This is a genomic window from Mycolicibacter senuensis (assembly GCF_003284925.1).
GTDB lineage: Bacteria > Actinomycetota > Actinomycetes > Mycobacteriales > Mycobacteriaceae > Mycobacterium > Mycobacterium algericum_A.
Genome location: NZ_QMEX01000001.1, coordinates 111,358 through 202,809, shown reverse-complemented (window position 1 = coordinate 202,809; position 91,452 = coordinate 111,358). Strand labels below are relative to the sequence as shown.

Sequence of the window (91,452 nt, the reverse complement as noted above, 5' to 3'; positions counted from 1 at the left end):
CACACGACGAAGCGGGCGCAGTACCAAGATGAACCCCCTCGGAGCCAGCCAGCCAAATCAGGCGATAAGGCGGCCGTACCGATAGCCGCCCCTGCCACCAGCTCGTCCAGTTCTCCGGTTCTAGCCCCCACCGCCGGCGTCCTCCTGCCGCCCCACTCCCTCAGCGACAGGAAAGCAACGCGCAGACGGCGTACAGGCACGATCTCCCAAAATCCGCGCGGTGATCGTGTCGCAGCGCCGGCCGACCGTCGTGGGCGTGGCATCGTTCAGCTACGAATACCAGCCGAGACGCGGCTGAGCCCGTATGTGCGGCCCGACGCTGCGATGCGAGGAAGAGGGGCAAAAACAGATGGCCTACAAAGCATTTCCAACATCTGGCAGCCAAGAATCCATCTTCATCGTCGGGCACGTCGAATCGTTTCCGAGGCATCCAGAGCCTGGAACCCGGGTTGCCCCCTTCCCTGGTGAGGTAGCGCCGCCAGATCACCCCGAACTGCTCTACGCCCTGGTGTCGGTGCGGTGGGCGCAGCAATGGACGTCCGTGGACATCGACACCGGTGAAAGCAGCACCGAATACAGGCGTGGCGGGACGCTAGGAACACCGGCAGGTACCACCTGGTACTTGGCGCCCGTCGCCTTCGACGGGAGCGCATACCAGCTAGCAGGCCGCACGGCCCGGGGATTCCGCGACGTACAGCTGCCCGCGATCCCAGGGCTGGACCCTCCCGCAGTCGTCCCGATCCACGACCACCCGCTGTAACCGGACGATTAGGCCACCAACAACACCACGCCGGCCCCGCGGAGATGGCACGCCCCAGGTGCCGCTGCGCCTCGCCAATCACCGTTAGCGTGGCCCTCAGCTCATCGAACGAGCAGAGAGTTCCGTCGCGAACACAGCCAGCAGACCTGCCGCCAGCAGACGCGCACCCCGAGCTGCGGCTCGGTATCGAGCGCCGCCTCGAGGGCGATGCCGGCCACGGGCCGCCGGTTCCCTACCGGACATGTGAACTAGCGTTCCGAAAACTCGGCGACTTACCCGATTAGGGAACCGTCAGGTACGTTTAATAAACTTGTGAGCCGAGGTTGAGAGTCTTCTTGATCCGTCTCCCAATCATTCGCAGGCCAGTGGCCTAGTTGGAAGTCCCAAGTTGAGGAGCGCATCTGCATGACCGGTCGCCGTAACGCCGAACAACGTCGTTCGTCCCGTCGGTACGGGGGCCCGGGCCGGGCCCTTGGGGCAGGAAGCGCAGTGAGTGTCTTCCTGGCGTTCGGGATGACGCCACTGACCGCGCCCGCGGCGATGGCCGATGTCGACGACGTGATCATCGATACGGCGGCGTCGTTGTTTGAGTCCTCGACTTGGGCCGACCCCGACGCGCTCAACGAGGCTTGGGATGCCCTGATCCTGCAGTACAACTGGAACGCACTGCTTCTGAACCTCGACGATCCCACCTTCGGGGCGGCCTTGTTCAACGAGTACTTCTACACTCCGCTGCACGTTTCCCTCGATACTTGGCTCGACAGCTCCGACGGCCAAGCGTTCGCTCATTTTGTCAACGCGGTGTCGGGGCAATATCTGATCGGCGACGGCGCTGACGGAACTATCGATGATCCCAATGGGGGAAATGCCGGACTGTTGTTCGGTGACGGCGGCAGCGGATATGGCTACTACGGCAGCGGCGGCAACGCCGGGTGGCTCTTCGGCGACGGCGGCAACGCTGGCTCGGCCGCCGCGGGCGGCACCCATGCACCGGTCACCACATTCGCGGCCGAAGATTCCGGTCCGATCAACGGTGCGCCCGGTGTTGGCGGCAACGCCGCATTCCTGTTCGGCAATGGCGGCAACGGCACCGACGGTGGTAACGGCCAATTCGGCGGTAACGGCGGAGCTGGTGGCGCAGGTGGTAGCGGTGGCTACTTCTTCGGAAACGGCGGTAATGGCGGCGACGGCGGCGCGGGCGGTGACGGCACCGCACTGCACCTCGACGGCGGCATGGGAGGCGCTGGAGGTGCTGGTGGCACCGGTGGACTTTGGTTTAGCAGCGGCGGCACCGGTGGAGCCGGAGGACGAGGTGGTGCCGGATTCATCGGCGATACCGGTGCTGCGGGCGCAGACGGCGGTGTTGGTGGCAACGGTGGCGCTGGCGGCACCGGAGGCGCCGGTGGGCAAGGCGGGACATTCTTCGGTAGCGGTGGCTCAGGCGGCCAAGGAGGAATCGGTGGCGCCGGCGGGACAGGCGGCACCGGCGGCGTAGGCGCGGTCGGAACCTTCGCCGGTAACGGGAATGGAAATGGCGGCAACGCTGGCGACGGTGGTGTCGGCGGCGTCGGTGGCCGAGGCGGGGCCGGTGGCGACGCTGGTCAAGGCGGTCTCTTCGGAAGCGCGGGCAGCAACGGCAACGGTGGTGCGGGCGGCTTAGGTGGAAATGCCGGAGTCGGTGGAACCGGTGGCGCGGGTGCTGCTGGCGTGGCCGGGCACCTGGCCGGCGGCAACGGCGGGAACGGCGGCGAGGGAGGTAATGCCGGTACTGGTGGTGCCGGCGGTAGCTCCGGTGGTAGCTCCGGTGGTGGCGTCTTCGCGGCGGCGGGTGCCAATGGTTCAGCAGGCCAGGGCGGCAACGGCGGTAACGGTGGGAAGGGTTATGACGCCTCCAGCGATGTAACTGCTGCGGCCGGTACCGCCGGTGGCGATGGTGGTGTTGGCGGTAACGCCGGTCGCGGTGGTCTCGAAGTTGGTGGCGGCGGAGCCGCTGACGGAACCGCGGGGATTGGCGGCGACGGCGGCCACGGCGCTGACGGTGCAGCCGGGGATAACGGCACGGCAGCCGATCCCGATGGTGGTGCTGGTAAGGCCGGCGGCACTGGTGGCGACGGCGGCTTAGGTGGCCTGCAGGCCGATGGTGTTACCCGTGCTGCCCAAGGTAATGGCGGCAATGGTGGTAACGGTGGCCAGGGGGGTGCCGGGTATATGGGTCTGAGTGGAGCGGCCCCCGGTGCCGACGGTCAAAACGGCGGTAATGGTGGTGCTGGCGGGAACGGTGGCGTCGGCGGCAATGGCGCTGCCGCGGGCGCCGGTGGCACCGGAGGAGTCGGAGGTTCCGGCGGCGACGGCGGCAGTGGGACCAGCGGTGCTCGCGGCACAAATGCGGCGGCTGATAGTGGCGACAACGGCGGAAACGGCGGAAACGGTGGTGCCGGTGGCAACGGCGGCGCTGGTGGCAAAGGCGGCAATGGTGGAGCCGGTGGCGTGGCAGACGATGGCGGTGTCGGAAGACATGGGGATGGTGGCCGAGGCGGAGACGGCGGCAGTGCCGGCAACGCCGGAGATGGTGGCGACGGAGGTTTTGGTGCGGGCGGCATCCAGAACCCGACTGCGGGCAGCGGCGGAAACGGCGGAAACGGCGGCACTCGGGGTGTCGCAGGCAGTGGCGGTGAAGGCGGATTAGGCGAGAGTGGTGCTGCATCAAATGGGCACACAGGGACTGCGGGCAGCGGCGGAAACGGCGGAAACGGCGGAAACGGCGGCGCTGGACGCGATTACGTAGTCAATAGCATTCCTCGCCCGGAGGCGCAGGTTGGAGGAACAGGCGGGAATGGTGGAACCGGCAATGGCGATGGCAGCAGGGGTGGCATAGGCGGAAACGGCGGCGACGGTGGGGATGGGTTTGGCTGGGGTGCAAACCCAGGGGCAGATGGCGGACGCGGCGGCGACGGCGGCAACGGGGTTGACGGTGCTGATGCAAACCACGGCGGCCGAGGAGGATTTGGTGGCGCTCAAGGTGGAGCGGGGGGCGACGGGGGTGACGGCGGGGCCAGCGACGGCGGTATCGGAGGCCAAGGTGGACATGGCGGCGCTGGCGAAGTCCGGACTGGTTTCCGTAGCGGCCCCGGTGGCGGTGGAGGCGCCGGCTCAGGCGGCACCGGTGGTAACGGAGGAGACGGCGGCGAGGCGACGGAAAACGGACTTGCTGGCTCTATAGAGCACGCCGGTGCCGGCGGTTACGGTGGCGCAGCCAACGGCGGCAATGGCGGCAATGGCGGAAACGGTGGAGATACCGGCAACAGGGTGGCATACAACTCGGTCGGCAACGGTGGAGATGGCGGAAACGGCGGGGACGGCAACGGCGGCAACGGCGGCGCAGGTGGTGATGGAGGCGCCGGCGGGAGCGGTTTCAGCTCTCACGGTGGTCGTGGTGGCGACGGTGGGAGTGGCGACGTTGACCGCACTGGCGGCGCCGGCGGGAATGGGGGCAACGGAGGCGGAGGCGGCAACGGCGGCCGCGGCGGCGCCGGCGGAAACGGCGGGCAAGTCGGCGCCAATGGGGACGGCTCGGGAGGCGACGGTGGAAACGGCGGGGACGGGGTCAATGGCCAGCTTGGCGGTCGAGGGGGGGCCGGTACGAATGGCGCTTTAGATGGCACCCCTGGCGCTTCAGGTACTCCCGGGGAGGATCGCGGTTAACCCGGTTGTGCCGAAAGACCCAGAATAATGGCCCCTGGGTCACTCATCGGGAACGCTCGGGTTCAGACCACTGATCAGAGCCCTCGGCTCTAGCTCGATGCCGTGAGAAGGTCGAGATTGGCGGGCCGGACAGCATCCCTGTTCGAACTCGCATTGCAAGAATCGCCGCGCCATGCTCACGTCCCGACAGGCAAGACGCTAAATCACCGCGGCGCTCTCATCACCGGAATGACCGGTTGCGGTGGCGGTCCGCTGGCTGCTTCACCGTTGAGTATGGAAAATTGCCCGCCGCAACCGTTCGGTATGTAGTACGTGACCGTCGGGTTCGTGTAGGACAAGGTTGCGATCTGCTGCGGTGTGATCGGCTGCCAGGGGCCAATTTTGGGTGGGATCGCTAGCCCACTGAGGCCACCTGTCGTCACCCCACCCAACTTGCCTTGGGCTTGGTCGGGCCCGGTTTGCGCCCAGGCGTCTCCACCAAGATTAACCGAGGTGAACTTCTGCGATTCGTAGGTATACGCGACCCACTGCTGCAACTGCGGGGCGCCACCATCGGTTGTCACAGTGCGGGTGTAACTGGTTGCATCGGTTCCCGAAACGCGAAAATGGTAATTCTCGGACACCGAGACATACGGTGCGGTGTCGTCGGTAAGCCACGTGCGCCCCGGCGTGTAGAAGCCGGTGGGTCCCGCCGGCCTCGCTGCCGCCCCGTCGAGTGAGTGATGCTCGACCGTGGGAGGCGGTGGGGTGTCGCCCGTGTACGGCGGGGGCGTGTAGTTCGTCCAGTACCCGAATCTCTCATCGCCGATGAACGGGTTATCCGGGTCAATCATTGGTCTCGGGCCAGGGCTTTCCGGCAACGGCCCGCCAGTCACATAGTCCACGGCCATGACGGTCGGGTCCTTGCCTGACGTCCGCGCATCCGAGCCGCCTTGTCCGGCCTTCCGGTCGAGATCTGTACCGATCCCCCCGACCCTGTCCCCGTTCCTCTTGTCCTGCTCACCGAGCGCTTGCGCAGCAACGCCCGCCTTGTCCGATGTCCTCGCTGCATCGTTGATCAGTTCCCGACTGGTCGCCACTTGCCCCTCGACGGCAGCAGCAACCCGCGAGTCAATTCCCACCCCGACTGACGTGGAGGCTTGGGTCTTCGCGCTATCGAACTCACCGCCGATAGACCGCATCCGCCCCACCGCCTCGGCCGGCGTCAGCCTGATCTGTGGATTCGGCACCCCAGCCCCCTTCCTGTACCGAATCTCCGCAGCTCACAGTCCTAAACTACGGGCGATCAACTGTACCGCGATCTACCTCGATCTGGCCGGGCTCCACCACAAACACCCCGACAGCGGACCCCCCTTCAACACCAAACCGGTACCTCGGGGCAGCCCGCTACCCCCTCATATTCTTCTTGATGCCCGGCCTGGCGATTAGCCGCCGGCAGCCCGTTCCAGCCCCTGCAGGGGTCACTAGAGGCCGCGCGAGCGGCGCGGTAACTGCAGCCCCAGGCATGCCCGGATGTCACCAGTCGGTAGACCAGACGTGCTCGCGGGAGATGAGTTCCCATTCGTCATCGCTGTTGTCCCGCGTGTAGATCTCAGCGTAGGTGTCGCCTCCCCCGACGAACTCCTCCAGCACAAACTTGGAGTCCTCCAAAGTGGCGTGCGTCGCCACCCCTCCGTTGCGCGCAACGGTGCGGTATTCAGTCTTCTGTTCCATTCCCCTTGCCCCCAGTCTGGCTGGTGCTTCTGAGCTGAATCAGACTTGCCGCGCGAGACTGATGGCCTTGGCCAATTCCCTCTCACACTGTTCGATGTCATCGGGTCGGCCGTCTAGATAAAGGCTTTCCTCCAACGCTCCCCGGTAGATGATCGCAGCAACCGCGGGCGTGGCCTGCACGATGTCGTGCGCCCGCGATTCGAGCCAATCATTCCAGCTATAACCAGCACCCGGATCGATGCTGAACTCGGTGAACGACACCTCTACCCCGTCGACGAATAGCCGCATACTGCATTCGTAGTCAGGATGCCGGTCGTGGAACATTTCGACTTGCACGCCGCGTCTCCCCTTCGATGATTCTTCGCTACTTAAGCTGACACCATTAGCGCAGCCCTCCGGAGCTGCGACACGTCAACGCCCTGGGTTCTAACCCTGTGCTGTTCGGGTCAGCAGCCGCGGTGGCGCGCCTCCTACCGGACTGGCCTTAACCCGCACACTCCGCACCTCTCAACGGCGACCGGCACCCCCATACTCTTCATACGGTGCGACCACATGCCACCCTGATCAGCGGCGGCGGCCGCCCGGGCCGGAGGTGCTTGGCCTGGCAGTACCCGCAGCTGGGTCCACAGCAGCTCGTACCCGGCAGTTCCGGCCTCCGCTGGCCGCTAAGCGGCTAAGCCTCTTGCGGTGCCCGAGATCGGACAATCACCGGCCAGCGCTCAGCACCTGGCCGCCGAGGCAAACCCGGCCCCGCGCAACGAATCTGGGACGGGGCCCGGATCCGTGCCGTTTGCTGTTCGTCCGCCTGGGCATCCTCGACAATCCGCGTGATCTTGGTCGTGAACACGGATCGTGCGAGCCCCAGGCCCCCGGATCAGCTCATTTCACCGATCCCGGCATGTCACCCAGGCTCATTACTTTGCAGGCTCATGACGAAGACCCAACTAGGCCCACGGCCTCCAGAATGCAACCTGCCAGTTCCACTCCGTCATGCCTGCGCAACGGTTCGACGAGCTCACAGATCAGTGGAATACCACCCACATTGACGAACGTGCCGGCGGAGGTCGTAACTCTGCGGGCTAACTCCAGCCCCGCTAGCGGGCCCACGTTGGCTGCCGGCCTCGTCGATGTGCACAGCCTCAACAGTCTGGCGAGGTAGTCGTCATGCCAGGCGCTGAATGCTGCCAGGACTGACCCATTGATGATCGTGGCGGCGTGAGGGGCGGCTAGCTGGCAGAGCCGATCGCTGATTTGCAGATCCACTAGCCGGCGCTCCCGGACAGTCGCGGCGACCTGGGAGTGCCGCAGCATCGATCCGTTGCTTACTTCAAAACCCCTGTAGTCGAAGCGGCCCACAGCACCGTGCAACGCTTCAACTTGGGCCTCAAGACTCGCTGACTCCTCCGCGGCGGACGTCCGTAGAAGGATCTGCCCTAGCCGTCGACTAATCACGGACCTTCGGAACACGATCTTGTGTCGCGCCGCGTGGGCGAGAACTTCAGAATCAGTCGGGTCATACTTACAGCTGTTGTTGCATCGCCGGCACATCGCCCTGACGTTCCCCTGCCGGTGCCTGCCGCCCCAACGGCCCGGTATCGGGTAGCGATCGAGCGTGACATCTTCGAACCGAAGCCCCGATCCACACCCACGGCAGGCCACCATGCGGCCATCTCCAGCGGTGTCAATCACCCATTGGCGCAGGTTGGCATTCTTGCCGCGCCGCGACGCGACCTGTTCGTTCACCCCCACACCCCCGTGAGCCACGTTCGTTAGGTCTCAAGTCTGGCCGGAAGGCAACTGACATCTGCGCTGCGAAACCCGCGCCCGCGAGTTTCGTGAGCCCCTCGTTTTCATCCACCCGCAGCCATGTGCCACCGGGCACCGGCTGCCCCCTCGAACACCCGGCGGGAGGCAACAGGCAACGTCCACGCAGTGGCGACCTGGCCGTCGTGCGGCCGACAGACCACCCGGCGACGTCGCGGCGGCGGCCTCCAGGCGTCCACGCTGGGCTACGCACAGCCGAGGGCCACCAACGGGCACCAGTAACCAGTAACCCAAACAGGCTCTCGTGACTTACCGATCAGCCCTCGGCGTCGGGTTCGGCCATCAACGCACCGAGTTCGGCGGCCGAGATCGACAGGGGTGCAGCGTGGGTGCGGATCAGTTGTGACAGCTTGGACGGCACGGCGGCAGCGGACCGATCTGCGAGGTCGACCCCGGCGCTGTGATACAGCCGGGCCACGGTCACGGCCAGCTCGTCTGGCCCAGTCCCGCGGTAGCCCGCGTTGTAGTAGCCACCGAACGCGGTAACCGGCATGGGCCAAACGGTCCCACGGCTGTCGCGGAAGAACGCGCTACGGCAGTCCGCGGCCAGCTCGAACTCGACCAGCCGCCCAGCCTCGGGCAGCTGGCTGCCGACCGTGACGTGGTACACGCCATCGACGGTCTCAACGATCCAGCAGTGGACGTTCTCAGGGTCCCGCCACCAGGTGCGCGGCTGCTCGTCGTCGTTGTCGACCAAGTCCGACTCGGCGAAACTCGCACCCAGCGTCTGCGGGTCATCGCAACACATCAGACGGTCGATCCATTCGCCAGCCAGCTTCCCGCTGTCGCGGGTAACTCGGATCGTCTCACTGACGACGGACTCGATCTCTCCTCGGCGGCGTAGCAACCGCTGCGCGGGCACTCTGGCTGCTCGGCTCGGCACCTTCAGGTTGAGCAGGCCCAGCACGTCGTACAGCGTGGGGGGAGCTGGGGTCTCTGGGATCAGGTAGTCGGGCCGCGCAGCCAGTATCAGGCCGGGACGCTCCGTGTCGCCCGGTACGTCGACGCCGGTCACCGAAGGCCGGTAGATCTCGCCTTCAATGCGCCGGTTTAGCCGATCTACGATGCCGCGGCACTGGTTGGCGTTCGCCGAGCCGGCCCCGTCGAGTAGCCCATGTAGTACCGCGGCGTCGTACCAGTCGGGGGCATATGGCCGGATGGCCTGCAGGGCCGCGCCGGGGCGCCACGCCGCCACCGCGTCAGGTCGGCGCAGTTCCGGCGGCCACCATGGCAAGTCCTGACGTAACAGCGCAGCCAGCTGGAACCAGCCCCGCCTCTCGGCCGTGACCTCCTCGGCGCCGTCCTGCCAATGCCGTTCTGCCACAGCCAATTCCGGCTGGAATCTGTACCCGTCCTCCCCTGGCGGTGTCGGCAGGTAGCACACTTCCGGCGTCACGACGGCAACCGCACTGACCTCCGGCGCTCGCGCCAGCAGCCGCCGGGCGCATGTCATCGTGTCGCTGGTGTGCAGCGCCGCGTAGACCACCGCGACGGTGCCGCGGTCGTCTGTCGGCTGCCAGAGATGAACGGCGCACTCTATGGGGCGGCCGCGCACCTGTACCAAGGCGCTTTCCGCGGCGACGAACTTGGCCGGCGATAGACCGTGTCCGTCGTGGAAAATACGCGGCACGATGCTGTGCAGGCTGGGGCGCGCCGCCCTGATCCACAGGTATGCCTGAGCTAGCGCCCACCGAGCACCGAGCGCACTGGCCGCCGGCTCAGGGAACGTCTTATCTCGCGAACGGTACTGCCGTACGGCAGCAGCAGAGACGCCCAGGAGAGCGCCGAAGGCCTCACTCCCCAGGCTCGGTTCCCACCAGCCTGCGACCGTGCGCCAATACTGGTCGTCGCTGTCGGGCAGTGGGTGCTTCGCAGCTTGAGATTGCCCCATCCAGCCACCCTAGCCCCATGACCCCCATCCTGTCACGCTTTCGCGTGACAGTTACTTGTCCACCTTGTCTATTGTCACGTTACGGCGCGGCCGGGTGAATTTACGGGGCCTCATCTATCGGTGAACAGCCGCGCGGCGCATCGCGTGGCCGGTGCCCAGCAGGCCCCTGTCACTTACTGATTCCATGCCCCGGACCCGTCCTACAGCGGGAGCCCGCACTCCATCAGAAGGGGGCATTCGCTGCGGTCGCCCACATCAACACTTGCGCCGTGACAGCCACGCCTCGGTGGGCTGACATCAGATCGTGGTGGAAGATCCAGGTGTCGACCGTCGCCGTTTTGCCCGTCGGGGAAAGGGATTCGGCGGGGATCGCGGTGTACAGGCTTCCACTGAAGCTCATGTCGCCCGTGTTGCTCCAGTACCAGCTTCCGCCACGGGACGTTTGAATGCTGGCGGCTGCGCCGTCAGCCCCTGGCCATACATGGCTGATGCGCAGCTGTTCACCGGTAGGAAACTCAACAACGTCGCCGCAGAGGGGATTGAACCCATCGTGCTCGGCGGCCAGGGTGTCGCGATTCCGTTGCCGCTCGGCGAGCAAGGCGAGATCTTTCTCATCGGCGGGTCCGTGGTATTCCCCGTAGAGGTTCAATTAACTCTCCAATCGTCGAGTGTGGCGAGGCCTGCGACCAGACGCCAAATGCGGTCGGCGCAGTGTGTTGAGTGCCCCCACGATGCCGCCGTTTCGGCCCCACGCATTAGATGCCTTACCGGCAGCGCCTACTCGCACCTGTCGTCCCAGTTCGCTTCCTAGCCGGACTGATTCAATTTCAATAGAGTTCAGTCTTGCCGACGTCAGCCACGCATTCGCGCGGCGACACTCGGCCGGCTAGACCTCCACTTCCAGGCCGTCTCGCGTCCCTGCTGACACCATGGCATGTGAATCCCACTGCACGTTTCGCAGTTGGCCGCTACCTGATTGCCGCGACCTGGCCCCGCCTCGCAATTAGGCTGCGAACACCTCGCTGTGAGTGAAGGAACCGTCGATGGCCGTCACCGTGACATACGTCTGATCCCCGGGGGCGGTTAGTCCGGAGAACATCTGCGCGGCAACTTGAGCCGCGGTTTGCGGGTCAGCCCAGATACCGCCAAACTGGGCGTTGCTGCGCAGTTCAAAGATTGGAGTGTCGACCAGGGTCCTGTCCCAGCCGTCTCGGCAGCCGACGACCCGTACCTGAACTCGCCAGTCGTAGCTATCGGCCATTCTTCCCACCTAAACCCTTCCAGCATCCAGCCCTCGTCGTCATGTTCTCCGGGCTCCTTTCAGTGTTCGAGCATCTGGTGGGCGACCCACTCCCAGTAACCGAGCCGGGTATCGCCGCAGGCAACTTCGTACTGCCAGTCACTGACTGGCCGGTCAGGGTGCTCACCCCACATTCCGTGGCGCTGAATCAATGCATCAGCCTCGGCGTGCAGTTGTAATGCGCTCATGTGAGCGAAGCCCTTCCCCATAGCAGGTTGTTGACGTCAATTTCGAGCCCGTCGAAACTCAGTAGTCGTAATCGCGCACGACCTCATGTGCAACGCAGATTCCACGCCAATACCAGACCCGCCCGATGCCCAAACTGTCGCCGGCTGGATTCGACAGCTGAGCGATCCAGCCCTGAATGTCGTTCTGCGTCGCATCGGCGTTGTCGCGGCTGGCAAGAATGGCGGCCAGCGTGTACGTGAACGAGGCGAGGGCGTTGCCGGTGTAGGCGATGCACCTGTCGCCGAACATTCCGCGGCCGGAGTAGCTGAGGTCAACGTCTTCCACGGCAACGTCTTTGAGCATCGTGTCGATCTCATCTCGGGTGAGCGTGATGGTCATGGCTGTGTCCTCTCCCATTGGTTGTTCAGGTCTGTGCATCGGCGCCGAAGGTCCTTGCTCGGGTACGTGACCGGCCCGGATCAGGGCACGGCATTCTCGGGTGGGTGCTGCCAGAGCGCGATCGTCCGCACATGCCGGGTACGTCGGCCCATGAAGCTCGTGCACATGCCGGGAACGCCGAGTCGTGTGGTGAATAGCCGCCCGTGGCAGTCCGGGCACAAGGTCTGCAGTTCAACCACTCCGGGGTGGCCGGGTGTCGCGTGTGTCCAGGTGTTCCAGGCGTCCTGCCATGAGTCGAAGTTCTGCCCGGCACCGGCGGTCCAGGCGGCAAAGGCGCGTCGGAGTTCCTGGTGGGCATCGAAGGGCCTCAGCTGTGGCAGTGCATCGGCCAGGACGCGGTGCGGGATTTGATGGATCTGCCAACTGATGCTGTTCATGGTCGTATCCGTCACGGCTTACGTGTCTCGGCCGCCGACGGTCCAGCCGATGGCGTCGCGCCCGGTCGGGCCGATACTGGTGACGGCCCGGCTGCGCAGAGACCGGATCTGGCGAGGATGCCGCGCTCGACGACGCGCCGCGCCGGCGGAACAGCGGGATGCTGGCCGGTGCTTAGGCGGCATCGTCAGCGTCCCAGAAGTCGCTCACGCCGGCGGCGAATGCAACTCGGTAGTCCTCGGCATCGAACCCACTGAACCGGTCCGGAACGTCGCAGACCACTTCAGTCTCGCGGGTGGCGCCTTGGTAGGCGTTGGCGTAGTTGGCACAGTCCCAGCCGCGGGAGTGCCCGAGTTCGCAGGCCTCCGCGCTCGCCCAGACTACGTTCTGCGAGTAGGGGTCCGAACCGGCGCCGGCGGTGTCGGTGTGCACGACGGATGCGTTCTGGCCGGTGTCGCGCAGTTGCTGCGCGATTTTCAGGCAGTGGTGCGGATCGTAGGCGAATGAGCTGACCGTGCCGTTGCTCTGGACCGCATACAGCCTCATCGAATGTCCCCCTTGATTGTTGTGCGTTGCCTTGTTGGTCGATTAGGTTGCACAGCCGGCCTTTTCGCCCATACCCAGCTGGGTCTAAAACTCCTGCTGACCGTCTGGTGGGTAGACGCGCTCGAGGATCTCCGCCACCTGTCCCGGTTCCTCATAGTGAGCTTCGGAATTGCCCTGCCACACAAACATCTGGTGTCCGGCATCCCAGCGGGCGTAGCGGTGGGTGCGTGGATGCTTCAGCAGAATCGAATAGTGCGCACCGTCTTTGCAGTCGGCGATCGTGATGGTCATTTGCTCCCCCAACTCTTTTCGGTTGCGTTGATGCCCCCGGGGGCCCAGGTGGGTATGGCCGCCATCGCTGTTGTCTTCAACGACGCGTTCACCGTGTTCTCGGCAGATCGCGTCCACATGAATCGGTGGCTACTACTTGAGCGGGGCGAGCAACTCGCCCGGGGCGCTTGCCAATCGCGCTGACTGTGGTGGTGTCGGCAGTTCCGTCGGCCCACATGCCTACGTTGGGGGAAATTGCGTGCTTCGGCCAGGGCGGTGGTCACGGCTCCCCCCTCGTGCGGTCCGTGTCATTTGCACGGCCTTCACTCGATGATGTCTGAGCCGATCCGTGCATTTCGGGCCGCGACACGCACCTGCTGCTACTTCTCGCTCGCCTCACGGTCGATGTCGTACATGCCGTTCCAATCCCACGGCAAGCTGCCCGAATCGTCGAGCAGCGGAGTGACGTCCATAACGTCGCCGGGCGTTAGCCCGGCCAGGCCAGGGCACGGCTCACTCATGCCGCTGATCCGCGTCGCTCTAGCGGCTCTATGGCTTTATGATCCGTTCGAGTCGTAATTGAGGTGGTGATCGGTGGCGTCGGCGGGGTCGCGGGTCGGTTCACGGATCGGGCCGTACAGGCTGACCCGACTACTGGGCAGCGGCGGGTTCGGCGAGGTCTACGCCGCTCACGACACCGACAAAGACCGCATGGTCGCCCTGAAACTCATGACCGCCGCCTACTCCGCCGACCCGGTCTTTCGCCAACGCCTGTTCCGCGAAGCCAGCACTGCCGGACGCCTCAACGAACCCCACGTCGTACCCATCCACTCCTACGGCGAAATCGACGGCCAGCTCTACATCGACATGCGCCTCGTCGACGGCACCGACCTGCAAAAGGTCCTCGCCCACACCGGCCCCCTCGACCCCAACCGGGCCGTGCGGATCATCCGCCAAATCGCCTCAGCACTCGACGCCGCCCACGCCGCCACCCTGGTGCACCGCGACGTCAAACCTGCCAACATCCTGCTCACCGGCGACGACTTCGCCTACCTCGCCGACTTCGGCCTGGCCAACGCCGCTACCGACACCAAACTCACCAACACCGGCACCACCATCGGCACCATGGCCTACCTCGCTCCCGAACGCTTCACCCACCTCAGCAACCCCGACCATCGAGCCGACATCTACGCCCTGACCTGCGTGCTCTACGAATGCCTCACCGGCACACCTCCCTACCAAGCCACCGACCTACCCGGCCTCATGGGAGCACACCTAAGCGCCCCCATCCCCCAACCCAGCAAACACCGACCCGGCATACCCGCAGCCCTCGATGGCGTCATTTCCATCGGCATGGCCAAAGAACCCATCAACCGCTACCCCACCGCCGGCGCACTGGCCACCGCCGCCCGTTACGCACTGGCCGCACCCAACCTCAACCCCCACCAGGCCAACACACAAGCCGCCCCACTGCACGGCGACCTCCACCAGGCCACCACCCACGCCGTGCCATCCGACGGCAGCATCCAGACCTATTGGCCCACACCACCACCAACCCGACGCCCCAGCCGGCGCGCCCTCATCACCACCGCCATCACCGCCATCACCGCCATCACAGCCATCACCGCAACCGTCACACTGACCCACCGACCCGCCCACACCAAAAACGCGACACACACCCAAACCCATGCCTCGCAGCAAAAGCCGCTAGATCGGGAGACCACACTTCCGTTCAGCTTCACCAATCTGTACGGCATCGCGGTAGACCGTGACAACAACATCTATGCGGTCGGCAACGCGACCGGCATGTCGGGGAGGAACCCCGCGGTGATGAAGCTGACCCCTGGGGCAGACACTCCCACCAAGCTGCCGTTCTCCGATCTCAATTGGCCGACAGCTCTGGCGGTCGACGGCTCCAGTAACGTCTACGTCCTCGATCTCGGCGATCACGGGACCAAGGTGCGCAAGCTCGCGGCCGGATCCAACTCCTCGGTCGAATTGCCGTTCCCTGCCGCCGACTTCACCCCTGCGGGTATAGCGGCAGATTCAGCGGGCAACGTCTACGTCTGCGACGGCGTCACCAACGGCACCGACAGGCTGTGGAAGCTCCCTGCCGGGTCAGATTCTCCGGTTACGCTGCCGTTTCCAGGCCCCCTCAGCTCCAACATCGCGGTCGCCGATACGGGCGACATCTACATCGCAGCGATGTCCAAGGTGGTGAAATGGTCGCCGAATTCCGGCCAGGTGACCGAACAGCCCTATCCACTGACGGTGATACCGGGAGGTGTTGCGGTCGACAAGACGGGCAACGCCTATGTCACTGACGGCAGTGGTAACGAAGTGTTGATGCTTCCTGCCGGCACAACCCAGCAGATCACGATGCCATTCAAAGGCCTGAAATGGCCCCAGGGTGTGACGGTAGATGCGGACGGCAATGTCTATGTCGCCAATCAAGGAAACAATCGCGTCTTGAAGCTCGCAGCTCAATAGTCCCTACCGGGGCGTCTGCAACGGCTCCGGACTTCGGTAGCGGTCTCGCGATCTGGTTGGCCACAGACGACTCCTGGCCGGCAAGCCCGCCGAGGCCGCCTCGACGAGCAGCTTCGTTGGTACGGCGACGACAAGCACATCGTCCGCAGATCCCGTCGGCGCTGCTTTATGATCCGTTCGAGTCGTAATTGAGGTGGTGATCGGTGGCGTCGGCGGGGTCGCGGGTCGGTTCACGGATCGGGCCGTACAGGCTGACCCGACTACTGGGCAGCGGCGGGTTCGGCGAGGTCTACGCCGCTCACGACACCGACAAAGACCGCATGGTCGCCCTGAAACTCATGACCGCCGCCTACTCCGCCGACCCGGTCTTTCGCCAACGCCTGTTCCGCGAAGCCAGCACTGCCGGACGCCTCAACGAACCCCACGTCGTACCCATCCACTCCTACGGCGAAATCGACGGCCAGCTCTACATCGACATGCGCCTCGTCGACGGCACCGACCTGCAAAAGGTCCTCGCCCACACCGGCCCCCTCGACCCCAACCGGGCCGTGCGGATCATCCGCCAAATCGCCTCAGCACTCGACGCCGCCCACGCCGCCACCCTGGTGCACCGCGACGTCAAACCTGCCAACATCCTGCTCACCGGCGACGACTTCGCCTACCTCGCCGACTTCGGCCTGGCCAACGCCGCTACCGACACCAAACTCACCAACACCGGCACCACCATCGGCACCATGGCCTACCTCGCTCCCGAACGCTTCACCCACCTCAGCAACCCCGACCATCGAGCCGACATCTACGCCCTGACCTGCGTGCTCTACGAATGCCTCACCGGCACACCTCCCTACCAAGCCACCGACCTACCCGGCCTCATGGGAGCACACCTAAGCGCCCCCATCCCCCAACCCAGCAAACACCGACCCGGCATACCCGCAGCCCTCGATGGCGTCATTTCCATCGGCATGGCCAAAGAACCCATCAACCGCTACCCCACCGCCGGCGCACTGGCCACCGCCGCCCGTTACGCACTGGCCGCACCCAACCTCAACCCCCACCAGGCCAACACACAAGCCGCCCCACTGCACGGCGACCTCCACCAGGCCACCACCCACGCCGTGCCATCCGACGGCAGCATCCAGACCTATTGGCCCACACCACCACCAACCCGACGCCCCAGCCGGCGCGCCCTCATCACCACCGCCATCACCGCCATCACCGCCATCACAGCCATCACCGCAACCGTCACACTGACCCACCGACCCGCCCACACCAAAAACGCGACACACACCCAAACCCAGCAATCCAGCCCCCACCAGCCGGCGACAACAGCGCAACCAACACAGCTGCCATTCACGTTCCTCACCCTGCTCGGCTTGACTGCGGACGAGGACGGCAACGTCTACACCGTCGGCAGCCCCTGGAACACCATCACGGTGATGAAACTGGCGGCCGGGTCCACCACACCCACCGAACTACCGTTTCCAGACCTTGGGAGCGCCTCAGACATCACGGTCGATACGTCCGGCTCCGTTTACGTCACCGATTTCAAAAACAAACGGGTGCGTAAGCTCTCTGCGGGGTCGAACTCTCCTATCGACCTGCCATTCTCCGATCTGGTGAGTCCGCAGGGTGTGGCGGTAGACGCAGCGGGCAACGTATACGTCAGCGACCAGGTCGAGTATGGCAACAACAGCATCTGGAGACTCGCTGCCGGATCGGATTCTCCCACCCGGCTGCCGTACTCCGTGCACTACGGTTCCGCGCACTTAGCGACGGACTCAGCGGGCAATCTATATATATGTGAGACGGGCCGGGTTACGCGGTTGGCGCCGGATTCCGGCAAGGAAACCCGACTGCCGTTCACTGATCTCAAGCGACCGGAAAGCGTCGCTATCGACAGTGCCGACAACATTTACGTGGCGGACGCGGGCGACAACAGCGTAGTGATGTTGCCGGTCGGCTCCACGAGACCGGTTGAGGTACCGGTCACCGGCCTCAAGTCCCCATCGAAAATTGCGGTCGATGCGGCAGCCAACATCTACGTCGCCGACAATGGCCAGGTTCGCAACAGCGATGGCTACGAGGGCATCGGCCGTGTCCTGAAACTCGCCGCGCAGTAACCCGTCCAACGATAGGAGCCGACCACCAGCGTTAGACGGGAAGTGGCAACGACCTCAAGGGAACCGGTGGATGCCCTCTCGCTGGGTCTGGCGACCGAGGGTGTACGTGCCGCCGGCGAGTCTCCCGATCACCGCCCGTGGGATCTGCCCCGATTGTGGAGTGGCACAGCGCTATTCGGCGGCGCCGAGATCCGGGTGATCGTGTAGCCGGATGGCAGTGTGAAGTTCATCTGTGTGGTTCCGAACTCGACCCGGCCGGCGTGCGATGTGCTCGGCTTTGCTGGGCCATTGACATGCGCGTGTTCGACTGCAGCGGCGCGCCGGGCGGCCTCAAGGTCGATGTCGTACATGCCGTTCCAATCCCACGGCAAGCTGTCCGGATCGTCGAGCAGCGGAGTGATGTCGATGACGTCGCCGGCACGGAGTTGTTCGACGGGTACTTGTTCCATGCTGAGCTCCGATCTCTGGTGCGGTTGACGGGAAAGCGAGGAAGCGGGCACGTTCATTGTTTCACCGGTTCGATGATGTGTGGCGCCATGTGATACCAGTGCCCATCATCGCCGCGGCAGTACAGTTCGTCCGGGTCGATCCGCCAGCTTTCCTGCTCATATGCGGTCAGCAGCTCCTCGCGGCGCTCCTGGTAGGGCGGATAGGGTTCGGCGGTCCCGTAGTGCCACCGGATCGTCCCATCGAGGTTGGTGGCCGGGCTGAGAATCCCGCCGGGAGTCTGGTGGTAGCGCACCCGATCGCCGCGTTGTACGGCGCTGCCGTCTGTGTAGTGGGCGATCATCCGCGGATCGCTTCGTTGACGATGGTGTCGATGGCATCTGGGATGCTGGAGAAGGGAATCGCCTCGGCGAGCCGTTCGTATTCCTCGTCGGTCAGCGGTGTGCCACCGGACCATTCACTGGCTTGTTCGCGCGAGATCAGCATGGCGGTGTTCCTTCCTTGTGGTGCAGTCGGCACCGACGGTTTCGGATCGGCGTAGGACGGTTGGCGGTTAGTACCGGTCTCGGTAGTTGATATTCATGAAGTGCACGACTCGGACCCCGTCGGGGTCCTGGGTGATCTTGGCCGGGGTCCGCTCAGCGTTGTCCGTGACCTCGGTGACCAGAATGGGCTCCACCGCCTCGAACCGGTCCCGGTCGCGATCCATCACGGTCCGATATCGTCCGGTCACCGGAATCCAGCCGCCTGCACCCTGTTCGGGAAGTGGAGACTCCAGCTCCAGCCCCCGCTCTGATAACCATCGGTAGAGCTCATCGGCTGTCCTGAACGCGGTGTGGGCCGTCTCTCGCGCCCGAAGCGTGTACCAGTAGCCGCAGGTGCGTTCGTGCGTGTCAGGCGTAAGCGACACAACATACATGCGGTCGAACTCCTGGACATACGCGTTTTCCATAGACGGTTCCCCTCCTTGCGATTGCCTCTACGTTCTTGTGCGGCAGCGTCAGTCCGACTCTTGACACTCGCACGGTCGGGCCGGTCAGCCAGCCTTCGTCTGGATTCCCAAGACCCAGTGCTCGTCGACAGCTGCGACACCGACGATCACCGTGTTCACGCGGCCGGCGGCCAGGTCGTCGAGGTGGCCGGCGAAGTTCCCGTGCTGCGGCCGGACATACGCCGCGTGGTAGCGGTACGCCGTCCAGGGCCCGGCAGTGAAGCTGTCCATGCCATGTTCGCCGACATGGCCGGGCACTTCGAAACTCGATCCGATGTCGGAGACGTAGAGACCCTCGGAGCTGGTATTGATGTCGAATCCGTCTGCGTTGCGGGTGATTTCGATATCCATATCGTCGAGGTGCATATCGCAGATGCGGTCGACGACCTGTTGGTAGCTCAGGGTCATGGCGTACCGCCCCGGCTGCCGGGTGCGGGGCGAACAGCACCTCGGGGCCGGCGCCCACCAAAGCGTAGGCCGCCTCGACCTGAGCGCGAACGATCGTCCGCCGTTTGCCCGCGCCGGCCGGCCCATGGCTCGCGGCCAGCGCCCATGATCACACCAGCTGGACCCCTCGGTGGGTCAACCACGGCCGGAGCATCCGTGCGGGCATCGCCGCGCGTTCTGCCGAAGTCCCCTCCCGGCCGGTATCCTACTGACCGCGGCGCGATCCAGTCTCGTTTCGCAGTTCGCTTCTGCTGCCCAGCTATTCGCATGCAGGTTCCCCTCCCCCGTGGAGCGCTCAGTCACCATCGTTGCACCCACGCACTGCGCAACTGAGCAGCAAAACCGCCCAACCCCTACTGATTCAGTGGCGGCCTTTATCGGTGTGGGTCCGGCGAGGCGACGGCCAGATGTATCGGTCGGTCACGCCCGACTGTCGATGTGGGCGCGCACCTCCCAAGCAAGGCGATCGCCGCGGCCCTGAGGCGCCTATCGGCGGGGCTGCATTCGCCTGCGGCCGCCAATGTTTGCGCAGACGGAGCGACCGCAGGGCCGCTCTGTTTAGCCGTCGCCGACGTGGCTACTCTCGTAGCCCTCCATGTCACCGACTTCGTCGTCGTAGTTGGACGGGTTGTCGCGCCAGTCGTCGCGCAGCCGCTGGCCGAGGGCGTTGTACTGCGCGTCGCACTTCGTGCATGAGACGTCACCCTGGCCGGGATAGTGTTGGACCTCGGCACCGCAGCGTGAACAGTCCCAGGCATAGACACGGCGCCCGTAGCCGTATTCATCGGCAATTTCACGGATTTCGGGCATATTTCAGTTCCTTCCACTGCTCGTGGGCCAGCAGCCCGGGGCACGCTGGGGGTTTACTTCGCCCAACGTCGTGGTCAGGGGTAAAACGGGTCTGCGTACTCACCGATGAGCCTTTCGAGAGGAAAGCCGTCATATGCGACGTAGAGCGTGCCGGCGACGATCTGCCACTCACCTCCCAGGTATTCATCCAGGATGATGTTGCGGGAGGCGTCCAGTGCATCGCTGGGCTGCGCCGGCGAGATACCGCGGTCACTCGCGCCAGCGGCCATCGCCTTCTGCACTCGTGCCAGGTAGTCGACGGTGCTGTCCGCCCCGGCTGCGATGATCTTGCCGAACCCCCACACGTCATAGACGGTCGCCACAGTTACTCCCCCCGAATCGACGATCCCGAATTCTGTCGATCGCATTCACGCGATCGGACACCCCGCAGCCCACCGCTCGACCCGGCTCCCCTCTCGGCCGGCACGCCGAGAGGGTGGCCTGGCGCGAGTCCGCGTATCCGCGCTCGATTGCGCACCTTCTCGCCACGCGCCCGCGTAGATCGCCACATCCCCCTCGTGCTGCCGATCAGCAATCGCTGGTGCATTCATGCCAACCATCACATCGCAGGGCACCTACGAGAATCGTTTTGCGACACGCCAACCCCCCTCCTTTCAAAGAGGTCGACCTGCGGTATCGCTAGCAGCTGTCAATTCCGGTGGTAATCGTGTGCACACCTGCAGCGTCATAGTTGTGATGCTCGTTGCCACCCAGTGCGGCAAGCGCCTGTGCGACCAGCTGGGGCAGCATTGTTGCCGATGCCGTCTGATGCCTAACGCTGGCCAGGATCGTCTGTCCATCGACCCAATCTGGGTGCGCTGGATCGCTCGGATACAGGCTGACGTTGTAGCCGATGGCGATACCCTCGGATTCAAGTTGCCGCCGACGCTCAAGACCCATCAACCCGGCATCCCAGTCTGTGATCCACAGCCACACACCACCTTCGAGACGTGCCTCAGCAATCAGGCATCCGCCACCGGAGTCGAACACCTCGAACTTGATCCCGTATGACCTGGCAATGCTCGCGAGCAGGTCGGCGTATCCGAGGTTGTACGGGTCACGCACTGTCATGTTCTTTTCCTCTAACTCCGCCGGCTTCCAGCCCTATTCACTTGCCAACGCTATGTGCCGGCCGCAACCAATTCCGGCTGCAACATTCGGCCGGCGTCATTCGTCGGTGAGTCACGCCCTGGTTGGCGCTCCCTCTGCCCCGCTCCGAAGAGGACTAGCTCTCGCTGAAGCGTGGCCTGGTCTTTCAGCTCGCCAGCAGCGACGACAGCACCGCCCGTTGGTATCCGATGCCCGCCGCCCCGCGGTAGAGGTCGACCAGCTCGATCCCCAGGCCCTGCAGCCCCAGCAGCTCGACGGCGCTGCGCATGGCCGCCAAGTACCGGCTGGGCAGCAGCGCCTCGACCGTCCGCACATGTTGCACTGCTAGTTGCGAGGCCAGCCATGCCGCATCGATTGCACCAGCTTGGCCCATCGCAACGTCATAGGGGCTGATCACCCGGTTGAGGTTCAACAGCCCATATTTGGCAGACAGAATCATGACGCGCCCGCCCACGATGCGCGCCCGGGCTTCAGCCGCGCGCAGAGTGAGGCGGAAGTGGTCACTGTCGTAAATCGTGCGTGCTCGTTCACTTCTGGCTAGCTTGCGGGCCGCGCAGGGCACGAGGACCAGCGTCGCAGGCAGCGGGTCGTGATCCGCCGGGCCGCTGATCCAGCCCAGCACAGTGGCGAGCTTGTCACCTCCACTGCCGCCTACGGTTTCGCAGGGGGTGGGGTCATCGATATATCCGGTCCCGAAACCCAGTGGGTAGAACAGCGCGCACTGGACGGTCTTGCCGGCGCCGCTGTAACCGATGATCAGTCGTTCATCACCCCGACCGAGGACGTTGTCGTGGATCTTGTGGGCGACTGGGCTCCATCCGTGGAGACGGGCCGCATCGTTCACTGCGATCACTGCCGAGCAAGTACCCATCAGGAATTCCCCTTCCCGGGCTCGTGCGCCCGGCTGCGGACCGGGGCGGTAGTTGACGTTACGGACACTAGACGCCGGTACCGACAACATCGGCCATCGCCAGGCGGCAGGCCCGGATCCCTCCCCTTGCTCCGCTTCAGATTCCGGGGCCCGCGGGCCCTGGGCAGTCGCTGTAGCTGTCGAGGGGGTCGGTCGGCAGCAGCTGGCACACCGAGCACGTCGTGGTGCCGGTGAACCAACCTTGTTGCCAGGTGTGCGGGCGCGTTTGGGTCGCCTTGGCCGCCTCGATCTCCATGCACCACTGGCAACTGGTCCCGCCATCGATGGCACGGTTGCCACATTCGCAGTTCACCGCCGACATCAGACCGGCTCCTCAATCCACTCTCGGGCCTTAACAAGCCCCAGGGGCCCGTGGGCGATCACCTGATCCTCATTGCCGTAGTTCTTTGCGATGTACTTCGCGGTGTTCTCCGCCGTCCAGATGATGATCACCTGCGCGCCGAAGCGCTCGAAGGTTACGAGCGTCTCGCCACCCGGGCCGTGAACACCGTGCTCGGGCACGCTCACGCTCCACCCGTTTCTGGCTGCCACCTCGGCCATCACGGCGCGTCCGTTGTAGCTCACGTTCGTACTCCCCTCTCGGCCTGATCAGCGGCCTGTCGAAGCCCAACGGCGATAACTGGATGGCCGTCGGCGTCCAGGCCGCTGGCGGCAGAGCGCGCCTGCTGCGGGGTCAGGCACACGTCGACGCTGGTCCCGAGGATTGCGTCGGGACCACGAATGATGACCTCGCCCACGCCGATGTCGATGATCACCGCAGCGCCTCACGATCAACGTCGTTCAGTGACGTTGTCCGCCGGCGCCGTCCGGCCCCCCGGCCGCGGGGATCGTCGCTGATCATTGACCGACGAGATCCGGCAGGCCAAATTGCTTGCGCACGGCCGGGTCTGTGATGTCGTCGGTGGTCGCCCAGGTGCCGTCGAGGTATCGGTGCGTCGCGTTGGCCGGGGCGCCGTCTTCGCGGGCCTGCTCGATCTGGTCGTCGATGTAATACTGGAATGACCCCATCCGTTGTCCCCACAGTCGGATGTACGGGTAGTCGTCTGTGCCGCTCATGGCGTTCCCCCTCGGTTTGTCGGACATGAACCGCGTTCTGTTCCAGTTGCTTTGGTGCTGCTGCGCTGATGATCGCCTGCTTGTCAGAGCATGCCGGCGATGCGCATGTTGTTTCGGATGACCCGCAACAACGGCATGTGGTAACCCTCGCAGTCGATCAGAAGTTCCCCGCCACACGCCCACGTGTGCTCGGCCACTTGCTGTTCGGTCATCTCCGACCTCAGGAGGCCGCATTCGGGTGATTGCCCGACGGTGGCGACAGCACGTGTCGCAGCGTCCTCCCACTCGCTGATCGGGTGGTGCAACGCGTGGTCGAGAACCCTGTCGAGGTCCTGAGCCGCTACCGGCGGAAGCCCAATGCTGTCGCCATCACCTCGACTGCAGGTCTCGGCCACATCGATGGGGTACATCGATCGCCACGTGACTTTTCTCATCGAAGGCCCCGCGTCATATTGACTGCGCCACCCCTGAGGCGTTCCGGGATAACCCCAAGTATCGGCTCGTCGGGGAATGCGTCCAGGTGTTGCTCCCGGGCGTGTTCTTCGTCGTCGGCCATCCATCCGCGCGTTCCCAGATCCGATGTGACCAAATAGTTCTCGAACATGCGCTTCCTCATCTCTCGGGGGCCGCGATCCTCTTTGTCGTCACGAATGCCAAGGCGCTGTGAACTGACCACTCTGGGTTTCACGCCGACGTCCGGACAGCGGCGCCACCATCCCAAAAGTCCCTGACACCGGCAGCAAACGCCGAGCGGTAGTCCTGAGCGTCGAGGCCACCGAACCGATCCGGTACGTCACAGGCGATTTCGGTTTCGCGTGTGGCCTGCTGGTAGGCATGGAAGTAGAGCGCGCTCTCAAATCCACGCGAGTGACCCAGCTCGTAGGCCTCCGAACTGATCCACATGGTGTCTGCGGTGATGTCGGCCACGGTGGCTGCGGTATCGGTGTGTACGACTTCGGCATTGCCGCCGGCGAAGCGCAATTGATCGGCCACCTTCACGCAGTGATGCGGATCGTTGGTGATCGAGCCGATCCCGCCAGATGCCCGTACCGCGTATGTCCTCATGACTTCCCCCCATATTCCGGCTCGGCGTAGTGGCCCCGGTCGCTGCGATCTGGCGCCCCCTCGTCTAGGTGGACGAACCCGCCGTACTCGGGGTCCTCGCCAACAGGTGCTCCGCATTTCCGGCAAAACTCTTGCATGCCAACGCCCTACCTCAGCGACGCCAGCAACTCGGCCGTCGCGTTGGCCAGCGCCCCGGCAGCATGGGTATCGGCAGCACCGTTGGCCCACATGCCCGCGTTGAGGGCGTTGAGGGCGTCGGTGAGATTTCGCACCTGATGCGGCTCAACGCTCCAGAACTGCGCGTGCGGTTGCCATGCCTGGGACTTGCTGATCTGCTCAGCGGTGAAGATCGGCACACCATCCCCCTGACTCGCCAGGCAACCAGTTTCAGCGGCCTGATTCGATCATGGCCCAGCACGCCCGCCCGTTTTGGGCCACGACACGCACACCCCTCTACTTCCGGGGAAGCCACACCCAGCCTTGGGGAATCGGTCGGTCAGCAACTAGCCCTGGCGGGGCGCAGTGGCCCTAACGCGGACGTGGGAGAAGCGGTGGGGCGCTCACGATGCCGACTCCGCCGTGGTACCCGAGACGATGAACTCGGCCGGGCCGTCGATGTCGGCGATATACGCGCGCCGCTCGTCCTGGTCCTGCAGCCACTCATTGAATCAGGTTGGCGATCAGGTTCACGTCCATTGCTTCCTCCGTTGGGTGGTGAGGCTGAAGGTTCAGATGATGCTGGAGACGACAGGCTCCATGCCCTTGTCGAGCGGCGAGCTCCGACTCCGAACGCACGCAGCTCGATCAGGATCCGTGGTACTGCGCGGCCTGCCCGCACGCCTGGCACGATTCGCCACCGGAGACGAGTTGCGGTACGGCCTGTTCGTGGATCGTGCACGGCCCGTCGGCGAGATGCGCACGCAGTCGCTCCTCGAAACGCTCAACCGTGGCGCCATCTGTTGTAGGTGCACCGCCCCGGTGCATACCGCAGTCGTAATGCAACAAATCACCTGATGTCATCGCCGCGCCCCCATTTCGGCACGCTCATCAGTGGGGTCTTCCTCCGACACGATCAAGGCGGCCACTGGGGCACCTTCGGCGTTGAACACGTTCCAGATGTGGTTACCGTCATCGCCGTCACTCGGCAGTTCAGCGGAGTGGATGCGGTCTTTAGGCCGAACGAAGTGGATGCGGTCTTCGCCGGCCTTGTAGGCGTCCTCGACACCGAGGTGCCCGAACGACTCCCACAACGGGGGATCATCCGACTGTGGGAACGCGATGATCGTGGCCGAATAGCTCACCGGCCTTCACCACCATTCCCCTTGCTCCTGACCATGTTTCCCCCAAAGCACTCCGCCCCACTGCAACCCAGTGGCTAATTCGACAGTAAGACGCTTGCTGGTTCATTACCTGTCTGCAACACGCACCTAGGCAAGTTCTGGGCCCGTTCGAGTGGCGATGTCCGGAATCGGCGTACCGGCCCAGAACAATCGCCACTGTGACGACATTCGCCGCGAGACACACCGATCAGGAAGGAGCGGCCCGTGAGGATGACCGTGGAATTCACTAGCGTCTACCCCGACGGCGAGCACGTGCGCACCGCGGTGCTCGACGTCGAGAACCCCGGCGTGACCGAAGACGAGCTGTACGACTGGGCTGGTGACAATCTGCAACCGCACACCGGCGACGGGAAGCACACCAGCGGTGACGCGGGGTACTTCGCCGAGATTCGCGACTGCGCCGATCGCCCCGATCTGGTTGGCCGCGAGTTCAGTTGGGGAGTGTGACCCGTGTCCACGACGTTCATCCCTGGCCTGTTGACTGCCTGCCTGATTGGAGAGTTCTGATGGCGCGTCAGCGGACACGCTTCGAGTTGTGCGATGTACACCGCGGGTGGGACAGCGACGGCCGCTACCGGCTTGCCGAGATCTTCTGCGAGGGCGGCCCCGCCTCCGGCCCACCGTGCTCGCCGCAACCTTGCCGCGCGTTCCCTGGAACCGACTTCTTCAACTCCTCCGTCACCGACGACGACGCCGCCGAGTGGGTTCGCAACTGGGCCGTGAACACCCGGTAGCACCCCCCCAGCACCGCGCGCCGGCTACCTACTCAGGCCGCACCGACTCACGGTCGTGGCAACCCGAGTCCCGCCGAGTTCTCGGGGCGCATCCGCCCACCATGGCTCAACTACCTCGGGATCTTCCGGATCTCCTGGCATCGACTGGGTAGCCTTTTCCCTGCAATGCGGCGTATGCGTGCAGGCAGCGCCCATGACCGACAAGGTAGCGATGTTCAACCCTGGCCAAATCGTCGCCGGCTACCGCATTGAGCGCCTACTCGGCGCCGGCGGCATGGGAACCGTATACCTTGCAGCCAACCCCACACTGCCCCGCCGCGACGCACTGAAAGTCCTTTCCGCCGAGCTGTCACGCAACCCCGACTTCAGAGCCCGCTTCACTCGCGAAGCCGAAGTCGCCGCAAGCCTGGATCACCCCAACATCGTCTCGGTCTACAACCGCGGGCAGACCACAGACGGCCAGCTGTGGATCGCCATGCAATTCGTCAACGGCACCGACGCTGAGGCCGCCCAGCAACACGGCACGATGACACCGCAACGCGCCGTGCACATCATCACCGACGTCGCCAAAGCCCTCGACTACGCCCACGCCCGCGGCGTCATACATCGCGACATCAAACCGGCCAACTTCCTGCTTTCAGGCACGAACGGCCCAGACGAGCGCGCCCTCCTGGCCGACTTCGGCATCGCAAGAGCCCTCGACGACGTCGGCCTCACCGCGACCGGGTCGGTCTTAGCGACTGTCGCCTACGCCGCCCCAGAAGTCCTATCCGGCGCACAACTCGACGGCCGTGCAGACCTCTACTCATTGGGCTGCGCCCTGTTCGCTTTGCTGACTGGCCGGCCACCGTTCTCGTCGGCCAACGGAATGGCCGCGGTGATGATGGCCCACCTCAATCAGCCCCCACCCAGAGTCACTGATTACGTGCCCCACCTGCCGCCGGCGCTCGACGCTGTCATCGCCACCGCCATGGCCAAGGATCCCGGCGGACGCTTCAGCTCAGCGAGCGCGCTGGCTCAGGCCGCACACGCGGCTCTTGCTTCCAACCAGTCGCCTGCCGGCCGGCACTATGACCTTCCCCGGCCCGCGTTGCACCCACCGCCTGCGCAGCTACCCGACACGAAACGACGCCCTCCGCGGCGGACGTGGCTGCTGGCCGCCAGCGCAGCCACAGTCGTACTGTTGGCGGGTTCGATCACCGCGGTCACCGTGACCGGCCGCGACCACCGCACCGCGCCAACCGCCGCCATCTCATCGCAGATACCGGCACAATCCACGATTTCTTCGCGAGACGAAGCTCCCGCCGCCCCACTGGGGCCACCGTCGAACGACGTGCAGCCAGCCGCGTTGCGAGAGATCTTGCTGACCGCCGATCAACTCAACCGCATCACCGCGCACGAGGTGGTACTGGAACAAGAGTTCGGGACCTTCCTTGACGACTCCACCATCGCCGAGCCAGCTAGCTGCCTCGGCACCTGGGCTCCCGCCCAACAGCGCGGCTATGCCGGCTATGGGACGACCGGCGTTGCCGTGCAGTTCCTTCGCGCCATGAACCGCAGGATCACCGAAGATGGCGTGGTCCAGGCGGTTGTGTCGTTCCCCGATCACATGGCCGCGGTGGAGTCACTCCAGCAGCAGGAGCGCCAGTGGCATGCCTGCGCTAACCGGTCAATCACCTTCTCTGCCTCCGCCGGCGGCCCTCAGACCTGGGAATTCGACCAAGCCCAGGTTCTCGACGACACCGTGACCTCCGCCGCCAGACTCAGTGATGGCACCGCCGTCTGCCAGCACGGCATCAACGTGCGCGGCAACGTCCTCATCGATATCCGCCAATGCCTGCCCCCAGGCGGCAACGACATATCCGCGCTGGTTACAGCCACAGGTGACCGCGTACCCCGTCAGTAGCACAGCCAGTCGTAGCATGAACTGCTACCACCACCAGGAGGTCCACTCGAGATGACCATCCGCCGGCACATCAGTATCGGGCCTCTTGTGGTCACAGCCATGCTGATCACGTCCTGCAGCCCGTCGGTGACGGCTGGACATCCAGTCACCGAACACACTTCTACCCCGGCACCAATTGCCGCACCACCGGCGCCGCCACCGGCCCCCGGACCGCCGCCCCCACCGTCTGACGAGGATCAGATCCGGCAAACCGTGCAGGCGTTCCAGGACGCCTACAACACGCAGAACTGGGACCTCTACAAGCAGCAGATGTGCCCAGCGATGCGCAATCAGTTCACCGACGGACCGGTCATGGACATACTGAAGAAGACCCGCGCCGACAGTGGAATGACCAGAGCCAAAGTGGGCGCGGTGCAGATCGACGGAGACACCGCGACGGTGATCCTGGAGTCGCAGAACGAGGCAGCAGGCAATCTTGCCCCAACCCTCCCCTTGCAGCGCACCGACGGCTGGAAAATCTGCGTCCAGTAACCGCCCGCACACAGCCAGCACCAACCCGACCCTCAACGGGCCGCGACCCCCGCCGACATTGAGCCGGCGAGGGCCACAATCCGCAACGCAGCTACCCGGACGTCGGGCCGCCCGGCCCCAAGAGGTCCAGGACGTCACGCGGTCCAGCAGCCAACAAGACCCCGTCGCGCAGCAGCGCATGGCAGCCCGCCGAGGCCGCACTGGTGACCGGCCCGGGAACCGCCGCCACCGGCCGCCCCAACTGACGGGCCCAGCATGCCGTGTTCAGGGCGCCACTGCGAGCTCCGGCCTCCACTACCACCGTTGCGGACGACAGCGCCGCCACCAGCCGACCGCGGGCCGCAAACCGATAGCGCGTTGGCCGAACGCCGGGAGCAAACTCGGTCACCAGCAGGCCCCGATCACCGATTCGGTTCAGCAGCGCTGCATGGCCGGCGGGATACGCCACGTCGACACCGCCGGCCAGCACCGCTACCGCGGTCCCGTCGGCCGCCAGCGCTGCCCGGTGCGCCGCACCGTCGATACCGTAGGCCCCGCCGGCCACCACGGCCACGCCGGCGCCGGTCAGGCCACCGGCCATATCCGCGGCAAGATGCTCGCCATAGCTTGTCGCAGCGCGAGTTCCGACAACCGCGACTGCCCGGCGGGTGATCTCATCGACGCGGGCGGGCCCGATCGCCCACAACGCCAGCGGTGGGACCCACTGCACACCAGTCTCACCCGGCTCCCCGTCGAGCACCGCGAACGCCTGCGACGGCCATTCGTCGTCATCCCTGACGATCAGTCGGCCACCGCAACGCTCGAGTGCCGCCAAATCTTCGGCTGCGTGATCGGTATGCCGCCGCGCATCAGTTGCGGCGGCCAGGCCCTCGGTGATCTCACCCTTGCGGACTCGCTCGGCTGCTTCCACCGGACCCACGCGACGCGCCAATTCCACCAGCTCCGAGCACGGACCGTCGCTCACCCGAGACAGATATGCCCAGGCCCGCAACACAATATCGTCAATACTCACTTCCATCGCCCCTTCCCGGGCTCACACCTCGGCTACCGACCGAGGTGACCATTTTCTTCAGTGTGCCGGACCTGCCCAAAAGGGGCCTTGTCCGACACCACAGAACCTACAACCGCCCACTGACAACCCCCACCCTGGCGCAACCCACGGCTGTTCGGCAAGCCCGCCAAACACTGGCGCTATCACGCGCCCGGCCCCCGATAGTTGCGGCCTCACCGCCGACACGGCCCCGCAACCCCGGCGCCGATAGCGGTGCTGCCCTTGGCGTTTTCCTGCCACCAACTACTCACCTGGCGTGTTGTCCTGAATACAGCCCGACCAGACGCTCGGGCAGATTCGCAACCAGCCCAATCTATTTGGGTTGGCTCGCCACGATAGGAACAGAGACCACACGATGCCCCGCGCCGACGCCGCAAGTGATCACGCCGAAACCAGCCCCACCGAAGCAGACTTCCAACACCCGAACGAAACCCTGATCTCATTCCAAGACAGCCACACCGACGAATTTGGGCAGCGGCGCTTCTTCGCCTTCTGGATCGCCCACAACATCGGACCCCACCTCAACGAGCACGGTGTGCGGGGGCAGGTGTTCTTCACCAACATCGACACCTTCATCGCCCGCGCATCCCAGGAGGGCCCCGTGCGGATCTTCGCCGACCCCGCTACCTAGGCTTGACCACCATTGCGCCTTTGGGTGAGCGCTTCATGTGCGCACGTCCGGGCCAACGGTGAGCGGTGCCTGGCCCGCTAGCCGTGCGCCGGCGAGTTACTGGACTCCCAGTCCGGCCGCGTCGATGCGGCGACGGATCTCGCCCAAGTTGACGCTGTCTTCGCCCAGCATCGCCCACGTCTGCCATCCGTCCAGCGCCGCCTCGACGGCGTCGAACTGCACCTCGGGCCTGCTGATGGCCAGCTTGCTGCCGTTATCTACCCGTCCTGCCGAGGCAACGACAGCGACAAGCTGGCCGGTGCCGTCGAAGGGCTGGTGAGCCCCCGGTGCGGACCAGTTGCGTTCGAACCGCAGTTGGCGAGGTATGCCATCTGCGGGGTCGATGAAGTCGTAGGCAAGCCCAAAGTCGATATCGGCCATAGTGAAAGTCCTCCCATCCAAGTCTCAACCGTGTGGGCGCGCCGCCCCTGGACCCGAACCGCTCTCGCGGCCAAGCAGGGTTCGGGGCAGCCGGCGGCCCGTCTGCTAACATCGCCGATCCAGTCCGCCAGCGTGGTGATGTTGTCGCGAAGGCGAAGAACCGCAGCGAACCATGGTCCCACGACACGACCAGCGGCGATCGCGTTTGGTTGCGCTTCGATCGTCTCGGCCAGATCCCGCACTTGCCCTTCCTACCTGTGTGACGCCGCAGCGGCGGCTTCGTAGAGGACGTGGGCGACCCCTGCCGGTGCGCGGTCAGCGTGCCACTCCGCCCAGTACCGAAGCTCCACGGCTTGACGTCCTCCCCACGGCTGAAGCCGGGGGATTCCAACCTGGTCATGCTGCAGGTGCAGCATTTCGGGGTTGGAGCAGTAATTCCTCGCGGTTTCCTGCTGGTTCCTGCTTCAACGGCCCCACCACGCCCGCGGGTGTGGTGGGTTCTCGGCAGGCGGTGACCGCAAGCCCTGCGGCCAGGATGTTGACGGCGGCGTTGACGTCCGCGTGCACCGGCCCGTAGTGGCAGCTGGTGCACCGGAATACCGCTTGGCTCTCACGGGATTTCGGGTCCACCTGCCCACAGGCTGAGCAGCGTTGCGACGTATACGCCGCCGGCACTTTCACCACCAGCGTCCCGGTATACCGGGACGCTGATTGCAGTGCCAGGCTGAACTGATGCCACCCCTTGCCGAGGATGGCACGGTTGAGCCCGGACTTGGCCGCCACATTGCGTCCGGGCTGATTGAGGGTTCCTTTCGCCGATCTCGTCATCTGCTTCGTTTTGAGGTCTTCCACGGCCACCAGCGCATTGCCGACGGTCAGCCGGTGCGCACTCTGGGCGCAGAAATCCGTGCGGCGGTGACGCTCCCGCGCCCGCAACCCCGTCAGCGCGGCGCGGGCCTTGTCCCGGTTACGACCCCGCTTAGCGCTGCGAGACAGGCGCCGCTGCAGCACCAGCGCCCGGCGGCGTTCCCCGGCGGTAACGAATTCCCGGTCCAACAGCTGCCCGTCGCTAGTTGCTACTGCCACCACCACCCCGCGGTCCACGCCCACCGCAGTCCCCGGCACCGAGTGCGCAGACGGGGCCTGGCGGCCGTCATCCACCAGGAACGACACAAACCAGGCCCCACCGTCCCGGCTGATGGTTGCCGACCGGATCACCTCACCGTCCAGGAAGCGGGACATGCGGAACTTCACCCACCCCAGCTTCGGCAACTTCACCCGCCCATGCCGACGGTTCAGCTTCTCGACGACCATCTTGGAGCCCTCAGGGAATCGGAACGCCGGCGACCACCAGCGCCCCGAACGCCACCGCACCTTCCAAGTGCCGTGTGTACGGCACGCCTTGTCCAAATCCATCAACGTCTGCTGCAGACAATGCCCCGGAACGTCTTTGAGCCACGGATGCTCGGTCTTGGCCTCGGCAAGCTCGCGGGCCTGCGGCCCGTAATTCATCCACGCCCCACCGCGTCGGTATTCACGACGTTGCTCCAAGCCGGTGTTCCACACCGCCCGACACACCGACCCGATCCGTTCAGCGAACATCTCCTGCTCGCCGGTGAACTCGACTCGAAACCGCCTACCCGTCAACATGGCCGGCTCACCGGTCCTTCTGCGACTCGACGTAGCGCTTGATCACCGACAACGGCGCACCACCGACCGTTGCCACGAAATACGAGTTCGTCCACAACGACGGCAGCCGCGACTTCAACCACGGAAACTCCTCGCGCAGCACCCGCGATGAACGACCCTTGATGGCCTTCACCAGCTTGTGCACCCCGAACTGCGGATCCACCTCCACCAACAGATGCACGTGATCTGGCATGGTCTCGCACTCGATCAACCACGCCCCCTTCTCGGTGATCACCTCGCCGATGATCTCTTTGAGCCGGGTCTCCATTCGCCCGCCGATCACCTTCCGCCGGTACTTCGGGCACCACACCACGTGATACGCGCACTGGAACGCGATATTCGCATTCGTCCGCAACGTAACACCCACACCCGACAACACTAGACAGCTCGCAGCTATCTACTATGCTCAACACGCCGAACAACCCGAGCCGTGCCACCACAAACTCGACCTGACGCGCTCACCCCCACCAGCTAAAGCCGGGGGTCCGCCGCGCTACGTTCCTTCCGATCGCCGCGGCGGCCTCCGGCCACGCCGTCCATGCGGAGGAGACGTTCAGCACGGCGGGCGATTGCCTCAGGTGCGCAACGATCTCCATGGCGGCGTCGATGGCCTGGTCACTGTCGACACCGGTGGTAGCGGTGACGACAAGTACCAGCTGTTGGTCGCTGTGACCGAACGTGTCCATCAACAGCCGACTTGCCCGCGACGACTCCGAGGCCGGGTCGTAGAAGCCGCCCGCTGAAAGGCTCTCGGCCACCGGCAGCCCAAGGAGCGTCGCACCTATCACGAACAGCACCGCGATCCCGATGATCCGCCGAGGCGCAGCCAGAGCCAGCATCGCTAGCTTTTGCAGCACGCTGTTGGTCCTTTCAGAGGGGTGCTTGCGAGGCCTGCCTGGCCGCCGTCACGGTCGACGTTTCGCAGGGTGGGGATTCGGCGGCAGCTTGCAATGGCTTTGCTCCGCAAGCGATTCCAATCGGTCATGCGGGTATCGCTCCGACGCCCGGGAGCCGGGAGGGGGTGGGTGCGGCATCGATCGCCTGCCAGAATCGTCGCACTCGTCCAGCGAAGGTGTCCTTCGAGACGCCGAGCAGCGCGCCGGCCTGGCGGTAGGTGAGGCTGCGATGGTCGCGGCGCACCTCGGCCGCGGCCCGCAGGGGCTGAGCTACTCCGTAGGCCGTCAAGTCGCCGAGGGCCGCAATCCTTTCGGCCTCGCGGTCGGCGGCCCGTTGCGCCCGTGACTCATTCTGCGCAACCAGGCTCGCCAACGAATTGCGTTGGCCTGCACCGGTCTCTACGACAGCATTCGACAACGGCGTCATCCCCTTTAACCCCTCATCAATCAGCTCAGCACACCGGAATCCGTAACTTTGTCTGCAAAACGCGCGACCACGGCCGAATCGGTCGAGCCGAGACTGATATCGGTAAACACCACCGCGCGGGGTCCGGTGTGCGCGGGAACGCGACTGGCCTATCCGCGGTTCTTGTCGCCGCACTGGTCGCAGGAGCCCGCGGTCACGTAGTGCAGCCCGTCTCGGCTCTGCGGGCAAGGCCAGTCCGCACCCGCCAGGTAGCCCTCCCACACATGGATGAAGTGGCCGACGTCATCACCCTCGTATGCCTCATAGGCTTCGACGAACTGGTAGAGAGTGACCTTGTTGTCGCCTTGACCGGCCGTCATTGCGGCACCACCACATCGGCGATCTGCCCGTCGTTGAGATGCACCGTGATCCGGGTTCCGGCCGGTGCGTCGATCTCGACGTTGATGCCGGCGTGACAGCTGCCGTGGTGCGCGTACACCTGGACCTCGTCGACGAGATCCGCGCGCCCTTCCTCGCTTGGATCCGGTGGTAGCGCGTTGCCATTCCAGCCCATACCCGTCCCCCTTCGTCTGTGACTCGTGTTCGACGCTAGGGCGCGCGGCCAATCACGATCGGCGGCGACACGAAGGATCCCGGACTACTGCGCTGGATCAGCGGGCGAACAACAGGTTCCCCCGAGTCTTGCCAACCTCGAAGACCCGCCCTCATGCCGGGAGTTCCAGCTGCACGACTCCTTCGTTGCGGGTTGTCACCTGCGCGGTCGGCCGTTCTTTTGCACGGGCGGTTCTGCGGCTTCCACGGGTGCGGGGCAGTCCGGGTGGTGCCCTTGGGTTTCTGGGTGCCAACCGCAGTCCGGGCACCGATGGATGGCGATGAGGTGGCGGCGTGGATAGGGCAGCCACAGCTTCGTCGCCCCCGTCGAGCGTGCGCTGTGAGTCGGGGTGCGCCGGCTCGCTGTTGTGGGCGTCATCGTCACCTGCTCCTCTGGTCGTAGGCATCGACGCGGGGCGTCATGAGACGCCGCCGGCTAGATCGAAAAGGCTTGGCTCACTGATCGCCCGGTTGGACCAGATGACTTCCGTCCGGACTCGCTGCGTCCCGCTTTGTCCGGTGGCCGACTGAAATTCGATCCGGTCCCAGTCGGCCAACGCGCGGTCGTACAGGTCGCTGGCGTAGCCGCTGAGCACCACTGCCGCGCGGGCCGCACGCAATGCGTCCAGCAGTTCCGCGTGTTGCGCTGCAGAACCCATCTCCACGCTGTAGTTGCGAGTACGGGTGCTTCCGAGGTAAGGCGGGTCCACGTACAGGCATGCAGTTTCCACGGCTCCGTACATGTGGACCACCTCGATGCCGGGCCGGCACTCCAGGCTGACGTGGTGCAGTCGCTCAGCGGCGGCTGCCATCCGGTCGACGTAGGCGTCCAGGTAGTCCGGCATCGACATCGATGTACCGGCTGGGGCGATGTAGTAGCGCCAGCCGGTCTTGCGCAGCGTGCCGGTGCGGCCCTGGCTGATTCGTACCCAGGTGCAGCGCGCACGCTCGAGGTCATTGGGTCCCGGGCCCTCGTAGGCGTGGTCGTGTTCTAGTCGCGAGTGTGGGGTCAGGGCGCAGATGCGCACGAGTTCTTCTGGGCGCTCGCGCAGCATCCGCCAGAAGTTCATCAGGTCGCCATCGAGGTCGTTGACGGTCTCTAAGCGGCTGGGGCGCTTGGCAAGCAGAACCGACATGGAGCCGGTGAACGGCTCGACGTAGTGCTGGTGGGCGGGCAGCAGGGCGACGATCCGGTCGGCCAGTCGTGTCTTGCCGCCGTAGTAGGCCATCGGTGGGGCGGTCATGTTGCCTCACTGAGGTGATCGCCGGCGATGAGTGGGTGCGTCATGCACCGAGCTTCGAGAGGATCTCGGTGGCGATGCGCACCAGCTGGTCACGTTCACCGACGAGGACGCTTTCGGGGCCATTGATTCCAATGCCGATGACGTGGCGGCCGCCGACGCCGATGACCCCGTAGCCGAGGGTGTCCTCGGTGTAGTCCGGATCATCGGGGGTGATGACACTGACGAAGGTGGAGTCGGTGACATCAACCTGTGTTGGGCAGTGAGCCATGGCGTCGTCTTCTAGCTGAGGGCGCCGAGTAGGTCACCGGCCGCGGCGGCCAGACTGGCGTTGATGCCGTCGCCGGGTTGCTCGTCCTGGCGAGAGATGTTGCGGTCGTGCAGCGCAGCGGCGAGGCGTTCCACTTTGTCGCGGTCCACATGCCAAAAGTGGGCGCCGACGGGCCATCCGGTCCCGTCGACAATCTGCGCTCGGCTGTACAGACCCATCGCCAATCCCCCGGTTTCGAACGTGGTGTTCTCCACGTCGATGGTGTCTTAGCCGGTTCCCCCGCTCATGGCTGCGACACGCCAGGTGGGGTACTTCCGCCCGGAAATGGGCACCGGGCGTGGTGGGTTCAGCGTTTGACGTCGGGACGGCGGCCCTGCTTGGCGGCCTCGATCACCCGCAGGCGGGACTCTTCGGGGACCTCGGTGTCTCGTCGCTGCGCAATGAGTTCCGGTGACAGGCCGAGTGCGCCCAGCAGTCCGAGGAGCTGCTGCTGGGTCAGGACGCCTTCGTTGAATTCGTCGATGGCGATGGCAAGCGCTTCGATCGTCGCGCGCGCACCGGGCGGGTAGTCGGCGTACTCGTTGCCGGCCCACGACAGTGGTTCCTTGATCTCGCGGTGGACGCGGTTGATCGCGCCTTCGACGTCGCGGGAAAAGAAGGTGATGGTCCGGCGGTCGTCGTCATCGAGACCGGTCGCCTCCAGGGCCTCCAACGCCTCGTCGAGCCAGGTCTGCAAGAGCGCCAGCACACGGGAGCGCTGCCGGCGGTCGAGGAATGCCACCGACCGCCACAGTGCCCGAAACTGGGCGGTGTAGCGGCGATCGTTTTGCCGGGCCGGCACCAGGTGCGCCCGCAGGATCGCGGCCAGAGCCGCTGGAGACCGTCCGAACTGCTCGGCGACCCACTCGGGTGTCACTCGGGCAGGAAGCCGGCTCTCTGCCTCCGATACGGGGTCCCACGGGTACACCGCAGCCACACTACGGGCCGCCGTAAGCGCAGCACTAGTCATGCCACCATTGTGCGTGATCAACGACCCCGTTTCAGGGCGGCGACACCGCGGTCACCGCAGATGCGGACCCAAGTTCGGTCCAGACACGCGAGACAGTGCCCCGATTGCAGACCGGGGTGTGCCCTACCGTTAACTTGCATCAAGCGAAGTTTAGAGAAGGGGTCAAAGTGCAGTTCGTCATTCGTGAACTCGCCGACGGGCCAGCAGATCTGCGGGACCAGCTCCCAGTCACCCTGAGCGCGCTGAACCCACTGTCGTCCTCGACCAGCCGCCAGCAGTTCTGGTGCGCCCAGCTCGAGCACCCGGTGAAGTATCGCTTCTCCGCGCAGAACCGGCCCGATGGCATGGATCCGGAGTTCGTCGACGAGGACCATGCGGGCACGTTCCTCTGGGTCTATGTCCTGGTACTCACCAATCAGAGCTCAGCGGACCTGCAGGCGGGGATGCGCGCGATCACCGCCGACGTCGGCTACGTCACCGATCTCTCGCTGGGCTCCGACACCTCGTTTGACGGCGACAAGGTCCGCTGGGTCGCCGAGGCACAGGTTGACGTCGAGGCCGGCCCCGACTCGGCGCCGGCCCCGCCAACGGACACCACGGGTTCGGGGGCCACCGGAACCCTCGGGACCTATGTCGACAGCCACGTGCAGCTCTACCTCACCCAGCTCGCCGCCCTCGCGGGTACGCAGTTCAGCGATGACATCCCGCGGGCGGTCCAGATCTCCGAGGGGCAAGATCCGCCGGCAGGTCGGCCGGCGTACGTCGTCGCCGGAACCCAGCTGCGCTATCACACGCTTTCAGCCACGACCAACAGTTGGGGCTGGCGAACAACCGACGACCCCGATCGGCTCGTGTACTGGATCCTCGACGACATCGTGCGTTCCTTGGCGTACCGGTGGGCGACCACCGCGCCGGCGGCGACGCTGCTGGACGAGCAGGGCATCAACACTCTGCTGTGGATTCCGTATTGGCTCACTCTGCTCGCAGCACTGAACCCCCAGTGGCGTAGTACCACTGAAGCCGCGATCAGCGAATGGTCGCGCCTACCGCAACTCATAGCCGGGCACGCGCCTGTAGCTCAGGTGACCGGTGAGAGCGGGCCGTAGACCTTCATCTGCTCCGGCGCAGAGGGCACGGTGGCCGCTGCAATCCCCGCAGCGATCGTCGCGTGGCTGGCGTCGAACGCAGCCCTGATCTCCCTAATGCGCGCTTGGGCGAGTTGGACCAGCGCGGTCTTTACCCCTGCCAGCTGCTGCTGCGTCCAGGTCTCCTCAGCGGCGCATCGCTCTGAGTCGGCGTAGGCGCGGTGGTAGTCGGTCGTGGTGGTGTTCATCGCGTTCTTGGCTTCCACGATGTTGATGCTGCCCAGCTCCAGCCAGCCGGCGATGTTGGTGTGGCGCGTCTCGTCGTCGGTGTGGGCCCGGTGCCTATCGACCAGCACAGCCCCCAAGGCGCTGCCGGCTTCACCGCGGAATTCCGGGTGCGTGTAGGACGCCGCCGTGTGGGTGTGGTCGGCGGCCGCGCACATGGCGTGCGCGCAGGACCTTTGGGTAGCGGCCTCGCGTGCGTACGCGGTCTCATCGGGCTGGGGCCAGTGGTCTCCGATGATCAATGCTGTCTCCGGCAAATCGACCGGTTCGAGTGCTCCCACGGTCATCTCCTCGGTGGTGAATCGTTCAACGACTCCAGTTTATGGCTGGCTGTTGGGGATTGAGCTTCTTCGGGCTCGTTGTCGCCTGGACTCCAGAGCACGAAGGCGGGGAAGGCTTCTGGTGGAAACCAGGTGCTGGGAACCGATTCCGTGCTGCCGGGGCTGAACCACTGCTCGTCGAGTTGCCACACAAGGCGGTCGTTTCCTCGCAGAGCTTCCCCGCGGAACTGCACGGCGGTCAGGTTCGGCACGCAGGCCAACTCGGCGGCGGTGTTGATCCGCCGCTCAGGGCGCCCACCGGCAACGTCAGCGTCGTGGTCCATCAGTTCGCTGCAGCACCGAGCCGCATCGACGACATCACGATGTCGTTGACGTCCTCGGCGCTTAGTCCTGCAGCGGTGTTGGCCGCTTCGGACATCGCCTGCAGCACAGACAAGTCGGTGTGGCGAAAGCCGGGGTGGTAGCCCGGCTGGTCTTCGGTGATCAGCGCCTGGTGATACACCAGCACTCCGTCGACATCTTCCGCGAACGATTCGTTGACGTAGTAGGCCTTGCGTGCCATGTGTTTTCCTTCCAATTGGTGTACTGCGGCTGTGTGCGGCGGCCCGCACTGCGGTCGGGGTCGGTGTTATAGGAACCACCGCTGTTCGATGGCGCGGCATGCCCGACACAGAACGTCGGGGTCGCCCTGGTTGGGGTCGTCAAGGAACGTGCAGTTGCTGGCCGTTACCGTGTGGCCGGCCTCGGGTGGTTGATCGCCATAGATCGACCAGCGCGTGGATGTCGAGTCCATGGTGTTGCGGCTCATGATGAGCTCCCCGCCGCGCAGCGCTCGCAGCTGGCGAGATATCGCTGGGTCGCCTCGTCGAAGTGCGCGCTGTCGGCGGTGGCTGCGCAGTGCGCGGCGTGGCAGAGGGCGGCAAGCTGGTTGGCGCTGATGTGGCTGTTCTGCGCGTGCCACAGTTCGGTGATGGCTTGTTCGGCGCCGCGACGCGCGGTGGGCGGTGAAGCATCCAGTCGCGCGGACGCGGCGACCAAGGCGGTGTCGAGGTGGTAGAAGTCTCGTGTTTGGTTGACCATGCCCTGTTCTCCCCCTTGGTTTGCCGATTCGCCTTGGTGTTGATTCGGTCAGTGCGTGCCGAGATGGTGGTGCAGTGCGGCGGCCGCGGCGACTGCGGTCGGCCCGTGGCAGCAGTGCTGCAGGGTGCCGTCGCTGAGTTCGAGTTCGGCTTTCCATCCCGTCAGGGCGGGCTCGTCGGCCAGAGTGGTGTCGCGCAGTACGGCTACCCCGGCGGGGAAGGCGGTTCCCAGTGCCTTGCCGGGGCCGATAGAGATGATCGCTGCGTCACCGTAGGTGTGGGCCAGCTCAGCGAGATCCGATGCGTAGAGGTCCGCCAGTTCGTCGTGGTTCATGAGTAGTCGTCTTCCTCGTCGCTGTCGATGCACAGTGCCGGATCGTCGTTGGCGGCCGGCTCCAGGAGTTCCGCTTCGGCTGCCGCTTGCGCTGAGAGGGCATTGGGATCGAGTTCGAGCAGCGCTCCTTCGTAATCTGCGCTGTCGCAAAGGCCGTTGTAGCTATCGTGCGTCTTGTCGTACTGGAACATCTGCGGGTTGGGTGTGCCGTCCCGATTGTCGAGGTTGATCATCTTCAGCGAGTTGAGCTCGCAGATCGGCTTGTCGAGGTCTTCGGGCTCCTTGACGGCGAACCATTGTCGGCTGTAGAGGGGGCGGATCCGATTGGAGACGTTGTCGCGGTAGGACGTCCAGGATTCGCGCAGGCTGGCGGGGGCCTTGGGATCGTTCACGTTCATGCCCGGGGTGTAGCCGTAGTAGCCCTGGAACTCCACGACGGTGGCGGCTTCGGGGTCGGCGACAAGGCCGCGTCCTGCCGCGGAAATCCGTTGCCCGAGTCGGCGTGCCCTGTCCTGCAGTTCACGGGGGAAGGCTTTGTCCAGAGTCATCTTCTCGGGGGGGCCGAGGGAGATGATGAGCTTGATGTTGCCGCGGGCGTCGCCGGGGATCGTCTTGGAGTAGAGGTCCTGGGTGAGGATGGCGACGTGGACTCGGAATTCGCGGCCTTTGCGTAGGACGTAGAGGAAGTCGGCGATGTACTCACTGTCCCTGTCGGGGTTTCCCGCGTAGAGGCCCTCGATGTCGCGGCGTACCGAGGCGAACTCGTCGAGGATTACCAGCCAGGGGACGAAGGCGAACGGTTCTGGGTGGCCGGCGATCTTGCGTTTCTGGGCGATCACCGCGCGGCGGTTGATCTCTTCGACGATGGCGTGCATCAGTCGAACGTGCTCGGCGGTATCAGCGGAGATCATCACGACGTTGGCGATCGAGCCGAGGCTGGCGTAGTCGGTCTTTTTTCCGTCGCAGATGAAGATGCCCCAGCCGGCGGCCCGGTACGGTTCAAGCACGCTGCGTACGAAGACGCTCTTGCCGGCACCGGTGCCGCCGATGGCCATCCAGTGCGGATATTCCGCCGGGGAGTATTCGAGCGGCTCGTTGAGTTCGTTCACGCCGAGCCGGAACTTGAACTTGTGGTATCCGGCGATGGCGTCGGCTGCGCTGGCGGCGATCGTCTGAGGTTCGGGTGGGGCAATGAACTTTGGGAAGCTGGTTTTCCGTGTGGCGGTGACGGTGTCGCGCTTGGGATCGACGTCGAAGTCCCAGTCTCCGTCGATGGTTTCGAGCTTGTTGATCAGGATGGTTGCCTGGCGTTTGTCGCCGAAGTACCCCGGTTTCTCGGCGACCAGCTTGAACCCCTGCAGGGTTCGGTCTTCGTCGAAGGTGACCGACCCTTCTTGTAGTCGCAGGGGGAGGTTGTGGGAGGTGACGACCTGCACGATGCGGTCCAGGTCGCGGTTGCCCAATGTCGTTGGTGTGGCCGTCGGCATGGCCGCTGCCGGCAGCGGCGGCAGCGGCGCGGGCGTCGTCGTGGGCGGCGCGGCCACGGTGGGCGGCTTCTCCAGCAGCAGGGCTAATCCCGCTGCGAAGGCGGGGACTCCGGCGAGCCACAGCACTGAGGCCGAGTCCCAGATTTCTGGGTGCCCCAGTCGTCCCCACAGGTAGAGCAGCAGGCCAAATCCGATCAGCAGGAGGCAGCCGCCTGTCATGCTGCGACTGGGCATCTGCCAGTACGCCTTTGAGTGGTCGACAGAGGCAGTGTCGTATGTCGGCTGGCTCATGCTCTACCGCGCTCCTCAGTCGCCGGTTGGCGGCGCGCTTGTACGTTCATCAGGTCACCGGACCTACGGGCAGGCACACCTGGTCGAACCAGCGCTGCGCCCAGCGCGCGTCCCCTAGTGCGGTGTGACGGTCGGCGCCGGGAACGGGGACTCCGCATTGTGCCGATGCCTGTTCAACGTCGTGGGCTGGCATGTGGCCCTGCCGCAGTAGGAACGAGTTGGCCAGGTCGACGACGTCTTGGGGTTCGTAGAACCATGCGGGGCGTAGGCCATGGTCCTCAAGCATCCGTTCCAGGCAGTCCGTGTCGAACCCGATGTGGATGCCGTAAACGGCTGCCTCTGCGGTCCATTCGTGGACCAGCTGCGCGGCAACTGCTTCGCGGACGTGGTATTGCCCTGGGTGCAGCGCTGCGCCGAAATGGGGATGGCGGGTGTAGAAGCCGGAGATATGCAGTGATCTTGGGTTTGCGGTCTCGATGTTGAGGTCGTCGATGTCGACGAAGATGGTGATCTCGCGCTGCCCACCGTGGCTATCGCGGCGGATCATAGCGATCTCCCATGCCTGTTTTCCGCAACCCTCACTGTCCGTTTCGGTGTCGAGAAACACCACCGCCGACATACCTTGACCCCCGGTCCCCCACGCGCTGCACACCCCAGTCACGGAGGTGCCGTGTTCATTGTCGGCACAGGCGTCCTGCGTTTTGGCGGCTCGACGCGCCCGGGTACCGGTTTTCAGCCCAGGTTGGGTGCACTGGGGCGGCAGACAGTTGTTCGACGTCGGCTCAGCGTGGGCACCTTCACCCCGACACAGCACGGCCGCACTGTCGTTAGCTGGGCAAAAATGGGCCGAGCGGCGTTATCCGACGGTGAGATTCCAGCGGCCCAGCCAGGGGCCGATCAGTTCGGCGATCAGCAATCTTTGCCTGGCCATTCGAATGATGATTCCGACTGCGGCAGCAGTCCCATCCTTTCTCATGACGAACACCGGGCCGCCCGAGTCGCCTCGCTGGATCGAGGCCGCGAACTTCACTTTGGATGCGCTCACTTCGACGACCGGCCCACAGTCAAGGCCACTGACCGCGCCCAATTTGCAGACAGTGTCTCCCTCTGAGACCGTCGACACCCATCCAGAGACCGGGATCCGGCCATCGATTTTCCCGGTTGCAGCAACACCGTTCGCCAACTTCAAGACCGCGATATCGGTGGCCTCGCCCTCGGCTCCCTCGAACTCGCTAACGACGAACTCCGCCACTGGCACTTCTCCCCCAGCATCTGCGTGCATGGTGAGCCGGCTCCCGTCACCGTGCGCGCAGTGCCCAGCGCTGAACAGCACGGGATGGCCGCGGCGATTTCTCGCGAGAAATCCCGCCGTGCAGTCGCCTTTGCCGACACCGCCGGCGGTCCTGGAAGTCACCTTCGCGCCCGGCCTGAGCACGACGCCGGCGGTGTCCGCAATTGCGGTGGGAGCCAAGGTCAACAACGTCGTGGCTATGGTGGCCGTGAACGTCGTCGCGGCGACTCGACGCATTCGTTGCCCCCTGGTCTCGGCGTGTCTTTACCGCACTGTATCTGCGACCGTGCGCGGTGAGCGGCTGTTCAAGCAGCCGCGCGAACCCGCAGCGAAGCCAAATTCGGTGAAAAAACGGGGGTTCCGGGACGGCGCGCCCGCCAGATGGCCTACCGCGACCATAAACTATTCCGTATGAGTTCATCTTCGTCGGACGTGACAGCGGCACCGGCCGCGAGGCCGGAGATGGTCGGCGCATCGATGTTGGCACCCCCGGTGAGCGCGGGTCCGATCACGGCATCATGCCTGGGCGGAGTGCCTTTCATCGGCATCCAGGGGCCTGTCGATCACTTCAGCGGCAAGAGGCTGGCACAGTGCGTGCGCACAGCTTTGACGGAGCTTGGCCTGACGATCGACCCTCCCGAATAAAACACTCGACACTTGCGTTAAACGGGTGATATATTCCAATTATGCGTAGTGATGCTCCGTCCTTGATGCCGATCTTCCGCTCGCGCCACCAAGCCGAATTCCTGGCGCACCTGCTCCAACACCCCGACGTCGAATACACCCTGTCCGAACTGGCCCGCATCATCGACGTGCCCCTTTCCACCCTGCAACGCGAAGCCGACCGACTCGCCGACGCCGGCCTGATCCGCGACCGAAAGCAAGGCCGCAACCGCCTCGTTGCCGCCAACAGCGCCAACCCGGCCACCGCACCCCTGACTCAACTGCTGAGCCTGACCTTCAGCCCCCTGCCCGTCATCGCCGAGGAGTTCAGCATCGTCGCCGGCACCGAGGCCGTCATCATCTTCGGGTCCTGGGCCGCGCGATACGCCGGCATCCCCGGCCCTCCTCCCAACGACATCGACGTCCTGGTCATCGGCACCCCCTCACAACTCGACCTCTTCACCGCCGCAGACCGCGCCCAGGCCCGCATCGGCATCGAGGTCAACCCCGTGCACTGCACCCCCGAACGCTGGGCCACACCCGGTGACGACCCACTGATCATCCAGATCCACCAGTCACCGCACACCACCGCCTACAGCGCGAACGGACAGCAGCCATGACCAGCTGGGCCCTCGGCCACGAACAGATCGCTCAACTCATCGCACGCGGCGACCTCGACCAGATCAGCGGAGACGCCGCCAACGGCGCATACCTGCTCGCCCAGGCCACCCAGCGCCTCTCCAGCGCCCGCACCGTGCTCGTCGACGACCCCATCGGGGCCTTCGAACTCGCCTACGACAGCGTGCGCAACACTGCCGTCGGGCTACTCAATCAGCAGGGTCTGCGCGTCAAGAGCAGCGGCGGCCACGCCGCCGCTTGCGATGCCGTCCGCGCGCAGTTCGGCCGCGAGTTCGACTTCTTCAACGCCATGCGCCGCGTACGCAACAAGCTGGAGTACCCCCGCGACCCTAACGATCTGCAGATCACCGCCGAGGAAGTCCAACAGGCGATCGACTACGCCCACAACACGCTCGTGGCCGCCGAGCAGCTACTCCCGCAGCTCGGGATCTGGTCCTGACGCCGCATACCAGGACAGAATCAACATTCACTACAGGGCGATGCACAGAATCTCACGCCACCGACGCATAGCTACCTCACGAGACCGGCGCCCGTCGTATAAACTCCTGTTTATGGCCTACGCCAAACAGCCCACGCCGGAGCAAATTCCGGTACTCGAAGAGCTCCATGAGGCGTCTGTGCTGCGCAACCTGGCCTACCGCTTCTACCTCCGGGTCTTCACCCGCGCGCTACGCGCCGGCGTGGGTCCCAGTGTCATCGCCCGCTACGCGCGGATCAGCCCGCAGGCCGCTAACAGCACCCGCAACCGACTCAAGGCGCTTCCCCCGGATGACGACGCCCCGGGCTCTGTCGACGAGGTCCTAGAGCGGATGAAGCGAGACCTTCCTCCACGCTCTAAGCAGCCGCCGAAAAGCAAATAGTCGGCAGGCGACGAACCCCGGCCCTTCCACTCCAGCCGGCGGCCGGGCTCTCACCAGCAGGTCAGTCCAGCATCGATCAGCCGGTTGGCATCGTTGACGTAGGCCGCCCGCACATCCGAGGGCTGACGCATCCATTCCCGACCGTGCCGATGCGCCAGCACCGCGGCGATCGCCGTAGCGAACCGATGACGCCGGACCCCATCGACTGCCGGCGGGCAACTGACAGCGACAGCCGGAGCGGGCGGCGACGGCGCCGGCGCCGGAACGCCGTGCAGCTGCTCGAACTGCCGCATGTACAGGCGCCGGGCCTGATCGGAAACGCTCACCGCGATCGACACCCACGCATCCCAGTCCTCAGGATCGAGGTTCTCCATCTCCGGCGAGACAGCAACCCCGCCAGCGTGCCCCCAGCCAGGATGGCGAGCCGAGACGAAGTCGATCCACCACTGCATGGCCCGATCGAACTCCGCGGCCTCGACCTCCAGTTCCAGCGAGGGGAACGGGCCCGGGTCGCGGTCCTCCCACAGGGCCGTCATCCCTTGATCGATCAGCGCCGCAGCATCCCGCAGATAGTCCGCTCGCCCGTTGTCGGACAAGGAATCCCAGTGCCGGCCATGCCCGGAGGCCAGCCGCGTGGCAATCGCCGATTGGAGCACGCGGCGCTGCCCTGTGGCCGGACTCATGCTGTCGATGATCACGCGACCATCCGGCGGAACTCGCCCGGCCGCAACGGGCTGATCTTCACGGTCTGGCCTGACGACGGCGCTTCAACAACCTGGTTGTTGCCGATGTAGACCTGGACATGGCCCGGCGGCCGACCAGCCGAATTGGGGAAGAACAGGTCCCCGGGCCGCGCCTGCGCAGCACTGACGGGCACGCCGGCGGCATATTGAGCCTCAGAGGTGCGCGGGATTTCGTGGCCTGTCGACTGGTAGGTGAGGTAGCGGGACAAGCCGCTGCAGTCGAAGCCGATCTTCTTGTAGTCGCCGGCTCGATCCGCGGGCCCACCACCATCGCTGATGCCCTGCGAGGGCCCGTCGAGCGCCCCTCCGCCCCACGCGTAGGGAGTGCCCAGGGTCCCGCGAACCAGCTCTTGCAGCTGGCCGCCCTTCCCTGTCAGCGCCGCGCCCATGGGCTGCGACGCGGGCCCGCCGGTGGCCATCAGCTTGCCGAGCAGCGGCGAGAGCGCCCCGGCTGGTCCCAGCATGGACTGGATCGGCGCGGAAGCTCCCGACATGGGCATGGCGGGTATGGACGGCATAGACGGCGAACTGGGCGCGGTCTGCATGGTCGGCATGGGCGACTGGTACTGGCCGGCGCCGGTCAGCTTCGCCAGATCCGAGGCGCTCAGACGCGGAGCGTCCACCCGGCTGGGCCGACCGAGGCCATCTCCGCGACCGGCACCCGCACGATCCTTGAGGTCCGTGTCCACCTTGCCGGCCCTGTTGCTGTTGGCCCTGTCTTGGTCACCCAGCGCTTCAGCACCGGCCTTACCGTTGCGCGACGTCTCCCCGGCACCGTTGAGAGCCTGTTGGGAATTGTTGACCTGACCGTCGACTGCCGCAGCGACGCTGGGGTCCAACCCGGACGGGCTCAGCGGCAGGGAGCCGCCGGCGGCGGCGAACTGGCCACCGAGCTTCGCCAGCGTGCCAGCGGCTTCTGCGGGGTTGACCCGAATCTCCGGAGATGTCATCTGTGCACCGTGCCCTCGAACTTCACCGTCGCCACGGTGGCTCAGATGTTGGCGATCTTGGCGGCGTTGGACTGTTCCTGGTGCTCAATCCCGTCAGCGATCTTGATCAGGACCTCGGCGTCACGAGCGACGTTGGCCTTGAGCAGCTCGATGTTCTTGACCACGTTGCCGTTGGCTGTCCCCAGCGCCTCCAGCAGCGGCGAGAAATACGGCGCCGGACTCTGATCGATCGTGCCGAGGGCGGCTTCGCGCTCCGTGGTCTCATGCACGCTCTTGGCGTCGAGCAGCACGGAGTCGATCTCATCCACCAGGCCTTGCAAGGTTGCCGCGGTGGTACGCAGCGTGTCGGGGTGCGCCTTGATTTCCAAGGCATTCGGCTCGCTCATGCGTATTCCCCCCTATTAGGTCTCGTACGAAATCAAGATTATCTGACCGGTCATTCCGTTTGAGTGCGTGGCGCGACAGGCGCCCTCATTGTTTGGGGCGTTCCCGCGGCGGCAACCGCCATTGGTGCAAAACCGGGATTTGCCTTGGACAGGTAGGTGATCCAGCGGATTGTCCCGCCGATGACGAATAGCAGGCCCAGCAGTGACACCAGGGTGTGCGCGTCAACACCGACAGCGGGATAGGCCAGCGGGAACGCGACGATGTTCGGCTGGCCGGCCGGCGTTGCGATGTTGAGCAAAACCCACACGCTGGAGATGGCTGGGACGTAAGCACCCAGTGCCCAAACGATCAGAGCAAGAACAATCGCAGCCATCCACCACGGTCGGCCAGTCCCACCGGTACCCATGGTTAGTCAGCCTACGCCGCCAATACCGCCATTCCTGACTGCAAAATCCCGCTGTTTAGGCGTCTTTGAACAATTCGTTGGCCTCGCGCTCCTCAGCGGAAAGCGTCGCCGTCACGGGCTGTGCCGCCATAATTCCATCGCCGGACTTGCGGGCACCCCCACCAGCCTGCGCCCCCGCGGCATGCGGCGCCATGCCGCCTCCGCCGTAGAGCCCTCCGTTGCCGCCGGCCGCGGGCGTTACAGCCAACTCAGATCCCTTGGCGGCCACACCGGAGAACACGGGCTGGCTCCGCGCCGCTGGACCGGAGGCACCCATGTAGGCGCTGTGGCCCATCATGGACCCGCCCAGGCCGCCACCGAAGCCTCCAGGCGCGAAACCGCCCGCCGCCCCACTGCTGGAAACGAGACTGCCTTCAAATCCGGACGCTACTGGCCCACCCATGCCGAACGCGCTCGCATCGGTGGGGTTCATCCCGCCGCCGAGACTGGAAATCAGCGACTGGAACGGAGACATCAGCGACTGCGCGGGCCCGCCGAGCTGCCCGCCGAGGCTGCTGACCTGGCCCAGTGCTTGCCCGGGCATAGACATGAACTGCCCTGCACTGCCCATCAGGCTCGACATCTGCGACGACATCGGCCCTTCGGCGGCCGAGCCGGCCTGCGTGGCTGCTCCCACCGATTGGCTGAGGCCTTGCATCGACCCCTGGCTTGCCGCGCCGATCGCGCCCTTGGCTGCCGCGCGGGCAGCGGCGTCGCCCAGCCCGGCGGCCGAGGAGGCCAGGGAAGCCAGCGGTGGCGGCGGGCGGGTCGGTTTGGGCAGCGTCGCAGTGGTGACTTCGCCGTCGTAGGTCATCATCGTCGAGGCGTTCTGGCCCCAGAATTCGGCGTATTCGGCATTCAGTGCGGCGATGAGTCCGGAGTTGCAGCCCATGAAGTTCGTGGCTTCTGCGACCATCTCCGAGATCCGGTTCTGGTTGACCTCGGGCAGCGGGATCATGGAGGCTTCGCCGGCGGCATACGCAGTGGCGACCGCGGTGCAGGCTGCGGCGTTGAGGGCCGCGATCATCTCCATTTCGACGAGCCATTCGCCGAATGCCATGGCTGAGGCGGCCATGGCGGTTGGCGCCTCACCCAGCCAGTTGATGCCCATGGTGGCGACCTGCGCGGCGAACACGCCCATGGCAGATCCGACCATCGCACCGAACGACATCCACATTTCGGCGGAGGCCATCCAGGTAGCGGGCCCGGTTCCAGCTTCGTAGCGGCCAGCGTTGATCTCCGGGATATAGCCGCCCCAGGGTTCAGTCGGCACTCACTTGCCCCCTTCGTGCTGAATCACGCCAGACCCACACGTCGCCCTGCCCCTCAGGCCAGAGACTTCGTGTTTGCCCACTTCAATCGTGGGAACCGCACACCAACCCTCGGCGACAGTGCCCCTGTTGCGAAGCGGCCTAGATCAGGCTCATCGCCGCGTTGCCAGCATCGGTGATCTCCGTGCCAGCGCTGGAGGCGAGGATCGCGCCGTTGAGTTCCATCATCTGCTCAATGCCAGCGAGGAAGTTCGTCGCATACGTTGCTGAACCGGCCTGCTGCTGCCCCATCGCCAGCGCGGATGCACTCTCGGCGCCGGGCGGCATGATGGCCATCGCGGTGGCCTGGTTGGCGGCGCAGAAGGCCCCCAGCGCGCCCTGGATCCCTTGCAGGACCCCGACTGATCCGGCGACACCCGCGAAACTGGTCATCCCGACGACACCCATTGGTTTCCCCTTCCCCGAAAACGAACTGGGCTCTAAGTACGTTCACCACAATAACGCACCGTGGTCCCAGAACAATGGGTTCCTGTTGCAGGTCGCCCTGCTTTTTAGCGGGTGACTATATCGTCGGGATCTGCCATATCGATGCCGCTTCGAAGTGCCTCGATCGCCGAAGACACATTCTCAGGTGTGGCCGGCTCGTAGTTGACCCATTGCCGGCCATCAAGACCACGGACGGGATAGCTGACCACAGCCCCTGTCTTCGTCCCGCCGAAGAACATCACACCGGCCGCGTTGGACTTGGCGGTTTCAAGACCCGTCGAGGATCGTCTACTGGCGGTGAGCTGGGCCAACGCGACGTTGTCCTGGCTGAGCAGATCCCCCAACGCTGCCGCCGCTGACGGGGCCGCGCCCGCGGCCTGCAACGTTGCCACCGCTTCCGAGGTCTCTTTCTTACGAGTCTTCGGGTCGGCGTTGCGCCGGCCGATGGAGTCGGCATCCGGGGCCGGGATCGACACCCTGGCCATGGGGTATGGCGGCCAGCGGCAGCCGGGATCGAGAATGGCCAGCACGATCTTGCCCACCTGCAGATGCAACTCCGCGTCACGCTGGCTGGAAGTGGGATCGGAGTAGATGTTCATCTCCCCGCCAGCGAGAACGGTCGTGGTCACCGTGTGGCCACTGACCCCGACCAGGAACGGCACTCGGGGGATGTCGCGTACGGCATATTGCACCCCGTACTGCAGAAATTCCTCGGGCAGATCCGCAGTGACAGGCCGCCGCTCGTTGTAGAGCAGAAGCAGGCCCCAGATCGCCCAGTCGTAGCGGGTGACACCGGCGAAGAGCTCTTGCGCCTCAGGGACGAGTTGGCTGGTGCGGCCATCGACAACGCCCCACCTGATGAGGTCATCCCACAGGTGTGGCCCCTGGTCGAACACGGGCATCGGCCCCAACTCGACAGGCAATCGATCAAGCAACCCCCGTCGGTAGAGCTCGATGAAATGCCGCTGGTCGAACCGGTCCCGACCTGGACCGCCGCCGTCGCTCACCGTTGTCGCCTTCCTGCCGCGTCATTGCACCACGAACCCTAAACTGAAGTTTAGCCTTGGCGTATGGGGGTTTCGCTGCTGCTACACCGGGTTCGGGCCGGAATGTCGACGACCGGACCAGTTTTCAACATCGCGCTGCGCATTTTGGTCAGGCAACGCACCCACCTACAGCGACGTCTGGTCATGGTCATGGCCGCCGCGGCCACCATGGTGATGGCGGCGGTCATCGTCGTCTTTCAAGCACCGGTGATGATTGCCAATATCGCTGTAGCCACAGTGTTCGGCGATTCCGACATCCCTGGCTTCGCGGCTGGCGTGCCCGCCTCCGACCAGTGCGTCGCCGCCCCCACAGCCACCGCGGCGGTATCCGCTCCCCCGCCCGCCGGCGAAGTCTCCGATGACGCCCCGCCTGCCGCCAGCCCTGGTGAACAGTCACCGGCAGCCGAGACCACACCCGCAGCGAGCGCCTCGGAGCTCATCGGCCAGATCCCCGTCGGCGCCGACGTCGATGTCGCTACCGCATGGTTGCTGTTTCGCCTCGCGCACCCGGCCGAGCCCGCTGTCTCCGACTACCGCGACTTCGCCGCCGCCTACGCGATCACCCGGCAGTCAATGTCGTTGCACGCCACCGCGGTTGATGTTGCTGCCACGATGGACCCCGGCGCTGACTACTCGCCATACCTACTGTTGGCCCAGGCCGCCGTGTACCGGCTGTTGAGGCACGGTTCTGTGACGGCAACCGACCAGCAGTCCGCGGATCTCGTCCGCGGTTTGGCCGCGACCTGTGCGGGCCCCGAACGCTGGCCCCTTACTTCACGTTCTTGATCCCACTCACTGGCCCACATTGTCGACTCGTCACGCCAGTGAGCCGCGCGCCGATATGCGCAGACCGTCTGTGAAGCAGCTACCGCCCGGCGGCCGCAACACTTCAGCGGCCAGGTGCTGTCGCATGGCTCGGCGCGGCGTGACGGCCCTTAGGCTCCCGCGCGCGCACCGTGAAGATGGCTTCCTCCGCGTTCGACACCAGCCACCGGTACCGGGTTTGTCCAGCGGGCGTGGTCAACAGACACTCATCGGGGCCGGCCACGATGCCGTACTCAAGCCGCCGGGGCTGGGAGGTCATCCAGACCAGCCGCACCTGAGTGGGCCGGGACTGACGGGCCAGGCCTTCCTGCGTGCTCAACACGATGTCAGCTTCGGGGCGTTGCCCGTAGCTGGCGCCGATGCTGCGGGCGAACGCTTTCCATTCATCCCCGGGGATATCGATGTTGATGCTCAGGCCACTGGTGGACAAACGCAACAGCAGCTGTTGGCACAGTGCGCCCGGGGCAATCAGGTAGAAGGGGTCGCTGCCGACCGAGAAGTTGACGAACACCTGTGCGCGGGTCTTGGTCAGCCCAACGAAGGTTCCCACTCCCCCGGCCTGCAGCGGAACCGGGAACTCCTCGTCACGGGAAAACGACTTGCCGGGAACCGCGGAGGTCGGTGCGGTGCGCAGCCCCGGGATGGCCGCGGTCAAGATGGCGGCCTGCTGGCCATACTCACGACGCAGCCCGGTGGCTCGCACGGTTTTGAGGGCAGCAGGATCATTGTTGAGGTAGCCGAGGTAGAGCTCGGCGTGGTCGCTGCCGTCGCGCTGGCGGGTCAGACGCAGGACCTCGAGGTGGCGATGGGTGTTCAGCTTGAGCCACTCAGAGTAGTTTCCCGATGTCCACGCTGAACTGGCCGGGGTGAACACCGATGCTTGCATGGCGGAGGCACCGCAGGAGCCCCAGTGCTCGTTGTCCACCTGCTCGATCAGTTCCGCACCGACCTTCTCTTGGAAGGCTTCCAGCTCGGCCCGACTGAGCAGCAGGGCATTCCAGCCCAGCTTCTGCAGCCGCCGGCGGATGCGATCGGCCGCAACGGTTACGGTCCGGCTGAGGCCTACGGCAACACCGTTGGTGCTCTGCCGCGCATACACACTGTCCAAGGACCCGTCCAGCGCCACACTGACTTCCAGCACTGTGCTGCCGTAGAGCATGGCACCGATCGGGCCCACCGCGGTGTGGGCAATGGTCGCCGCCTGGGAGGTGTCGACGTACTTGTGCGCGAACGTCAACACACTGACGTGGTCGCAGGCGATGTCGAACTGGGTGAGTTCTTCACGGATCGCGTCGATCGGGATCGAGCGGATGGTCGACTCGTCCTCGGATCCAATGACGGTGACCTCGTATGGCTGCGGACGCAACGCGATGTACACACTGGCCTGACGCCCATCCCAGGTGTGCCCCACGTCCGACGTCGAGTACACACTGATGGGCTCATGTGCGCCACGCCTATAGGTGAACCGACGCCCCAGCCAGCCCAACAGGGTTCGTGACCGGTAGGCGATAACCCCGGTCAGCACCGCGACGCCTGCAGTCGCGCCCCCGACTTCTACGATCTGCTGGTCGTCGAGCTTCAGCAGTGCAGCGACCATCACTGCGATCAGCACGGCAGTGGCCAGGAACCACACGTTGGCGGTACCGAACTGAATGCCCCAGCGGCGATCTCGTCTCATGCGTTGTCCGATCTGCGTAGAGCGAATACGACCAGTGCGATGACGGTAAGGATCGCCGCGGCTGCCAGGAAAGTCCCCAGGGCGACGTCGCGGGCGGTGTTGTCCGGCGGCGGCGGTGGTGTCGGCTCCGGTGCTGCGACACTGGGCACCCCGGCTGCCACGGTGTCCCCCTTCGGCACGTCAGCCGTCAGCGCGGCCACCGCGTCGATGGGTCCGGCGCCGAGGGTGTTGGTCAGCCCTTCGGCCGGCGTGTGGGCGGTGGACAAGATCCGGTTGATCACCTGCCGCGCCGACAGGTGCGGATACTTCTCCCGGATCAGCGCCGCCAACCCCGCCACATAGGCGGTGCCATAGGAGGTGCCGTTCAACGGTATCGGGGCACCTTTGACCAGAGCCGCGTTGGCCAGAGCGCCCGGCCTGGGCTCGGTGGGATCCAGGGACACGATGTTCATGGCTGGCGCGGCCGCCCCGACCCAGGGGCCGGGCATCGAGTTCACATAGGGGTCGCCGGTCAAGGTGGTGCCGCCGACCGACAACAGCAGGTTCGAGTAATAACTGGGCAATGAGACCGACCTGACGCCATCCCAGTTGCGTCGATCCGAAGGATTGGCCGGGTCGTATCCCGGGTTGGGTTGGCAGGTTTGGCCGCCGGTGTTGCCCGCGGCCGTGATGACCACCGCATCGCGGACCACCGCGGCGTAGTACAGCGCGCCTGCCAGCGCCCGGGTGTCGACAGGGCTCCCGGCATCCACGCAGGCGGTGATCGACAGATTGATCACGGTCGCACCCAGATTCGCCGCGTGCACGATCGCCTTGGCCAGCGCCATCAGGTTGGCGGCGGAGCGATCGGCGTCACTGTAGCCCTGCGGGGGCGTATCTTCGGTGAACGCGGCACTGGTCTGACGGATCGAGACGATCTCAGCGCCGGGGGCCACTCCGACAAAGCCGTCGGTCGGCGAGGGCGCAGCTGCGATGATGCCGGCGATCAGCGTGCCGTGGTGGTCGCAATCAGAAAGGCCGTCGCCCCTCATGATGTAGTCGCCGCCGCCGCGAAGTCGCGGCAGTCGTGACACCGGCTGAATACCGGAGTCGATCACCGCCACGACCTGGCCGTCGCCGCGCGCGAACTTGTGCAGTTCGCTGACTCCGAACACCGCGCTGGCAGGGATCACGTCGAACTGCGAGTCGGCCAGCACCGCTGAGGTCGCGCAGACGGTGTTCTGCTTCATGTCCAGGGCTGGGGCGGGGTCTCCGTCCGGTGGGGCGATGTCGGTGGCCAAGTTGATCTCCGGCGGTGCGATCGCCTGCGCGGGAGGCGCCCAGGACAGGGCCGCGACCAGCATGCAGGTGCACACCAGGTTCAGCAGTCGCACCAGAGCAGCAGTCATCAGCGCGCCCGCGCCTTGCTGTACAGGTCCATCGCGACGATCACGAACGGCAGTGGGGTCCAGAAGAGCATGCGTTCGAAGACTTCGATGGCCTTGGTCACGATAGGGCTCACGATGCGGCGTTCCTGGATCGCGAAGATGGTGGCGACGAACATGCCGATCGCCAGGATCCCCAACGCCATCGCGCCGCGGATCGCGTTGTCTTCGGTCAAATTCGGGTCGGTCAGCAGACCGGCGCCAAACAACCCTAGGACGCTGGCACCGGCGATCAGCACGATCGCCTGCTCGAACGCGTCGTCGGTGCTCTTACCGCGAGAGATCAAGCAGGTCGCGATAACCAGCATGAACGTCCAGATCACCCATTCGTGGTTGTCGAGGCTGCGCCCGACGATCCAGCTCGTGGCCACAGCTACCGTCAGTGCGCCGATCATCAGGCCGATGCGGCAGGCTCGGGCGGTCAGGATCTGCTGCTCCTGATTGAAGATCGACGAGTTGTTTCCCGACTTCTCGTTACGCGGCAGCGATCCGGCATCGAGGTTGCCTGCGCCGTCTCCTCGCATGAACGGCTCGCCGGTGGCGGGCACGTAGGGAAGCGAGATCCGGGCGACAGCCAATGCCAGGCGCGGCGAGATGAGGATTAGCGCGAACGCCAGCGCGATCTGTTGTGTTCCGATTACCGCTGTAGGACTGCGATAGATGGTGTTGAGCAATCCGACGAGCAAGACCAGTAGGGATCCAGCGGTGACCGCGTTGTGCATTCGCAGGTGCTCTCTGGTCACCACCGACAGGCAGACCGACAGCACCAGAAGCACCGATCCGGCGGCAACGAGTTGGTAGATGCCCAGCGGCCGCGGGGTGATCACCAGTGCAGCACTCGCGCTCAGCAGATATGTGGTCATCATCAGCGGTACCGGCACGGTCTTGTACCGGTCGTCTCGCGCGGTGCGCACAAGCACGACAGCGACTGCGGCGCAGATCAATCCGAGGGAGGCCATGGCTGCGGTTGTGGCTGCCCGAAGCGCCCAGCCCGGCTGCTGGGTGTCAGCCCATATGACGGTTGCCCCGCAGATCAGCGCGACGACGGCCGGCACCATGCCCAGTGAAATGCGCCTGGCGAAAGGTGAATCCCACGACGGGAAGTGCCGTTTGAGGTAGTAGGTGATCGACTCGGCAACATCGTCGATGAGGGGAGCGTATTTCTCGCCAGGGTCCGTCTTGGTCAGGAAGAGTCGGTCGCCGTCGAGGACCTTCTCCTCGGCGAGGCTTTTCTCCTCGTCAAGCGGCTGGTCACCGAACGTGGTGAGGTGCCAGTAAGCGTCGGGATCACGAAGCCAGCTGGTGTCCTTGTTCTTCGCGTCCAAGTGCTTTATCAGATACGGGATCAGCTCGGCAATCGTATCGGCGATCGGCAGATGACTGGGCAACGGTACGTCCACGACGTGGCCCGGGATCGTGACCTGCACTCGGCAGTTGACTTGCTGTGTCCCAACCATCAGTCCTCACTCAATGTCGTTGCTGCTGTTCGGTTATCGAGCGGCCTGAGCCAGGCTCGTGTTGTTCGTCTCCAGCTGGCTTGCGGCCGGATCGATTACCGCGGCCTTGCGCCGTCCAGGTCCCCGGCGCCGCGTGGAGCCGTGGCCCTGTGCCTGCAGCCCCGCAGGCGTCGCCCAGCCGGTCGCCAGCATGGCGTCGATTGCAGCCTCGTACTGTTCGCGGGCCCGCTCTTCCTCCTGGCGCACAGCTTCGACGGCCTGCTGCTTGTCCTCCAAGGCGGCCTTGAGGTTGTCGAGCTCGGTCAGGCGGCCCAGCAGATCGTTGGCGATCTCTTCACGGTCTGTCACCGGTGCCATGGTTGTCGGTTCCCCCTCTTCGTCAGTTGTGCGCTGGGTCGGTGACCGGCTCAGCGCGGCGGCGCTTCACGTTCGGCCGCCGCCCCATCGAACGCCGGATCAGTTGGCGGGCAGTTTGTCCAGCAGGATCGCGGCGGCCTTGACGAAGCAGCGGCGAGTTGCCTTGTCCAACAGTGCCAAGGAGATGGGCCCGGCCTCCGCAATGTGCGGGTCGTAGGGAATCTCCAGCAGCTCAACCTTTTCCGTGTTGTGGAAGTGGTTGGTGATCGCATCTACGCTCATCAGCGGCTTGGCCGGCGACTGGTGATTGAGCAACACGATGGTCCGGCTGGCCAACTCGGTCAGACCACGCTCCCTCAGCCACGGCAACACTTCACGCCCGGGCACCGCGCTGTCACGGGTCGGACTGACCACCAGGATCAGCGCATCGAGACTCTCGATGATCGTGTCGTAGGACGGAGTCGCCGTAGAGGGCTCGGTGTCGACGAACACGATTTCATGGTGACGCCGCAGCTGTTCCAGCGCCTGCAGGTAGTCCTCCGGCATCAGGGGCTCGCTGATGAGCTCCCGGCGCGAACCGAGCACCGAAAGGCGGTGAGGGTTGCTCATCAAGTGCGCGCGAACATCGCTGATGGAATGCAGGCTCTGATCTTGAGCCAGCGCCTGGACGCTCCCGCCCGCCGGCTGCTCTCCCGGCACCCGCAGGCACAACGACCCGCGCGCCACGGTGTCGACGGCGACGACGCCGCCGTCCTGCCGGTGCGCGGCGACCGTGGAGGCCAAGCACATGGTCATCGAAGTCTTGCCGACACCGCCTTTGAAGGCCACTACGCCCACCGTTTTGCGGTACCGGAGGCGCTTGTTGATCTTGGTGATGTCGTGGTCGTACTCGATTTCAGCGGCACCCTTGCCGATGGGGATGCCCACCCGTGAAATGACCGACCGCCAGCCCTGTTGAGGCCCTTCCCGGCGACCGCTCTTGACCATGAATTCGCCCTCACTGGCGTGCAGTGCTCGCTCTTCGGCGTAGAGGGTTTCTGAGACCTCTACCCGGTCCGAGTAGCCCGCGGCGGGGCCAGTCAGATGCTGGGCCCCTGCCGATCCCATGCCCGCGCGCTCCTCGAGCTGACGGATGTAGTCAGCCACCTCCGGCGGAACATTCTGTGCGGGGGTGGGGACCGTCGGTCCAGCGGCAAAGGTCGGCGGCGAAGCGATTGGCGGAGCACTGATGTGCGGCGGCTCAAATGGTCGGTGCAGTTGATCGCTGGTTGCCGATGCGGCGGGTGAGGGCGTCCATGCCGGCCGGTCGGGGTCCGTGTGGTGGGCGGGAGCCGGAGCGGGCGGAGGCGTCTGCTGAACCGGGGGAGGTGGAGGCGGCGGAGCCGCTTGCGGGGCCGGCGAAGCAGGAGGCGTCGGCGCAGGAGGAGGCGGTGTCGGCGCCTGACGCTGCGGCCACGCCGGCGCCGGCGGCGGGGTGGTTCCACCGATGGATGCACCGTGTCGCGGTTCCGGTCCGGTAGAGGGCTGGGTCGGCCGGATCTCGACAGTCCGGGCGGCGTCCTGCATCTCGCGGCCCAAGTGGACTCGCTCGCTTGAGGCACCTCGGTCGGTCGTCGGGCTGGTCTGCTTGGGAACAGGAGTCAATGGGGTGGTCTGCTGAGCCGAAGGCGCGGATTCGCGACCGGCGCTGGCGGTTCCTTCTGAGCCGGTCAGGGGTGGGACGCTGGCTCCGTGGCGGCCACTCGACGAGGGCGCCGAGGCCGATGGGCTGTCACTGACTGAAGGGCTGTCGGGCCGCTTCGGTGCGGACTTAGCGGCGTCGCCAGAGTGAAGACCGTCTTTGGCAGGTTTCTCCGCCGGGGGTGGCGCGGTGGCACCGCTGCCCGTCGTAGCAGCTCCGGCGGGTTTGGCCGAGTCACCGGTTTTACCGGAGCCCTGCGCCGCAGGAGATGGACCACTGCCCGAGGCGGCGGCTCCAGTGGCCGCCTTGGGCGTGTCGCCTCGGTCGGCAGTCGGTGCGGCCGCGCCCCCGCTGGTCGTCGAACCCCCGGCCGGGGGGGCCTTCTCACTGGTTGATGCCGCGGGCTCGCCCGCCGCGCGGCCTGCGACGAAGGCGTCACGCAGCTTCTCGACCTCGGCGGGGTCGGTCTGCGAGGAGTCGAATTTAACCATCAGTTTCCCGCTTCCGGCATAGGGAGTCATTCTTACGGTGAAGTTTACAGATGCGTGGGGGGTTCCGGTCAAATAGCATCGCCGAAACCCACTCCGTTTCGCCGCTCAATCCGATTCTTTCCGTCAGGACCGGTGACAAACACCAGCTGCTCAGCCGACTCATCTTCATCAGAGATCGTCACCGGCGCCGCCACGCCGCGGGCCCGCAACAGGTTGCGATTATGCGCCAAGCGCTGAGTACGCGCCGCAGGATCTAGTAGCGACCGAAACTCCCGAATCCCTGATCTCGCCGGGACCGCTCGACTGGTTGACGCTACAGGCGGCATGGACTCGACCGTGCCGAAAGTGGCCGATCCCACCGCCACCTCATCCGGGCCCGGTGCCGGGCGCCCATTTAGCGCCGCGACCTCGGCCTTCATCCGCGTACCCAGGGCATCGAGATGCCGCCAATACTGCGAGATGGCGCTGTCAAAAGAGTCCTGCTGCCCGGTGTCGGGCGCCAGCACCGGCATGCCGACCGCAGGCGCCGACACCGCGGGGTCACCCTGCACAAGCGCAAACGGCGCCGCGGCCTGCCCGATACCCCCACGGAAGTAGATCGGCATCAGCCCGCCGGCCCCCTGGGGGGACGGGGAGATCAGGTCAGCAGGCGTACCCGGGCGACCGATGAGCGTCCCACCATCTGCCGTAACGACAACCACCTTGTCGGCAGGATCTGTTGCCGTGGCGCCGCGATGGTCGATGACCTGGCCCAGAACAGACGGGGCACTGATGTCACCGCCCGTGATTCCAACCGGTGTCCGCTCCCCCTCGCTGGGGTTATATGTGTCGGCGCGATCAGTGGCTGCCCGAAATTCAGGGGTATCCGCCACGATCATCGGTTGAACCGAGGCCATCGCGGCTCCTTTCTCACTGCCTGCTTCGCCCGCGGAACTCACGTACTGACGCAGGCGCTGATACTGATCCACCGCCCACTGCTTGGGCTGATCGAACGTGCCTTCCACCGCCGTGCCCAAGACGGTTGTCTGGTTGTTCGCATACATCGCGGTCCAATATTTCGACCCCTCGACCCGGTCGCGGAACAACTTCAGCACTGTCTCCATGTTGGCCAGCAGCACCCGCAGCCACTTCGCCGTGTAGTAGTAGGCAACCCCCATCAGCACGATCTGCAGCCACGCCGGCAAGAAATGCGCCACCGACACGACCAGATAGATCAGCCAGCTCGGCCCCACCCCGGCCACAAGCCACAACCCCAGCGCGAACAGCGCGTGCGTGGCGCAACGAGCCAAGGTCCGCGACAGGGGGTCAAAGGCCCGCCGCTTGTTCATGGCGACCACCGCCACATACACCGCCCCCGTGAGGTAGATGACGGTCAGAGCGAGTTGGTTGAGAATGTGCAGCGTGACCACGACGGCGAAGTAGCACAAGCCCACCGCGAATCCCACCGCCACCAATGCGGCCAGCGCATTCGCCGGGGTCGGGTGAGCACCGGCCAGCTGTTGGTGCGTCAGGCAACTCGGGTTGGACCCGCCGGCATTCATCGCCTTTGACCACGCCTTGGCGCATTCGCCACTGAGGTCACCGCGATAGTTGATCAAGAAGGTCAATGCTCGAACCGAGTCGGTGATCGCGGTGTTCACCCGCTCGCCGACACCCGCGTCACCACTGGCGGTCAGCCATCCCGCGACCGCCAGCACAACACCAAGCACCTCACGGATGAGGCGAAACGGGTTCGATGCCAGCACCGCGACAACCCCGAGCAGCAGGATCCCCGCCCAGATCCGATCCCACTGCCGCTTACTGACTTGCACTGCCGAACCGGCCGAGCCGCGCCGCATGAAGACGTTGAACGCCAAGAGACTGAAGGCGCCCATCGCCAGCACCACTGGTGGGATCACCTCGTAGACCCGCCCCGTGAGCGCCCCGTAGACATTCGAGAGCGGCTCCAGCCACGCGTCCGGGTTCAAGATCGCGTTGATCAGGGCCACCGCATGCGCCGAGATCACCAGGAACACCAGGTAGCCGAAGTCGGCCAGCATCCCGCACAGCTGAGACATGAGGCTGAACGCCGACGAGTTCAGATTCAGCCGGTAATTGGCCAGCTTCCCGCCGTCACGGTCAACGAGGTTCAACCAGCCGATGAACATCGACCCCACATCATCAGCGTCGAAAGCGCCGGCCGCCGCCGGCGCGGCTCCGCCTGGCACCGTCATCGCGGCATCCCGACAGCCACCTCGGCCACCGCGCCGGGAAGGTCGGTTTCCCGGATGACGCGCGACGCAGTTGTGTCGGCGTACTTCCGGCGAGCAGCCAACAGCTGGGGCAGGCCCTTGAACCTGCCGATGTTGTTGCCGTCGTTGTACCAGCCCTCCCCCGCTCGAGACGGGATCGGCATGTTGTTGTTGTCCGGATCCAGCGGCGAGGTGTCCGTAACCATTCTGTCCACCAGCCGCTCGGTGGGCGGCATGTCACCATAGGCCAGGGCCTCAGCGGCATTGGCACGCGTCTCCTGACCCAACAACACCTTGCGTTTCACCAGGCGGTAATGCTCATCGAAGTCACTGGCGAGCTGCGCCCCGGCGATGAAGAAGTTGTTGGCACGCCGACCGACCCTGTCGGGACGCTCGATCAACTCCAAGAGCACATCCGAGCCCTTCTGGAAGTGCATCTCGTCACCCACCAGGGCGCAGGGCTCCTTGATGCCACCGAACCGAAGAGTGGTCAGCCGCGCAACCGCCGTGTACGCCATCGCCGCGAAACGTTGCGGCTCGGTGGGTTTCGAGTTCTCGCCGCGGTGCACGTTGAGCTTGTGCGTCCGGAACACGACCGCATGCGCGCTCGCGTTGAACGGATCGTGCTCGCGAACCGCCCCGTCGATGATCGGATCGATGAAAGCGTGGGTGTAGGGCTGGCGCGCCCAGAAATTGAGCTTGCGGGCCAACTCTCGTGCTGCGTCGCCGACAACCGCGTGCTCGAGGTGGTTCATCAGCGCCCGGGTCGAGGCGATCCCGAAGCTCTTTCGGTACCCCGGCTCGACGGTCGCCGACAGCAATGTCGCGGCCTCAGAATCAGATTCCAGCCCCAGCAGCGGCAACCACAGGTCCAGAAACAGCCACGCCGCAACGTCCGGAGCGCAGCACTTGAGCACATCCATCGAAACCCGATGGCCAAGCGCGTCCACACCGCCGAACACATCGATCACCTCGGTGCTGGTCAGCGTTTGGGCGAACACCATATATTCGCCATGGTCGGACTGGTCGATGACGTGCGCGTAGCAGTCGGTATCCATCAACCAGGCAAGCATCTCCTTGATCAGGTACGACTTACCCTTGTTCTTCGCCCCGGAGACCGTCGCCGACGCATTGCCCTTGTCTGAGGCGTTGAAGATGTCCCAGTGCACGATCTGGCCGAGCGCGTTCTCCTCGTTGATCCCGATGGGAACCCCGATAGCATCACCGATGACCGTGCGCCGCACCGGAATATAGGAGGAGAAGAGGCGCGCAGTGGTGGTCTGCTTGATCTGCTCGACGACCGGCGGGCAGCTGGATCCGGGCATCATCGCCTGCCACATGTCGAACTGGCCGCCGACCGGCAGGTACGGCGTGAAGTCGTGTTTGACGAAGTGCGCGTACAGTTCGGCGATTCGCTGTTCCAGGAATGGCCGGTTCTGATGGGCGAAGCTGAACATCACGGCGACCTTCATCCCGCGCGGGTCGCGTTCGGATTTCGCGGTGTGCCGGAAGTTACGCATCTCGCCGCGGCGGTCGGCGAACTCCTCACCGTCGAACTCGTCGGTGATGTTGGCGTTGGCTTCGGCGTTGAGCTCCTTCATTGCCTTGCGCATCCCGCGTTTGGTCAGAACCTCTTGGTCGAAGTGGAATCGCAGAGCGAAGTCGGCGTCGCAGCCGATCTCCTGGTCGACCAAGTAGGTGAAGGCGTTGATGTCGAACCCCTCGACCGATGGATACTGCGCAATCCCCATCTGCACCTGATAGCTGGTGTAGCCGTTGGGGAAATCCGCGTTGCGGGTCTCGACGTTGGCGATCGACAGCATCCGCCCCCAGCGTGTGCTGTCGAAATTGTCGCGCAGCACTCCTGCCCAGCCGCGGCTCTTCCCCGACGGGTCGACCGACGGCTCGCCGTCGGCGACCTTGTCGACCAAGTCATCCAGTAGAGCGTCCGTATCGGCGTTCTTGTTGATATCGATCTGCGCGAACGAGCTTGGACTGTCATCGATGACTGCGCGGTCGGCCTCGGCAGGCGGCAGCTCTGGAACGGTGATGGCGCGCTGGCGGGCCCGGTCGAACACCCATCGGACGTGGGCCGGCGTTGTGCGGATCGGCCGGAATTGTCGAGGTAGCGCCTCAAAATACTGCTTCTCCAGGGAGCGGACGATGCGCTCGTCGACGCGCTGGTGAGGGTCGATGATGGCGACCGAGGACAAGATCTTGTCGCGAAGGGACTGATGAGTCGGCAGGCCGATCGACAGCCAGTAGATCCGTTGATACTCAGCGAGTTCACCGGCGTTGATCCGCGCGTACAGGGCGTTGTACTGAGCCAGCAGCGCCGGGTAGCGGCCCGGTTCCCCGAAGCCGGGGATGCCGGCAGATGCGCGCTCCATGATCAGATCCGCTGGGGTTTGGGCTTTGATGCCCAGCAGCAGGAAGTCTGCGGCGTGCAGTCGTGACAGGGCGGTGAACAGTGCGGCGTTGGCGTCCTGGCACTGCTCGATGCGGCCGGGCTGGTAGGGGTCGGTGTTGATCCCGCGCAGCAGGTAGTTCGCCCACACCGTTCCGTCGCTGTTGTAGATGAGATTGCCTATCCGGCGGGTGATTCGAGGAAAGTAGTCGCCCATCAACGTCTCCCAGAGTTGTCGATCACAGGTCGAGCCCAAGTTCGTAGAAGAAGGCCCAACTGGGTGAATTCATGCAAGTGCCCGCCGGGGTCCATGGCGTTGACCGCCCCCACCAGGCGAATTACCAGCAGCGCCCCGAGCACACCGATCGGCACACCCACCCAGTAGGACACCGCGCGCGTGACGATCACGCCGAACAGCAGTGCGCCGATCAGGCAGATCATCGACGGCATCCGCCACCGCAGTCCCAGGATCGTCCATTCGACATCGACCTGGTCGACATCGTTGAACACGCGAAACGCCTTCACCAACCCCCCTTTTTAGTCCTTGTGGGCTCGTCAGTTCATCAGCCCGCCAAAGACATCCAAGACGATGTCGGTAATCGGATACGCCGACACGATCAGGCCCAGCGCGAGCGCGAAGTGCGTCAGTTCATCGACCAGCTTCTTCTTCTGTCCGCCACCGCCACCGCCACCACCGCCCGGGCCTGAGGGTTGCCCTCCGGACTTCTCGGTGTAGACGCCGAAGACCTTCCACCCGAACCAGCCGGTGGTCACGATGCACAGGATCGCTTGGCCCTTGAGGACTATCCTCATGATCGCCCCGTTGGAGGTGCCGTCGCCGGCGCTGCTGATGTCTGCGAGGACACGCACCGATCCGGACGGGGCGTTCGCCAGCAGCGACATGGTCTGGTAGAGCAGTGTCATCATGAGATTCCCTCCCGAATTCCCTTGGTCCCCTTGCGTCAGCTAACTGCTCCCGACACACCCAACTATCTGGGGTTATCGCGAAAGTAACACGCACACAAAGCCGATTTGAGCGGCGAAACATGCCGACCCCGAAAACTTCGCCGCCTAATGCCTCCGGCCCTCGGCGCAGCTCCAGTCGGACGGAATACGCCGGGCATAGCACGTCTTCGCCCGCCGGGCCCTGGGCCGGCCCAGGCAAACCCTCAACCCCCAGTCGCGGCCGACGATACGATCTCCGGCGTCGCATCGACACCGGCCACTGAACCCCGCCACCGGTCTGACGAGCCGTACCGCCCTGTGCGGCGCACCGCAAGACCGCGTCGGTGCATGCCCCACAAACGGCCCGCCTGCTGGGGTCCAGCGCCCACGGGCCGCCCACGGCCAGGCCCTGACCCGAAACGTCCCCGAGGCCTCCCCCGATACGGCCCGAGACAACAGCCCGCAGGCTATTGCCCTCCACGTTCGCGCCCCTGACTGCGCCCCGGCACACCCCCATCCCCTGCCCCCGCGTGCGCCCAGCCCGTGGACTGCCACACCGCCCTCAGCCTGCACCGTTGATGCACCACCGCTCCCCCACTGCGGCCCTGGTCCCGCCACAGGCTGGCCGCGGTCCCTGACCTTCACCCGCCCCGGCCCCGGCCCCGGCCTAGCTTGCGCGCCGTGTACATAACCCGGTCAGCGCTACCCCCCGCCGCCACCGAAGCCCTGCCGCAGCCCAGGCCCGAGAAAAGCCCCACCTCGCCGCGTCGCGGCCGAAGACGTGGTTATCCACGTCTTACTCTCGGCATCATGAAGGCATACATCTACGCCAGCCCGGCCGGCGCAGAGGCGGGTGTGCTGTCGCAATGCTTCATCGACTTCGCCGAACTGTCGCGCCGTGGATTCCTCACCAAGGACTCCACGGTGTGGGCGAACGCCGAGGCGCCGCACGCCAGTTTCTGGGCGCTGACCAACCGCAGTCAGTACGTCTACGTCCATCGCAGCACCGAGCCCGGCTACGCCCGCCTCACCTCCGGACGCATCCGATGGGCGCGCACGTTCGATGACACCACCAAGAATTTCGAGGTCGACCTAGATACCAAATCCATTCCCGGAGAACCCGATAAGCACCTGACATTGATCGTCAAACATCGAATGCCCGGGCAAACCGTGAAAATCATCGACGAGTCGCGACGGGATTCACAAACTGGTGGCAGCTTCACCAAGGGGCAGCTCACCGTCATCGACCTACCCGCCTACATCCCCGACGTCGATCCTGAGCCGCCCAGCGAGTTCGAGATCAACCATGCCCGCTACCACGGCGTGAACCACATGATGTCCACGCTCGACGCCGACAACGCGGACCTGGTACGCCGGCATTTGCACCTCTATGAGTTCGACATTGACGACGGCGACATCGCAAAGCTCAACGAGTACCTCGACGTCATCGAGAACTACGCAGGCCGCTACGCCCAGGTCCTCTACAGTCGTCTCGCTGAAGCCAACGCCGCCGGCGAACCGACACCGGTCAGCGCCTAACCAATCCGCCTCAGCTGCAACGGCCCCCGCTATCTCACCCGCACGAGCGTGGTGGCATAACGAGGGCCGTCAGCGCACCGTGGGCTACCGCTGGACGTTGTCCTCGTCCCAGGGCCGCGCCAAGCCGATCTGCACGACCTCGGGCTTCATGTCCATCGGATCCACGACCGCTGCCTGCCCAGGACGACGCAGGGCGAACTTGATACCACTGTTAGGCCAGATGGTGCCCTCCGCCGCCGGACCGGACAGCATCAACGTGGTGCTGTTGGCCTCTCCCAGCGCCTTGTAGAGCTTGTTCGTCTGCCGCATACCTCCGAATCCCTGCGCGGGACCCGTTGCGTAGACGTGCAAGCCAAGGTCGTTGCGCGACATCAGCTCTAGCAGCGGATCCAGCGGGGAATTGACCGAGAACCCGGCACCGGTGAACGACAACACGTTGTCGACGAAGACGAACACCTCCGGGCCGGTGTACCAGCTGCGGTTGCGTACCGCCTCAGCCGAGAGCTGCGCGCCCTGGTCGAGGCTCGGGAACCGCGGCTCGATAGCCTCCTTCACCTTGGCGACAGCATCGGGCAACGAGTTCTTGTCGGCGTAGGCCATCAGATAGCCATTCTCGGCGAGCTTCTCCTGCTCGGTGAGCAGGTCATAGCGCGACTCGATGATCACTATCTGAGCTTCCTCGGGGGTGAACTGCTGCACGACCGAGTTGATCAAGGCCCGCAGCAGGGTTGTCTTGCCCGACTTGGTATCCCCGACGGCCAGCAGGTGCGGAGAGGTGTGATCGGGCACGGTGATCACCCGCAGGTCCTCGGTGCTGATCGCGAACGGCAGATGCCGGTCCAGCGCGAATCGCCGACCAGGAACCTGCGGCGTCGACGCAGCGATCTGCTGGGCGTAGCCGTGGTAAAGATCCCAGATGATCTGGTAGTCGATCTTCGGCGGCGCCGGCCGGACCTGCACGGCGCGCCGCTCCGGCTCCGGGTAGCGTGCTTGCATTGCGGCCACGAAACGCCCGATTCCCGCCGAGTAGTTGGCTCGATTGTCGTACTTGGCCATGCCGCGTTCCTCGCCGATGGCCTCGATGGCCTCGAACTGCGGAACGACGATGCGGGCTTCGAGCATCCGGGTGAAGTCGATGCATCGGCCCGGCTGATCACTGGGCAGGCCGACCACCATGGCCTTGGTCGCGCCGGTCACGAACGACTCGTTGGGGTCTTGAACCGCCAGGTGGATGGTCGTGCCGAAGAACCGGTGCATCTTCATCGGGATCTCTGCGTTGGCCTGCGCAGTCACCACCACGTGCAGTCCGTAGCGGGCACCGCCTTCCAGCAGTCGCAGCAGTGATTCCTTGGCGCCCTCGTTGTCGGCGAGGTACCCAGTGAAGCCGTCGAACACCAGGAACATGTGTCCATACGGGTCCCCCTCGGTCGGAGCCTTCGCCCGGTCGGCGAAGTAATCGTCGAGTGTGGCCACCCGGCGCCGCCCGAACTCCCTCTCACGGATCGCCAGCACTCGGAAGAACTCTCCGATGAACCGGTTGATCGCGTCTTCGTCGATCTTCTGGGTGTACCCACCGACGTTGGGCATTTCCGCCATCTCCGACAGTTTCGCCCCGGAGTAGTCGATGATGTAGAACGAGCAGAACTGCGGCGAATATGCCTGTGCGGCACCACCAATGATCGCCTCGACCGCCGTTGACCGACCAGACCCGGCCTGTCCCACGATGCGAATGTGAGCCCCGGAGTCCTCCGGCCGGATCACGTACGGCACACGGGCGTGCTCGAACGGCGCGTCGGTGATACCGATCTGGAATTCCAGGCGCTGCGATCCCGCAGGGGCCACCTTCACGTCGGCGTAGCTGATGGGTCCCCGCAGAGTGGGTTGCCACAGCTGCAATGCTTTGATGTCCTGGAACTGCCCGATCCGATCGATGAGGGCATCCTTCATCTTCGGCAGGTCGTCGAGATCACCCACGATGGGCGCGACTTCCCCACGCTTCGCGTCGGATTCGACATCCTCATGACTACTGAATGCGTTCTGCAGGGTGAAATCAGACAGGCGGTCCTTGCGTCCGGCGCCCCGCGACGCAGCCTCGTGACGCTTCGCCGCCTCCCGGGTCGGCGCGATGTAGGGCTGCTCGACGTTGAACCCCTGGAAGCGCACCCGCTCGGGGTCGTCGGGGTTCTTGCGGGTTTTGCGCAGCGCGATGGCCTGGCCTTCACCCATCGGCAACGATGCCGCCTCGTCGGTACCGATCACGCCACGCGAGCTGCCAGTGTCGCTGGCCCGCAGCGAGATACCGAAGGTGATGTGGTTCTGAAGATCACGCAGCAGCGTCATATCCACCACCTGCGAGCACGGCCACACATGGATGCCCCAACCACGCCCGACCGTACCGATCCGGATGAACACCCGCAGCACATCAGGGTTCATCTGCATGTACTCCCGGAACTCATCCATGATGACGAACAGCTCCGGCAGCGGCGGGAACTTGTCCGGGTTCTTGGCCCGCTTTTTGCGGTACTCGACGATGTCCTTGCAGTCGTATTCATCCATCAGCAGCTCGCGCCGGCGGATCTCGCCCTCGAGGACAACACCGGTGCGGGCAACCAGATCGGCGGCGTTATCGAGGTTGCTGATGTTGGCCGTCACGTGTGGCATCCGCTCGAAGCGCCGGAATGCGGTCCCGCCCTTGAAGTCCATCAGGATCAGGTTGATCTTGTCGGGCCCGAACGTCGTGCACAGCGACCCGACCAGCCCCATCAGCAGGAAGCTCTTGCCGGAGCCCGTCATACCCTGGATAACGCCGTGCGGGCCGGTGCCACGCAACGACGCTTCAGCGAAGTCCATCTTGAACACTTCCGAGGTGACCGACTTCCCGTCGTGCACGAAGCCGACCGGGATCTCGAAGTGAGAGTCGATCGCGTTAGCCTCCCACTGCGCCCGGGGGTCCCATGTCTCGAGGTCCTTGATTCCCAGCACGTCGAAGTAGCTCTGCTTGGTGCCCGACACCTCGACATCGCCACCGCGGTCGTCGCGGGACCAATTCGGCGGCCGGAACCGGCTCATCTTCTGGGCAATCACCCTCGCCTGGGTCACCGACAGTGCATCAGCGTGAGCCAACCGCATCTGCCGTGGCGTCGCGAACTCCCCGTTCGCCGACACATGGAAGCGGCCCTGCTTGTTCGTCAACGACTCACTGGGAGCATTGAGTACGACAAACGTGGTCTGCGCCCGAGTCCACCCAGGAGGCAGCGACACATCGTGGCTCGGGGTGTCGACGAACACGATCAGGTGCGTTCCCTCGCTCGCCGACGACCCCGTGTCGGCGACGAACTCAGCCACCGACTCCCATGCGTAACGCGCCGAACCGGCCTTGTCGTTACGCCGCGGGTCCTGGTTGTTGGGCAACCACTTCATCCAGTCCCACCGCGACCGCACGCCGGCCTCGCAGATGATCCCAATCGCCAGATCGTTGGGCGAGTGGTTATAGGCCAGCGAGCACACCATCGCCCGACCCAGCGCCAGAGTGTTCGCAACGGACTTCGCCGCAGCCTCCGGCGTCGCGGCCGGGTCACCCCGGAAGCTGTAGGCCTCCTGCTCAGCCAAGCTGATCCCCAGCGGGCAGTTGGTGATGAACTTCTGCGTGCGCAGGAACCGCCGGAACGCCCCAGCGGTCACCGGCTCGAGGCGCTCTGGAATCTCGGTCCCCGGCTCAACGATGCTCGGCAGCAACTTCGTGATACCCACACCGATTCTGCTGGTGAGCCAGGCACGCAACGCTTCCGGCGCGTCCTTCTCCTGCTTGCCTGGCAACAGCTTGGAGTCCCCCGGCCGAATCGACCACATACCGGGCAGACCGGCACGTGAGGCCAACATCAACGGATGCGGGTAGGTCATCGTGTGCAGCCGGTGGATTCCCTCACCGACATGGTGCGCGATAGTGCGCTGCTCCCGCAGCTTGAGCTGATAGTTGCTGCGGGTGGAGTCGATGTCGGTCATCGGTCCGCCACCGTGACCGCCGGTGCCCAGGTAGGCCATCGACATCATCATCATGCCCAACGGCATCATCAGCATGCGCGGTGACATCTGACCGGCGCCGGTCGCGAACATCATCACCACGAACAGCAGCATGATGCCGACGATCAGCAGCGGCGCGAGCCGCAGAATCAGCGGCCCCTTCTTCTGCTCGGGCAGCGGATCCGGCGGTGGGACGTCGATCGTGGCGTTGCTCAGCTCCGGAATCTGCCGGGGCGGCGTCTTGATGGTAGTTGTGGCCATGTTCGGCTCATTCCCCCTGTGTCGTAGCCGGTTTCACGCTGTCATCCCCACGCTCGGCGCGCATATCACCCCGGAACATGGTCCGCGCCGGCCAGCGGCGTAGTACGGTCGGTGACCGCCTTCTGATGCAGGTCGTCAGGCAACAATTCGTGGTAGGTCATCGCGGCCTGCTTCGACAACGTCGAGCCCGGCGCGTAGAGCTTGGCGATCTGCCACGGGATCGGCAACGGGTCACGCCCCCCGATGCCCAGCGCGTGGACCGGCCGGTCATACTTGCCGTCCTCGTCCGGGCCGATGAAGTACCGCACCCCCGTGTCGTCGATCCACAACAACTGTTCATCAGCGTGCGACGTCGGCGACGCACCCGTCACCCGCACGAACCAGCCCTTACCCGGTGTCATCAACGACGCCGACGCCGTCACCACCGAGCCACTCGATTTGAGCAGTTGCACAACCTGATTCGCCTTCTCCGGACTCACCGGCAGCGACTCTCCGCTGAGCACCGTCGTCGTGGCCCTCAACGCCTTGGCGTCACGCTCCCACGACCAGCACAGCACATGCGGTGAACGGAACGTCGGTGCGCGGTCGGGGTAACGAGCGACATCGATATCGCTGGCCAGCGGAACAGCGGCCAGTGACTCACGGTCCATCGAAGTGATCTGGTTACTGCCGGTGTTGACCAACAGTTGCGCGACGAACTCGCTGATCGGCTGGACACCCGCCTCCAACGCCGCGTAATACTGCCGCGTCCCATCGACGGAACTGGTCAGGATCACGTCACCGTTAAGCACCTGCGGCAGCGCCGGATTGACCTGCCCACGGTTGGCGATAAACGGGGTGGTCAACGCCGGCGCCGCCGGGATCGCATTGAACAGGCCCTCAGAAATCTGGATCGCGTCAGCAGCCTGCTCCGGAGAAATCCCCAGCGCCGACCGGGTCGCCATGTCCTGGGCCCCCACACCCACCCGAGACCCCTTGTTGATCAACCACAACTGCTTGGGATCAGATGCCAGCTTCACGATCACCGCATCGTTGGGCGGCATCGGGGTCACCGAGGACGACATCGAGTCTGTGCCCGCAAACAGCGTCGTGGTCATACTGTTCGACGTCGTCAGCGACAAGTCCGTCTCGTCGGTATGCCGATCGCACACCGTCCACTTCGCCGTCTCGTCGAAACGCTGCGACAGATTGTTCGGCCCCGACGGAACCCCCATCAGGTGCCCCCGCGGCTGTCCGGCCAACGTACTGTCCTTGACCACCTTCGGCGTATCGGCCTTGCCCACGATCAACCGCGCCGACGCCAGGTTCGTCACCGGATGCAGCTCACTGTCGTACATCACATACATGCCACCGGATTTGGTGATGATCATGCTGGCGCCGTTCTGGTCGGCGCGCGGCGCGAAGAACGACATGAACAATCCGGCCGCCGGGATCAGCATCGCAACGAAACCACCGACGATGAACGTCAATGTCTGCTGCGACAACGGCGACGTCAGCCGCGACGTCGCGCGACTGCTGAACGCCTGCTCGATCTGGCGGACCAGCATCCGATAGCCCGACAGCTGAATCTTGGTCGTCTGATAACGCGGCATTTAGTGAACGTCCCCCCCATTGAGCCCGGGCCACTCCTCGGCCGCGGGCGCTGCTCGCATGCTCGACGATTCCTCGCCGAGCTGCTCGGACAGATTGTGCTTGGCCAGCTCTTTGCGAATGGCCTGCTCAATGTCCGCAGGCTCTAGACGGTCCAGTTCCTCGTCGGACAGCGCTCGCAGGTTGGCGTTCTCCAGCCGCTCGCTGCGGAACTCTTCGGCGAGCTCAATGACGTTGCGCACGAAGCGCCCGTTGCCGGCGACGTCGAGCATTTTCTTGCCGGCCGCGTTGGTGGCTTGCAGGCGCTGGGCCGCATCGACGAACAGCTGCCGACCCTGCTCCGAAAGAATGTTGTGGCTATCTTCGGCCACTCGCACAGCGATCGCCGCGATCTCCTGCGGGGAGTAGGAGTGGAACGTGATGCGACGCGGGAACCGTGACACCAGACCGTCGTTGGTGGCCAGGAGCCGATTCATGTCGCCTTCGTAGCCGGCCATGATCACGATCAGAGTGTCGCGGCGGTTCTCCATCTCGCGCATCAGCTCGGTCATCGCCTCGGTACCGAACGGGTCGACCTGCCCGGAGTTGCGGGCCTGAACGATCTCGTAGGCCTCGTCGATGAACAACACTCCGCCATCAGCCTTTTCGATGACTTCGCGGGTCATCTTGATCGACTCGCCCTCATGGTTTCCCACCAGATCCCCGCGCGACGCCTCCACGACAGTGTCCTTCGGACACACCCCAATGCCGGCGAAGAGCTTGGCGATAACTCGGGCAATGGTCGTCTTCCCGGTTCCCGGCGGGCCCGCGAAGATGAGGTGCAGCGCTTGACGCTGACTGGTCCGGCCGCGACGAGCCTTCTCCTGCTCTAACGCCACCCTGGACTTCAGCCGGCGGACCTGCGCCTTGACCTCCTCCATGCCGATCTGCTTGTTCAGTTCCTCTTCAGCCTCAGCCAAGATCGACGACTGATTCTCCGCACGCTCAGCTTGGCGAACCTCATTGAGATCAGGCTCAGTTCGCACATCCCAGTAAGCGCTGCGCTGGTTGATCAACTCCGCGGTGGTCTGCCGCAACCGCACGTTGGGATCCGACAGAGCCTCGGTGAGCTTGTCGGTCCGCAAGTAGGCCAACCCACTGTTCCAGTACAGACGCGCATTGTCCTCATCGCCGTTGGCGCGCTCAATGAGCCCGAGGTAGTAGCAGGCCTCCGCCCCCACACCCGCGTAATGGAACTCGGAGCCGTCGGAACCCACCTGCTTGCGGTCGGCGGTCCGCAGTCTTTCGATAGCGGTGACGAAGTTCCCCAGGTGCGCGTAACTGATCCCGGTGAGCAGGTAGACGATTGCCTGCAGGAAGTAGTCCGGTTCACCGAGCGACTGGTCGTGACCGTCGTATCGCACCGGGTTGACCAGCGCCTGGGCCTGATCGATGACGTCTTGCCAGCGGGCCGCCTTGAAGTAGATCAGCAACGTCGCCAGCTGGCCCAAGGGCGTCATCGCCGGGGCGGCGTTAATCACCTGCAGCGCTTCGTCGAAACGCCCCTGGCCGGCAAGGATCGCCGAGCGCCCGATGTGGACCCCGGTGCGGGTGTAGGAATCGAAACTCAGATCCAGGAAACCCATGCTGATCTTGATCGGGAAGAACTCAGTCGGGTAGGTCGTTCCGGTCTCCGCGCTGACGGCAGCCAGCATGCGCCCCCAACTCGGCATGGTCTGATAGATCTGCTCGATCAGCGCCGGGCTAGGTTGCTCCTGCATTCGACCTTCCAATGTCGCCAACGCCCGGTACAGGTCGCACTGGGCGCCGTCGAATTCCTCGACGCAATACTGAAAGGTGTCGCGGGCAGCGTCGAGATTCTCCTGGCCCCAGTACCGCAGACCATTGAGGAAATAGCTGACCGACTGCTGGTCCACCAGTGCTCCTTTATTTCCGTCGTATCGATGTCGAGGCGTGGAGGCCGTGGTCACCGCCGCACCCACATGAGCCTATGTCGCCCCAGCTGGGTAGCCATTGATAACAATCCGGCTGATAGCGATCGACTCGTCGATCTTGGCTTGATCCGGCCCGCCCAGAATGCCGGGCAACGGCCCCGTCGGCGAGTTGACCGCCGGCGGGCGCTCACTGGACAAAATGGTGCCGACGATGCGCTGCGTCGCCACATGCGGCAGGTCCAGTGTGGCGCCGTCACGGGTCGGCTTGATGTTCTGAATCACCTGCTGACCACCGACGCGCCAGTTGATCGAGGTGACCAGCCGATGCTCCAACCAGTGGTCCTGCCCGTTCGGCTCGACGTAGGCAAACCCGGGAACAACGTGGATCGACGTCACCACGACGGGCCGCGGAAACTCGATAGTGATCTGCTGCAGATCGATGTTGTGCACCCGACCACAGATCCACGCGGCACTGGCATCCGAGCCGAATGCCAGGCTCGGGTCGGAACTGCCACCGGGACACGAGTCCGCAGTCACCGGCAGACATCCCGACGCAGAGTTGGGCGCACACCCAGGCTGCAAAGGTCCCGGCGCCGGACCACCCGGCTGCACCGTCGGAGTAACGACAGCCGGCGGTGGCCCCGCCAACGCCGGCTGTTGCCGCGAGCGATGCGCGCCCAGGATCTGCTGGACCACCAGCAGCGACACCACTGCGCCCACGATGGCAGCGACCTTCACCCAACCCTGCAGGCCAGCCCAGCGTTGCTTGAGCGAGGGGCGCGTAGGCCGGCCATCCTCACCCGGTCGTGTCGCCGGCTCGCCATAGGGCCGCTCCGCCATGGGGGGTTCTTCCACGACGACAGGTTCCGGTTCGGCCACCGGGCTGATCACCGCGACGTCGTCAGGCACCTCAACCGGCGGGCGCGGCGGTGGCCGCCACAACGGGTACGCCTCATCGTCGTCGTCCTCGGGCCCAGCCAGGCTGGGGTCAGCCGCCGGCATGTAGACCGCACCGCCCGCCCCCGACAGCGACGACTCCCCGCCACCCGCCGGCGCCAGCAGCGGCGCCTGGGCGATGCTGGGGGCTTGATCGGCCGCCCAGTCCGGTTCAGCTTCAGTGTCGCCATCACCGACAACCGGGACCGCCGCCGGTGGCGCCGGCGGCGGGGCCACGATCGCCACCATCGAGTCCATCAGACCGTCCGCGTCGTCATCGGACAAGGTCCGGTTGGTCAACAGTTCGTCGACCAGCGCGTCCAGACGTGCACGTTCAGCAGCAGACATCTGCAGGGCGTCACCTGCAGGTTCTCCCGGATGGGCCACGTCGTCCCTCATGTCTTCACCGAACCGATGATGTTTCAACTTTACTTTATGATAGCGGTCCGGTCAGTCCACACCGGCAGGAAAACACACGCCGGGCCACCAGCCGATGCCACACCAATACCGAACCATCCGCGACCCCCAATTCCCGCACCAGCAGTCAGCATTCGCCGGCGCAGACCAACCACCCCGGCCATGTTCTAGGACTACCCGACCAGGTACATCAGCGCGCCGCATTGCGGGCACTCACCGGCCGGCACGACACCGCCCGGTTCGATCCGCTCCTGCAGGTCCCGGATCGGGTTCATCGCCGCCTCCGATGCGTCGTCGGTGAGGAGATGGCAGTTGTCGCACTGATATTGCGGATTGGCCATACTTCTACTCCTTCGTGACTGGATTAACCGGGGTGGTTAGCGCAGGGTGCTGACGCGTCCCGCCGCATTGACGCGGTAGGCGCGTTCACCATCGGCGCCAAGGTTCACCGCGGTGTGCCGCCTAGAGGCTTCGAGCTCCCCGGGCCCGACGAACAGCACCCCGTAGCCGCACACCGCTCGGCTCACGGGGATGTTCTGCGGGAATCTCGCCACGTACTCAGGCAGTTCGTCGCCGACGCCAGGGGTGATCTCGCGCCAGAACCTGGACGCCTGGGCTTCGAACACGGTGAACGCCCGCATGTAGCCGTCCCGGTCGATGATGCGTTGCAGCTCCGTGCCGACCTGGTCGCCGTCGTAGTGGACGTAGAAGCCTGTCCCGGCGCCGCCGGACGGCGAATCCATGTGCACTGCCGCTGTTGTTCCCATGCACTCCCCCGCGTCTTGACCGCCCGATGCTTCAACTGAACTTTATGATATTTGTCAGCGCAGTCAGGGCGGGGAGGAAAACGCATGAGGGTCCACAAGCCGAAGTTTGAGCTCACCGAGTCGGCCACGAAGTGGAGCTTCGTCGCAACTGTCGGCGCCGCCTGGGTCGCGCTGGCCGGGGTTCTGGTCCTGGCCGGGGGATTGCTGCTGCTGGCCAGGGCGCAACGGCCCATCGATGTCCAATCGGCGATCAACAGCTACACCAAATCGCAGTTCTTCGCGCAGAACTTCCTGCTCACCTGGGCGGCCGGGGATCCCAAGGACGCCGAGAAGCTCGCCTCGATGACCGCGCTGCCAGGCCAGCCCGAGCTCAACTCAAACCCCTTCACGGTCTTGTTCCTGAACCCGACCGACGTCACGGCGACCCCGGCCGGCCAGCAGAGCGAGTGGGAATGGACATTCGGGGCCACCGTGATCCTGCCCCAGGCGGGGACCTCGATCCGCTCCTACTTTCGGGTGACCACACTGGAATCCGGGGGCACCTTCAAGGCCCTCAAGTGGCCCGAACCGGTCAATGACACGGCCCGCAACTTCACCGTCGGCCCCTACTACACCCGCGGCGCCGAAGTCGGCGGCCCACTTGGCACGTCGGTGAAGGACTTCATGAACGCCTACTACACGGCCAACAACCCCGGCGTGCTGGGCAGGTTCGTCACCGCAAACTTCACCGACACCCCGATCGCCGCCTCGCCGTACACCTCAATCGAGGTCACCACCATCCTGCTGGCCAACAACAGCATCGACACCTCCCAGGCCAAGCCCGGGGCCACCGTGTCCGCGCTGGTCACCGCGAAAGCCGCGGCCAGCACCACCACCTTCCACACAGTCAGCACGGTGCTGCGACTGTCGTTGAGCAAGAACAATCAGTGGCTGGTCGACGGCTTCGAACGCCCCATGCACTTCGGCGACGTCAGCTACAAATAGGCCGCTACGAGATCGCCTCGACGTCGTCGACGAACCTATCGGTGACCTCGAACCGCCCCGTGTCGACCTCGTTGACGGTGTCGCCGATCGCCGCCTTGCTCTGCGCCTCAGCAGGATTGGCGGCGTCCACCTCGTAGATCACCTCGTGATTGCGCAGTTCGTTGACCTTCACCCGGTACCGCATGCCCTGTCCCCTTCCACCTGGTCGTTGATCACCGTGGCCACGGCGCCGGCTCGGTCATCTCCAGCAGGTGCCGACGGGTGGTGGCGACATCACCGGCCGCCCGGTGCCCGCCCTCGTTCTTCAGAAACCAGGTCTGGTAGCGGTGGTGCGACCGTGGGGCCATCACGTCCGCCCAGTTGGCGGCGTCCATCACCCACAGGTCAGTCAGGCCGTAGCGGTGGCAGTCCGCCCAGATCGCGTCACGGTCGTAGTCGGCGTTGTAAGCCAGGATCGCCCGCCCGGCCACCACCGCACGGAGTTGGTCGAACACAGCCGACCACATGGGCACACCCGGCGCGCTGACCTCACTGTCGCTGATCCCGTGCACCGCATAGGCGGCCGGGTCGATCGCCACACCGGGGTTCACCAGGGTGTTCAGCAGGAGCCTCCCCGAAAAGACGTCGATGACAGCGATCTCGCAGATCGGCCCGAACATCCAGGCCGTCTCCACGTCGAGGATCACCGCCCGGCCCGGCTGCGTCATCTCCCGGGCGAAAGCCACGGCTTGCTCCGCCAGACAGACCAGCCTCTGGTCCTCATCACTCATCTCAGACAACTCCGTGACCACTACCGATCCCCCCCTATCGCCGACACCGCCCCCGCAGCGCCCGTGAGGCCATGATGGCAGTGGGTACCGACACAATCGGCCGCAATGCCTTACGCCGGCGGGGTTTTCGGCGGCACCGGTGCAGCAGCAGTCGACGTCGCCGCGCTCCCATCGGGTGGCTCAGCACCAGGCGCCGGCGTTGCACCCGGCCCTTCCCCGGCCTCGCCGGCCGGGGCCGGAGGCAGCGTCCAATCGCCTGTCGGTGTGCGCCCCATCGGAACTCCAGGCCCGCGGTCGGTACCGAGCAGAGTTGCAGGGCCGGTGACTTCCGCCGGCGTGATGGGCCGGATGTCAGCGTTGACCCCACCGACGTGGATACTCAACAGCCCGTTGTCCCCGACCTTCGCCGACGCATCCTCGCGGCCACTGAAGTAAGTGTCGCCTTCCAGTCGCGCCGTCGGGGTCGGCCGCAACGCAGCGGTCCACGCCTGCGCGGCCATGAACACCTTCCCGCCAAGGAAGTCCGCCGGCAACAGCACCCAGTGCGGCGGCGGCGGCACCGGACCACCCACACCGAGGGCATGCCAGAACGCCTGGTCCCCACGCATAAACACCACGCCCTCATGGATCAGCACATCACCGCGCATCCCCCCGGCATTGAGCGTTCCACTGCCCACACTCCCGTCAGCCAAGTAGGACAACTGGATACCCAAAGTCCGCCCGTTGGCCGTGACAGTCCCCGACATGTTGTGCGCGCCAACGTTTTCCTTGTCCAGCAGTGACAGGATGCCGGCGGTCTCGAGTGCGGTCAGCGGCTTGGTGTCACTGTCAGCCGGCGGCGGAGGCGGGGCGACCGGGTGGGTCAGCACAGCCAGCCACCACACCAGGCCTCCCAGAGCGGCCACGAGTAGAACGCTGAGGATCGCCAGAACGGTGCGTCTGCGCACGCGGGGCTGAGGGGCCCGCCACTTATCGCCTTCGGTCAGCAATCCCATTGGTCCCACTGGACACCGCCTTGTAGTCGTAGCCCACAGATCATAAACCCAAGTTTATGGTTTCGGGGTGGGTGGGTGCCGGGAGCAACACGGCGACCGGGCTGCGGCCGCACCCGACGGTAACGCACCCCCTCCCCGTAGGGTCATCGGGAACGCCGAGGCGCCCTCCGGAGCAGATCCTTCAACGGTTGGACACGAATTGCCTCCACAACCGCTTGAAGCAGCACAATCAATGCACTGCCACCCACACCGAACGCAATGCCCGCTGCGAAAGTCCTCTGCGCATCGTGTCGAAGGATCCCGTTTCGGGCACCGGCCATCCGCCAACCCTCAGAGGAGGAGGCCGCGTTAGGCCACAGCGGAATCACCCTCTCCCAGGCAACCGCACTGTCCGCAGGCCCAAGGCCCGGCTCCGGGGTCCAGCCATAACCAGCCACCTCAGGCAAAATCGCACCGACCTGAGTCGCGAACCCGGCACCGAAATCGTCCCACTTCTCGCCATGTTCGAAACTCGGGTTGAGCGCGGGGTACTGCACGCGTGCCCGAGTGCGACTTGTGGTGACAGCTATTCCCTTACTTCCTGTGATATCGACGACAGCTGCCGCTGTCCATTCACCCGTTCGGATCGGAACACTAATCTCGACGCAATCACCTTGCGTGAATTCAGGAGCCTCAGGGCCGCGGGGCCGAGGAACCGGGTGGCACTCAACCCGGGGCCCACTGCATGAAGCTACCTTCGCCCCCGGCGGCAGCGTGATAGTCATTGTGATCGCAACATCCTGCGCCACTGGGGCATCCCAGTTGGTCCAGAGCAGTGCTCGGACCGTCCCAGGGACATAGTCAGGAAGTGGGCCTTCCCTATCCATTTCAAATCGATGCAGGCCTGCGCTCTCGCCATGCGTCTCGAACCAACCGACGCGCCACAGCGGTATCGTGCTGCGACCGTCGTTCACCAACAGAGGGAATCCCAACACGAACGGAGCTAAAAGATCTGGCTCCGTATCAGCGGGTGGATACAGCCACTTTCCGAACCCCAGGGCACCGGCCGCCGCGGCGAGCATGGAGACAATCACCAGGCCGCGGCGTTTCGGCTCCGGCTCATACCGACAGCCATCCGAAAGGCACAGGGGCTGAGGCTGCTGGACAGGGCCTCGCTTCGTCCACATTCGCGACGCGACGAGCGCCAACACGACCGCTTCAGCCAAACGCCGAAGCTTCGGCTCCACAGACAGTAACGGTGCGGGCATCCGCACAGATTCTCACAACCACGGACACATTTACCGCAGGTGGGCCGTGAACTCGTACGGGGCCTTACGCCGGCGGCGTCAGTAGGCGCCGTAGCCGGCGGCCGCCCGCTGGGCGTGGTAGGCAGCGATGCCCTCAAGGGTGTTCAAGTTGTGGCCCCGCTCGGCCTGCACGGCGATCTGGTAGGCGATTGAACAGGAGCCGTTCGCCTCGCCGTCGTAGATCCAGTTCGAGGTACCTCCGACGTGATGGCGAGCAAAGGTCTCCGCAGTCACCTGCCACAGTCCGCGACTGCAGTTCAGCGCCGCCCCGTCTGCCTGCACAGGGCCGACGGCGTTGCGGTCTTCCTTGTTGACTGCCCCGAGCACGCCACTGGACTCGCGCATGCCCTGGTTGTACTGAATATCATGCCAGTGCGCCCGAATCTGCGGATCACGAATACCGTTGTCGTCCAAGGCCTTATCGATGAGCGCGTGCATATCCGATTTGCGTAGCGGCGCACTGGCTGCCGGCTTGCGGAAGTCGATCCCACTGACCGCGATGGGTTGCTTGCCGCCGCCCTTGGATCCAACGCGTGCCCCGGCCAAGGCCGGGCCGAGGTTCGCGCCGGCGATCAACCGTGCCAGCGCATCCGGGGCCACGTTGACCATGCCCGGCTGCATGGCCGGCATCATCGGCGGCGCCGCCGCCGGCATAGGGGCAGGGGCAGGCATCGGCGCTGGGGCAGGCATGGTCGGCGGCGGCGCCGCGGGCGCCGCGGTCAACGGCGACGCCGGACCGCCGCCGCGACCCATGGCCCGTTGCAGGGCATCTGCTCCCCCAGGACCGATCCCGCGGGCCCGCACCCCTGACTGCTTATCCACGTCACCGAGCTCTTTGACGGCCCGCTTGCCCTTTCCCAGCGCGTCCTCGGTGTCGGTGATGCTGGCACGCGTGCGGTCGTGGTGATCACGCAGCGACGCAGAGATCGCCGGGTCTTCCAGCCCGGTACCGTCCGGGCGCGGCAGTCCTTGTCGCTGATCACTCAACGCCCCCTGCGCCCGACTGTAGACACCGTGGGCTTCGTCCTCATTGTACGCGATCTCAGGTTGCCCACTCAAGCCGGGTTGCGTCACCGCACCCACTCTCCTCTCACTACCCAGTCCACCGCCCTAACCCCCGGCAGCGGGACGGACCGGCTAGTTGCCGGGGGGCACCGCACCTGGGTCCATGCCCGGCTGCCCGCCACGCGGCGGCGTCGGGATGAGCCCCGGGTCGGTCGCAGCCGCGGCCGGCGGCGCGGCCGGCGGTTCAGCATGCCCAGAGGTCTGCTGGATCACCTGCTCCTCCGGCGCCGGCGCACCGTCGTCGGCGAGCCGGAAAATGCCCTCATGTGGACCCGCGAATTTCGCGACCTCATCCAGCGGCTTGAGCTCACCACGCTCGGTGATCACCATGGCCTTACCGTCCTGCTCACCCAGATAGTGCGCATTCTGGTTATTGGCGCCCATCACCACGTCACCAGGCTTGATCTCACCACCAGCGACCGGCGTGCCGATGTCCTGGCCGGGCGGAGGCAGACGGTACCCAGCCTCAGCCGCCGCCTGCCGCAGACTCTTGTGGCTCGACCCGTCCGTGCCGGACAGGTTGTGCGCCAACGCCGCCGACTTCGGATTGTCGAAAGTCCACTTCTTGCCGCCGATTTCTGTGGTGTTGGCCGCCCCGGGCGGACCACCCGGCGTACCCGGAGCCCCCAGACCCGGCCCGGGCTTGTGGGCAGCCGGTTGCGCCGCACCGCCACCGGACCCCACAACCGGAGTACCCAGCGGGCCCTCACCCGGCTTCTTGACCGCCTTCTCGTCAGCCTTCTCGGCCTTGTCCTTGAGCTGGTCATCCAGAGCCTTCTTGAGCGGATCCTGCAGTCCACGCGCCAGCGTGGCGTCATTGGGCCGGGGCATAGCACTGCCCAATCCAGGGATGCCGCTGCCAAGGCCGGGCATCGACGGCATCGTCGGCATACCCATTCCTCCAGGCATCATCGGCATGCCAGGCATTCCGTTGCGCAGCAACGACGCAAGGTCCTTGGCACCCAGGTCAGGCTTCTCACCGACCGGAGCACCCGCCGGCCCCGCCCCAGGCCCACCCGTTTCGTTCGTCGTCGACACCAGACCCGGCCCCGGGGCCGGCCCCGACTCCTGCGCGCCACCACCGGCCGACAGTCCCCCCGGACCCGCCACAGCAGAACGATCGGCGATCGTGAACGGGTCAGCAGCAGCAGCGAGCGCCTGCGCGGTGCGATCCATCGCCGCCACAGCCGAACGCAACTGCTCCGTCGAGTCACCCATCTTGGCTTCATCAACATGATTGGCCCGGAACGGAATCAACCCACTGGTCGAGTTATTGATCTCCACCCGGTTGGCGCGGTTGACCTCACGCAACGCCTGGTAAGCATCGTTAGCGTTGCCGGCACCAGCCATGAGCTGGCGACCAATCGCCGGCAACACCGTGTCCTTGAGCCCATCGAGCGCCGCCACACCCGGCTTGGCCTGCGACCACAGCCGCTGCAGGTAGGGCTCATCAGCAGCCGCAGCCGTGTAGGCCGCCTGGATCGACTCCGCCAGGCCACCAACCTTGGCCGACAGCCCGTTGATCTTCGTTGCGACACCAGCGAAGTCACTGGTGGTTTCGATCCGCGGAGACGCCGGCCACACATCATCGGGATGGAACCGGAACGCAGCCGCATTCGTGCGCACCATGCCCTGATCCATTCGGACGATCGCGGGATCGCGGTTCCCGTCGTGCGTCAACGGCAGGAAGTGCGTCCGCGGCGGCTCCGGCGCCGCATCCAACTCCGGGGCCGCACCGGGCCCGAACATCGACGAGATCAAGTTGTTGACGGCACGCCGCTCACCGGAGTCCAGGACCCACAGTGCCGCGGTCAAACCGAGCCCCAACCCCGGAATCGACATCGCCCCCGCACGCAGCGCCGCCTGCGCTGCGAGCTTGCCCGCCAGCGCCGCACCACGATTGGCCGCCAACCCACTGGCGGTCTTCTTCGCGGCCGTGACCAACGCATTCTTGGCCATAGCCTTGCCGAGTTGGTGCTGGGCGTCCTTGGCTGCGGCCTTACCCGCGGCTTTACCGGTGTCCCGGGCCGCAGTCGAAGCCGCAGACGGTGCGCCCTTCGGCCCGGCGGCCTTGCCAGCCTTCGCATCCGCCTTCGCGCCCTTATCCGACACGTTGTGCGGTGCCGTCTTGTCGTCCATCGGGCTCGGGGCCGAGCCATCCAACGACGTCTGAGGGGCCGTCTGCGGCGGCTCATGCGCCGCGCCGCCAGGGTTGGCAACAGAGTTGAGCGTGCGGTTCACCGGGTCCCACCCGACCAGGCGATGCAGCCCAGCAGCAGCACCGAACGCACCCACCGGGTCAAGCCCGGCACGCATCACATCATCAAGCACATTGGCGTGCCCTCCGGGCACGTCGTATTGCGGTGCGGACATCGACGGCGGCGCCACCTGGCCGTGCCCCGATGACCCACTCCCCCGCGGGCCAAGCCCAAAGCTGGTCATTACGCATTCCCCCCACTGCTAATGCCGCTGACTTTCGCCGCGACCGATGACCCCCGACGTCGCGATATCGGCTTCAATATCGGCACCGGTGAAATCCGGATCGGTATTCATAATAGAGTTTTTGTCCCGACTTTTACCCTGCGCCGCGCCGCCACCAGCACCGCCCATCGGCGGCATCATCGGAGCCATCGGCATACCCCCGCCGGCACCCATACCGCCGCCACCAGCCGATCCCACCGGCGTCGAGGAAACCGCGAATGGGGCAGCTCCACGGCCCGACACATCCGCCCCGGTGACAGCCCCCGACAAGGTCGGCATCTGCTGACCACCAAACGCAGCGCCAGCGGTGTGAGTCTGCCCAGCACCATCGGCGAATTCCGAATCACCGAATTCCCGGTTATGCAAACCACTTCCACCGTGATCACCAGAAGCCAACCGCGCCAGCACACCCGAGACCGGATCCTGCTCCTCGGGCGCAAACCCCGTCGGCGCGCCTGCCTCGGAAGCCTCAGCACCGCCAGGCATTCCACCACCGCCGGTGCCGACCTTCGACAACGATGACAGCAGTCCCATCAGCGGTCCGATCGCAGCAGCAGGGCCAGCCGCGGGCATACGCGCCGCCGAAGACAGATCCCGCGTCGCCGACTCGAGCCCATCGGCCGCGAGCTCCTCGCCCTTCTCAAAGTCCTTCTGCGCATCGCGCTTCTGCGCCAACAGATCAGCGAGGCGCTCGATGGCACTCTGCTCACCACTGGTTCCGGCAGAGTTGATCACCGCTTCCTGCGCCGCCCGGATCTCATCATCCGAAGGCATGGCGACTTCCCGCTGCTTCACCAGCGCCTCGCGCTCCCGAGCCGCCTGCGCTACGGCGGCCGCTGCCGAAGAGATCTGCTCCAAATGGTCACTACGCTCAGCCAGTACGCGGCGGATAGCCTCCGCGGCTTCGCCGCTGCCGTCCTCGTCGATCCCGATCGCCGAGAGCACCTCGCTCAGCGCCGCCAGGTTCGCCGCGACCCGATCCGACTGCTCAGGCACTCAGACCTCCACTCCGTTCGCCTCCAAAAGCTCCAGATAATGACTGTGCCACGCCGCGAACGCATTGATGATGACGCCGTTGAGCACATTCCTCATCTCGACGACGTCACGCTGGCAGAACGCATCAGCGATCTGAATCTCCAGGACCCGACCCCGCCACACCGACACCCCCACCTCCGGCGTGACAACATCGTCGATATACATGCCCACAGCCTGGTCAAAAGCATTCCGCCTCGCCGCGTCAGCAGCTTCGATCTCGTCGACACCGGCCAATACCTCTTGAAGCGTCTGATGCACGTTCCCAACCCCCCTATCGGTGCGCACCACGATTCATCAACTTCAGCTTAAGCGCATTCACCGCGCCGAACCCCGACAACAACGCCCACAGCCCGGATTTCCGCCGCCCACAGCCAGAATTTCCCCAAAAACCGCCCCGACCTGCGCAAAGACAGAACCAGCAACGTCCAGAAAAAACCGGGCGCGCCGCACAAGACCCCTTTGCAGGAGCCAGTAGCGCACTTTAGAATCTGCGAGCAGGGGGTATCGGGAGCTCCTCTCCGAGGCCACCACCGTTAACTGAAGGGAAGGGTCTCAAATGATCATCAAGCTCACCAGTGGTGAAATGCGCAGCATTGCCAACGCCGGACATTCCTCGTCCGTGGACTTCATGCAGACCTATGCGCAGTTCGCCAACCTCGCTGACGAACTCGCCGCGGTCGGCATGCAGGGCCTCGCCGGCCCTGCCGTGGCCGCCAAGGTCGCCGAGCTTAAGGCCAAGGTCGACCAGCACTCCGCCACCGCGCAGGAGAAGTTCCACGGCATCGGCCACTTCGCCGACATGACCGACCAGGCCGAGGCCGAGCGTCAGGGCCGCATCTTCGCCATCACCTCGCTGTAAGCACCGGCCACCCAACAGACTCAACAGGAAGAAGGCACATCATGTCGGACACAGTTCTCTACAACGGCGGACACATCGAAGGCGCCCTGGCGGGCATCATGGCGCTCAACGCCCAGGGTCAGGACCACTCCCACGCCATGGACGCCCAGTACCAGCACCTGGACAACGTCGCCTCCGGTGACGCCACCCAGGCCGGTATGGAATGGGCCATGCAGTCGCAGCAGATCCGCAACGAGGCGTCGGAGATCACCCAGATGGTCCACCGCGCCGTCATGGAGTCCCACCACGACCAGATCGGCATGGACAAGATGGCCCGCGGCTGGATGGGCGTCTGAGCCAATCCGCCTGCTCGGCAATAGGAAAGCCCCGACCGGAAACGGTCGGGGCTTTCCTCTTTGCAACGGCACCTACGGTGCCAGCCTCAGGAGTGCTTCGACCACCAGTCGTAGAGCTTCGCCAACGTAGCCGGCCGCGGACCGGGAGTCTCCACGATGCCCAACAACAGCGCTGAATCATTGGTCCAGGCCACCGTCGGAACATCGTCCGGCACACCGCACATCAACACTCCGGCCTTCTGCGAAAGGTTCGCAGTCCGCCGCCACGGCCCCGGCGACTGCACATTGCCGGGGCACACAACCGCATGGCCCTCATCAACGACGTAGGCCATCAACGCATCCAGATTTTCCTTGTCCTCGGCCAGCGCGTACGTCGCCGAACTCGGCCCATTTGGATCAGTGTTGCGGTAGCAGAACAACTTCGCGCGCTCGCCCGCCTTAGGCGGCACTGGATGGCAGGTGCCGGCGGGATAGCCACGCGGGAGGAGGCTTTCGAGCTTCGCGATGTCCTCGGGGGCCGCGGCCGGTACCGGCGGGATCGCCTCGTCGGCGGCCTGGTCGCCGTCAGATGACGGCCACAGCAGCCACGCCAACGCCAGGACTGCGGCGCCCGCCGCACCCCAACCGATCCACTTCCGCTTGCTGTGCGAGCCCGAGACCCTATAAAAGTCTGCCGCCTCGAAACTGCGGACCAAGTCTGATCGGCCCGCGCTGGCCGGCGGTCGCCGGTATTCGCCAGTGCGCCAATCGTTGTCGAAGTCCTTGGCCGCGGGGGTGGCGACCCGGGCCGCCGGGGGCGGCATGTTCAGGTCATCCCGTCGCGGCGGCACGGCCGCCCGCGCTGGCGCTGGCCCAGACTCCGTTACCGGCTCCGGCTCCGGGGCCGGTAACGGAGTCTGGGCCGGGGCCGGGGCCGGGGCCGGAGCCGAAGCCGAAGGCACTGACGGGGGCACGAACGCCTGAGTCTGCCCACCGACATCGGCAGGACTCGACAGGCTCGGGAATCCGGCTAGGGGGAATCCGATCCGGTCATCGCCATCAGCATCAGGTGATGTCATCGCCGGTACGACTTCAGAGCCCGGCGAACTGCGGACGCCCGTCCTGGATATTGCGTTCCTCCAGTTCAGAGCGGATCAGCCGAATGTAGTCCACCGCAACCAGATCGACGCCGTCCAGGTCCGGGTTGTGGCGCAGCGGCGAGTTCAGCAGGAATTCGCGGTAAGACGCCGCCGCCTGCTCGATACCGGTCCACTGACCGTCAACGAACGCACAGTTGGCGGCGACGATGCTCAGCGTGGATTCTCGGCCCCCGCGGTCATTGGCGACAACCAAGTCCACCGCGGCCTCAGGCCCGTGGGCGATGCTGTACGCCGACATCAGGACGCGCCGGCCGTGTCCGACTCGCCCGTGGGGTGGGTGACGATCGAGGACTCGTCCAGCGACGCCGTCACGTGTTTGAACTGTTCACTGGTGAAGCTCTTGGCCAGCGCCAAGGCCGCGTCCGCGTCCGCCAGGTCGCGGAAGCCACCGACCAAAGTGGCAACTGCGACACGAACACTCGGGTCTTCGGCGCTCTCGTCGTAGGTCAAACCAACCACAGCGTCATTGCCGGAGCCCATCACGAAATCGCCCTTGTCGGCGAAGAAGCTCTTGATCTCAGCCCCGACAGCCTCAATGGCCTCGTCGACAACGCCGCCACGGACGTCGTCCCAGGGCACCAACTCTGCTGTGAAGAACACCGGAATAGCCATGGTGGTTAAGTCTCCTCGATTCGTACGGTCGAGTTTAAAGCGTAGCAGTGGCCACAGCGCATTCTGCCGCCGCGACACAAGCCTCGCACGACGAAAAGCAGGACAGTCCGAGCCCTGGCAGCGGAGCCCTGTTTCAGCTCACAGCCCAGCGGAGCGGGCCGCCGTCACCCGGGTATTCCCACCGCACAAACACAATGTTCGTCCCTTGCGGGACGTCGAAAGCCACCAGCCCGCGGGTGCATTCCGAGGGCAACAGCGTCCCGGTACCGGTGATCGACGGGCTGAACGGTGGCCGCGAGGAATCGAATGGCTTGTACTCGTGGTGTTCAGCGTCGACGAGGCTGAACCCGTAGCCGGTCTTGTTGATCGGCTCCGATCCGGCACACAGTTCACCGTCGAGCACCGCCCACTGGCCCTTCTCTGCCGGGAAATCGGGACTCCGATTCGTCGGGTACTCGAACGAGTGCGGCGTGATCGTCGCCCCGGCACCAGTCGTCTGGCCGTGCCCGACAACCGGATTCAGGTCAGGGAAACCACCTTCGGAGCCGACTGTCGGCGATGCCGGACCCGCCTCGGCTTCACCGGTGTTCACGCTCGGCGTGGAGTGGGCCGTTATTCCGGTCGAAGTCCCCGCAGGGCTGCCACCGGAGCTGCAGCCCGCCAGGAGCAGGCCGCCGACCAGGACGTGGAACGCTTTCGCTTTCACGGCTTAAGCCGGATCTGCGGGCTGGGCGCCGGCGCCGCCAGCCCCGCCTAGTCCGCCGGTCCCGGCCGGACCGGTGCCACTGGTTCCCGGGGTTCCTGCTGTCCCGGCCTGGTTCCCGGAGCTGCCGCCATCGCCGCCATCGCCGCCGGCGCCGGCGAGTCCATTGCCTTGGAAGGCTCCGGCGCCACCGCCGCCGTTACCGCCGTTGCCGCCATCGCCAGCGTCAGCCCCGTGCTGGCCGGTGCCCCCTCTCCCGCCGTTGCCGCCGATGCCCCCATTCCCATCGGCAGCACCGTTGCCGCCAGCACCGCCGTTGCCGCCGTCGCCGCCGGTGTAGCCAGTTCCGTACCCGTAGCCGCCGTCACCGCCGCCGCCGCCTGAGCCGCCGGTGCCGGAACTCCCCACGGCCCCGCCCAGCAGCCCGGCTGCCTTCCCGGCTACTCCGCCATCGCCACCGACGCCGCCGTTACCACCGTCGGTACCGTCACCGGGGGTGCCTGGATAGACAAGGAGCTGAGGCAGGCCGTTGCCAGCGCGGCCGCCGTTACCGCCATCGCCGCCGTTGCCGCTGTTTCCGGCAATCGATCCACCGTCACCGCCCCTGCCGCCATCACCGCCGTTGGCGCCGTCTGCGCCGTAGACGGTGGTGAAACTACCTGTAGGGATGGAGTTGAAGTCAGATCCGAAGCTGGCACCGGACCCACCGATGCCACCGTTACCGCCGTTGCCGAAAAGGCCTGCGCTACCACCGGCTCCACCTGCGGCGCCGTCTCCACTGAAGTCCCAGTAGCCCCACGGATTGACGTCGGGGCCGCCCCCGGTACCGCCGACGCCGCCGTTGCCGAACAGCCATCCACCGTTGCCACCGGCCCCGCCGGCGACGGCCACCGCGGCGTTTGAGTCCTCGTCCACCGGTTGCAGGTAGCCAGCGCCTCCGGCACCGCCATTGCCGAGCATTCCGGCTGATCCGCCGGCGAAACCTGCCGCGCCGTCGCCGCCGTCGCCGAAGAACCAGCCGCCGTTCTGGGCCGCGGCCCCGCCGATGATTTGCCCATCCTCGTTGGTGATCACCGTCGAGTCAGCACCGTTGCAGATCAGCCCACAGTGATTGTCGAAGGCGAACCAGGCGTTGATCGGGTTCAACCACCACAGGTTGTCGTTGATGTAGTCCTCCAGGTGGGCATGCAGGCCACCCTCACCGTTCGCGCCGATCCAGAACAGGTTGAACGTCTCCGCGGCCGAGACCGACGTGTCAGCGGCGACACCAGGATCCGCGGCGCCGAAGCCGACCATGTCGAGCAGGTCCTCGACACCGGACTCGGCGTGCACAGTCGCCGTACTGATCGGTGACAGCAACCCGAACGCCGCGAATGCCCCCGCTGCGCCGACGGCAGCCACCGCCCGGCCCCCTGTACGCCTACCTGTCGTCATGCTGTCGCCCCTCCGGTGACTCAACCCAACCTGACTGTCACCTTAACAATTGGTGAGCGCCCCGCTTTCTCTGGTAACACAACGCAAGCCGCACCGCTGCTCTATACGGCACCGCAGCGAGAGCAGTAAGCTGATAGCGCCTGTTGCGTTGAGCTTCAGGAAGTGAGCCCGAGACCCGGCCGGACGACCGCGGCGCTCGGGCTTCGCGCATTCCCAGGAGTCTCACAGCCCAACAGATCACGGCCCTGGCCCTCGCCTACTGCGGAATCGGCTCCAACCCACCCTCGCGCTGCAGCAACGCAATGAACTCGTCAGCGATGCCTGGCGCCGCCGCCACGATCACCTCACCGCCGCCGAGCTCCGGTCCGGGCAGCACGATCCGCGCACCCGCCTCCGCCGCGATCAGGGAACCCGCCCCGTAGTCCCACGGATTGCCCCCATGCTCGTAGTACACGTCCAGACGCCCGGCCGCCACCATGCACAGATCCAGGGCTGCCGAACCCATCCGGCGCACGTCGCGCACCGCCGGCAGCACCCGGGCCAGCAGCGCCGCCTGAGCCGCCCGATGCCGCGTCGAATACCCGAACCCGGTGCCCAGCAAGGCCACCGACAGCTCGGTAACGTCGGTGCAGCGCAGCCGTGTAGTGCCCTGCCGGCCACTGACATGAGCTCCCAACCCGAGGCCGGCTGAGTAGATCCGCTCACCAACCACGTCCGCGACCGCGCCGGCAATCGACACCCCACCAACCATGGCCGCCACCGACACCGCATAGATCGGGACGCCGTACATGAAGTTCACGGTGCCGTCGATCGGATCGACCACCCACGTGACCGCGTCGGGGCCACCACCGGACACACCGCCGGTGTCACCGCCCTCCTCACCCAGCACCGCATCACCGGGCCGCAAATCAACGAGCCGATCCCGGATCAGACGCTCAGCCTCGGTGTCGACCACCGTCACCGGATCAGTCGGCCCACTTTTCGTCTGGACCAGATCGGAAGCCAGCCTGCCGGCACCTGCACCGAACACCTCGGCACGCCGGCGCCGCACAAATTCCGACGCCTCGGCCACCAACTCCTCGGCCGTAGACCTCAACCGGGCAGGTGCACTACTGAGATTCGCCACGAGGAAATAGCAACACATCCGGCACTCTTAGACACTGCGCTTGGGCTTCGCGCTTGTCTGCGCCGGACGCAGCTGCCGCGTCAGCCAGGACCGCTCTCCCCGGACCGTCAACCCTTGGCCGGCCACATCCCGAATCAACGGCTCGCCAGCGGCGATCGCGGTACGAAGATCGGCCTCCGTGTACACCACAGCCCGGGCATCGTTGCCCGTCCACAAACTCACCGCCCGGGTCAGGTCACTCACCTGCTGATCCCAAACATCCGAATCATCCTGCGGGCGAGCACTCTTCGCTGGTCGCCCGCGCACCAGAAACTGGTCGATGTCACTGTCCAGGCTCATGCGGCCGGTCGCCGCCGACCCGAAGACCGCGGCATAGATCGGGGGCTCCTGCCACTGGCCCAGGTGCTCCGCGATGCGTTCCAGGAGCGTGCTGGCCAGCCGGGTAAGAGCCAGGATTGGCTCGGCCGCAAGGTGTTCACTGTTGAACAGGTAGGTGTTGGTTCGGCCGACCTGGCTCTGCAGGACCACGCCCTGCGCCACCAGTCGTGCGAGCACCTTGCGGATGCCTTCACCGGATGCGGTGGCGACGATGCGCCGAATCTGGCTGATGGTGAATGCCTCGCCGCTCACCGCGGCCAGCACTGCGAGCACGTCGCCGTCGAGCGTCGGGGTGACACTCGCGAATGGTCGATTCAACTGCATCAGCCACCACCCCTAACTGCAACTATAGTTGGATGTTCCCAACTATAGTTGCTTCCCGCCGGGTCGGCGCGCCTCCAGGACAACCCCACCCG

At 65.2% G+C, this 91,452-nt stretch carries 109 protein-coding genes and 1 pseudogene; 19 read left to right on the top strand and 91 right to left on the bottom strand.

Annotated features, from left to right (window positions below; all coding sequences use genetic code 11):
• Positions 1-1,111: 1,111 nt before the first annotated feature.
• Positions 1,112-1,870, bottom strand: coding sequence for a hypothetical protein (locus DQP56_RS24380; protein ID WP_133258870.1), 759 nt, complete (start codon positions 1,868-1,870; stop codon positions 1,112-1,114).
• A 40-nt stretch (positions 1,871-1,910) separates the two neighbouring features.
• Between DQP56_RS24380 and DQP56_RS24580 the strand changes: the two genes are divergently transcribed.
• The gene (locus DQP56_RS24580; protein ID WP_165824851.1) at positions 1,911-2,255 is read left to right on the top strand and encodes a hypothetical protein; all 345 of its coding nucleotides are present in this window, start codon (positions 1,911-1,913) and stop codon (positions 2,253-2,255) included.
• Between the two features lie 36 nt (positions 2,256-2,291).
• Positions 2,292-2,420, top strand: coding sequence for a hypothetical protein (locus tag DQP56_RS25520; protein WP_286167686.1), 129 nt, complete (start codon positions 2,292-2,294; stop codon positions 2,418-2,420).
• 179 nt (positions 2,421-2,599) lie between these two features.
• Here DQP56_RS25520 and DQP56_RS01140 read toward each other — a convergent pair whose 3' ends face one another.
• Entirely contained in the window at positions 2,600-2,788 is a 189-nt protein-coding gene (locus DQP56_RS01140; protein WP_085266076.1) for a hypothetical protein, read from the bottom strand.
• 90 nt (positions 2,789-2,878) lie between these two features.
• Entirely contained in the window at positions 2,879-3,277 is a 399-nt protein-coding gene (locus DQP56_RS25515) for a hypothetical protein (RefSeq protein ID WP_085266077.1), read from the bottom strand.
• Here DQP56_RS25515 and DQP56_RS24375 point away from each other — a divergent pair.
• Positions 3,258-3,446 (top strand): hypothetical protein, encoded by a 189-nt coding sequence (locus DQP56_RS24375; RefSeq protein ID WP_133258869.1) that lies wholly within the window; start codon positions 3,258-3,260, stop codon positions 3,444-3,446. The genes DQP56_RS25515 and DQP56_RS24375 overlap by 20 nt on opposite strands.
• Before the next feature lie 17 nt (positions 3,447-3,463).
• Here the strand turns inward: DQP56_RS24375 and DQP56_RS24575 are convergent, their stop codons facing one another.
• The 14 genes from DQP56_RS24575 to DQP56_RS24565 all read right to left on the bottom strand — a co-directional run bounded on the left by DQP56_RS24575 (position 3,464) and on the right by DQP56_RS24565 (position 13,529).
• Positions 3,464-3,847, bottom strand: a complete 384-nt coding sequence (locus tag DQP56_RS24575; protein ID WP_165824850.1) for a hypothetical protein — start codon at positions 3,845-3,847, stop codon at positions 3,464-3,466.
• Between the two features lie 63 nt (positions 3,848-3,910).
• Complete coding sequence (locus tag DQP56_RS25510; protein ID WP_165824849.1) at positions 3,911-4,309, bottom strand: hypothetical protein; 399 nt, start codon at positions 4,307-4,309, stop codon at positions 3,911-3,913.
• A gap of 356 nt (positions 4,310-4,665) precedes the next feature.
• A complete protein-coding gene (locus DQP56_RS01120) occupies positions 4,666-5,691 on the bottom strand; it encodes a hypothetical protein (RefSeq protein ID WP_085266079.1) in 1,026 nt (341 codons plus the stop codon).
• 286 nt (positions 5,692-5,977) lie between these two features.
• Positions 5,978-6,175, bottom strand: a complete 198-nt coding sequence (locus DQP56_RS01115; RefSeq protein WP_085266080.1) for a hypothetical protein — start codon at positions 6,173-6,175, stop codon at positions 5,978-5,980.
• A gap of 39 nt (positions 6,176-6,214) precedes the next feature.
• On the bottom strand, positions 6,215-6,511 hold the full coding sequence (locus DQP56_RS01110) for a hypothetical protein (RefSeq protein ID WP_112683171.1): 297 nt from the start codon (positions 6,509-6,511) through the stop codon (positions 6,215-6,217).
• Positions 6,512-8,255: 1,744 nt separating this feature from the next.
• Positions 8,256-9,629 carry a hypothetical protein gene (locus DQP56_RS01100; protein WP_234812332.1) on the bottom strand — a complete coding sequence of 458 codons (1,374 nt, stop codon included), beginning with the start codon at positions 9,627-9,629 and terminating at the stop codon, positions 8,256-8,258.
• Between the two features lie 484 nt (positions 9,630-10,113).
• Entirely contained in the window at positions 10,114-10,539 is a 426-nt protein-coding gene (locus DQP56_RS01095; RefSeq protein ID WP_085266084.1) for a hypothetical protein, read from the bottom strand.
• Positions 10,540-10,893: 354 nt separating this feature from the next.
• Positions 10,894-11,151 carry a hypothetical protein gene (locus DQP56_RS01090; protein WP_085266085.1) on the bottom strand — a complete coding sequence of 86 codons (258 nt, stop codon included), beginning with the start codon at positions 11,149-11,151 and terminating at the stop codon, positions 10,894-10,896.
• Positions 11,152-11,210: 59 nt separating this feature from the next.
• Complete coding sequence (locus DQP56_RS24570; RefSeq protein WP_165759256.1) at positions 11,211-11,378, bottom strand: hypothetical protein; 168 nt, start codon at positions 11,376-11,378, stop codon at positions 11,211-11,213.
• 58 nt (positions 11,379-11,436) lie between these two features.
• Positions 11,437-11,757, bottom strand: a complete 321-nt coding sequence (locus DQP56_RS01080; protein ID WP_133055964.1) for a hypothetical protein — start codon at positions 11,755-11,757, stop codon at positions 11,437-11,439.
• An 80-nt stretch (positions 11,758-11,837) separates the two neighbouring features.
• Positions 11,838-12,194, bottom strand: coding sequence for a hypothetical protein (locus DQP56_RS01075; protein ID WP_085266088.1), 357 nt, complete (start codon positions 12,192-12,194; stop codon positions 11,838-11,840).
• A 172-nt stretch (positions 12,195-12,366) separates the two neighbouring features.
• Positions 12,367-12,738, bottom strand: a complete 372-nt coding sequence (locus DQP56_RS01070; protein WP_085266089.1) for a hypothetical protein — start codon at positions 12,736-12,738, stop codon at positions 12,367-12,369.
• Positions 12,739-12,822: 84 nt separating this feature from the next.
• Positions 12,823-13,029, bottom strand: coding sequence for a hypothetical protein (locus tag DQP56_RS01065; protein WP_085266090.1), 207 nt, complete (start codon positions 13,027-13,029; stop codon positions 12,823-12,825).
• A 359-nt stretch (positions 13,030-13,388) separates the two neighbouring features.
• Positions 13,389-13,529: a hypothetical protein gene (locus DQP56_RS24565; protein ID WP_165824848.1), complete on the bottom strand. Its 141-nt coding sequence runs from the start codon at positions 13,527-13,529 to the stop codon at positions 13,389-13,391.
• Between the two features lie 73 nt (positions 13,530-13,602).
• Here DQP56_RS24565 and DQP56_RS25505 point away from each other — a divergent pair, with 73 nt between their 5' ends.
• The gene (locus tag DQP56_RS25505) at positions 13,603-15,498 is read left to right on the top strand and encodes a serine/threonine-protein kinase (protein WP_085266092.1); all 1,896 of its coding nucleotides are present in this window, start codon (positions 13,603-13,605) and stop codon (positions 15,496-15,498) included.
• A gap of 203 nt (positions 15,499-15,701) precedes the next feature.
• Positions 15,702-17,618, top strand: coding sequence for a serine/threonine-protein kinase (locus DQP56_RS25500; protein ID WP_085266093.1), 1,917 nt, complete (start codon positions 15,702-15,704; stop codon positions 17,616-17,618).
• A gap of 128 nt (positions 17,619-17,746) precedes the next feature.
• On the opposite strand, the gene DQP56_RS01045 is transcribed toward DQP56_RS25500, so the two are convergent.
• From DQP56_RS01045 to DQP56_RS00965, 17 genes are all read right to left on the bottom strand, one after another.
• Positions 17,747-18,067 (bottom strand): hypothetical protein, encoded by a 321-nt coding sequence (locus tag DQP56_RS01045; protein WP_085266094.1) that lies wholly within the window; start codon positions 18,065-18,067, stop codon positions 17,747-17,749.
• A gap of 53 nt (positions 18,068-18,120) precedes the next feature.
• Positions 18,121-18,408: a hypothetical protein gene (locus DQP56_RS01040; RefSeq protein ID WP_085266095.1), complete on the bottom strand. Its 288-nt coding sequence runs from the start codon at positions 18,406-18,408 to the stop codon at positions 18,121-18,123.
• The gene (locus DQP56_RS24560; protein ID WP_165759258.1) at positions 18,405-18,551 is read right to left on the bottom strand and encodes a hypothetical protein; all 147 of its coding nucleotides are present in this window, start codon (positions 18,549-18,551) and stop codon (positions 18,405-18,407) included. Before DQP56_RS24560 ends, DQP56_RS01040 begins: the two co-directional genes overlap by 4 nt.
• 67 nt (positions 18,552-18,618) lie before the next feature.
• Positions 18,619-18,774, bottom strand: a complete 156-nt coding sequence (locus tag DQP56_RS24555) for a hypothetical protein (RefSeq protein WP_165824847.1) — start codon at positions 18,772-18,774, stop codon at positions 18,619-18,621.
• Between the two features lie 327 nt (positions 18,775-19,101).
• The gene (locus DQP56_RS01035; protein ID WP_085266098.1) at positions 19,102-19,464 is read right to left on the bottom strand and encodes a hypothetical protein; all 363 of its coding nucleotides are present in this window, start codon (positions 19,462-19,464) and stop codon (positions 19,102-19,104) included.
• Positions 19,465-20,061: 597 nt separating this feature from the next.
• Complete coding sequence (locus DQP56_RS01030; RefSeq protein WP_085266099.1) at positions 20,062-20,313, bottom strand: hypothetical protein; 252 nt, start codon at positions 20,311-20,313, stop codon at positions 20,062-20,064.
• Positions 20,314-20,387: 74 nt separating this feature from the next.
• On the bottom strand, positions 20,388-20,675 hold the full coding sequence (locus DQP56_RS01025; protein ID WP_085266100.1) for a hypothetical protein: 288 nt from the start codon (positions 20,673-20,675) through the stop codon (positions 20,388-20,390).
• Positions 20,676-20,991: 316 nt separating this feature from the next.
• Positions 20,992-21,423: a hypothetical protein gene (locus DQP56_RS01020; protein WP_085266101.1), complete on the bottom strand. Its 432-nt coding sequence runs from the start codon at positions 21,421-21,423 to the stop codon at positions 20,992-20,994.
• A gap of 184 nt (positions 21,424-21,607) precedes the next feature.
• Positions 21,608-22,315, bottom strand: a complete 708-nt coding sequence (locus DQP56_RS01015) for a DUF6884 domain-containing protein (protein WP_112683170.1) — start codon at positions 22,313-22,315, stop codon at positions 21,608-21,610.
• Between the two features lie 154 nt (positions 22,316-22,469).
• Positions 22,470-22,694, bottom strand: a complete 225-nt coding sequence (locus DQP56_RS01010; protein WP_085266103.1) for a hypothetical protein — start codon at positions 22,692-22,694, stop codon at positions 22,470-22,472.
• On the bottom strand, positions 22,694-22,957 hold the full coding sequence (locus DQP56_RS01005; protein ID WP_085266104.1) for a hypothetical protein: 264 nt from the start codon (positions 22,955-22,957) through the stop codon (positions 22,694-22,696). Before DQP56_RS01005 ends, DQP56_RS01010 begins: the two co-directional genes overlap by 1 nt.
• The gene (locus DQP56_RS01000) at positions 22,954-23,148 is read right to left on the bottom strand and encodes a hypothetical protein (protein ID WP_085266105.1); all 195 of its coding nucleotides are present in this window, start codon (positions 23,146-23,148) and stop codon (positions 22,954-22,956) included. The genes DQP56_RS01005 and DQP56_RS01000 overlap by 4 nt, the downstream gene beginning before the upstream one ends.
• An 82-nt stretch (positions 23,149-23,230) precedes the next feature.
• Positions 23,231-23,449, bottom strand: coding sequence for a hypothetical protein (locus tag DQP56_RS00995; RefSeq protein ID WP_085266106.1), 219 nt, complete (start codon positions 23,447-23,449; stop codon positions 23,231-23,233).
• Between the two features lie 83 nt (positions 23,450-23,532).
• Positions 23,533-23,661, bottom strand: a complete 129-nt coding sequence (locus DQP56_RS25495) for a hypothetical protein (protein WP_272937819.1) — start codon at positions 23,659-23,661, stop codon at positions 23,533-23,535.
• Positions 23,662-24,133: 472 nt separating this feature from the next.
• Positions 24,134-24,514: a hypothetical protein gene (locus DQP56_RS00980; protein WP_112683169.1), complete on the bottom strand. Its 381-nt coding sequence runs from the start codon at positions 24,512-24,514 to the stop codon at positions 24,134-24,136.
• Between the two features lie 146 nt (positions 24,515-24,660).
• Complete coding sequence (locus DQP56_RS00975) at positions 24,661-24,870, bottom strand: hypothetical protein (RefSeq protein WP_085266110.1); 210 nt, start codon at positions 24,868-24,870, stop codon at positions 24,661-24,663.
• 660 nt (positions 24,871-25,530) lie between these two features.
• Entirely contained in the window at positions 25,531-25,815 is a 285-nt protein-coding gene (locus DQP56_RS00965) for a hypothetical protein (RefSeq protein WP_085266112.1), read from the bottom strand.
• A gap of 243 nt (positions 25,816-26,058) precedes the next feature.
• On the opposite strand from DQP56_RS00965, the gene DQP56_RS00960 reads away from it, so the two are divergent.
• The 4 genes from DQP56_RS00960 (at position 26,059) to DQP56_RS24370 (ending at position 29,025) form a co-directional block, all read left to right on the top strand.
• Complete coding sequence (locus DQP56_RS00960; RefSeq protein WP_133258868.1) at positions 26,059-26,301, top strand: hypothetical protein; 243 nt, start codon at positions 26,059-26,061, stop codon at positions 26,299-26,301.
• A gap of 59 nt (positions 26,302-26,360) precedes the next feature.
• The gene (locus DQP56_RS00955) at positions 26,361-26,588 is read left to right on the top strand and encodes a hypothetical protein (protein WP_085266114.1); all 228 of its coding nucleotides are present in this window, start codon (positions 26,361-26,363) and stop codon (positions 26,586-26,588) included.
• A gap of 193 nt (positions 26,589-26,781) precedes the next feature.
• Entirely contained in the window at positions 26,782-28,494 is a 1,713-nt protein-coding gene (locus DQP56_RS00950; RefSeq protein WP_109561489.1) for a serine/threonine-protein kinase PknH/PknJ, read from the top strand.
• A gap of 51 nt (positions 28,495-28,545) precedes the next feature.
• Positions 28,546-29,025, top strand: a complete 480-nt coding sequence (locus DQP56_RS24370) for a nuclear transport factor 2 family protein (protein ID WP_133055967.1) — start codon at positions 28,546-28,548, stop codon at positions 29,023-29,025.
• 115 nt (positions 29,026-29,140) lie between these two features.
• On the opposite strand, the pseudogene dprA reads toward DQP56_RS24370, so the two are convergent.
• Positions 29,141-30,043, bottom strand: a pseudogene (dprA, locus tag DQP56_RS00940) (DNA-processing protein DprA); the annotation flags it as partial.
• 388 nt (positions 30,044-30,431) lie between these two features.
• Here dprA and DQP56_RS00935 point away from each other — a divergent pair.
• Entirely contained in the window at positions 30,432-30,707 is a 276-nt protein-coding gene (locus DQP56_RS00935) for a hypothetical protein (protein WP_085266117.1), read from the top strand.
• Positions 30,708-30,803: 96 nt separating this feature from the next.
• On the opposite strand, the gene DQP56_RS00930 is transcribed toward DQP56_RS00935, so the two are convergent.
• The 11 genes from DQP56_RS00930 to DQP56_RS00875 form a co-directional block, all read right to left on the bottom strand.
• Positions 30,804-31,127, bottom strand: coding sequence for a hypothetical protein (locus DQP56_RS00930; RefSeq protein WP_085266118.1), 324 nt, complete (start codon positions 31,125-31,127; stop codon positions 30,804-30,806).
• Between the two features lie 396 nt (positions 31,128-31,523).
• On the bottom strand, positions 31,524-32,777 hold the full coding sequence (locus DQP56_RS00925) for an RNA-guided endonuclease InsQ/TnpB family protein (protein ID WP_085266119.1): 1,254 nt from the start codon (positions 32,775-32,777) through the stop codon (positions 31,524-31,526).
• Between the two features lie 7 nt (positions 32,778-32,784).
• Positions 32,785-33,183 (bottom strand): IS200/IS605 family transposase, encoded by a 399-nt coding sequence (tnpA, locus tag DQP56_RS00920; protein WP_085266199.1) that lies wholly within the window; start codon positions 33,181-33,183, stop codon positions 32,785-32,787.
• Positions 33,184-33,274: 91 nt separating this feature from the next.
• Positions 33,275-33,673 carry a hypothetical protein gene (locus tag DQP56_RS00915; protein WP_085266120.1) on the bottom strand — a complete coding sequence of 133 codons (399 nt, stop codon included), beginning with the start codon at positions 33,671-33,673 and terminating at the stop codon, positions 33,275-33,277.
• Positions 33,674-33,797: 124 nt separating this feature from the next.
• Complete coding sequence (locus DQP56_RS00910) at positions 33,798-34,139, bottom strand: helix-turn-helix domain-containing protein (protein ID WP_085266121.1); 342 nt, start codon at positions 34,137-34,139, stop codon at positions 33,798-33,800.
• Positions 34,140-34,288: 149 nt separating this feature from the next.
• Positions 34,289-34,498, bottom strand: coding sequence for a hypothetical protein (locus DQP56_RS00905; RefSeq protein WP_085266122.1), 210 nt, complete (start codon positions 34,496-34,498; stop codon positions 34,289-34,291).
• Positions 34,495-34,692 (bottom strand): hypothetical protein, encoded by a 198-nt coding sequence (locus DQP56_RS00900; protein ID WP_085266123.1) that lies wholly within the window; start codon positions 34,690-34,692, stop codon positions 34,495-34,497. Before DQP56_RS00900 ends, DQP56_RS00905 begins: the two co-directional genes overlap by 4 nt.
• 457 nt (positions 34,693-35,149) lie before the next feature.
• Entirely contained in the window at positions 35,150-35,974 is an 825-nt protein-coding gene (locus DQP56_RS00890) for a DNA adenine methylase (RefSeq protein WP_234812333.1), read from the bottom strand.
• A gap of 40 nt (positions 35,975-36,014) precedes the next feature.
• Positions 36,015-36,242, bottom strand: coding sequence for a hypothetical protein (locus DQP56_RS00885; RefSeq protein ID WP_085266125.1), 228 nt, complete (start codon positions 36,240-36,242; stop codon positions 36,015-36,017).
• A gap of 11 nt (positions 36,243-36,253) precedes the next feature.
• Positions 36,254-36,496 (bottom strand): hypothetical protein, encoded by a 243-nt coding sequence (locus DQP56_RS24550; RefSeq protein ID WP_085266126.1) that lies wholly within the window; start codon positions 36,494-36,496, stop codon positions 36,254-36,256.
• Between the two features lie 92 nt (positions 36,497-36,588).
• Positions 36,589-37,158, bottom strand: coding sequence for a hypothetical protein (locus DQP56_RS00875; protein WP_085266127.1), 570 nt, complete (start codon positions 37,156-37,158; stop codon positions 36,589-36,591).
• Positions 37,159-37,418: 260 nt separating this feature from the next.
• Here DQP56_RS00875 and DQP56_RS00870 point away from each other — a divergent pair, with 260 nt between their 5' ends.
• Positions 37,419-38,357, top strand: a complete 939-nt coding sequence (locus tag DQP56_RS00870; RefSeq protein WP_085266128.1) for an Imm63 family immunity protein — start codon at positions 37,419-37,421, stop codon at positions 38,355-38,357.
• Here the strand turns inward: DQP56_RS00870 and DQP56_RS00865 are convergent.
• The 9 genes from DQP56_RS00865 to DQP56_RS00830 all read right to left on the bottom strand — a co-directional run bounded on the left by DQP56_RS00865 (position 38,330) and on the right by DQP56_RS00830 (position 43,621).
• On the bottom strand, positions 38,330-38,902 hold the full coding sequence (locus DQP56_RS00865; protein WP_133055970.1) for a hypothetical protein: 573 nt from the start codon (positions 38,900-38,902) through the stop codon (positions 38,330-38,332). The two genes, DQP56_RS00870 and DQP56_RS00865, sit on opposite strands and share 28 nt — an antisense overlap.
• Before the next feature lie 2 nt (positions 38,903-38,904).
• The gene (locus DQP56_RS24365) at positions 38,905-39,225 is read right to left on the bottom strand and encodes a hypothetical protein (RefSeq protein ID WP_133258867.1); all 321 of its coding nucleotides are present in this window, start codon (positions 39,223-39,225) and stop codon (positions 38,905-38,907) included.
• Positions 39,225-39,464, bottom strand: a complete 240-nt coding sequence (locus tag DQP56_RS00860; RefSeq protein ID WP_085266130.1) for a hypothetical protein — start codon at positions 39,462-39,464, stop codon at positions 39,225-39,227. The genes DQP56_RS24365 and DQP56_RS00860 overlap by 1 nt, the downstream gene beginning before the upstream one ends.
• Before the next feature lie 66 nt (positions 39,465-39,530).
• Positions 39,531-39,710, bottom strand: a complete 180-nt coding sequence (locus DQP56_RS00855) for a hypothetical protein (RefSeq protein ID WP_112683167.1) — start codon at positions 39,708-39,710, stop codon at positions 39,531-39,533.
• Entirely contained in the window at positions 39,707-39,982 is a 276-nt protein-coding gene (locus DQP56_RS00850; RefSeq protein WP_085266131.1) for a hypothetical protein, read from the bottom strand. The genes DQP56_RS00855 and DQP56_RS00850 overlap by 4 nt, the downstream gene beginning before the upstream one ends.
• Before the next feature lie 48 nt (positions 39,983-40,030).
• The gene (locus DQP56_RS00845) at positions 40,031-40,315 is read right to left on the bottom strand and encodes a hypothetical protein (RefSeq protein ID WP_085266132.1); all 285 of its coding nucleotides are present in this window, start codon (positions 40,313-40,315) and stop codon (positions 40,031-40,033) included.
• Positions 40,312-42,093, bottom strand: coding sequence for a type IV secretory system conjugative DNA transfer family protein (locus tag DQP56_RS00840; protein WP_133055972.1), 1,782 nt, complete (start codon positions 42,091-42,093; stop codon positions 40,312-40,314). Before DQP56_RS00840 ends, DQP56_RS00845 begins: the two co-directional genes overlap by 4 nt.
• Before the next feature lie 49 nt (positions 42,094-42,142).
• On the bottom strand, positions 42,143-42,700 hold the full coding sequence (locus tag DQP56_RS00835; RefSeq protein ID WP_205868756.1) for a hypothetical protein: 558 nt from the start codon (positions 42,698-42,700) through the stop codon (positions 42,143-42,145).
• Between the two features lie 249 nt (positions 42,701-42,949).
• Complete coding sequence (locus tag DQP56_RS00830; protein WP_085266135.1) at positions 42,950-43,621, bottom strand: trypsin-like serine protease; 672 nt, start codon at positions 43,619-43,621, stop codon at positions 42,950-42,952.
• 449 nt (positions 43,622-44,070) lie between these two features.
• Between DQP56_RS00830 and DQP56_RS00820 the strand changes: the two genes are divergently transcribed.
• The 3 genes from DQP56_RS00820 to DQP56_RS00810 all read left to right on the top strand — a co-directional run bounded on the left by DQP56_RS00820 (position 44,071) and on the right by DQP56_RS00810 (position 45,546).
• The gene (locus DQP56_RS00820) at positions 44,071-44,667 is read left to right on the top strand and encodes an ArsR family transcriptional regulator (protein WP_085266137.1); all 597 of its coding nucleotides are present in this window, start codon (positions 44,071-44,073) and stop codon (positions 44,665-44,667) included.
• A complete protein-coding gene (locus DQP56_RS00815; RefSeq protein WP_085266138.1) occupies positions 44,664-45,125 on the top strand; it encodes a hypothetical protein in 462 nt (153 codons plus the stop codon). The genes DQP56_RS00820 and DQP56_RS00815 overlap by 4 nt, the downstream gene beginning before the upstream one ends.
• 112 nt (positions 45,126-45,237) lie before the next feature.
• The gene (locus DQP56_RS00810; protein ID WP_085266139.1) at positions 45,238-45,546 is read left to right on the top strand and encodes a PB1 domain-containing protein; all 309 of its coding nucleotides are present in this window, start codon (positions 45,238-45,240) and stop codon (positions 45,544-45,546) included.
• A gap of 50 nt (positions 45,547-45,596) precedes the next feature.
• On the opposite strand, the gene DQP56_RS00805 is transcribed toward DQP56_RS00810, so the two are convergent.
• The 7 genes from DQP56_RS00805 to DQP56_RS00775 form a co-directional block, all read right to left on the bottom strand.
• The gene (locus DQP56_RS00805) at positions 45,597-46,229 is read right to left on the bottom strand and encodes a hypothetical protein (protein WP_133055974.1); all 633 of its coding nucleotides are present in this window, start codon (positions 46,227-46,229) and stop codon (positions 45,597-45,599) included.
• 11 nt (positions 46,230-46,240) lie between these two features.
• Positions 46,241-47,239 (bottom strand): C40 family peptidase, encoded by a 999-nt coding sequence (locus DQP56_RS00800; RefSeq protein WP_085266141.1) that lies wholly within the window; start codon positions 47,237-47,239, stop codon positions 46,241-46,243.
• A gap of 41 nt (positions 47,240-47,280) precedes the next feature.
• Positions 47,281-47,625, bottom strand: coding sequence for a hypothetical protein (locus tag DQP56_RS00795; RefSeq protein WP_085266142.1), 345 nt, complete (start codon positions 47,623-47,625; stop codon positions 47,281-47,283).
• Between the two features lie 50 nt (positions 47,626-47,675).
• Positions 47,676-47,999 carry a hypothetical protein gene (locus DQP56_RS25095; protein WP_085266143.1) on the bottom strand — a complete coding sequence of 108 codons (324 nt, stop codon included), beginning with the start codon at positions 47,997-47,999 and terminating at the stop codon, positions 47,676-47,678.
• Positions 48,000-48,087: 88 nt separating this feature from the next.
• On the bottom strand, positions 48,088-49,344 hold the full coding sequence (locus DQP56_RS00785) for a PPE domain-containing protein (protein WP_085266144.1): 1,257 nt from the start codon (positions 49,342-49,344) through the stop codon (positions 48,088-48,090).
• Between the two features lie 139 nt (positions 49,345-49,483).
• Positions 49,484-49,789: a hypothetical protein gene (locus tag DQP56_RS00780; RefSeq protein ID WP_085266145.1), complete on the bottom strand. Its 306-nt coding sequence runs from the start codon at positions 49,787-49,789 to the stop codon at positions 49,484-49,486.
• A 104-nt stretch (positions 49,790-49,893) separates the two neighbouring features.
• Complete coding sequence (locus tag DQP56_RS00775) at positions 49,894-50,835, bottom strand: ESX secretion-associated protein EspG (protein WP_234812334.1); 942 nt, start codon at positions 50,833-50,835, stop codon at positions 49,894-49,896.
• Between the two features lie 63 nt (positions 50,836-50,898).
• Between DQP56_RS00775 and DQP56_RS00770 the strand changes: the two genes are divergently transcribed.
• Positions 50,899-51,660 carry a hypothetical protein gene (locus DQP56_RS00770; RefSeq protein WP_133258865.1) on the top strand — a complete coding sequence of 254 codons (762 nt, stop codon included), beginning with the start codon at positions 50,899-50,901 and terminating at the stop codon, positions 51,658-51,660.
• A 103-nt stretch (positions 51,661-51,763) separates the two neighbouring features.
• Here DQP56_RS00770 and DQP56_RS00765 read toward each other — a convergent pair whose 3' ends face one another.
• The 9 genes from DQP56_RS00765 to DQP56_RS00720 form a co-directional block, all read right to left on the bottom strand.
• Positions 51,764-53,377 (bottom strand): type VII secretion protein EccE, encoded by a 1,614-nt coding sequence (locus tag DQP56_RS00765; RefSeq protein WP_085266147.1) that lies wholly within the window; start codon positions 53,375-53,377, stop codon positions 51,764-51,766.
• On the bottom strand, positions 53,374-54,765 hold the full coding sequence (mycP, locus tag DQP56_RS00760; protein ID WP_085266148.1) for a type VII secretion-associated serine protease mycosin: 1,392 nt from the start codon (positions 54,763-54,765) through the stop codon (positions 53,374-53,376). Before mycP ends, DQP56_RS00765 begins: the two co-directional genes overlap by 4 nt.
• The gene (gene eccD, locus DQP56_RS00755) at positions 54,765-56,258 is read right to left on the bottom strand and encodes a type VII secretion integral membrane protein EccD (RefSeq protein ID WP_085266149.1); all 1,494 of its coding nucleotides are present in this window, start codon (positions 56,256-56,258) and stop codon (positions 54,765-54,767) included. Before eccD ends, mycP begins: the two co-directional genes overlap by 1 nt.
• 33 nt (positions 56,259-56,291) lie before the next feature.
• Positions 56,292-56,606: a hypothetical protein gene (locus DQP56_RS00750; protein ID WP_133055976.1), complete on the bottom strand. Its 315-nt coding sequence runs from the start codon at positions 56,604-56,606 to the stop codon at positions 56,292-56,294.
• A 108-nt stretch (positions 56,607-56,714) separates the two neighbouring features.
• Complete coding sequence (locus DQP56_RS00745) at positions 56,715-57,761, bottom strand: MinD/ParA family ATP-binding protein (protein WP_085266151.1); 1,047 nt, start codon at positions 57,759-57,761, stop codon at positions 56,715-56,717.
• A gap of 1,094 nt (positions 57,762-58,855) precedes the next feature.
• Complete coding sequence (locus DQP56_RS00735) at positions 58,856-60,934, bottom strand: hypothetical protein (RefSeq protein ID WP_085266153.1); 2,079 nt, start codon at positions 60,932-60,934, stop codon at positions 58,856-58,858.
• A gap of 62 nt (positions 60,935-60,996) precedes the next feature.
• Positions 60,997-63,642 (bottom strand): putative type IV secretion/conjugal transfer ATPase, encoded by a 2,646-nt coding sequence (locus DQP56_RS00730; protein WP_085266154.1) that lies wholly within the window; start codon positions 63,640-63,642, stop codon positions 60,997-60,999.
• On the bottom strand, positions 63,642-63,950 hold the full coding sequence (locus DQP56_RS00725) for a hypothetical protein (RefSeq protein WP_085266155.1): 309 nt from the start codon (positions 63,948-63,950) through the stop codon (positions 63,642-63,644). The genes DQP56_RS00730 and DQP56_RS00725 overlap by 1 nt, the downstream gene beginning before the upstream one ends.
• A gap of 30 nt (positions 63,951-63,980) precedes the next feature.
• Positions 63,981-64,352 carry a hypothetical protein gene (locus DQP56_RS00720; RefSeq protein ID WP_085266156.1) on the bottom strand — a complete coding sequence of 124 codons (372 nt, stop codon included), beginning with the start codon at positions 64,350-64,352 and terminating at the stop codon, positions 63,981-63,983.
• 828 nt (positions 64,353-65,180) lie between these two features.
• Here DQP56_RS00720 and DQP56_RS00715 point away from each other — a divergent pair.
• Positions 65,181-65,909, top strand: coding sequence for a hypothetical protein (locus tag DQP56_RS00715; RefSeq protein ID WP_085266157.1), 729 nt, complete (start codon positions 65,181-65,183; stop codon positions 65,907-65,909).
• Between the two features lie 84 nt (positions 65,910-65,993).
• Here the strand turns inward: DQP56_RS00715 and DQP56_RS00710 are convergent, their stop codons facing one another.
• The 6 genes from DQP56_RS00710 to DQP56_RS00690 form a co-directional block, all read right to left on the bottom strand.
• Positions 65,994-70,190, bottom strand: a complete 4,197-nt coding sequence (locus tag DQP56_RS00710; RefSeq protein WP_112683165.1) for an FtsK/SpoIIIE domain-containing protein — start codon at positions 70,188-70,190, stop codon at positions 65,994-65,996.
• 65 nt (positions 70,191-70,255) lie between these two features.
• Positions 70,256-71,782, bottom strand: coding sequence for a type VII secretion protein EccB (gene eccB, locus DQP56_RS00705; RefSeq protein WP_085266159.1), 1,527 nt, complete (start codon positions 71,780-71,782; stop codon positions 70,256-70,258).
• The gene (locus tag DQP56_RS00700) at positions 71,783-73,696 is read right to left on the bottom strand and encodes an AAA family ATPase (protein WP_085266160.1); all 1,914 of its coding nucleotides are present in this window, start codon (positions 73,694-73,696) and stop codon (positions 71,783-71,785) included.
• Between the two features lie 72 nt (positions 73,697-73,768).
• Positions 73,769-74,998, bottom strand: coding sequence for a hypothetical protein (locus DQP56_RS00695; protein WP_133258864.1), 1,230 nt, complete (start codon positions 74,996-74,998; stop codon positions 73,769-73,771).
• 242 nt (positions 74,999-75,240) lie between these two features.
• Positions 75,241-75,408 carry a hypothetical protein gene (locus DQP56_RS24545; protein ID WP_165759259.1) on the bottom strand — a complete coding sequence of 56 codons (168 nt, stop codon included), beginning with the start codon at positions 75,406-75,408 and terminating at the stop codon, positions 75,241-75,243.
• Between the two features lie 36 nt (positions 75,409-75,444).
• Positions 75,445-75,834 carry a hypothetical protein gene (locus DQP56_RS00690; RefSeq protein ID WP_133055979.1) on the bottom strand — a complete coding sequence of 130 codons (390 nt, stop codon included), beginning with the start codon at positions 75,832-75,834 and terminating at the stop codon, positions 75,445-75,447.
• 84 nt (positions 75,835-75,918) lie between these two features.
• On the opposite strand from DQP56_RS00690, the gene DQP56_RS00685 reads away from it, so the two are divergent.
• Entirely contained in the window at positions 75,919-76,818 is a 900-nt protein-coding gene (locus DQP56_RS00685) for a conjugal transfer protein (RefSeq protein ID WP_085266163.1), read from the top strand.
• 4 nt (positions 76,819-76,822) lie between these two features.
• On the opposite strand, the gene DQP56_RS00680 is transcribed toward DQP56_RS00685, so the two are convergent.
• The 7 genes from DQP56_RS00680 to DQP56_RS00650 all read right to left on the bottom strand — a co-directional run bounded on the left by DQP56_RS00680 (position 76,823) and on the right by DQP56_RS00650 (position 84,738).
• Positions 76,823-77,002: a hypothetical protein gene (locus DQP56_RS00680; RefSeq protein ID WP_085266164.1), complete on the bottom strand. Its 180-nt coding sequence runs from the start codon at positions 77,000-77,002 to the stop codon at positions 76,823-76,825.
• A 28-nt stretch (positions 77,003-77,030) separates the two neighbouring features.
• Positions 77,031-77,588, bottom strand: a complete 558-nt coding sequence (locus tag DQP56_RS00675) for a 3'-5' exonuclease (protein WP_085266165.1) — start codon at positions 77,586-77,588, stop codon at positions 77,031-77,033.
• 110 nt (positions 77,589-77,698) lie between these two features.
• Positions 77,699-78,493, bottom strand: coding sequence for a hypothetical protein (locus DQP56_RS00670; RefSeq protein ID WP_085266166.1), 795 nt, complete (start codon positions 78,491-78,493; stop codon positions 77,699-77,701).
• A 1,415-nt stretch (positions 78,494-79,908) separates the two neighbouring features.
• Positions 79,909-80,943, bottom strand: a complete 1,035-nt coding sequence (locus tag DQP56_RS00665; RefSeq protein ID WP_165824841.1) for a lysozyme family protein — start codon at positions 80,941-80,943, stop codon at positions 79,909-79,911.
• A gap of 63 nt (positions 80,944-81,006) precedes the next feature.
• Positions 81,007-83,307: a hypothetical protein gene (locus DQP56_RS00660; RefSeq protein WP_234812335.1), complete on the bottom strand. Its 2,301-nt coding sequence runs from the start codon at positions 83,305-83,307 to the stop codon at positions 81,007-81,009.
• Between the two features lie 87 nt (positions 83,308-83,394).
• Positions 83,395-84,411, bottom strand: a complete 1,017-nt coding sequence (locus tag DQP56_RS00655) for a hypothetical protein (RefSeq protein ID WP_085266169.1) — start codon at positions 84,409-84,411, stop codon at positions 83,395-83,397.
• Entirely contained in the window at positions 84,412-84,738 is a 327-nt protein-coding gene (locus DQP56_RS00650) for a hypothetical protein (RefSeq protein WP_085266170.1), read from the bottom strand.
• A gap of 268 nt (positions 84,739-85,006) precedes the next feature.
• Between DQP56_RS00650 and DQP56_RS00645 the strand changes: the two genes are divergently transcribed.
• Together DQP56_RS00645 and DQP56_RS00640 are read left to right on the top strand one after the other, a co-directional pair.
• Positions 85,007-85,309 (top strand): hypothetical protein, encoded by a 303-nt coding sequence (locus DQP56_RS00645; RefSeq protein ID WP_085266171.1) that lies wholly within the window; start codon positions 85,007-85,009, stop codon positions 85,307-85,309.
• A 41-nt stretch (positions 85,310-85,350) separates the two neighbouring features.
• The gene (locus tag DQP56_RS00640; protein ID WP_085266172.1) at positions 85,351-85,644 is read left to right on the top strand and encodes a hypothetical protein; all 294 of its coding nucleotides are present in this window, start codon (positions 85,351-85,353) and stop codon (positions 85,642-85,644) included.
• A gap of 86 nt (positions 85,645-85,730) precedes the next feature.
• Here DQP56_RS00640 and DQP56_RS00635 read toward each other — a convergent pair whose 3' ends face one another.
• From DQP56_RS00635 to DQP56_RS00600, 7 genes are all read right to left on the bottom strand, one after another.
• Entirely contained in the window at positions 85,731-86,447 is a 717-nt protein-coding gene (locus DQP56_RS00635; RefSeq protein ID WP_085266173.1) for a hypothetical protein, read from the bottom strand.
• Positions 86,448-86,715: 268 nt separating this feature from the next.
• Positions 86,716-87,021, bottom strand: coding sequence for a hypothetical protein (locus DQP56_RS00625; protein WP_085266174.1), 306 nt, complete (start codon positions 87,019-87,021; stop codon positions 86,716-86,718).
• On the bottom strand, positions 87,021-87,395 hold the full coding sequence (locus tag DQP56_RS00620) for a hypothetical protein (protein WP_085266175.1): 375 nt from the start codon (positions 87,393-87,395) through the stop codon (positions 87,021-87,023). The genes DQP56_RS00625 and DQP56_RS00620 overlap by 1 nt, the downstream gene beginning before the upstream one ends.
• A 133-nt stretch (positions 87,396-87,528) precedes the next feature.
• Positions 87,529-87,987 (bottom strand): hypothetical protein, encoded by a 459-nt coding sequence (locus tag DQP56_RS00615; RefSeq protein ID WP_085266176.1) that lies wholly within the window; start codon positions 87,985-87,987, stop codon positions 87,529-87,531.
• Positions 87,988-88,104: 117 nt separating this feature from the next.
• Positions 88,105-89,499 (bottom strand): hypothetical protein, encoded by a 1,395-nt coding sequence (locus DQP56_RS25490; RefSeq protein ID WP_165824846.1) that lies wholly within the window; start codon positions 89,497-89,499, stop codon positions 88,105-88,107.
• A 289-nt stretch (positions 89,500-89,788) separates the two neighbouring features.
• Positions 89,789-90,676 (bottom strand): inositol monophosphatase family protein, encoded by an 888-nt coding sequence (locus DQP56_RS00605; protein WP_085266177.1) that lies wholly within the window; start codon positions 90,674-90,676, stop codon positions 89,789-89,791.
• A 9-nt stretch (positions 90,677-90,685) separates the two neighbouring features.
• Positions 90,686-91,360: a nucleotidyltransferase domain-containing protein gene (locus tag DQP56_RS00600; RefSeq protein WP_085266178.1), complete on the bottom strand. Its 675-nt coding sequence runs from the start codon at positions 91,358-91,360 to the stop codon at positions 90,686-90,688.
• Positions 91,361-91,452 lie beyond the last annotated feature (92 nt).

Excerpts from the sequence above, each read along its gene's own strand:
- DQP56_RS00830 (WP_085266135.1), bottom strand. The coding sequence starts at position 43,621 with ATGCGTCGAGTCGCCGCGACGACGTTCACGGCCACCATAGCCACGACG.
- DQP56_RS00930 (WP_085266118.1), bottom strand. The coding sequence starts at position 31,127 with ATGGCCGATATCGACTTTGGGCTTGCCTACGACTTCATCGACCCCGCA.
- DQP56_RS24565 (WP_165824848.1), bottom strand. The coding sequence starts at position 13,529 with ATGAGTGAGCCGTGCCCTGGCCTGGCCGGGCTAACGCCCGGCGACGTT.
- DQP56_RS01020 (WP_085266101.1), bottom strand. The coding sequence starts at position 21,423 with ATGACAGTGCGTGACCCGTACAACCTCGGATACGCCGACCTGCTCGCG.
- DQP56_RS00720 (WP_085266156.1), bottom strand. The coding sequence starts at position 64,352 with ATGATGACACTGCTCTACCAGACCATGTCGCTGCTGGCGAACGCCCCG.
- DQP56_RS00820 (WP_085266137.1), top strand. The coding sequence starts at position 44,071 with ATGCGTAGTGATGCTCCGTCCTTGATGCCGATCTTCCGCTCGCGCCAC.
- DQP56_RS00765 (WP_085266147.1), bottom strand. The coding sequence starts at position 53,377 with ATGAGACGAGATCGCCGCTGGGGCATTCAGTTCGGTACCGCCAACGTG.
- DQP56_RS00710 (WP_112683165.1), bottom strand. The coding sequence starts at position 70,190 with ATGGCCACAACTACCATCAAGACGCCGCCCCGGCAGATTCCGGAGCTG.
- DQP56_RS00935 (WP_085266117.1), top strand. The coding sequence starts at position 30,432 with ATGCCCCGCGCCGACGCCGCAAGTGATCACGCCGAAACCAGCCCCACC.
- DQP56_RS00905 (WP_085266122.1), bottom strand. The coding sequence starts at position 34,498 with ATGACGGCCGGTCAAGGCGACAACAAGGTCACTCTCTACCAGTTCGTC.
- DQP56_RS01075 (WP_085266088.1), bottom strand. The coding sequence starts at position 12,194 with ATGAACAGCATCAGTTGGCAGATCCATCAAATCCCGCACCGCGTCCTG.
- DQP56_RS01090 (WP_085266085.1), bottom strand. The coding sequence starts at position 11,151 with ATGGCCGATAGCTACGACTGGCGAGTTCAGGTACGGGTCGTCGGCTGC.
- DQP56_RS00730 (WP_085266154.1), bottom strand. The coding sequence starts at position 63,642 with ATGGGCGACTACTTTCCTCGAATCACCCGCCGGATAGGCAATCTCATC.
- DQP56_RS24545 (WP_165759259.1), bottom strand. The coding sequence starts at position 75,408 with ATGGCCAATCCGCAATATCAGTGCGACAACTGCCATCTCCTCACCGAC.
- DQP56_RS00995 (WP_085266106.1), bottom strand. The coding sequence starts at position 23,449 with ATGAGCGGCACAGACGACTACCCGTACATCCGACTGTGGGGACAACGG.
- DQP56_RS00685 (WP_085266163.1), top strand. The coding sequence starts at position 75,919 with ATGAGGGTCCACAAGCCGAAGTTTGAGCTCACCGAGTCGGCCACGAAG.
- DQP56_RS00850 (WP_085266131.1), bottom strand. The coding sequence starts at position 39,982 with ATGGTCAACCAAACACGAGACTTCTACCACCTCGACACCGCCTTGGTC.
- DQP56_RS24555 (WP_165824847.1), bottom strand. The coding sequence starts at position 18,774 with ATGGATCGCGACCGGGACCGGTTCGAGGCGGTGGAGCCCATTCTGGTC.
- DQP56_RS24375 (WP_133258869.1), top strand. The coding sequence starts at position 3,258 with ATGGCGGTGTCGGAAGACATGGGGATGGTGGCCGAGGCGGAGACGGCG.
- DQP56_RS01010 (WP_085266103.1), bottom strand. The coding sequence starts at position 22,694 with ATGTCGGCGGTGAACTGCGAATGTGGCAACCGTGCCATCGATGGCGGG.
- DQP56_RS24365 (WP_133258867.1), bottom strand. The coding sequence starts at position 39,225 with ATGGACCACGACGCTGACGTTGCCGGTGGGCGCCCTGAGCGGCGGATC.
- DQP56_RS00805 (WP_133055974.1), bottom strand. The coding sequence starts at position 46,229 with ATGAGTCCGGCCACAGGGCAGCGCCGCGTGCTCCAATCGGCGATTGCC.
- DQP56_RS00600 (WP_085266178.1), bottom strand. The coding sequence starts at position 91,360 with ATGCAGTTGAATCGACCATTCGCGAGTGTCACCCCGACGCTCGACGGC.
- DQP56_RS24370 (WP_133055967.1), top strand. The coding sequence starts at position 28,546 with ATGACCATCCGCCGGCACATCAGTATCGGGCCTCTTGTGGTCACAGCC.
- DQP56_RS25515 (WP_085266077.1), bottom strand. The coding sequence starts at position 3,277 with ATGTCTTCCGACACCGCCATCGTCTGCCACGCCACCGGCTCCACCATT.
- DQP56_RS00900 (WP_085266123.1), bottom strand. The coding sequence starts at position 34,692 with ATGGGCTGGAATGGCAACGCGCTACCACCGGATCCAAGCGAGGAAGGG.
- DQP56_RS00925 (WP_085266119.1), bottom strand. The coding sequence starts at position 32,777 with ATGTTGACGGGTAGGCGGTTTCGAGTCGAGTTCACCGGCGAGCAGGAG.
- DQP56_RS01045 (WP_085266094.1), bottom strand. The coding sequence starts at position 18,067 with ATGGAACAAGTACCCGTCGAACAACTCCGTGCCGGCGACGTCATCGAC.
- DQP56_RS25495 (WP_272937819.1), bottom strand. The coding sequence starts at position 23,661 with ATGACCGAACAGCAAGTGGCCGAGCACACGTGGGCGTGTGGCGGGGAA.
- DQP56_RS00860 (WP_085266130.1), bottom strand. The coding sequence starts at position 39,464 with ATGGCACGCAAGGCCTACTACGTCAACGAATCGTTCGCGGAAGATGTC.
- DQP56_RS01070 (WP_085266089.1), bottom strand. The coding sequence starts at position 12,738 with ATGAGGCTGTATGCGGTCCAGAGCAACGGCACGGTCAGCTCATTCGCC.
- DQP56_RS00950 (WP_109561489.1), top strand. The coding sequence starts at position 26,782 with ATGACCGACAAGGTAGCGATGTTCAACCCTGGCCAAATCGTCGCCGGC.
- DQP56_RS00885 (WP_085266125.1), bottom strand. The coding sequence starts at position 36,242 with ATGGCTCACTGCCCAACACAGGTTGATGTCACCGACTCCACCTTCGTC.
- DQP56_RS01040 (WP_085266095.1), bottom strand. The coding sequence starts at position 18,408 with ATGATCGCCCACTACACAGACGGCAGCGCCGTACAACGCGGCGATCGG.
- DQP56_RS00680 (WP_085266164.1), bottom strand. The coding sequence starts at position 77,002 with ATGCGGTACCGGGTGAAGGTCAACGAACTGCGCAATCACGAGGTGATC.
- DQP56_RS24575 (WP_165824850.1), bottom strand. The coding sequence starts at position 3,847 with ATGTCCACCTTGGCCTCCGATACCGCCGTCGCTGGCCCCGCCGTCACC.
- DQP56_RS00845 (WP_085266132.1), bottom strand. The coding sequence starts at position 40,315 with ATGAACCACGACGAACTGGCGGACCTCTACGCATCGGATCTCGCTGAG.
- eccB (WP_085266159.1), bottom strand. The coding sequence starts at position 71,782 with ATGCCGCGTTATCAGACGACCAAGATTCAGCTGTCGGGCTATCGGATG.
- DQP56_RS25520 (WP_286167686.1), top strand. The coding sequence starts at position 2,292 with ATGGCGGCAACGCTGGCGACGGTGGTGTCGGCGGCGTCGGTGGCCGAG.
- DQP56_RS00735 (WP_085266153.1), bottom strand. The coding sequence starts at position 60,934 with ATGTTCATCGGCTGGTTGAACCTCGTTGACCGTGACGGCGGGAAGCTG.
- DQP56_RS01080 (WP_133055964.1), bottom strand. The coding sequence starts at position 11,757 with ATGACCATCACGCTCACCCGAGATGAGATCGACACGATGCTCAAAGAC.
- DQP56_RS00855 (WP_112683167.1), bottom strand. The coding sequence starts at position 39,710 with ATGAGCCGCAACACCATGGACTCGACATCCACGCGCTGGTCGATCTAT.
- DQP56_RS00605 (WP_085266177.1), bottom strand. The coding sequence starts at position 90,676 with ATGTGTTGCTATTTCCTCGTGGCGAATCTCAGTAGTGCACCTGCCCGG.
- DQP56_RS00780 (WP_085266145.1), bottom strand. The coding sequence starts at position 49,789 with ATGGGTGTCGTCGGGATGACCAGTTTCGCGGGTGTCGCCGGATCAGTC.
- DQP56_RS00800 (WP_085266141.1), bottom strand. The coding sequence starts at position 47,239 with ATGACATCTCCGGAGATTCGGGTCAACCCCGCAGAAGCCGCTGGCACG.
- DQP56_RS00910 (WP_085266121.1), bottom strand. The coding sequence starts at position 34,139 with ATGACGCCGTTGTCGAATGCTGTCGTAGAGACCGGTGCAGGCCAACGC.
- DQP56_RS01065 (WP_085266090.1), bottom strand. The coding sequence starts at position 13,029 with ATGACCATCACGATCGCCGACTGCAAAGACGGTGCGCACTATTCGATT.
- DQP56_RS00690 (WP_133055979.1), bottom strand. The coding sequence starts at position 75,834 with ATGGGAACAACAGCGGCAGTGCACATGGATTCGCCGTCCGGCGGCGCC.
- DQP56_RS00770 (WP_133258865.1), top strand. The coding sequence starts at position 50,899 with ATGGGGGTTTCGCTGCTGCTACACCGGGTTCGGGCCGGAATGTCGACG.
- DQP56_RS01030 (WP_085266099.1), bottom strand. The coding sequence starts at position 20,313 with ATGCCCGAAATCCGTGAAATTGCCGATGAATACGGCTACGGGCGCCGT.
- DQP56_RS01115 (WP_085266080.1), bottom strand. The coding sequence starts at position 6,175 with ATGGAACAGAAGACTGAATACCGCACCGTTGCGCGCAACGGAGGGGTG.
- DQP56_RS00715 (WP_085266157.1), top strand. The coding sequence starts at position 65,181 with ATGAAGGCATACATCTACGCCAGCCCGGCCGGCGCAGAGGCGGGTGTG.
- DQP56_RS00640 (WP_085266172.1), top strand. The coding sequence starts at position 85,351 with ATGTCGGACACAGTTCTCTACAACGGCGGACACATCGAAGGCGCCCTG.
- DQP56_RS25095 (WP_085266143.1), bottom strand. The coding sequence starts at position 47,999 with ATGGCTGCGATTGTTCTTGCTCTGATCGTTTGGGCACTGGGTGCTTAC.
- DQP56_RS00955 (WP_085266114.1), top strand. The coding sequence starts at position 26,361 with ATGGCGCGTCAGCGGACACGCTTCGAGTTGTGCGATGTACACCGCGGG.
- DQP56_RS00980 (WP_112683169.1), bottom strand. The coding sequence starts at position 24,514 with ATGAGGACATACGCGGTACGGGCATCTGGCGGGATCGGCTCGATCACC.
- DQP56_RS24570 (WP_165759256.1), bottom strand. The coding sequence starts at position 11,378 with ATGAGCGCATTACAACTGCACGCCGAGGCTGATGCATTGATTCAGCGC.
- DQP56_RS00620 (WP_085266175.1), bottom strand. The coding sequence starts at position 87,395 with ATGGCTATTCCGGTGTTCTTCACAGCAGAGTTGGTGCCCTGGGACGAC.
- DQP56_RS00625 (WP_085266174.1), bottom strand. The coding sequence starts at position 87,021 with ATGTCGGCGTACAGCATCGCCCACGGGCCTGAGGCCGCGGTGGACTTG.
- DQP56_RS00795 (WP_085266142.1), bottom strand. The coding sequence starts at position 47,625 with ATGAGCGAGCCGAATGCCTTGGAAATCAAGGCGCACCCCGACACGCTG.
- DQP56_RS24560 (WP_165759258.1), bottom strand. The coding sequence starts at position 18,551 with ATGCTGATCTCGCGCGAACAAGCCAGTGAATGGTCCGGTGGCACACCG.
- eccD (WP_085266149.1), bottom strand. The coding sequence starts at position 56,258 with ATGGTTGGGACACAGCAAGTCAACTGCCGAGTGCAGGTCACGATCCCG.
- DQP56_RS00810 (WP_085266139.1), top strand. The coding sequence starts at position 45,238 with ATGGCCTACGCCAAACAGCCCACGCCGGAGCAAATTCCGGTACTCGAA.
- DQP56_RS00660 (WP_234812335.1), bottom strand. The coding sequence starts at position 83,307 with ATGTCCGCACCGCAATACGACGTGCCCGGAGGGCACGCCAATGTGCTT.
- DQP56_RS00890 (WP_234812333.1), bottom strand. The coding sequence starts at position 35,974 with ATGACCGCCCCACCGATGGCCTACTACGGCGGCAAGACACGACTGGCC.
- DQP56_RS00645 (WP_085266171.1), top strand. The coding sequence starts at position 85,007 with ATGATCATCAAGCTCACCAGTGGTGAAATGCGCAGCATTGCCAACGCC.
- DQP56_RS00675 (WP_085266165.1), bottom strand. The coding sequence starts at position 77,588 with ATGAGTGATGAGGACCAGAGGCTGGTCTGTCTGGCGGAGCAAGCCGTG.
- DQP56_RS01035 (WP_085266098.1), bottom strand. The coding sequence starts at position 19,464 with ATGACCCTGAGCTACCAACAGGTCGTCGACCGCATCTGCGATATGCAC.
- DQP56_RS00635 (WP_085266173.1), bottom strand. The coding sequence starts at position 86,447 with ATGCCGCCCCCGGCGGCCCGGGTCGCCACCCCCGCGGCCAAGGACTTC.
- DQP56_RS00815 (WP_085266138.1), top strand. The coding sequence starts at position 44,664 with ATGACCAGCTGGGCCCTCGGCCACGAACAGATCGCTCAACTCATCGCA.
- DQP56_RS00695 (WP_133258864.1), bottom strand. The coding sequence starts at position 74,998 with ATGTCTGCTGCTGAACGTGCACGTCTGGACGCGCTGGTCGACGAACTG.
- mycP (WP_085266148.1), bottom strand. The coding sequence starts at position 54,765 with ATGACTGCTGCTCTGGTGCGACTGCTGAACCTGGTGTGCACCTGCATG.
- DQP56_RS00840 (WP_133055972.1), bottom strand. The coding sequence starts at position 42,093 with ATGAGCCAGCCGACATACGACACTGCCTCTGTCGACCACTCAAAGGCG.